The 115343-nt window shown below is 43.5% G+C and carries 94 protein-coding genes, 1 tRNA gene and 1 pseudogene (1 of these 96 only partly in view); 45 read left to right on the top strand and 51 right to left on the bottom strand.

Annotation, left to right across the window (positions count from 1 at the left end; genetic code table 11):
* The first annotated feature begins 44 nt into the window (after positions 1 to 44).
* Positions 45 to 575: an inorganic diphosphatase gene (locus ACVBDU_RS17415; RefSeq protein ID WP_447181001.1), complete on the top strand. Its 531-nt coding sequence runs from the start codon at positions 45 to 47 to the stop codon at positions 573 to 575.
* 1 nt (position 576) lies between these two features.
* Here the strand turns inward: ACVBDU_RS17415 and ACVBDU_RS17410 are convergent, their stop codons facing one another.
* Together ACVBDU_RS17410 and ACVBDU_RS17405 are read right to left on the bottom strand one after the other, a co-directional pair.
* Complete coding sequence (locus ACVBDU_RS17410) at positions 577 to 1827, bottom strand: PepSY-associated TM helix domain-containing protein (protein ID WP_447181000.1); 1251 nt, start codon at positions 1825 to 1827, stop codon at positions 577 to 579.
* Entirely contained in the window at positions 1828 to 4257 is a 2430-nt protein-coding gene (locus ACVBDU_RS17405) for a TonB-dependent siderophore receptor (RefSeq protein ID WP_447180999.1), read from the bottom strand.
* 280 nt (positions 4258 to 4537) lie between these two features.
* Here ACVBDU_RS17405 and ACVBDU_RS17400 point away from each other — a divergent pair, with 280 nt between their 5' ends.
* Positions 4538 to 6871: a sodium-translocating pyrophosphatase gene (locus tag ACVBDU_RS17400; RefSeq protein WP_447180998.1), complete on the top strand. Its 2334-nt coding sequence runs from the start codon at positions 4538 to 4540 to the stop codon at positions 6869 to 6871.
* 322 nt (positions 6872 to 7193) lie between these two features.
* Here the strand turns inward: ACVBDU_RS17400 and ACVBDU_RS17395 are convergent, their stop codons facing one another.
* Both ACVBDU_RS17395 and ACVBDU_RS17390 read right to left on the bottom strand, forming a co-directional pair.
* Positions 7194 to 7844, bottom strand: coding sequence for a sterol desaturase family protein (locus ACVBDU_RS17395; protein ID WP_447180997.1), 651 nt, complete (start codon positions 7842 to 7844; stop codon positions 7194 to 7196).
* Between the two features lie 96 nt (positions 7845 to 7940).
* Complete coding sequence (locus tag ACVBDU_RS17390) at positions 7941 to 8555, bottom strand: deoxynucleoside kinase (protein WP_447180996.1); 615 nt, start codon at positions 8553 to 8555, stop codon at positions 7941 to 7943.
* Between the two features lie 496 nt (positions 8556 to 9051).
* Here ACVBDU_RS17390 and ACVBDU_RS17385 point away from each other — a divergent pair, with 496 nt between their 5' ends.
* Both ACVBDU_RS17385 and ACVBDU_RS17380 read left to right on the top strand, forming a co-directional pair.
* Positions 9052 to 9924, top strand: a complete 873-nt coding sequence (locus ACVBDU_RS17385; protein ID WP_447180995.1) for a GLPGLI family protein — start codon at positions 9052 to 9054, stop codon at positions 9922 to 9924.
* Between the two features lie 60 nt (positions 9925 to 9984).
* Entirely contained in the window at positions 9985 to 12660 is a 2676-nt protein-coding gene (locus ACVBDU_RS17380; RefSeq protein ID WP_447180994.1) for a carboxypeptidase regulatory-like domain-containing protein, read from the top strand.
* A gap of 12 nt (positions 12661 to 12672) precedes the next feature.
* On the opposite strand, the gene ACVBDU_RS17375 is transcribed toward ACVBDU_RS17380, so the two are convergent.
* Complete coding sequence (locus tag ACVBDU_RS17375; protein ID WP_447180993.1) at positions 12673 to 13275, bottom strand: FMN-dependent NADH-azoreductase; 603 nt, start codon at positions 13273 to 13275, stop codon at positions 12673 to 12675.
* Between the two features lie 110 nt (positions 13276 to 13385).
* On the opposite strand from ACVBDU_RS17375, the gene ACVBDU_RS17370 reads away from it, so the two are divergent.
* From ACVBDU_RS17370 to ACVBDU_RS17355, 4 genes are all read left to right on the top strand, one after another.
* Positions 13386 to 13736: a winged helix-turn-helix transcriptional regulator gene (locus ACVBDU_RS17370; protein ID WP_447176096.1), complete on the top strand. Its 351-nt coding sequence runs from the start codon at positions 13386 to 13388 to the stop codon at positions 13734 to 13736.
* A gap of 421 nt (positions 13737 to 14157) precedes the next feature.
* Positions 14158 to 14952 (top strand): type IV toxin-antitoxin system AbiEi family antitoxin domain-containing protein, encoded by a 795-nt coding sequence (locus ACVBDU_RS17365; protein ID WP_447180992.1) that lies wholly within the window; start codon positions 14158 to 14160, stop codon positions 14950 to 14952.
* Positions 14949 to 15740: a nucleotidyl transferase AbiEii/AbiGii toxin family protein gene (locus ACVBDU_RS17360; protein ID WP_447180991.1), complete on the top strand. Its 792-nt coding sequence runs from the start codon at positions 14949 to 14951 to the stop codon at positions 15738 to 15740. The genes ACVBDU_RS17365 and ACVBDU_RS17360 overlap by 4 nt, the downstream gene beginning before the upstream one ends.
* A gap of 20 nt (positions 15741 to 15760) precedes the next feature.
* Positions 15761 to 17917, top strand: coding sequence for a 2OG-Fe(II) oxygenase (locus tag ACVBDU_RS17355; RefSeq protein WP_447180990.1), 2157 nt, complete (start codon positions 15761 to 15763; stop codon positions 17915 to 17917).
* A gap of 99 nt (positions 17918 to 18016) precedes the next feature.
* Here ACVBDU_RS17355 and ACVBDU_RS17350 read toward each other — a convergent pair.
* Positions 18017 to 18089: transfer RNA gene (locus ACVBDU_RS17350), tRNA-Phe, on the bottom strand.
* 101 nt (positions 18090 to 18190) lie between these two features.
* On the opposite strand from ACVBDU_RS17350, the gene ACVBDU_RS17345 reads away from it, so the two are divergent.
* The 10 genes from ACVBDU_RS17345 (at position 18191) to ACVBDU_RS17300 (ending at position 28309) form a co-directional block, all read left to right on the top strand.
* Positions 18191 to 18922, top strand: coding sequence for a type III pantothenate kinase (locus tag ACVBDU_RS17345; protein ID WP_447180989.1), 732 nt, complete (start codon positions 18191 to 18193; stop codon positions 18920 to 18922).
* Positions 18919 to 20217 carry a BamG family beta-barrel-assembly machinery protein gene (bamG, locus tag ACVBDU_RS17340; RefSeq protein WP_447180988.1) on the top strand — a complete coding sequence of 433 codons (1299 nt, stop codon included), beginning with the start codon at positions 18919 to 18921 and terminating at the stop codon, positions 20215 to 20217. The genes ACVBDU_RS17345 and bamG overlap by 4 nt, the downstream gene beginning before the upstream one ends.
* 106 nt (positions 20218 to 20323) lie before the next feature.
* A complete protein-coding gene (locus tag ACVBDU_RS17335; RefSeq protein WP_447180987.1) occupies positions 20324 to 21616 on the top strand; it encodes a hypothetical protein in 1293 nt (430 codons plus the stop codon).
* Between the two features lie 8 nt (positions 21617 to 21624).
* Entirely contained in the window at positions 21625 to 22239 is a 615-nt protein-coding gene (lptC, locus tag ACVBDU_RS17330) for an LPS export ABC transporter periplasmic protein LptC (protein ID WP_447180986.1), read from the top strand.
* Between the two features lie 123 nt (positions 22240 to 22362).
* Complete coding sequence (locus ACVBDU_RS17325) at positions 22363 to 22560, top strand: hypothetical protein (RefSeq protein ID WP_447180985.1); 198 nt, start codon at positions 22363 to 22365, stop codon at positions 22558 to 22560.
* Positions 22561 to 22606: 46 nt separating this feature from the next.
* The gene (locus tag ACVBDU_RS17320; protein ID WP_447180984.1) at positions 22607 to 23881 is read left to right on the top strand and encodes a hemolysin family protein; all 1275 of its coding nucleotides are present in this window, start codon (positions 22607 to 22609) and stop codon (positions 23879 to 23881) included.
* 156 nt (positions 23882 to 24037) lie between these two features.
* Positions 24038 to 26149 carry a peptidylprolyl isomerase gene (locus ACVBDU_RS17315; protein WP_447180983.1) on the top strand — a complete coding sequence of 704 codons (2112 nt, stop codon included), beginning with the start codon at positions 24038 to 24040 and terminating at the stop codon, positions 26147 to 26149.
* Positions 26150 to 26326: 177 nt separating this feature from the next.
* Positions 26327 to 26686 carry a BlaI/MecI/CopY family transcriptional regulator gene (locus tag ACVBDU_RS17310; protein ID WP_447180982.1) on the top strand — a complete coding sequence of 120 codons (360 nt, stop codon included), beginning with the start codon at positions 26327 to 26329 and terminating at the stop codon, positions 26684 to 26686.
* Complete coding sequence (locus ACVBDU_RS17305) at positions 26686 to 28086, top strand: M56 family metallopeptidase (RefSeq protein ID WP_447180981.1); 1401 nt, start codon at positions 26686 to 26688, stop codon at positions 28084 to 28086. Before ACVBDU_RS17310 ends, ACVBDU_RS17305 begins: the two co-directional genes overlap by 1 nt.
* Positions 28087 to 28156: 70 nt before the next feature.
* Complete coding sequence (locus ACVBDU_RS17300; RefSeq protein WP_447180980.1) at positions 28157 to 28309, top strand: SsrA-binding protein; 153 nt, start codon at positions 28157 to 28159, stop codon at positions 28307 to 28309.
* On the opposite strand, the gene ACVBDU_RS17295 is transcribed toward ACVBDU_RS17300, so the two are convergent.
* Positions 28306 to 29256, bottom strand: a complete 951-nt coding sequence (locus tag ACVBDU_RS17295) for a GYDIA family GHMP kinase (RefSeq protein ID WP_447180979.1) — start codon at positions 29254 to 29256, stop codon at positions 28306 to 28308. The genes ACVBDU_RS17300 and ACVBDU_RS17295 overlap by 4 nt on opposite strands.
* A 70-nt stretch (positions 29257 to 29326) precedes the next feature.
* The gene (locus ACVBDU_RS17290; protein WP_447180978.1) at positions 29327 to 30646 is read right to left on the bottom strand and encodes a hydroxymethylglutaryl-CoA reductase, degradative; all 1320 of its coding nucleotides are present in this window, start codon (positions 30644 to 30646) and stop codon (positions 29327 to 29329) included.
* A 240-nt stretch (positions 30647 to 30886) separates the two neighbouring features.
* Here ACVBDU_RS17290 and ACVBDU_RS17285 point away from each other — a divergent pair, with 240 nt between their 5' ends.
* Together ACVBDU_RS17285 and ACVBDU_RS17280 are read left to right on the top strand one after the other, a co-directional pair.
* Positions 30887 to 33052 carry a S9 family peptidase gene (locus ACVBDU_RS17285; protein WP_447180977.1) on the top strand — a complete coding sequence of 722 codons (2166 nt, stop codon included), beginning with the start codon at positions 30887 to 30889 and terminating at the stop codon, positions 33050 to 33052.
* 18 nt (positions 33053 to 33070) lie between these two features.
* Complete coding sequence (locus ACVBDU_RS17280) at positions 33071 to 34435, top strand: peptide MFS transporter (protein WP_447180976.1); 1365 nt, start codon at positions 33071 to 33073, stop codon at positions 34433 to 34435.
* Positions 34436 to 34437: 2 nt separating this feature from the next.
* Here ACVBDU_RS17280 and ACVBDU_RS24035 read toward each other — a convergent pair whose 3' ends face one another.
* The 6 genes and pseudogenes from ACVBDU_RS24035 to surE form a co-directional block, all read right to left on the bottom strand.
* Positions 34438 to 34920, bottom strand: coding sequence for a hypothetical protein (locus ACVBDU_RS24035; RefSeq protein WP_514372387.1), 483 nt, complete (start codon positions 34918 to 34920; stop codon positions 34438 to 34440).
* A gap of 63 nt (positions 34921 to 34983) precedes the next feature.
* A pseudogene (locus tag ACVBDU_RS17275) lies at positions 34984 to 36474 on the bottom strand (ComEC/Rec2 family competence protein); the annotation flags it as partial.
* 44 nt (positions 36475 to 36518) lie between these two features.
* Positions 36519 to 37013: a C40 family peptidase gene (locus ACVBDU_RS17270; protein WP_447180975.1), complete on the bottom strand. Its 495-nt coding sequence runs from the start codon at positions 37011 to 37013 to the stop codon at positions 36519 to 36521.
* A gap of 132 nt (positions 37014 to 37145) precedes the next feature.
* A complete protein-coding gene (gene lpxB / locus ACVBDU_RS17265; RefSeq protein ID WP_447180974.1) occupies positions 37146 to 38267 on the bottom strand; it encodes a lipid-A-disaccharide synthase in 1122 nt (373 codons plus the stop codon).
* Between the two features lie 94 nt (positions 38268 to 38361).
* Positions 38362 to 38643 carry a hypothetical protein gene (locus ACVBDU_RS17260; RefSeq protein ID WP_447180973.1) on the bottom strand — a complete coding sequence of 94 codons (282 nt, stop codon included), beginning with the start codon at positions 38641 to 38643 and terminating at the stop codon, positions 38362 to 38364.
* Positions 38636 to 39412, bottom strand: a complete 777-nt coding sequence (gene surE, locus ACVBDU_RS17255) for a 5'/3'-nucleotidase SurE (RefSeq protein WP_447180972.1) — start codon at positions 39410 to 39412, stop codon at positions 38636 to 38638. Before surE ends, ACVBDU_RS17260 begins: the two co-directional genes overlap by 8 nt.
* Before the next feature lie 704 nt (positions 39413 to 40116).
* Between surE and ACVBDU_RS17250 the strand changes: the two genes are divergently transcribed.
* A complete protein-coding gene (locus ACVBDU_RS17250; protein WP_447180971.1) occupies positions 40117 to 42246 on the top strand; it encodes a carboxy terminal-processing peptidase in 2130 nt (709 codons plus the stop codon).
* Positions 42247 to 42973: 727 nt separating this feature from the next.
* The gene (locus tag ACVBDU_RS17245; RefSeq protein WP_447180970.1) at positions 42974 to 43246 is read left to right on the top strand and encodes a hypothetical protein; all 273 of its coding nucleotides are present in this window, start codon (positions 42974 to 42976) and stop codon (positions 43244 to 43246) included.
* Positions 43247 to 43924: 678 nt separating this feature from the next.
* On the opposite strand, the gene rodA is transcribed toward ACVBDU_RS17245, so the two are convergent.
* The 18 genes from rodA to ACVBDU_RS17155 form a co-directional block, all read right to left on the bottom strand.
* On the bottom strand, positions 43925 to 45229 hold the full coding sequence (rodA, locus tag ACVBDU_RS17240; RefSeq protein ID WP_447180969.1) for a rod shape-determining protein RodA: 1305 nt from the start codon (positions 45227 to 45229) through the stop codon (positions 43925 to 43927).
* Complete coding sequence (gene mrdA, locus ACVBDU_RS17235) at positions 45222 to 47084, bottom strand: penicillin-binding protein 2 (RefSeq protein WP_447180968.1); 1863 nt, start codon at positions 47082 to 47084, stop codon at positions 45222 to 45224. The genes rodA and mrdA overlap by 8 nt, the downstream gene beginning before the upstream one ends.
* Entirely contained in the window at positions 47081 to 47590 is a 510-nt protein-coding gene (locus ACVBDU_RS17230; protein ID WP_447180967.1) for a rod shape-determining protein MreD, read from the bottom strand. Before ACVBDU_RS17230 ends, mrdA begins: the two co-directional genes overlap by 4 nt.
* Positions 47583 to 48413 carry a rod shape-determining protein MreC gene (mreC, locus tag ACVBDU_RS17225; RefSeq protein ID WP_447180966.1) on the bottom strand — a complete coding sequence of 277 codons (831 nt, stop codon included), beginning with the start codon at positions 48411 to 48413 and terminating at the stop codon, positions 47583 to 47585. The genes ACVBDU_RS17230 and mreC overlap by 8 nt, the downstream gene beginning before the upstream one ends.
* Positions 48414 to 48423: 10 nt before the next feature.
* Positions 48424 to 49452 (bottom strand): rod shape-determining protein, encoded by a 1029-nt coding sequence (locus tag ACVBDU_RS17220; protein WP_447176124.1) that lies wholly within the window; start codon positions 49450 to 49452, stop codon positions 48424 to 48426.
* Positions 49453 to 49634: 182 nt separating this feature from the next.
* On the bottom strand, positions 49635 to 51161 hold the full coding sequence (gene purH / locus ACVBDU_RS17215) for a bifunctional phosphoribosylaminoimidazolecarboxamide formyltransferase/IMP cyclohydrolase (RefSeq protein ID WP_447180965.1): 1527 nt from the start codon (positions 51159 to 51161) through the stop codon (positions 49635 to 49637).
* A gap of 475 nt (positions 51162 to 51636) precedes the next feature.
* Complete coding sequence (locus tag ACVBDU_RS17210) at positions 51637 to 53058, bottom strand: hypothetical protein (protein ID WP_447180964.1); 1422 nt, start codon at positions 53056 to 53058, stop codon at positions 51637 to 51639.
* Between the two features lie 183 nt (positions 53059 to 53241).
* Positions 53242 to 54639, bottom strand: a complete 1398-nt coding sequence (locus tag ACVBDU_RS17205; RefSeq protein ID WP_447180963.1) for a hypothetical protein — start codon at positions 54637 to 54639, stop codon at positions 53242 to 53244.
* On the bottom strand, positions 54632 to 55228 hold the full coding sequence (locus tag ACVBDU_RS17200) for a hypothetical protein (RefSeq protein ID WP_447180962.1): 597 nt from the start codon (positions 55226 to 55228) through the stop codon (positions 54632 to 54634). The genes ACVBDU_RS17205 and ACVBDU_RS17200 overlap by 8 nt, the downstream gene beginning before the upstream one ends.
* A gap of 12 nt (positions 55229 to 55240) precedes the next feature.
* Positions 55241 to 56170 (bottom strand): hypothetical protein, encoded by a 930-nt coding sequence (locus ACVBDU_RS17195; RefSeq protein ID WP_447180961.1) that lies wholly within the window; start codon positions 56168 to 56170, stop codon positions 55241 to 55243.
* A 41-nt stretch (positions 56171 to 56211) separates the two neighbouring features.
* The gene (locus tag ACVBDU_RS17190; RefSeq protein WP_447180960.1) at positions 56212 to 57447 is read right to left on the bottom strand and encodes a PAAR-like protein; all 1236 of its coding nucleotides are present in this window, start codon (positions 57445 to 57447) and stop codon (positions 56212 to 56214) included.
* Between the two features lie 11 nt (positions 57448 to 57458).
* Positions 57459 to 58118, bottom strand: a complete 660-nt coding sequence (locus tag ACVBDU_RS17185) for a hypothetical protein (RefSeq protein WP_447180959.1) — start codon at positions 58116 to 58118, stop codon at positions 57459 to 57461.
* Positions 58115 to 59029: a hypothetical protein gene (locus ACVBDU_RS17180; protein WP_447180958.1), complete on the bottom strand. Its 915-nt coding sequence runs from the start codon at positions 59027 to 59029 to the stop codon at positions 58115 to 58117. Before ACVBDU_RS17180 ends, ACVBDU_RS17185 begins: the two co-directional genes overlap by 4 nt.
* 14 nt (positions 59030 to 59043) lie before the next feature.
* Positions 59044 to 60876 (bottom strand): type VI secretion system Vgr family protein, encoded by a 1833-nt coding sequence (locus ACVBDU_RS17175; protein WP_447180957.1) that lies wholly within the window; start codon positions 60874 to 60876, stop codon positions 59044 to 59046.
* A gap of 258 nt (positions 60877 to 61134) precedes the next feature.
* Positions 61135 to 61284, bottom strand: coding sequence for a hypothetical protein (locus ACVBDU_RS17170; RefSeq protein WP_447180956.1), 150 nt, complete (start codon positions 61282 to 61284; stop codon positions 61135 to 61137).
* A gap of 210 nt (positions 61285 to 61494) precedes the next feature.
* Positions 61495 to 62859, bottom strand: coding sequence for a DUF5458 family protein (locus ACVBDU_RS17165; protein ID WP_447180955.1), 1365 nt, complete (start codon positions 62857 to 62859; stop codon positions 61495 to 61497).
* Positions 62860 to 62867: 8 nt separating this feature from the next.
* Complete coding sequence (locus ACVBDU_RS17160; protein ID WP_447180954.1) at positions 62868 to 63329, bottom strand: type VI secretion system contractile sheath small subunit; 462 nt, start codon at positions 63327 to 63329, stop codon at positions 62868 to 62870.
* Between the two features lie 55 nt (positions 63330 to 63384).
* A complete protein-coding gene (locus ACVBDU_RS17155; RefSeq protein ID WP_447180953.1) occupies positions 63385 to 64425 on the bottom strand; it encodes a PKD domain-containing protein in 1041 nt (346 codons plus the stop codon).
* Positions 64426 to 64954: 529 nt separating this feature from the next.
* Here ACVBDU_RS17155 and ACVBDU_RS17150 point away from each other — a divergent pair.
* The 9 genes from ACVBDU_RS17150 to ACVBDU_RS17110 all read left to right on the top strand — a co-directional run bounded on the left by ACVBDU_RS17150 (position 64955) and on the right by ACVBDU_RS17110 (position 75470).
* A complete protein-coding gene (locus ACVBDU_RS17150; protein ID WP_447180952.1) occupies positions 64955 to 65611 on the top strand; it encodes a C40 family peptidase in 657 nt (218 codons plus the stop codon).
* 400 nt (positions 65612 to 66011) lie between these two features.
* The gene (locus tag ACVBDU_RS17145; RefSeq protein WP_447180951.1) at positions 66012 to 66962 is read left to right on the top strand and encodes a C40 family peptidase; all 951 of its coding nucleotides are present in this window, start codon (positions 66012 to 66014) and stop codon (positions 66960 to 66962) included.
* On the top strand, positions 66962 to 67888 hold the full coding sequence (locus ACVBDU_RS17140; protein ID WP_447180950.1) for a hypothetical protein: 927 nt from the start codon (positions 66962 to 66964) through the stop codon (positions 67886 to 67888). Before ACVBDU_RS17145 ends, ACVBDU_RS17140 begins: the two co-directional genes overlap by 1 nt.
* Before the next feature lie 3 nt (positions 67889 to 67891).
* Complete coding sequence (locus ACVBDU_RS17135; protein WP_447180949.1) at positions 67892 to 68755, top strand: TssN family type VI secretion system protein; 864 nt, start codon at positions 67892 to 67894, stop codon at positions 68753 to 68755.
* Between the two features lie 96 nt (positions 68756 to 68851).
* Positions 68852 to 70048: an SMP-30/gluconolactonase/LRE family protein gene (locus ACVBDU_RS17130; RefSeq protein WP_447180948.1), complete on the top strand. Its 1197-nt coding sequence runs from the start codon at positions 68852 to 68854 to the stop codon at positions 70046 to 70048.
* 18 nt (positions 70049 to 70066) lie between these two features.
* Entirely contained in the window at positions 70067 to 70582 is a 516-nt protein-coding gene (gene tssO / locus ACVBDU_RS17125; RefSeq protein WP_447180947.1) for a type VI secretion system TssO, read from the top strand.
* Between the two features lie 24 nt (positions 70583 to 70606).
* Positions 70607 to 73081, top strand: coding sequence for an AAA family ATPase (locus ACVBDU_RS17120; RefSeq protein ID WP_447180946.1), 2475 nt, complete (start codon positions 70607 to 70609; stop codon positions 73079 to 73081).
* Positions 73082 to 73106: 25 nt separating this feature from the next.
* Positions 73107 to 73538, top strand: a complete 432-nt coding sequence (locus tag ACVBDU_RS17115; protein ID WP_447180945.1) for a GPW/gp25 family protein — start codon at positions 73107 to 73109, stop codon at positions 73536 to 73538.
* Positions 73539 to 73604: 66 nt separating this feature from the next.
* Positions 73605 to 75470 carry a hypothetical protein gene (locus ACVBDU_RS17110; protein ID WP_447180944.1) on the top strand — a complete coding sequence of 622 codons (1866 nt, stop codon included), beginning with the start codon at positions 73605 to 73607 and terminating at the stop codon, positions 75468 to 75470.
* 243 nt (positions 75471 to 75713) lie between these two features.
* Here the strand turns inward: ACVBDU_RS17110 and ACVBDU_RS17105 are convergent, their stop codons facing one another.
* The 5 genes from ACVBDU_RS17105 to ACVBDU_RS17085 form a co-directional block, all read right to left on the bottom strand.
* Complete coding sequence (locus tag ACVBDU_RS17105; RefSeq protein WP_447180943.1) at positions 75714 to 76631, bottom strand: endonuclease/exonuclease/phosphatase family protein; 918 nt, start codon at positions 76629 to 76631, stop codon at positions 75714 to 75716.
* 3 nt (positions 76632 to 76634) lie between these two features.
* Positions 76635 to 77720, bottom strand: a complete 1086-nt coding sequence (locus tag ACVBDU_RS17100; protein ID WP_447180942.1) for an endonuclease/exonuclease/phosphatase family protein — start codon at positions 77718 to 77720, stop codon at positions 76635 to 76637.
* A 310-nt stretch (positions 77721 to 78030) separates the two neighbouring features.
* Positions 78031 to 79491, bottom strand: a complete 1461-nt coding sequence (locus ACVBDU_RS17095; RefSeq protein WP_447180941.1) for a SusD/RagB family nutrient-binding outer membrane lipoprotein — start codon at positions 79489 to 79491, stop codon at positions 78031 to 78033.
* A gap of 32 nt (positions 79492 to 79523) precedes the next feature.
* Positions 79524 to 82622, bottom strand: coding sequence for a SusC/RagA family TonB-linked outer membrane protein (locus ACVBDU_RS17090; protein ID WP_447180940.1), 3099 nt, complete (start codon positions 82620 to 82622; stop codon positions 79524 to 79526).
* Between the two features lie 27 nt (positions 82623 to 82649).
* Positions 82650 to 83930: an alkaline phosphatase family protein gene (locus ACVBDU_RS17085; RefSeq protein WP_447180939.1), complete on the bottom strand. Its 1281-nt coding sequence runs from the start codon at positions 83928 to 83930 to the stop codon at positions 82650 to 82652.
* Positions 83931 to 84206: 276 nt separating this feature from the next.
* On the opposite strand from ACVBDU_RS17085, the gene ACVBDU_RS17080 reads away from it, so the two are divergent.
* On the top strand, positions 84207 to 84806 hold the full coding sequence (locus tag ACVBDU_RS17080) for a TetR family transcriptional regulator (protein WP_447180938.1): 600 nt from the start codon (positions 84207 to 84209) through the stop codon (positions 84804 to 84806).
* Positions 84807 to 84809: 3 nt separating this feature from the next.
* On the opposite strand, the gene ACVBDU_RS17075 is transcribed toward ACVBDU_RS17080, so the two are convergent.
* Positions 84810 to 85055 (bottom strand): CBU_0592 family membrane protein, encoded by a 246-nt coding sequence (locus tag ACVBDU_RS17075; RefSeq protein WP_447180937.1) that lies wholly within the window; start codon positions 85053 to 85055, stop codon positions 84810 to 84812.
* A 286-nt stretch (positions 85056 to 85341) separates the two neighbouring features.
* Here ACVBDU_RS17075 and gyrB point away from each other — a divergent pair, with 286 nt between their 5' ends.
* The 3 genes from gyrB (at position 85342) to secDF (ending at position 91755) form a co-directional block, all read left to right on the top strand.
* The gene (gene gyrB / locus ACVBDU_RS17070) at positions 85342 to 87279 is read left to right on the top strand and encodes a DNA topoisomerase (ATP-hydrolyzing) subunit B (protein ID WP_447180936.1); all 1938 of its coding nucleotides are present in this window, start codon (positions 85342 to 85344) and stop codon (positions 87277 to 87279) included.
* A 180-nt stretch (positions 87280 to 87459) separates the two neighbouring features.
* Complete coding sequence (mdh, locus tag ACVBDU_RS17065) at positions 87460 to 88380, top strand: malate dehydrogenase (RefSeq protein WP_447180935.1); 921 nt, start codon at positions 87460 to 87462, stop codon at positions 88378 to 88380.
* A 375-nt stretch (positions 88381 to 88755) separates the two neighbouring features.
* The gene (secDF, locus tag ACVBDU_RS17060; RefSeq protein WP_447180934.1) at positions 88756 to 91755 is read left to right on the top strand and encodes a protein translocase subunit SecDF; all 3000 of its coding nucleotides are present in this window, start codon (positions 88756 to 88758) and stop codon (positions 91753 to 91755) included.
* A 105-nt stretch (positions 91756 to 91860) separates the two neighbouring features.
* On the opposite strand, the gene ACVBDU_RS17055 is transcribed toward secDF, so the two are convergent.
* The gene (locus tag ACVBDU_RS17055; RefSeq protein WP_447180933.1) at positions 91861 to 92676 is read right to left on the bottom strand and encodes a 2,3,4,5-tetrahydropyridine-2,6-dicarboxylate N-succinyltransferase; all 816 of its coding nucleotides are present in this window, start codon (positions 92674 to 92676) and stop codon (positions 91861 to 91863) included.
* Positions 92677 to 92830: 154 nt separating this feature from the next.
* On the opposite strand from ACVBDU_RS17055, the gene ruvX reads away from it, so the two are divergent.
* The 7 genes from ruvX to ACVBDU_RS17020 all read left to right on the top strand — a co-directional run bounded on the left by ruvX (position 92831) and on the right by ACVBDU_RS17020 (position 97850).
* Positions 92831 to 93241, top strand: coding sequence for a Holliday junction resolvase RuvX (ruvX, locus tag ACVBDU_RS17050; protein WP_447180932.1), 411 nt, complete (start codon positions 92831 to 92833; stop codon positions 93239 to 93241).
* Positions 93242 to 93285: 44 nt separating this feature from the next.
* A complete protein-coding gene (gene def / locus ACVBDU_RS17045; RefSeq protein WP_447180931.1) occupies positions 93286 to 93876 on the top strand; it encodes a peptide deformylase in 591 nt (196 codons plus the stop codon).
* 42 nt (positions 93877 to 93918) lie between these two features.
* Positions 93919 to 94380 (top strand): DUF5606 family protein, encoded by a 462-nt coding sequence (locus ACVBDU_RS17040; RefSeq protein WP_447180930.1) that lies wholly within the window; start codon positions 93919 to 93921, stop codon positions 94378 to 94380.
* Positions 94381 to 94517: 137 nt separating this feature from the next.
* The gene (gene mazG, locus ACVBDU_RS17035; protein ID WP_447180929.1) at positions 94518 to 95297 is read left to right on the top strand and encodes a nucleoside triphosphate pyrophosphohydrolase; all 780 of its coding nucleotides are present in this window, start codon (positions 94518 to 94520) and stop codon (positions 95295 to 95297) included.
* A gap of 271 nt (positions 95298 to 95568) precedes the next feature.
* On the top strand, positions 95569 to 96942 hold the full coding sequence (locus tag ACVBDU_RS17030) for an MATE family efflux transporter (protein ID WP_447180928.1): 1374 nt from the start codon (positions 95569 to 95571) through the stop codon (positions 96940 to 96942).
* 68 nt (positions 96943 to 97010) lie between these two features.
* Positions 97011 to 97235, top strand: a complete 225-nt coding sequence (locus ACVBDU_RS17025; RefSeq protein ID WP_447180927.1) for a DUF8828 family protein — start codon at positions 97011 to 97013, stop codon at positions 97233 to 97235.
* Between the two features lie 36 nt (positions 97236 to 97271).
* Entirely contained in the window at positions 97272 to 97850 is a 579-nt protein-coding gene (locus ACVBDU_RS17020; RefSeq protein ID WP_447180926.1) for a phosphatase PAP2 family protein, read from the top strand.
* A gap of 29 nt (positions 97851 to 97879) precedes the next feature.
* Here the strand turns inward: ACVBDU_RS17020 and ACVBDU_RS17015 are convergent, their stop codons facing one another.
* The 10 genes from ACVBDU_RS17015 to ACVBDU_RS16970 all read right to left on the bottom strand — a co-directional run bounded on the left by ACVBDU_RS17015 (position 97880) and on the right by ACVBDU_RS16970 (position 111303).
* Positions 97880 to 98563, bottom strand: coding sequence for a hypothetical protein (locus ACVBDU_RS17015; RefSeq protein WP_447180925.1), 684 nt, complete (start codon positions 98561 to 98563; stop codon positions 97880 to 97882).
* 98 nt (positions 98564 to 98661) lie between these two features.
* Positions 98662 to 100302 carry an ArnT family glycosyltransferase gene (locus ACVBDU_RS17010; protein WP_447180924.1) on the bottom strand — a complete coding sequence of 547 codons (1641 nt, stop codon included), beginning with the start codon at positions 100300 to 100302 and terminating at the stop codon, positions 98662 to 98664.
* Positions 100295 to 100918, bottom strand: coding sequence for a lipid-A-disaccharide synthase N-terminal domain-containing protein (locus tag ACVBDU_RS17005; protein WP_447180923.1), 624 nt, complete (start codon positions 100916 to 100918; stop codon positions 100295 to 100297). The genes ACVBDU_RS17010 and ACVBDU_RS17005 overlap by 8 nt, the downstream gene beginning before the upstream one ends.
* A complete protein-coding gene (locus ACVBDU_RS17000; RefSeq protein ID WP_447180922.1) occupies positions 100919 to 101632 on the bottom strand; it encodes a glycosyltransferase family 2 protein in 714 nt (237 codons plus the stop codon). It lies immediately after the preceding gene.
* 144 nt (positions 101633 to 101776) lie between these two features.
* Positions 101777 to 102853 carry a methylmalonyl Co-A mutase-associated GTPase MeaB gene (meaB, locus tag ACVBDU_RS16995; RefSeq protein ID WP_447180921.1) on the bottom strand — a complete coding sequence of 359 codons (1077 nt, stop codon included), beginning with the start codon at positions 102851 to 102853 and terminating at the stop codon, positions 101777 to 101779.
* Between the two features lie 474 nt (positions 102854 to 103327).
* A complete protein-coding gene (locus tag ACVBDU_RS16990) occupies positions 103328 to 104284 on the bottom strand; it encodes an aldose epimerase family protein (RefSeq protein WP_447180920.1) in 957 nt (318 codons plus the stop codon).
* 139 nt (positions 104285 to 104423) lie between these two features.
* Entirely contained in the window at positions 104424 to 105863 is a 1440-nt protein-coding gene (locus ACVBDU_RS16985) for a TolC family protein (RefSeq protein WP_447180919.1), read from the bottom strand.
* Position 105864: 1 nt separating this feature from the next.
* Complete coding sequence (locus ACVBDU_RS16980; protein ID WP_447180918.1) at positions 105865 to 109023, bottom strand: efflux RND transporter permease subunit; 3159 nt, start codon at positions 109021 to 109023, stop codon at positions 105865 to 105867.
* 162 nt (positions 109024 to 109185) lie between these two features.
* On the bottom strand, positions 109186 to 110373 hold the full coding sequence (locus ACVBDU_RS16975; protein WP_447180917.1) for an efflux RND transporter periplasmic adaptor subunit: 1188 nt from the start codon (positions 110371 to 110373) through the stop codon (positions 109186 to 109188).
* Positions 110374 to 110706: 333 nt separating this feature from the next.
* Entirely contained in the window at positions 110707 to 111303 is a 597-nt protein-coding gene (locus tag ACVBDU_RS16970; RefSeq protein WP_447180916.1) for a TetR/AcrR family transcriptional regulator, read from the bottom strand.
* A gap of 482 nt (positions 111304 to 111785) precedes the next feature.
* Between ACVBDU_RS16970 and ACVBDU_RS16965 the strand changes: the two genes are divergently transcribed.
* From ACVBDU_RS16965 to ACVBDU_RS16955, 3 genes are read left to right on the top strand one after another with little or no spacing between them, the layout of a single operon-like run.
* Positions 111786 to 112325 carry an RNA polymerase sigma factor gene (locus ACVBDU_RS16965; RefSeq protein ID WP_447180915.1) on the top strand — a complete coding sequence of 180 codons (540 nt, stop codon included), beginning with the start codon at positions 111786 to 111788 and terminating at the stop codon, positions 112323 to 112325.
* A 44-nt stretch (positions 112326 to 112369) separates the two neighbouring features.
* Complete coding sequence (locus ACVBDU_RS16960) at positions 112370 to 112975, top strand: hypothetical protein (protein WP_447180914.1); 606 nt, start codon at positions 112370 to 112372, stop codon at positions 112973 to 112975.
* Positions 112947 to 114245 carry a DUF4097 family beta strand repeat-containing protein gene (locus ACVBDU_RS16955; RefSeq protein WP_447180913.1) on the top strand — a complete coding sequence of 433 codons (1299 nt, stop codon included), beginning with the start codon at positions 112947 to 112949 and terminating at the stop codon, positions 114243 to 114245. The genes ACVBDU_RS16960 and ACVBDU_RS16955 overlap by 29 nt, the downstream gene beginning before the upstream one ends.
* Before the next feature lie 30 nt (positions 114246 to 114275).
* Here ACVBDU_RS16955 and ACVBDU_RS16950 read toward each other — a convergent pair whose 3' ends face one another.
* Together ACVBDU_RS16950 and ACVBDU_RS16945 are read right to left on the bottom strand one after the other, a co-directional pair.
* A complete protein-coding gene (locus ACVBDU_RS16950; RefSeq protein WP_447180912.1) occupies positions 114276 to 115064 on the bottom strand; it encodes a patatin-like phospholipase family protein in 789 nt (262 codons plus the stop codon).
* An 18-nt stretch (positions 115065 to 115082) separates the two neighbouring features.
* Positions 115083 to 115343, bottom strand: partial view of a S10 family peptidase gene (locus ACVBDU_RS16945; RefSeq protein WP_447180911.1) — the 3' portion only. The gene runs 1227 nt beyond the window's last position; only the last 261 of its 1488 coding nucleotides appear in the window; the start codon falls outside the window, past its right edge — the gene reads right to left on this strand; the stop codon is at positions 115083 to 115085.

The raw sequence follows: 115343 nt of genomic DNA, 5'->3' as shown, positions 1-115343 counted from the left end.
GCATCTTCTGTATTTTTGCACCCTTCTTAACACATTGTATAATTATGAGCGCAGCGAAATTAAAGTCTTTTGACGTTTTGATAGAGATCCCCAAGGGGAGTAGAAATAAATATGAATACGATTTTAAACTGAAGAAAGTCCGTTATGACAGGATGATATTTTCTTCTATGCATTATCCTGCGGATTACGGATTTATCCCCGAAACCCTGGCGCTGGACGGCGACCCGCTGGATGTACTTGTGCTGGTTACCGAGTCTACCTTTCCCGGTTGTGTAATGGAGGTTAAGCCTATTGGTGTTTTTCATATGGCCGATGAAAAAGGACCGGACGAAAAGATCGTTTGTGTACCGATATCTGATCCGATATGGAATAAACTCAACAACCTGGGGGACATGAACCCGCACCAGAAAAAAGAAATCGAGCATTTTTTCCAGGTATACAAAGATCTGGAACAAAAAAAGGTTGACGTAGGTGGTTGGGGAGATGTTGAGGAAGCTTATGAGATCATAGATGCCTGTATAGACCGTTTTGAATCTCTTCAGAATAAAGAAGCAGGCTTGTTCAGTATCGGATAAATTAATGTCTTAGAATATATGACAATAAAAAAACAGCGCAGAATAATACACTGCGCTGTTTTTTTGCCTTATAGTACATCCTGTTTTTGGAGGTGGTATTCCTTTTTCGGCGGTTTGGATTTTCTTCCTTTTCTTCCGGATTTCTTAGTGTTTTTTTCTTTTTGTTTCTGCCTCTCCATATCAGAAAGCCGGTTATCGGTGAAGAAGCGGCGACAAGACATACCAGGAAGGCCAGTATTTTGGTGAGGTAGCCATATATACTACCTATGTGGATAGGGTAGACGAGGCGCCGTACTTTATCTCCTGTGGAAAGATCCTTATATAATGTTGTTTTCAATCGTTTGCCCGAATACATATCAAAGTATACCATATCGCGTACATTGGGTATTCCGGCTTCCAGGTTTTCTTTTAAAACAAGAATACTGTTGTCCCCTTTCATATCGCGAATAAGGCGGATATCTCCACGGTACGGAAAGAGGCTGTCGGTTTCCTGTAGCATAGAGGCGTAGAAATAATCCCTTCTTCCGGAAGTATCTTTTGCTGATACATTCTTTACGCGATGTATGGGCTTGGATGTTCCGTCTGCAATGTAGTACATCAGATTTTCGTACCACCGATACGACCAGATGAGACCTGTAAGTGCAATGAAAAGAAGGAAGAAGGAACTATAGAATCCGAATACGGAATGGATGTCCCAGTTAACCCGTTTAAAGGAAGCATTCCACTTGACCTTTAAGCGTGGTTTCAGGTTTTTGAGTTTCACAGGGCACCACAGTACGATACCGCTAATGAGTAATACGACGAATATCAGACAGGAAGCACCGGTTATGGCCTTGCCGGTATTTCCCATTAACAGGTACCGGTGTAGTTCGGTAACTATGGTGAAAAACCGTTTTTTTTGAAAAGTGTCTTTCAGGATAGCGCCGGAATAAGGGTCGGCGGAAAGTACGAGCCTTTCGCCATCTTTGTCCCTAAGATGTATCAGGATACTTCTCTGCGGATCGTTAAATACGTAAAGGTTTGTAAATTCGGAACCGGGATGCCTGTCCTGTGCCTGTTCTACCAGGACGTCTGCAGGAAATCTTTCGGAAGAAACCTGCGGAACCAGGTAGTAAGGCGGATCGAAGAAAGGCCCCAGGTCTTTTTCAAAGACCAGCACACTTCCGCTAAGTGCTACTATAAAAACCACAAGGCCGGAGGCAAGCCCCAGCCATAAGTGTATTGTTCTTATATAGGGTTTCAGTCGTTTCATTTAAAAGGAATACCCTACGGTTAAAAGCCAGTTTCTTGGAGTTCCGGGGAACAGGCGAATATAATCATATCCTCCTACCCAGTGAGTCTTGTCCGTAATATTGTTAATATTCAACTGTAAAGTGAATTTGTTGACGGTATAATAGAGTGCTGCATTCAGCAGGGTATATCCCGGTATGGTTTGCGCGCTGTTTTGCTGCAGTACCCGTTCGGTGACAAAGTTGGTGCCGAAACCTGCACCAAGACCTTTGAAATAACCATGATCAAAATTATACCTGGTCCACAAGTTTCCCTGGTGCTTTGGTGTGTTGGGTTTTTGCAGCCCTGTACGGTTGCCATCAGCATCTTTTACGATCTCAGCTTCTATAAAGGAGTAGGAGGCACTGACACTCCAATTAGGGAATATACGCCCGTTAAGATCGATCTCTATACCCCTGGAACGGTCTTTTCCCACTTGTTGCAATGAGTCTGTGCCGGGTTGGGCGTAAAGGGTGTTTTTCTGTTCGATCTGGTATAAGGCCAGGGTAGCATCAAGTTTACCGTTGAACCAGGATGACTTGCCTCCGAATTCGATCATATTGCTTTTCAGGGGGTCAAAAGGACCTCCCAGGTTGGGGTCCATGTTAGAAGCTGTTTGCGGTTCGAATCCCTGAACATAGGTGCTGTAGAGATTGATGTTGTCTGTAACCGAATAAGTAACTCCTATTCTCGGGAGAAAAGCGTCCTGGTTCACGCTGTTCTCATCGGGCGTGTCGTAATTCAGTTTATCTGTGTAGTAATCGTAGCGGAGACCAACCAGCACTTTCAGTTTTTCCCAGCTGATCTGATCCTGTAGGTACACGCCATGAGAGTTATATAGTTCCGGGCCGTACGACCGTACCGTGTAGATATAATTGTTCATGTCTTTTAACTGTTGAGAGGCCACGGGATTTGTCAGGTCAAAATGTGCAACATTGGGTATGGGGTTGCTGTTGGAATCAAAGCGAAAATCTCCCGAGTTGCTCAAACTGTAATTTTTAGCTCCTCCGTCAGTTGTGAGGTAACCGTTCGCCTGTAATTGCGATCCGCCACGGGGTATTTCCTGCTGGGCATAATCATATCCTACAATGAGGTTGTGGTCCAGGGCCCCTGTTTGTGCTTTGTAGTTGAAGAAAGCAGAAAGATTGTCTATAAATCTCTTGCGCTTGCGCTGGAATACCTGCATGGCTATCTGGTCCGGGATAGGCTGACCGAGACTGTCTAGGGCATATTGATTGGCCCCTCTGTGTTCCAGAAGATCTTCGTTATATCCGGTGCGTATGTAAGATGCCGAGAAAGACAGGTTGTCGGTAAACTGGTGGTTCAGCGCTATGGTAATAATATAGGTCTCTTCATTGAGGAAGTCGTTGGTAGCACTCAGGGACTGTGATATGGATGTAGAATACAGATCATCCTTAAAAGTGGATTGCCCCCGGTCCAGTCGGCTTTTCGAACTGTTGTAGATAAGGTCGAAATTCACTCTTGTTTTGTCCGTAGGCAAAAAGGATATGGAGGGGGCTATAACGAGATTTTTATCAAATTGCAGATCGCGGAAGCTGTTGGCATCCTCATATCCTATATTAAGACGATAAAGTAGTGATTTGTCTTTGGTCAGGGATCCTGTAAAATCTCCCAAAGCCCTAAGGGTATTAAAACTTCCTGTGGAAAAACTCACGGAATTCCTTACCTCGTCCAGTGGTTTTTTGGTTACCCGGTTGATGACCCCACCCGGAGAAGCATTTCCGAACAGGGCGGAGGAAGGCCCTTTTAATACTTCCACGCGTTCCAGGTAATTGGCCAAAGGTTGTTTCCAGAAGCCGGTAGAGGTTCGCATACCATTAAGCAATTGCGTGTTACTGCCACCATTGATGCGGTATCCCCTTATGATAATATCGTCGTAGAAAGTATTCTGGTTCACACCACTGAAGTTTTTAACAATATCTCCGACACGCATTACACCCTGGTCGGCAATGAGTTCTTTGGTAGCGTAGGAAACCGCCTGAGGAAGGTCTTTAAGTGCGACCTCCGTTTTGGCGCCTACAAAAGATGTGGTGTTTTTATAGCTTTTTTCTTTACGTCCTATTACTTCCACGGTCTGCAAAGCAGTTACGCTTTCCTGTAATTGAAAGTCGAGGTTCAGGGTCTGCCCTTCCGCCAGGGTAATGTTGTGTTCCTGGGTGGTAAAACCTATTTCCGACACTGTCAGGGTATAATTTCCGGGAGGAATGTTCTTTAATTGGAAATAACCGTTCTCATCGGCGGAAGCGCCCCGGCTTAATTCGTTTATGAATACATTGGAGAAAGCCGCGGGTTCATCCGCCCCGTTGGTTACTTTCCCGGTAACGGTAGCCCGCTGCTGTGCGTACATGATACAACTGGCAAGTAGCAGGAAATAAGTGATACAAAATTTCATATTATGGAGGTCTGTTTATTTAACGGGGACGAAATTAATACATTATTTATATTTAGTATAAATAAATTGAAATGTTTTTTTCACCTTTATTTTCCGGGACAGGAGAAGGGGTGGGGTATTTTATTGCCGAAGTAATAAAAATGATAATTCTGCCACCGGTTTATTTTTTTATTTTTAAACGGAAGTATTAGGTATTCACAATTCTTTAATATCAGACTTACAGATAACCGTTCATTTTTATTACATTTATGGTGATTTATTTATAAAAACTTTGAAAAATATGGAGTCCAATACTATTTTTTTGCCGATTATTATGGCAATCCTGGGGCTTGTCTACATGCTTGTAAAAGCAATGTGGGTCAAAAAACAGGATGCAGGAAATGAAAAGATGAAATCCATTTCCAAATACATCAAAGAAGGAGCGCTGGCATTTTTGCAGGCCGAATATCGCCTTCTTCTTATTTTTGTTATCATTGCGGCTATTGCTCTCGGAGTTATAGCCTTTTTTGTACCCACTACACACTGGCTTATTATTGTAGCCTTTGTTTTTGGGGCGTTTTTCTCCGCTCTGGCAGGAAACATCGGCATGCGCATTGCCACCGAGAGTAATGTGAGGACTACACAAGCTGCGAGGACCAGCTTACCACAGGCGCTTAAAGTCTCTTTTTCGGGAGGTACGGTAATGGGGCTGGGTGTAGCAGGACTGGCAGTTTTGGGACTCAGTCTTTTCTTCCTGGTATTTACCAAAATGTTCCTTGTCGGTGACGCGGGTTTTTATGAAGAGATGACCATCGTATTGGAAGCCCTGGCCGGGTTTTCCCTGGGAGCGGAATCCATAGCCCTGTTTGCACGTGTGGGCGGAGGTATCTATACCAAAGCGGCAGATGTAGGGGCGGACCTGGTAGGAAAGGTAGAAGCGGGTATTCCGGAAGACGACCCGAGAAACCCTGCGACCATAGCAGATAATGTTGGAGATAATGTGGGCGATGTGGCCGGTATGGGTGCGGATCTTTTCGGGTCGTATGTGGCTACCGTTCTCGCTTCCATGGTACTTGGAAATTATATTATCCGGGAAATGGCGGAGATCAATGGTGGTTTTACGGACGCATTCGGAGGAATGGGGCCTATTCTGCTTCCCATAGTGATTGCCGGAGTAGGTATTATCGCATCGATAATAGGTACTTTAGTAGTGCGGATAAGCAGCAATGAAGCCAGGGAAGCACAGGTGCAAAAGGCTTTGAATATGGGAAACTGGCTCGCCATTATTCTTACGGTAGTAGCCTGTTATTTTTTGATCCAGTGGATGCTTCCCGAAACGATTCATATGAAATTCTTCGGGGAAGGATTTAAGGAAATTCCCAATAATAATGTCTTTTTTGCTACTATTATAGGGCTGGCCGTAGGCGGTCTCATATCATTTTTTACGGAATACTATACCGGTTTGGGTAAAAGACCGGTATTGAATATCGTACAAAATTCGTCAACGGGAGCTGCAACCAATATTATAGCGGGACTGGCTACAGGAATGAAGTCTACTTTTTCATCCGTGCTTTTATTCGCAGGAGCCATCTGGGGTTCCTATGCTCTGGCCGGTTTTTACGGAGTGGCTATTGCTGCATCCGCAATGATGGCTACCACTGCTATGCAGCTGGCTATCGATGCTTTCGGGCCTATAGCCGACAATGCCGGAGGGATAGCGGAAATGAGCGAATTACCGGAAGAAGTCCGGGGACGTACGGACATACTGGACTCCGTGGGTAATACCACTGCTGCCGTAGGTAAGGGATTTGCCATAGCTTCTGCAGCCCTTACGGCACTGGCGCTTTTTGCAGCATATGTGACTTTTACAGGCATTGATGGTATAAATATCTTTAAAGCAGATGTCCTTGCTGCGTTGTTTATCGGCGGTATGGTGCCCGTTATCTTTTCTGCTCTTGCCATTCAGAGTGTGGGGAAGGCGGCTATGGAAATGGTGAAGGAAGTACGGCGTCAGTTCCGTGAAATTCCCGGAATCATGGAGGGCACCGGGGAACCGGACTACGGCAGGTGTGTGGATATATCAACCCAGGCCGCGCTGCGTGAAATGATATTGCCCGGGGCCATAGCTATTCTTTCACCCGTACTTATAGGCTTTGTTATGGGAGCTGAAGCGCTGGGAAGTTATATGGCCGGTGTGGCAGTGTCCGGTGTGGTATGGGCCATTTTCCAGAACAATGCAGGAGGTGCCTGGGACAACGCAAAAAAATCTTTTGAGGCCGGGGTGGAAATAGACGGTAAAATGACCTATAAAGGTTCGGATGCGCATAAAGCCGCGGTTACCGGAGACACGGTAGGCGACCCTTTTAAAGACACTTCCGGGCCTTCCATGAATATTCTTATTAAGTTAACCTGCCTGGTAGCACTGGTCATTGCTCCCATATTAGGAGGAGAGACGGCCGAGACGGTTTCTTTGCGGGAAGATATCCGCAAGGAAGTCGATGTGAAAATGTCTGCCGGAGAGGGCGAAAATACCCGGACGGCAATCATAACGTCCAAAAGAGTGAATGGGGAAACAGTGAAAGAAGAAACTTCGGAAGAGACTGAGACAATCTTAGAGGAGATAAGAGAAAAATAAAAATATAGCAATCCATAAATAACCTGCCGGAAGGCAGGTTTATTGGTCTCAATTTTAGGTTTTAAACCCTGCCCGATCCCGATAATTATCAGGATTATTGCAGAGACTTTAGTTTCTATAAATTTTTTGTGTTACCCTATGGTTATTAAGTTACTCTGTTGTTGAGTTATTGGGTGTTGCCTAAATAGCCTAATAACCATGGCAATTTCCCGCTTGTCGGACGGGCAGGATTGCCACTTTCTAAACCTCTGGGCTTGCAGTCCGGAATTGTTTTTTATAATGCTATTCGGAAATTTGCGTATCCGTGATTTTTAAAAAGTTACTACAATCTGTTCACCTCCGCGTTTTCTCCCGGATTTCTGGGCATAGTACCGAAAATATGGTCCCATAGCGGGGAGGACACACCAAAAGCCCTGTCCGGTTCCCTGTAGTGGTGAATAGAGTGGTGAAACCAAAGTATTTTAAGGAAGTTGTTGGGAACCTTAAATGCGTGTACCGAATAATGGACGCCCAGGTAGGCATTATACCCAATGAAGAATCCCGCAAGGAAACCAAACGCGTAATCTCCCATAACTGCCCTATACAGTATAAAAAATACGGTAGCGATAATAAGGCTGAGTACGGGAGGCATGGCCAGCCTGGATTTGTCCTTCGGGTAATCGTGGTGTACGCCATGCATGGTGTATGCTATTTTTTTTCGCTTTTCCGTAGTGGCCGGCATGTGATAAAAATAGCGGTGCATAATATATTCCACGAGTGTAAAGAATACAGCTCCTGCTGCAAAGAGCAATATCATTTCCGGTACCTGGAACCCTTTTTCCACGATACCATAGTAAATAAGAACCGCAGCGATCATCGTAAATATGACCAGCGGCATGGAAATATGCGTGTGTGTCAGTTTTTCCAGTATAGGATTGTCAAATAGTTTTACGGAACCCTTGTGTTTGGGACGTTTGTGCTTTGTTGATTCCATAGATATAAGATTGAAAAGTTATTCATCTGCGGGCTATCGGTCTTTATACAAAACAGCAATACCTTTGGAAATCCTGTAAAACCTGATAACCAACTCCTAAAATAATCCGTTGAGTTCGGCATCGATCTTTTGGATGACATCACCCAAATCTTCCGGACTATCTACAAAATTAAGCTTATCTACATCAATAATCAAAAATTTTCCTTTGTCATATGTGTGTGCCCATGCCTCATAGCGTTCATTGAGCCTGCTGAGGTAATCGATAGATATGGAGTTCTCGTATTCCCGTCCTCTTTTATGGATCTGGCTTACAAGATTTGGAATGGAACTTCTCAGATAAATAAGCAGGTCCGGGGGCTGTACCAGGTTTTCCATGAGCTCAAACAACGACTGGTAATTCTCAAAATCCCGATTGGTCATCAGTCCCATGGCATACAGGTTTGGCGCAAAGATATAAGCATCTTCATATATGGTTCTGTCCTGGATTATGGTCTTGCCACTTTCCCTTATCTGCAATATCTGCCGGAACCGGCTGTTCAGAAAGTAAATCTGGAGGTTAAAACTCCAACGCTCCATTTGCGTATAAAAATCGTCGAGGTAAGGATTGTCTACTACATCCTCAAACTGTGCCTCCCATTTAAAATGCTTAGCTAACAATTTGGTCAAAGTAGTCTTTCCGGCACCTATGTTCCCGGCTACGGCAATGTGCATAGTATGATAATAATTGAGTGATAAATATTTTTCTAATGTAAATATACAAGTTATCCTTGTTCGGGTAAAATATTTTTGGCTGCTTTCCGGTACAAATATACAGCAACATCTCCGGTTTAATCTCGTCTTTAACTATATAGGAAAGCGAATCTGAAAATGTTAAAAAATGACATTTCGTCTCTTAGTACACATAAAAGTGTGCTCGAAAAAGATATTTCCATGCTTCCTGGTATGGTAACGAAGGAATCCATGGGTTTCGTATCCGGCAGGGAACTTTGTAGCAATAGTGATAATCGGTTGGTCTGTAAAACCTACGCTTTTGTATAGGCATGTCGGTGATTGATCTATTTTATTTTCAAAGGGAAAATTAACAGTCTAAATTTATTCCGGAGCCAGCACATATCTGTCTGCGGCAAACCGGAATCGCGTTGTAGTGTTAAAGAGTGTTTGCGTCTGTGCATTAAATAATTAAACTCGTTTTATATATATGGGACTTATGAGAAAAATAGCAGTTACCGGTTTGTTGTTTATCGGAATGTTGTGTTCCGTTTCCGCCCAGGATTTCCAGGGAAAAGCAATCTATGAGAGCAAAACCAACGTAGATATGGACTTTGAAGGTATGGATATGCCCGAAGAAGCGAAAAAGAGAATGATGGAAAGGATGAAACAGAATCTTGAAAAAACCTTTATCCTGGATTTTAATCGTACGGAATCATTATATAAAGAAGAAGAACAATTAGAACGACCCGTAGCGGAAAGGGGAGTTATGGGTATGGCGGTTTTCGCAGGTCCGGGAGGAGGGGGGATTTACTACAAAGACGTGAAGAATTCAACGTATTGCAACCAGGTAGAAGTGTTCGGGAAAATATTCCGTGTAAAAGATTCCCTGCCCGGCTTACAATGGAAACTGGAAAATGAAACCAGGAAGATCGGGGAATACACCTGCTATAAGGCTATGGCAATAAGAAAAGTATCCCTGTCCGAATTTTCAGTGCGACCGGCGAAGAGAAACAAAAGGGAAAAACCGGCGGATTCGCATGAAGAGCCTTCCGGGGCAGCAGATAGGGAAATCGTCATAACAGCATGGTATGCCCCGGAAATCCCTATTAATCTGGGTCCCGGAGAATATTGGGGACTTCCGGGACTTATCCTGGAAGTAAGTACCGAAAGGACTACCATCACATGTTCGAGGATAGTATTGAACCTACAGGATAAAGAGAAAATAGAAGCTCCTAAAAAAGGGAAAGAGGTCTCTCAATCCGAATTTGATGAGATCATGCGAAAAAAAATGGAAGAAATAAAGGAAATGCACCGGGGTGAAGGACGAAACCGGGGCGATGGTGGTAGAGTTTTCCATATCGGTGGATAGATCGATCCGGATAGAGGGATTCTTCCGACACCTTATTATGTTTAAATAGTGATTACGGCTATGAAATACTACATATATTTTTTCCTGGGATGTTTTTGTGTTCCTTCTGTTTGTGCGCAGTCGGTTGCACTGGGGGGGACTGTAAAGGATAGTACCGGTGTTTTTCTGGAAATGGCCAATGTGGTAGCCATAAACCGGGAAACACAGAATCTCGATGCTTTTGGGGTATCCAATAGCGAGGGCAGGTACAAACTACAATTGAGCCGTGGAAAAACATACGATGTTAAGGTGAGTTACCTGGGGATGAAAACGGAAGAGTTTGCCATAACTGTACAGGAAGACATTTTTAAAGACATTGTTCTTCTGCCCAAGGCTGATCGTTTGGATGAAGTTGAGGTTACTTATGAAATGCCGGTCACCGTAAAAGGAGATACTATAATATATAATGCGGATGCCTTTAATAAGGGAACGGAGAAAAAGCTGAAGGACGTATTGAAAAACCTGCCTGGTGTTGAAATAACATCCGACGGGGAAATAGAAGTGGAAGGAAAAAAGGTAGGAAGGGTAAAAGTGGAAGGTAAGGATTTTTTTGAAGGCGATTCCAAGCTGGCTGCAGAGAATATCCCGGCCAATGCGGTGGATAAGGTGGAAGTATTGCGCAGTTTTAACGAGGTCTCCCAGATGAAAGGATTGACCAATGACGACGATAATATTGCGCTTAATATTAAGCTAAAGGAAGGGAAAAAGAACTTCTGGTTTGGCGAGATTACGGCAGGGGCAGGCCCGGATGAACGCTATCTTGCCCATCCCAAGTTGTTTTATTACAGTCCGGAATACAGTCTGAATATCATAACGGATGTAAACAATATAGGGGAACTGCCGTTTACCATGCAGGACTATTTTAATTTTACAGGTGGGTTCCGGGCTTTCAATCAAAGAGGAGGGACCAGTTTTAATCTGGCATCCAATGACCTGGGGCTGTCGCTTATGCAGAATAACCGGGCCAGGGAAATAGATACTAAATTCGGAGCTTTCAATTTTAGTTATTCCCCTACCGGTTCCTGGGATGTGGGTGGTTTTGCTATTTATTCGTATTCGGGTACGGAAATGCAGACGGATGCGTCGCGAACTTTTATAGAATCGGGAGAGACGGAACATACTACAACTGCAACCGATCAGAAAAGCAGATTGGGACTGGCCAAGCTGAATTCCGTTTACAAGCCTAATGCGGACCTGCAGATAGATTATGATATTTTACTGAAAATGTCAGATCAACAGGAGGTCACGGACCGGGTGTCCGTTTCGAATGTTACCGATGACATCCGGGAATACAAAGAGCAGACCCCGCTTACTCTTACGCAGAGCGCCAATGTATATTATACCCTGAACAAAAAAAACATTTTTACGGCGGAGATAAGGCATATGTATCAGAATGAAGACCCCTTTTACAATGCAATACGTGATTTACAGCCTTTTCAGGGGGTGTTGCCTTTTGACGACGGACAGAGCGAGTACAATATTAACCAGGAACGATTGGTAAAGACCAACAGGGTCGATGCCATGATAGATCATTACCTGATAACCGGAAAGAAAAGCCATTTCAATTTTACTTTTGGGGCTACCTATAGCCACCAGGATTTTAATTCGGATATTTTTCAAATCCTTGATGACGGTGCCGTGATGCCGTTGGAAGGGGAAAGTTATGCCAATGATGTTACATATGACTTCTCGGATGTGTTTTTCGGATTTCATTACAAACTCGTGGCTGGTATATTTACACTTAATCCTGGTTTTACCGTACACAGCTACAGAACGGAAAATAAACAGTTTGGCACATCGGTTACCGATAGTTCGTTTGCTGTGTTGCCGGATGTCTACATAAATCTTCAGTTTAAAAAATCGGAAAATCTCAGGTTTAATTATGGTATAACCAGGGAATTTACCGATATCAACAAGCTGGCGCAGGGGTATGTTTTTAATAATTACAATGCCATATACGGTGGTAACAGGGAATTGGAAAGTGCCCTGTACCATAATCTTTCCCTAAATTATTTCAGCTTTAATATGTTTAACTTCACCAACATTTTTGCCGGCCTGTCCTATAATAAACGTATAAATGCTTTGAAAAGCAGTGGGAGTATAGAGGGGATTAACCAGGTGAGTACAACTATAAATTCCGGTTTTGAAGATGATGTGTTCACTGCGTCGGGCCGGTATGAAAAACGATGGAATCATTACAAGGCTTCGTTACGGGCAAACCTTTCCTATTCCCGGTTTAACAATATAGTGAATGCAGAGAGGCGTATTTCCGAATCGTTTACACAGGATTATCAGTTCAGTATGGCTACCAATTTCCGGGACATCCCCAATGTGGAACTAGGATATGACTTTAACCGGAATAACTATGACAACGGAGGGAACGCGACAACATACTTTACGGACAAACCCTTTGTACGGGTGGATGCCGCCTTTTTAAAAGGATTTATTTTTACTGCCGATTACACCTACAACCACTACAGGGACAAGGAAAAAACGGTGAAAAACGAATATTCTTTTCTCAATGCCGATCTTTCGTATCAGAAAAAAGACAGTCCGTGGGAATACAGTGTGGGAGTTACTAACGTATTGAATAACGAAGAGCTGAACCAAGACAGTTTTGATGAGCTTTATTTCAATAGTTCCCGGTACCTGGTTCAGCCCCGTTATACGATGTTGAAGGTAAAATACAATTTGTAAATATCTGCCGGATTAAGCGATTTCTGCAGTTTCCAGTGCTTTTTCCAATGCAATTGCCCTTGTGGTTTCCATTGCGGTGCCCTCGGCACGGAAGATCTCGATATCCGTCATACCCAGAAAACCAAGGACGGCTTTCAGGTAACCCGGAATAAAATCGTATCCCTGGTTTGGCCCTTCGGTATAAATACCGCCGGAAGCCAGTGCGATGTAAACTTTTTTGCCTTTTACCAGTCCCTCCGGCCCGTTTTCCGTATAGCGGAAAGTTATTCCGGCCCGGGCAATATGGTCAATCCATGCTTTTAACTGGGAAGGGATGTTGAAATTGTACATAGGGACGTCCAACACCAGGGTATCCGCTTCAAAAAGTTCCCGAACCGATCTTTCGGATTGTTGTATAGCTCTGATATCATCGGAAGTACGATCCTCTTCGGGGGTGAAAAATGCATTTACCGTTTCGGTCTGCATATGCGGAAAAGCCTCGCGGACCAGATCCCTTTCTCTCACCCGTATTTCGGGATATACTTCTTTTAGCCTTTCTATAATGGCATTTCCCAGTCGGGTGCTATAGGAGTTTTCTCCCTGGAGACCGGATTTAATGTGCAATATATTTTTCATGTTTGTAAAGTTTATTCAAAAGTATGTATCTTTACTTTACAATTGTGAGTAGTATACCAAAGGTTAGTACTAACCTTTTGGTTACCTGCTGTAATTTTATGTGGAAAACCATGAAAACAACTATTTCCAAAGAGACCTGTCAAAAACGATTAAAAGGTATTGACGATGCCCTGTATGCCATTGGTGGAAAATGGCGGCTGAAGATCATCATTGCACTAAAGGAAGACTGTACCAGGTTTAATGAGATACAGCGGACCATTGGCATTTCAGCAAAAATGCTTTCGGTAGAATTAAAAGAGCTGGAACTCAACGGCTTTTTAAAGCGCGAAGTACATACCGGACCCCCCGTAGTTGTGGAATATAAAATAACCGAATATAGTGATTCCCTTGAAGATGTTCTGCAGGCTCTGAGTGACTGGGGAGAAAAACACAGGGAAAAGATAAGGCAGGAGCGTTCCTGAAAGGACATTGTACCTGATCCTGATTACCATATTTTGCCCATAAGAAACCCGCTTGAATTTCAAGCGGGCTTTTTTATGGTGGAGTTTCCAAGACTATTGTCGAGCCAATTTGTGGAAGAATTGATGCTTTTTGGCAAATCTTGTCAAACCTGAACTGAAGGAGGTATAACATAGATTTTAAAGAGTTTTACAGTAGCTTAATGGGGTTGTCGTGACTTATTATTGGATGGTCGTTGAATCTGATACTTTTGTAATAACAAGGATGCGGCTAAAGATTTGTTGCAACATTGATAATGAGCTTTGTTTTAGAACGCTTTAGACCTTGTCTTTATATGTCGTAGGCCTTGACTAATTTAATATGTTTAGTGTTTTTATGCGTATTTAACTACTTTTTACTACCTTGTGCATAAAAATACTAAAAATGCAAAGTGTTGCTGAATTTGTAGACAAATGTTTGGCGTATGAGCAATATGCATTCTCCTGGAGAGAGCTTAAATCTGAAGTAAATAAGACAGATACAGCATTAAAGCATGAATTAGTTCGGCTTTCGAAGAAGAAAGAAGTGCTCACACTTCGTCAGGGGTTTTATTTGATCCTGCCTCCTCGGTATAGAAACTATGGTCGGTTACCACTGGAACTTTATGTAGAAAGGTTGTTCAAGTTCTTAGGAAGACCATACTACATCGCCTTTTTTTCAGCGGCTGCATTTCATGAGGCAAGTCACCAGCAGGTTCAGCAAAGCTACCTCATGACAAAAATTCCCAACCTACGAGATATTAAAAAAGGAGCTATCTACCTGAATATTTCTGTTGCCAGCAAGTGGCCTGAGAAAAACATTTTACAAAGGAAGTCAGATGCAGGCTTCTTCAATGTTTCATCTCCTGCTTTGACAGCTATTGATCTAATCCATTATCAATCCAAAATAGGAGGATTAAACCGGGTGCTGACTGTTTTAGAAGAATTAAGCGAGTCTATGGAGTCGCAAGATATCTGTGACTTGCTTCAGTGGTACCCGTATACCAGCTCTATCCAACGTTTAGGATTTCTTCTGGAAGAATTACAGGTTGGCACCTCTCTTATCGAACCGATAGAAGAGTATTTCAAGAGCCGCAGTTATTTTCCCGTACTATTAAGTCCTGAAAAGGATAACAGTCCTGGGAGTGTAAATAATAACTGGAAAGTGGATGTGAATATTGAATTAGAAAGTGACTTATGATTCCAAAACCGTATATAGCAAAATGGAAGGACTATGCACCCTGGAATACCAATGAGCAAGTTGAACAAAACCTGATCATATCAAGGGCTCTGGTAGCACTTTTTTCAGATAAATTTCTAAGCGAAAACCTGGCCTTCAGAGGAGGTACAGCACTACACAAACTCTACCTGAACCCTGCACCACGATACTCAGAAGATATCGATCTGGTCCAGATCAAAGAAGGCCCGATCAAGCCCATTTTACAACGAATAGATGAAGTCATTACCTTTTTTGAAGAAGATCGTGTAGTTAAACCAAAAGCTAACAACAATACCATTCTTTATCGTTTCCATTCAGAATATTCACCCGATAAACGCCTAAGATTAAAGATAGAAATCAATTGTCGGGAACATTTTAACCTCCTGGGATGGAATGCCTTCCCTTTCAGAGTGAAAAGCGATTGGTTTTCCGGAAAATGCGAAATCACTACTTATGGCCTGGACGAACTTTTGGGAACTAAGCTTCGTGCACTCTATCAACGTAGAAAAGGCAGAGACTTATTTGACCTCTACTACGCGGATCAACATGCAACATTAGATTATGAAAAGATCATTCATTGCTACAATGAATACATGAAATTCGTAGTGGGCAAAACACCGACCCAAAAGGAATTCCTGCTCAATATGGAAGAAAAAAAGAGGTCACTCCTGTTTTCAGGGGATATGCAAGGACTTCTGAACCCTAACCTGAAGTATAAGCAAGAAGAGGCTTTTGAGTGGTTGTTCGATAAATTGATACAAAAACTTTAGACCATTTGTATTTTAAGCTTATGAATCAACTAAAGAAAAATATCCTTATCTGCTTACAAGATATGAAAGGCAGTGGGAAATTTGCAAGCATCCGTACAGCTGATTTTTTATTTCCCGGTCTGGAGGTTGAAACGGTGGGTGAAATAGCCTATCCGATAAATCAATTTCAGACAAAGGCGTTAATACAGGTTGCCCACAAAGCACCCTTTGGGAAGGGCAATCAAACCATAGTGGACAACAATGTGCGGAGTGCCTGGGAAATTGATGCCGATAAACTGCATTTCAACAATCCGGACTGGAACGGTTTTTTAGAAAAAGCCATCAAAAATATCAAAACCGACCTCGGACTGGAAGATTATACCGTTACGGCACATTTTTATAAACTACTTATTTACGAAGAAGGTGATTTTTTTCTACCGCACAAAGATTCGGAAAAAGAAAAAGGAATGTTTGGTTCGCTCGTCGTTGGTTTGCCTTCCCGTTACACCGGCGGCGAATTGGTGATTCGTTTTGAAGGGAATGAGGTAATCGCCGATTTTGCTAATACAAATCCCGGTTATGCCTTAAACTATGCCGCTTTTTATGCAGATTGCGATCACGAGGTAAAACCGCTTATCTCGGGCTACCGTGTTTGCCTGGTGTATAATCTTGTCCAGCAAAAGACAGGAAAAAAAATTGAACCGCAATCTTTGCAAAGCCACGCCAACAGGCTCGCCGGATTATTTGTCGAAAACAATATGCTGCATAATCCTTATATTATCTTACTCGGGCATCAATACACTCCTAAAAACTTTTCAGAAGATGCATTAAAACTGAACGACCGCGCTAAAACCGAGGCTCTTCTGCTGGCAGCAAAACAGGCGGGGTATTATGCAAAATTGTGTTTGGTTACTTCTTATCTTGCGGGAACCCCGGAATATGACGGATATTATGGTGATGACGAGAACGCCGAAATGGGAGAAGTATATGACGAAAGCTTGTCCATAGAATACTGGCTGGAAAACGAACTACCGGCTTTTGATGAGATAGATTTTGAAGAGGACGAATTGATGACTTCCTTTCCTCTTAACGAAGGAGAGCCTCTCATAAAAGAATCGACAGGTTATATGGGTAATTATGGCCCCGACATAATGCATTGGTACCATTACGGAGCGGTAATGATTTGGTCGCCAGAGATGAACGCGGAATTGTTGTATGCCCAAAATACGGCAACCCAACTCAATTGGGTAGCCTTTTTCAATCGCAGACAGAAAATAAGTGAGGCGGAAGTTACGGCGGTGGAAGATATTTTAACCAACGGATTAAACGGCAAATCCAGGTCGGGCGAAAAAGAAAACTTCAACGCTGTAGCCGACTGGATTATCAGTAGAAATGAAAAGGCCTTTTTGACGAAATTAGGCCAGGAGCGTTCGCAATTCTTTTTTGAGAAAATAGATTCGGATCATTGGGTTAAACTCTTTCAATTTCTACCCGTTGAGAACACAATAAAAGTGTTTGAAAAAATTGCAGACGATATTACATTTCCGGTTCTGGAAAAATTGCTTGGTGTACTAAACGCAATGACAGATACCGCTACCTTAAAGTCTGTTGCTTTGCAACAAATAGTATTGTTGCCCAATCACTTTAAAAAGGTATATGCCAATACTAAAAGGGGAGTCAATGCAGCAGCACTTTCCGATTTGTTTCAGCTGGCGCAAATTCTAACCGAAAAAGAATGGGCAAAAACAATTGTTGAAGCCCTTACAAAAGAACCTCAATGGAAATATATATGCAATGTGCTGGTTACGAAACTGTTAGATGTGATGAAGTCATCCGAACTAACAGAGAAACTGCTTTCATTTTGTCGTGAATACCTGCAACAACGTGTAAACAATAAACCGCAACCACCTGCCGATTGGAGCCGCCCGATACCTGACGCAGCCGGATATAGTGCACAATGGAAGATATTAAAAGTTTTTTTGGAATCACCCGATGAAACGGTCTTCGATTTTCGCAAAAATCAGAGCGAAAGAAACGAAATGGAGTCGGCTATAAAAAACGTTGTCATTGATTTGAAGACCGAAACCATCAAAAAAGGATCACCGCATACACTTCGTATTACCAAAACACAAGATGCCTATGACTGCCTGATGAAAAATTGGCATAAAGATGTGGCGTTGTTAGAGAGGATGAAATAAACACGAATGCGGGTTAGTGATCTCTCTTTCGATAGCTGCCGAACAATCATCAATATTTTAAAAATAAAAAACCGCTTGAATTTCAAGCGGTTTTTTGCGTGGTACCTCCAGGAATCGAACCAGGGACACATGGATTTTCAGTCCATTGCTCTACCAACTGAGCTAAGGTACCGGTTGCTTTATTGCGGGTGCAAATATAGGTGCAAAATTAAATTTTCCAAAACAAAAACGGAAAAAAAACTGTTTTGTAAATTTACGTCCTTATTTTTGATTATGACTATAGCCGTAGATGCCGGAAATACCTTCGTGAAAATTGCTGTTTTTCAATCAGATGTTATTTTGTATTCCGAAAAATTCCGGTCTGATGACTTTTTTAAAAAAATTTCAGGCTTACTGGAAAAATACAGTTCCGTTACCGATATTATTGTCGCTTCGGTGGCAAATGTCTTCGAAAAAGACCTGGAGCAACTGCAAAAGATCGTAAAAGTTCATACGATTGGAGCATTGGTCGTATTGCCTTTTGAAAACAAATATGCTACTCCCGGTACACTGGGGGCGGACCGGGTGGCCCTTGTCAGTGCCGCGTGTCGTGAATATCCCGGACAGAATGTGCTGGTTATAGACTCCGGTACGTGTATTACATATGATTTTTTGAACGCAGGAGGACAGTATCTCGGTGGGGCTATTTCCCCCGGAATACAAATGCGGTATAAAGCTTTGCATACGTTTACCGCCAGATTACCGTTAATTGATTCTACCCGGCTGGACGATTTTATCGGGGATTCCACAGCATCAAGTATATCTTCCGGGGTGCTGAATGGTGTTGTAAATGAAATAGATGGGGTTATTGCGCAATACAGGCATAGATTTGAACATTTAACAGTTATTTTAACGGGTGGTGACCTCGATTTTTTGTCAAAACAATTAAAAAGTAGCATATTTGCGAATTCAAATTTCCTCCTGAAAGGGCTGAATTATATTTTGGAACTCAATAAGAACCAATGATCAGAAAGATATTTATTGTTTTAGTTTTATGTGTTGCCACTTGCGGTTATGCGCAAAGAGGATCTTCGTCACCTTACTCTTTTTATGGTATCGGAGACCAAAGGTTCAAGGGAACGACGGAAAATCAGTCCATGGGCGGCATCAGTATGTATTCCGATAGTATTCATCTCAACCTCAATAACCCGGCCGCTTACAGCGATCTCCAGCTCACCGTGTACACCGGCGGAGGTTCTTACACCAATCTCAACCTGAAAACCGAAACACAGCAAGAAAGCACCTCCAATGCCTATCTGGATTACCTGGCGCTCGGGTTTCCCGTGATCCGTAGTAAACTGGGAGTAGGATTCGGGCTTATGCCTTATACGACCGTCGGGTACAACCTCGAACAGAGAGGAGAAACTACACTGAACCAATATAATGGAGAAGGAGGGACGAACAGGGTGTTCGTTTCGGCAGGATATAAGCTTACCGGTAATTTAAGTATCGGAGCATCGGCCAATTACAGTTTTGGAAAAATAGAAAACCAATATCGCAGGGTTGTTCAGGGAATTGAACGACCTACCCTGGAAAATAATTCATCGGAACTTAGTGGTTTTGATTTTAAACTGGCGTTGAACTATAAAAAGCGATTAAAAAACGATCTGGTATTACACTCATCCCTGGCATACTCGCCGGAAGCTACCCTTTCTTCCGACAACAGGAGAACCTTTACCATAGGTAATGTAAACCCCAATACCGGAGGTTTTGTCGGGGAGACGAAAGACGTAGATCTCGAAGCCCTAGGGCTCAGACAGGTGGATCTCACTATTCCGCAAAAAGCCTCTGTTGGAGTCGGGGTGGGGAAAGATCGTAAATGGTTTGCCGGAGCGGAATACGAATGGAAGAAAAACGGAGATTTTAATAATCCGTTTGTTTCGGTGGCCGGAGTAAGCTATGAAGATGCTACCAGGTTTTCTGCGGGAGGCTTCTTTATACCGGATTATAGTTCTTTTACAAAATACTGGAAAAGAGTTGTTTACAGGCTTGGTGTTCGTTATGAAGAGACCGGGCTGTTGGTGAAAGATATACCTTTGAACGACTTTGGCATATCTTTTGGTCTAGGTTTGCCGTTAGGCCCCCCGATTCCTACCACGAATTCCCTGCAATATGCAGGTTTGTTTTCCAATATTAACGTAGGTTTTGAACTCGGTAGACGAGGGACAACGACTTACGGAAGAATTCAGGAAGATTATTTTAAAGTGAGTATCAGTTTATCGCTTAACGATAAATGGTTTGTGAAAAGAAAGTATGATTAACCACAAATAAATTCTAAAAAAGATGAAAAAGAAGGGAATATTATTTTTATTTGGTTTGGTTGGGGGAACCGGATTTGCGTTCGCACAGGCGCAAAACCCGGAATGTATGACAAATTTGTCCGTATTCGGGGAACACGCGAAAGTTAAGAATTATGATGCGGCCTATGAACCCTGGAAGATGGTGTTCGACAATTGTCCGGAAATACACCCGGCAACCTATGTTTACGGAGAACGTATCTTAAAAGATAAAATAAGCAATTCTTCGGGAGAAGAACACAAAGGATATATCAATACTCTGATGTCTATGTACGATAAAGAGTTGCAATATTTTCCGAAACGATACAGTAAAGCGGATGTCCTGGCAAAAAAGGCCCTGTTAATGTATGATGAAAAAACAGGTACCAATCAGGAGATTTACGGTCTTCTGGACGATGCTTTCCAGAACGACAGGACCAACTTCAGTAATCCTAAAGCACTTTACCTTTATTTTTCATTGATGGTCGATGAGTACAATTCGGGAAATAAAGACCTGCAGGAAGTTTTCGATACCTATGATGCGGTCAACGAACGGATAGACGATGAGATGGCGTCCCTGTCTAAAATACTCGACGAGTATGTAGAAAAGGAAGAAGCCGGTGAAACCCTGAGTGCTAAAGACAAACAAAAATTCGGTAATGCAAAGATCAATACGGGATCTTACGGTAAAATAAGCAGTAGTATCGATTCCAAACTGGGAGACCTTGCAGACTGTGATAATCTGATCCCTTTGCTCGAAAAAAACTTTGAAGCAAAAAAAACCGATGCGCAGTGGTTGAAAAGGTCTGCTGGCAGAATGGATGGTAAGGAGTGTTCGGACGATCCTATGTTTATCAAATTGGTAGAAGCCCTGCATAAAGTAGAGCCCTCTTCCAAATCCGCATATTATCTTGGAGTTCTGAACGATAAAAAGAAAAATTCCTCAGAAGCGCTGAAGTATTATAACGAAGCGGTAAGCCTGGAAAAAGATTCTTATAAAAAGGCCGACATTCTTTTTAAGATCGGTGTAAAATATAAAAATGCAGGTCAGGGTACCACTGCTTACAAATATTTTAGGCAGGTCTTGGATGCACAACCTTCCAACGGAAAAGCGTATTTACAGATAGCTACACTTTATGCTAATAGTGCCAATCAATGTGGTAATACTACTTTTGAAAAAAGAGCAGTGTACTGGAAAGCGGCACAAATGGCAAGGAAAGCGGGTGAAGTGGATCCTTCCGTAAAATCACATGCAGCCCAGACCGCTGCAAGTTATGAAGGAAGAGCTCCCAGTAAGCAGGACATCTTTAGTTCCGGAATGGCCGGAAAAACTATTCAGTTTAATTGCTGGGTAGGTGGTAGCGTAACAGTTCCTAACCTGTAAGCCATAAAGTGAAACAAAGGATTAATCATATTTTTATAAGCATTGTCACAGTTTCTGCTGTGGCAATGTTTTTTTCATGCGATTCCAGTTTTGAGGATATTCGTAAAATAGATACTTCCGAACGCTTTCCCGGCGGGATTGCCGAGAACTTTTATCTTATCTATACGGATTCCGCTCTTATCAAAGCTACGCTTACCAGTCCGTTAAGTGAGGATTATTCCAATCAGGAATTTCCGTACCAGGAATTTCCCAAAGGACTCAAGGTGGATTTTTTTGATAAAGAAAAGAATAAAAGCACCGTCATTGCCGATTATGGTATTGTATACCAGGCTACCGATATGAGCGATCTTCGCGGTAATGTGGTATTGCTTACCCACGACGGAAAAAAACTGGAAACATCACAGCTCTATTGGGACCAGAAAAACCAATGGGTTTTTACCAAAGAGAAATTTACTTTCACCAATCCGGAAGACGGCACCATAATGAACGGGGAAGGGATCGAGTTCAGTCAGGATTTTGAACAGGGACGAGGTCAGGTAAGGGCGTACAAAGTAGATGGCGTCAAAGATATAGATGTGCAGGAAGAAGAATCCGGAACACCGCAAACAGATATTAAAGAATAAAATGCACAGTGCGGAGATTTCGTAACCCACGTTTTTTCCGTACAATGGCCCACTTTGTGTATCTTTGTGGAAACGCTGTGTATTTTTTATACATTAGTATATAAGGAAATCAGAAAGACCGAAATGAAGTTTTTTAGAATAAGTGAAATAATTTACCTGGTAGTAGCTGTTTTGTCTGTTATAGAAACGGTAAGGAGATGGAATACGGACAGGAATATGGCCTATGTTTTTTCCATTTTTGCCGTAGTTTCCGTTTTCATGTTTTTATTCCGGAGACATTACCGTAAGAAATTCGAACAACGTAGAAAAGACAATAAATAATTGTTGGTAAAAGTTCCGGGATACCGGAACAGAGTGATTTGTATTTATGGACTATTCCATTATAATCATCGTAATATCTTTATTGCTTTCCGCTTTTTTCTCAGGTATGGAAATCGCTTATGTGTCTTCCAATAAGATACATATAGAACTGGAGAAAAAGCAGGAAGGGTTGCTTGCCAAGGTACTTACCAGGCTTACGGTCAAACCCTCCAAGTTTATAGCCACCATGCTGGTAGGGAACAATATAGCTCTGGTGATTTACGGTTTTTACATGGGCGAACTTATTATTGGTAAATTATATCCCGATTTCATAAACGCCGGAGAACTGCCTTTGCGGATCATCTTTGTGCAGACACTGATCTCTACACTGATTATACTGGTTACGGGAGAATTTCTCCCCAAAGTGTTCTTCCAGGTATATGCCAACAGGTTACTGCGCGTGTTTGCTTTTCCGGCATATGGATTTTACATGCTTTTCTCTTTTATTTCGGAACTGGTTATCCATGTGTCCGATTTTATCTTACGGACTTTTTTCAAGACAGAAGGAGACGAAGTACAACTGACTTTCAGTAAAGTGGAACTGGGAGATTATATTTCGGAACAAATGGAGTCTATGGAAGATGAAGATGAGATAGATACGGAAATCCAGATATTCCAGAATGCCCTGGAATTCTCCGATGTAAAGGCCAGGGAAGTTATGGTTCCCCGAACAGAAATTGTGGCGGTGGAACTTCACGAAGCCCCGAAAAACCTGGTTAAACTTTTTACGGAGACCGGTTACTCCAAGATACTTATTTACAAAGGCACCATAGATGATATCATAGGATATGTACACTCTTTTGAGCTTTTTAAAAAGCCGGAGAGTATCAAAAATGTTATGCTTCCGGTGGAGTTTATTCCGGAAACCATGCTGATAAATGATATACTCGGTACGCTCACCAAGAAAAGAAAGAGTATAGCGGTAGTACTCGACGAGTACGGAGGGACGTCCGGTATTCTTACTATAGAAGATATTGTAGAAGAACTTTTCGGAGAAATAGAGGACGAACACGATACCGTAGCTCTGTATGAGGAAAAAATAGGAGAGAAGGAGTTTAAGTTTTCCGCACGTCTCGAAGTGGATTATATTAACGAAGAATATAAACTTAACCTCCCCGAAAGCGAAAATTATGAAACCCTCGGAGGGCTTATTGTTAGCCATATTGGTGAGATCCCCGAAAAAGGAGAGGAAGTTGCCATTGGGGATTACCGTTTTGCCATACTGGAGGTGGGAAGTACCAAGATAGACCTCGTACAACTCAAAATAGTGGAAGAGGAGTAATTGTAATCCTAAGATCATGTGTTGTTGTATAACCTCATGTTTTGATCCTTAAATTGTCAGGTTTCCTGCTAACTTCCAACAAAAAAGGATACCGGGTTTTAATTATAGTAAAAAATTGGTATTTTCGCGAACTGAATTTTATAACTTTAACGACAAATGGCAGTTCTTGAAAAAATAAGAAAGCGTTCACTGATACTTATCCTTGTTATCGGTCTTGCATTATTTTCTTTTGTTATTTCCGACCTTTTCCGAAATGGCGGAGGATTAAGCAGCAATACCTCTTCCATAGGAGAAGTGAATGGAGAAGCATTGCCCAGGGTGGATTTTGCAGATGAAGTAGAATATTTTTCACGTCAGTACGGTGAAAGAGCATCTACCGTACAGGTAGTTAATCAGGTATGGGAAAGACAGGTTAGAAGCAAGTTACTGGATCAGCAATGCGAAGAACTTGGAATACACATAGAAAAAGACCAGATTATCAATGTTGTAAAAGCAAACCCTGCTTTTGCGCAGGATTCTACCTTTCTTAACAATGCCGGAGTTTTTGATGAGGAAAAATTCATAGAATTTATTGCCGATCTCAGGCTGAACAACCCTGCCGCTTACGAGCAATGGAAATTGCAGGAAGACGCTCTTATCAAGTCGTCTATGGAGCAGACGTACTTTAACCTGGTAAAAGCCGGGGTAGGAGCTACTGTTAAAGAAGGGGAGTTGGCATATAAGCTGGAAAACGATAAAGTAGATATAAAATATGTAAAAGTACCTTACAGCTCTGTGGCAGATAGCCTGGTAAGCGTATCTACAGGTGAGATTCAGAAATATATAGACGAGCATAAGGAAGAATACAAAGACGAAGCATCGAGAGACATACAGTATGTCTTCTTCGAAGAGAAACCTTCCGGGGAAGATGAATCCGAGATCAGGAACGGTATATCCGCATTGCTCAACAGCCGGGTGGAATATAACAGTACTACAGAAAAGAACGACACCCTGCCGGGATTTCGAACAGTAGCTAATGTGGAAGATTTTGTCAACTCCAATTCCGATATTCCTTTTGATTCTACCTATGTAGCTAAAAAAGACCTTCCTGCGGCAGTTGCGGATACATTGTTTAACCTCCGCATCGGACAGGTGTATGGGCCTTACAAAGAAGGAGATTACTATAGGATTTCCAGAATGCTGAATAAAAAAGCCGGTGGAAGTGTAAAGGCAAGTCATATTCTTATACAGTACGAAGGTGGTATGAGGGCTAACCCCGATGTAACCAGGAGTAAGGAAGAAGCGGAAGCAAAGGCTAAGGAAGTGCTTGCGGAAGCTCAGAAAAGCGGCACGGACTTTGCACAACTGGCAAGGGAAAATTCGGATGGCCCTACCGCTTCAAGAGGAGGAGATCTGGGTTATTTTACCCAGGGTGCCATGGTTAAAGCTTTTGACGAATTTGTATTTGCTAACCCTGTAGGGAAAATAGATATGGTAGAGACCGACTTCGGTTATCATGTGATTAAGGTAGAGGATAAGCAGGATGTAGTACAGATAGCTACTATTGCCAGGGAAGTGGAGCCGTCACAAAATACGATAAACAACCTCTTTACGGAAGCTACCAAATTTGAAATGGAGGCGCTGGACAAAAACTTTAGCGATGTGGCTAAAGAAATGAATTACCGTGTACGCCCGGTAAAAAACCTGAAGTCTATGGACGAGTCGCTTGCCGGTATAGGGAATCAGAGAGCCGTAGTGCAGTGGGCATTCAACGGAGAGACAAGTACAGGGGATATAAAACGATTTGATATTCCTTCCGGATATATTATTGCACAGCTTACCAATAAGAGAAAAGAAGGAGTGGCAAAAGCAAAAGATGTTTCTGCACTGGTAACTCCAATATTGAGAAAACAAAAGAAAGCCGAACTGATCCGCGAGAAAAGTAACATTTCCTCTCTGGAAGAATTTGCAAAATCGAATAAAGTTACGGTAGCAACTGCCAGCGGATTAAATATGAAGTCGCCTTCTATTTCCGGTGCCGGAAGAGAACCTAAAGTTATCGGAACCGCATTTGCACTGGAAGAAGGAGCTACATCGGGAGTTATTGAAGGGCGTGACGGAGCTTATATGGTGACCGTTACCAAAAAAACCGAGGCGCCTGCCCTGGATAATTACAGTACTTATGCCAATACACTGAAATCGACTAATAGAAATACAGTAAATAACAGTGTCCTTACTGCTCTTAAAGGAGCAGCCGAAATAAAAGATAACAGGGCAATGTTCTATTAAGAACAAAAAGAATACAAAGAAAACCCCGGCCGATTCCAGGCCGGGTTTTTTTGTTTGTTATAACTTTATAACTGTAATTTTAGTTAAATAACTATTTTTATAGTTTCATAACTAAAAAAATAGTTTACATTTGTTCTGAAGTTTATTTAAAACATCAGTACGATAAAGACTAAGGCTATGCAAAAACTTACGAATAAAGAGGAAGAAGTAATGAAAATGCTCTGGAAGCTGGAAAAAGCGTTTGTGAAAGATATTCTGGCGGAATTCGGAGCGGAGAAACCACATTATAATACACTGTCTACCATTATCCGGAATCTTGAGGACAAAGGGTACGTAAACCATGTGGCTTATGGTAACACGCACCAGTATTACCCGGTGGTAGAAAAGGAGGAATACCGGAAGAGGTTTATTCACAATGCTATTACCGATTACTTTAATAATTCGTATAAAAACCTGGTGTCTTTCTTCGCGGAAGAAGATAAGATAAGCATTGAAGAGCTGAAAGAGATTATAAACCGGGTAGAAAATAAGAAGTAATGGAGGCATTTCTGATTTATGCCGCTAAAAGTGGTGGATTTATAACGCTTTTCTACGGATGCTACTGGCTGTTCCTGCACCGGGAGACATTCTTTCGGTGGAACCGCTACTTTCTGTTATCCGGGGTTATACTATCTCTCGTATTGCCTTTCTGGACTATAACAAGAACGGTAGATGCCGTTCAGATGGTTTATCTTCCCGATGAGAATGCGGAGAATGTTGTTTCCGATGCAATTACCGGGGGACCGGATATGTGGAATATTGTCTTTTGGATCTATATTTCCGGATTGGTGTTCTTTGCTATACGGCTGATGGTGCAGTTCCTTTCCCTGAGAAGGTGCCTGTCCTCCTGCAAAAAGAGAAAAGAGGGGAATATATTGGTAATGGAAACTACCGAAGATATAAGTCCTTTCTCCTTTTTTTACTTTCTGGTGTATAACCCCGGAATGTACTCCGACAGAAAAGAATTGGAAGTCATATTATCACATGAAAAAGCACATATAAGGCAGTTGCATTCCTTCGATGTAGTGCTTCTCCATGTATTTACGGTGTTTCAATGGTGCAATCCGGTCGTCTGGTTGTATAAAAAAGCAGCGGTGAGAAACCTGGAATACCTTGCAGATCGTTCTGCGGCCGGAACAGACAGGGGAGACAAGAAGGATTATCAGCTACTGTTGTTACGGCAGACGGCAGCATATAAAGAACATATGGTATTGACCAATACATTTTTTAATTCATCAATCAAAAAACGAGTAGTTATGTTACACACAAGAAATTCAAATCAAAAACAATTGTGGAAATACGGGATTGTAATTCCCGTGCTAACCTTATTCCTGTTTGTCGTTAATACCCGGGAGGTAGCGGCGCAGGGAGAAGAAAATGGTAAAGAACTAAATATTGATGTCAGCATAGATAAGGATGTTACGGATAATTATTTAGAAGCAAAATCAAAAGCACTGAAGTCCTCTCATGGTATTGAACTGGAATTTAAGCGTATTAAGAGGAATGCACTGGGGGAGATTATAGCGATCTCTTCAATATTTAAAAAAGGAGCATCTACGGGGTCCTGGGCCGTTTCCGGAGATAAGCCCATAAAACCTTTTCATTTCTTCATGGACGGCTCCGATGAATTCGGGTACGCAACTATAGAGAAAACAGAAGTCTATGGGCTACCGATGCCTGCTTCTCAGGTTGTTTCTGGAATGAATGTAAATACAGGGAACGCGGTTCCTCCGTTATATGTAATAGACGGAAAGATCAGGGATAAAGATTTTGATATGAATTCTGTTTCACCTTCTTCAATTGCCAGAATTGATGTATTGAAAGGAGAAAATGCTAGGAAGAAATATGGAAAAGACGGAGTTAACGGAGTTGTAGAAATAACTACTTTAGAAGAGTGATTTTTTCCTTATTGGTATCATATTTTTATTAAAAACCGCATTAGTGCGGTTTTTTTAATACCTTGTAGATATGAAAAAGAGTTTTTTCAAACTTCTGGCCAAACTGAACAAACTGTTACTGCCCTCTTTCAGTAAACGGCAACTGGATATTGCCAAAGCCCAAAAGTGGCAACTGGCCATTATAGGATGGCGGGCCTATGTAACGAAAAATGCCATGGACTAATTTTCGGGATTCCCGGAAGATTTTCCCGGGCGAAGTATCATGTCGGTATAAGGGATAACGGTGTTGTATTCCTTGTTTTTGAAATATGTTCCGGGATGGTTTCGGGAAGAGACCATAATAAAATCTCCTCCCCATGCCCCGAGGCTCTTCATCGCTCCCGGAAAGTCAGGGAAAAGCTTTTCCTTTACTGTCGGAAGTTCTATCAACGAAGCTACGATCTGTTCGTGACGTATGAGCAGAGATTCGAATTCTTCCTGTTCCCGGCATACCAGAATCCGGTCGGTGATTTCGGAAATTTCCCGTATTGCTTTCTCGTCCGTACTTCTGCTTTTGTATCTTTTGATGCCTTCCCTGCTGTCCTGCTTCTGGTTGAGGTGAACAAAGAACAGTTTGTCCTTAAAAGGAGGATCAAAAGGTACGGGAATAACTTCCGGGTTTTTCTGCTCCACCCTGTATAGAACGGGTGAATTATATCTGGCACAGGCTATGTCATATCCGCTTCCTGTAAAGGTTCGCCACAGTAGTTCAAAAGGGTCTATACTGGCCCATTCGGCGAGATTATTCACCAATGTGGAAGAAGACCCCAGTCCCCAGTCCCTGGGGAAACCGAGTTTTGCCACAGCGGTAAACCCTTCCGTATAATTCAGAAAAGCAGGGTTCATCTCTTTGGCTACCTGTAGTAGTTGTGTCAGCCTTTGAATAGTTCCGTCCTTTCTAAGGGCATTGCGATCGGCAAGGTCAATATCCGCTTTAATGTCAAAAGTATAAGAAAACCAGGTATGTCCTTTTTCGTCTTTGCTCGTCCAGGAAAGTTTCCCGCTGTCCCCTTCTTTTATAGTGAGGGATTGTCCGTATGAAGTAGGAACGGCCAGGCATCGTGCTCCGTCCAGAACCACGTATTCTCCGGTGAGCAATAGTTTTCCGTTACTGTAAAAATGTTTTTCCACAATGCGAGGTGATCTTATATCGTTGTACGCTACCGGAACTACCGGTATGCGCTTTCATTCGAGTCTTTCGTTACGCTTTTTCCCGTAGTCGGTAAAACGCTTCCGTTACCGAGCGGTGTGTAGCGGTCTTGTCTTTAAAATACCGGACAAAATATTCTTTTTCTTCTTCGGTGGCATGCAGTTGGTTGAGTATGTTCAGCAAGTGCATTTTCATATGTCCTTTCTGAATTCCCGTAGTAACGAGAGATCGTATTGCGGCAAAATTCTGTGCCAGTCCCGCTACGGCCACAATCTGCATCAGCTCCGGTGCGGAAGGATTGCCCAGCATCTCCAGGGATAGCTTTACGAGGGGGTGCAGGCTGGTAAGTCCGCCCACGGTACCCAGGGCCAGGGGAACTTCTATTTCAAACAGGAATATCCCATTCTTTACCGAGGCTTGTGTAAGGCTTGTGTATTTGCCACCTTTTGCCGCGTAGGCGTGGACACCTGCCTCTACGGCCCGGAAATCATTCCCCGTGGCCAGGACAACGGCATCTATACCGTTCATTATCCCTTTGTTATGAGTTACGGCCCGGTAAGGCTCTATTCTGGCTATTTCCACGGCCCGGACAAATTTGTCCGCAAACTCCTCCGGAGGCATATTATCTTCGTTAAGTTCCTGGACCTTACAAGATACCCTTGCCTTAACCCTGCAATTCGGGACGTAGTTGGAAAGGATGCTCATTACGATCTGTATCTCTTTCTCCTCTGTTTCGAAAGCAGTATATTCCAATGCTCCTTTTCTAAAGGTTCTTGCAAACTGCTCCAGGCAGGAATTGATGAAGTTGGCCCCCATCGCATCCAGGGTATTAAAGGTACAATGTAGCTGGTAATAGTTGTCCAGTTCGTCAGTTTTGTCCCGGAGCTCGATGTCGATAATACCCCCGCCCCTTTTTTGCATGTTCCCCGTAATGGTTTCGGTGTCTCTGAAAAGTTCGGGCTTAATATGTGAAAAATAATCCCGTAGTGTATCGGTATTTCCTTTGTAGATGAAATGTACCTGTCCTATCTTTTCCGTGGCAATGACTTCTGTATTGAAACCACCTCTCCCGGACCAGAATTTGGCCGACTTCCCCGCAGCAGCAACCACCGAACTTTCCTCTATAGCCATTGGTATGATGTAAAGCTTGTCATTGATCAGGAAATTGGGAGCTATTCCCAGGGGCAGATAATAGTTGGTGATGGTATTTTCTATAAACTCATCGTGAAGCTTCTGTAGCTTTTCGTCGTTGTTCCAGTATTTTTTAAAAATAGCGACAGCCTTTTCCGGGTTTGCAAAATAAGCTTTGGCCAGCCAGTCTATTTTCTGGTTCTTGGTGAGTTTGGAAAATCCTTCAACAGGTTGCTTCATCGTAAAATACACAAATTATTATGCCGGTCGCAGATTCAGGCTATGGTGCCTGCTACCGCGCCCGTATGATCTATCGGGCAAAGATACTAAAGAAATCCCGGTATTTCGTGTGTTAATATTTACTTCCGAAAGACGAAAAACCTTGAAATGTCACAGTTTAACTGAAAAAGTTTATATTTTCGCAAAAAAAACAGTATACTTGGCAGATTTTTTTGTTTGCTGATAATAATTTAAACTTTAATGAAAAAATATTTCATCTTGTCCGTTTTACTTGCAGGATTAACAACTTCGCTTACTGCACAGGATCGTCAAATTACTTTAGAGCAAATCTGGAATGGAACTTTTAGTGCCGAAGGTATGGATGTACTCCATTCCATGAAAAACGGGAAACAGTACTCCATTTTAAATATGGACCGTCAATCCAAAGAGATATCGGTAGACAGATATGATTATAATACCCTGGAAAAGGTGGAGACCATAGTGTCTGCCAAAGACCTTGAGGGGATATCTTATTTCACTTCCTATACGTTCAGTAACGACGAATCCAGGGTTTTACTGGCTACAGATGTGGAACCGGTATACCGCCATTCGAAATTGGGCATATATTATATGTACGATATACAGAGTAAGAAAACACAGAAAATTTCAGACAATAAAATTCAGGAGCCCACTTTTTCACCGGACGGTAATAAAGTGGCTTTTGTTTTTAAGAACAATATCTATGTAAAAGACCTCGTGTCGGGAAAAACCGAACAAATCACGACCGATGGAGAAAAAAACAAGATAATAAACGGTATCACTGATTGGGTCTATGAAGAAGAATTTGCTTTTGTAAGGGCTTTCGAATGGAACGCGGACGGCACGGACATAGCGTATATAAAGTTCGATGAAAGTGAAGTGCCCGAGTTCTCTATGGATGTTTACGGAAACCAACTCTATCCTGTACAACAGGAATTCAAATACCCGAAAGCAGGAGAGAACAATGCCAAAGTGTCCCTGTTTGTTTACGATCTGGAAAGAGGAAATACCAAAGAAGTTAAGCTGGAAAATGCCTATTATATTCCCAGGATAAAATGGAGCAATGATGCCGATATACTCAGTGTACAGGTGCTTAACCGTCACCAGAATAACCTGGAACTGGTTTTCTATAGTGTGAAAAATGCTTCTGTCAAAGTAGCTCTTAGCGAAAAAGATAAAGCATACATAGATATTACGGATAACCTTACTTTCTTGAAAGACAACAGCTTTATCTGGACGAGTGAGAAAGACGGGTATAATCATATCTATCATTACGGGAAGGACGGGAAACTGATCCGTCAGGTCACCGAAGGACCGTGGGAAGTGACCAATTATTACGGTTATGATGCTAAAACCGGTCGTATTTTTTACCAGTCTGTAGAAAACGGCTCCATAAACAGGGATGTATATGCGGTTAAACTGAACGGTAAAGGCAAGCAACGGCTTTCTTCCCGGGAAGGTACAAACAGCGCTACTTTCAGTACGAACTTCAGTTATTTTATAAACTCTTACTCCAGTGTCTCCACGCCACCGCGCTATACACTTAACGATGCAAAGAACGGTAAAGAAATCAAGGAAATCGTTAACAACGATGCATTGATACAGAAGCTGGCAGATTACAATCTTTCCGAAAAAGAGTTTTCCACGATCCGTATCAACGGTTATGATCTGAACATGTGGATGATAAAACCTGCGGATTTCGACCCGAATAAAGAATACCCGCTTTTGATGTTCCAGTACAGTGGTCCCGGATCGCAGCAAGTGGCTAACCGATGGGGAGGGGCTAATGATTACTGGTACCAGATGCTTGCCGGACAAGGGTATATAGTAGCCTGTATAGATGGGCGCGGAACCGGGTTTAAAGGCGCGGATTTTAAAAAGATGACCTATAAGGAACTGGGGAAATACGAAGTAGAAGATCAGATAGAAGCGGCCAGGGAACTCGGTAAAGAGCCCTATGTCGATGCGGAAAGGATAGGGATATGGGGATGGAGTTACGGTGGCTTTATGTCTTCTAACTGTATCCTTAAGGGTAATGATGTGTTTAAAATGGCTATAGCGGTAGCTCCGGTAACCAACTGGAGGTTTTACGATACTATTTATACCGAGAGATACATGTGTACCCCGCAGGAAAACGCTTCGGGTTACGATGACAACTCGCCCATAAACCATGTGGAAAAACTCAAAGGAGCTTATCTCCTGGTGCACGGTACGGCAGATGATAATGTACATGTGCAGAATACGATGCGTATGGTAGAAGCTCTTGTGCAGGCCAACAAACAGTTTGACTGGGCCATCTACCCGGATAAAAATCACGGTATTTACGGGGGAAATACCAGACTTCATCTCTACACTAAAATGACGAACTTTATTAAAGAAAATCTATAGAAACATAAATATACTTTCATGGCAATAACATCTAAACCAGCACATCAGAGGGAACTTTTCGGACACCCGGCGGGATTGTACATCTTATTTTTTACAGAAATGTGGGAACGCTTCAGTTACTATGGTATGCGGGCACTGTTCACCCTGTTCCTGGTAGCCGAAACCACTTCCAAAAATCCCGGTTTTGGCTGGACAAACGGGGAAGCACTTTCCCTTTACGGATGGTATACCATGTTGGTTTATGTATCGTCTATACCCGGAGGCTGGCTCGCAGACAGGGTACTCGGGCAAAAGAAAACCGTAATGCTCGGTGGAGCGCTTTTATGTGTAGGGCACGCTATCCTGGCGCTTAATTCCGAAATATCTTTCTATACCGGTTGCTTCTTTATTATACTGGGAGTAGGTTGCCTGAAACCCAATATATCCTCTATGGTAGGAGGTTTGTACAAACCTAAGGACGAACGAAGGGATCTCGGCTTCTATATCTTTTATATGGGTATAAATATAGGGGGCTTTGCTGCGCCTATCATTTGCGGATACGTTGGAGAAAAGATAAACTGGCACTACGGATTCGGACTGGCTGCGATAGGAATGTTCCTGGGGCAGATAGTATATGTGTGGGGGCAAAAATATCTTAAAGGAGTAGGGGACCTCATATCCGTAAAGAACGATAAGGACAGGGAAATACTTGAAAAACCACTTACATCAGTAGAAAAAGACAGGGTAAAGGTATTGCTGCTTTCTTTCCTTCTTATCATACTATTCTGGGCCGCATTTGAGCAGGCAGGTGGATTAATGAACCTGTATGCCCAGCAAAAAACGGACAGAAATTTCTTCGGAATGGGAGTGATCCCTGCCTCTGTTTTCCAGTCGGTCAACTCTTTCTTTATTATAACCCTGGCAACCCTGGTAGGGCTGTTTTGGTTCAAATGGAGACGTAAGGGAAAGGAATCTTCTTCCTTGTTTAAGATGGCAATTGGAATAATTGTGATGGCGCTTGGTTTTGGTTTCATGAGTGCTGCCGCAACAGAATATCAGAATACCGGTTCTTCCGCTATGTATTGGCTGATACTGGCCTATCTTTTTCATACCATAGGAGAATTATGCGCCTCACCGGTCTCTCTCTCGTTTATTACCAAACTCGCCCCCCTGAAATATGCTTCCATCATAATGGGACTTTACTGGGCAGCTACCGGATTTGGTAATTATGCTGCAAGTAAACTCGGTGTACTGGCCCAGTCTTTGGGAGACTTTGAAGTGTTTACCGGGATTATGATTATATGGACCCTTATCGGCATAGTGGTAATCCTGTTGTTGAAACCGTTAAAGAGGCTTACGCACGGTGCCGAGGACGGAGAAGGCGCTATTGTGGCAGAGGTGTAAAACTAATTTTTACGCAGAATATAAGCTCCCTTTTCATACGTGTTGTGGAAAGGGAGTTTTTCTTTTTTGCAGGTTGCCTGCCATTGCCGGATATAAGATGTATAATTACTGCCATCCGCTATAATTATTTCCGGATGATATACCTCTATAACCCTTTCCAGGTTGATTTTCGGCGAGTTCCCCAAAAGTATGGCATGGGGTTTTAGTTCCGGTATCAGGGGGATTGCTTCACTGTTGATGTACAGTAAACTCTTGCCGTATACATCGTAAAGATTTTGCGCGTTTTTCGTTTTTATATGACTTATTCTTTCCGATACGGCATATGTGCGGATGATACCGTCGTTCTCTATTTCATTTTCGGGAACAGGAGCGTATATAGTCAGTTCCTTTCCATGCTGCCGGGCAATACATGTATCCCGGTTCTTGTGAAATATAACCCATTTTTCCCGGGTAGAGGTATCATAACGGTTATATAAAAGAGACAATTGTATACACAGAACAGATAGCAACAGGGCCGATCCCCTCCGGAAGGTAGTTTTTTGAAGACATAAAAAGAAAAGTATAAGGAACAGGTAGAGAGATACGAGTAATCCGGCGTCGAAGGAAATATCGCGGAAAACAAAACTTTCCTGCCGGGCGATCCAGGATACCAGCCGGTTCATGGTTAGTATGACATATGCATATGCCCCGGCAAGGAAAGGGGGCAGACTGTGCAAAAGGGCGAGGACTATTACAAAGATACCTCCTCCGAGAATAATGCCGAGAGCAGGGACAATAAGTAGGTTGGAAAGGAAAAATAAACCGGGAAACTGGTGGAAATAATACAGGCTTAACGGTAGCACACCGAATTGTGCCGCCAGGGATACCGTGGTCAGTTTCCATAAGAAGTCCGTAGTTTTTCATCCGGGTTTCCACCGGGCGTACAGTACAGGCTGAACCCAGACAATAGAAAAGACGGCCAGGTAACTGAGTTGAAAGCCTACATCAAACAGAAAGTCAGGTTTTAAGAGAAGAAGAAAGAACATGGAAACCAACAGTACATTACTGATGTTTGTTTTTCGTCTGAGCTGCATCGCCAAAGCGACAAATGAAAACATACATACGGCCCGTACCACAGATGCGGACATCCCGGCGATAAAAGCAAAGCCCCATAATACCGAAATAGTGAGTATCAAGCTAAACAGATTGCCGTATTTCAACCGCCGGAGAGGATGTAGAAGAAAAAGCAGCATAAAGAGAATAATACCCACATGGAGACCGGATATGGCCAGGATATGCAGTGCCCCTGCGGCAGCATAATCCTGATAAATGTCCTCGGGGATATCCTGTTTCTGTCCCAGCAGAAGGGCCTGGATTACCACTACCGACTCTTCCGGGAAATGATAGTGCTCCAGGGCTTTCGATATTTTATTCCGTACCACGTCCGCATAAGCATACAGGTTTTTCCCCGACCCGGGGATATGGTATAATTCTTCAGGTGTCAGGGACAGATGGTGGTATATGTACTGCTTTCGAAGATAATTTTTGTAGTGGAACTGGTGCGGGTTACGAGGTTCCTGAATATCCCGGAAAGTCGCTTTTGTATAATATTCGTTGCCTGTAAAAAGTTCTTTAGCCGTGCTGTCGCGACTCAGGTGAAGAAGGACTTTTCCGGAGGCTTTTAATCCGTTTATTTCCCGGATACGGGCGATATATCTGTAGGAGTAAGAATTCGGTTTCAGGGCTTTCAGGAGCGTAAAGCGGATCTTGTCTCCTCCTTTTGTATAGTTAGTGTAATGATGCGCCTTGAATTCCGGTTTTTCCGAGTTTGCTATCAGTACGCCGATACCAAAGGTAAGGCATAGGGCAGTGATACTGAAATATCGGACAGCCGGAAATCCCGGTCGGGAAGAATAATAATAGGACAGGCAGAAAATAAGGAGCAGGGTTGCTATAGAACCGTATATAATGATCCGGGGAATATCGGTATAAAAACCCGATAGTATTCCGGCTATGAGAAAAACAAGCAATTTTAAGATGTTGGAATTCCATAATTGCATGTTTAAAAATACAAAAAAACATGTAAAATAAGAGGAGAGGTGTACTACAGGACACGTCTGGCCTCGGAAAAGGCATGATTCCAGTATCCTTCTTTCAAAGAAGAAATAAGCACCCCCCTGGAGGTGGTAGAGTGGATAAAACGAATCTCCTGACCTTTTATGTCAACCACAAGGCCAACGTGATTTATCCTGTTCTTTCTTCCGGTTTTAAAGAAGAGAAGATCGCCCTTTCGGACTTCTTTGAGCTTGACTTTTTCGCCCTGTGTTGCCATCATGTAAGAAGCGCGTTGCAATGCGATATCGTGCTCCTGGAAAGAAGTGTATACCAGGCCGGAACAATCCATACCTTTCCGGGTAGTGCCTCCGTACCGGTATCTGGTACCGTTGTAGGAAATGGCGGTTTCTATGATCTTATTTGCCTGGGCACTGCCTTTGGCCGGAGGAAGGGATTCTGCCGATTCACTACCCGGCCATGCTTCCACATTTACGGTGCGGTTGGGAGGTGCCCCTTCGATAGTAACGGATCTTGGTGTCTCCAAAACCGACTTTTTGGATTTACACGCACACAGGGACAAAAGCAAACAGATGGTAAAATAAACTCGCCGCATGAACAGAAACTGGTTTAGGCTAAAATAATAAAAAAAGTGTTTCCCCCGGCAGCGGGATGTAAACTAGTCATTTTGGATAGCAGAAATGATAAGACGGGCAGTCTGCTCGCTTGCCCCTCTTCCCCCCAGTTTTTTTTCCAGGTCGTGATAATCACTGAATATCTGTCTGCGTTTTTTGCCATCCAGAATTTTTGTGAGTTCTTCTCTCAGGCGATTGCGGTTGAGTTCTCCCTGAATGAGTTCGGTAACCACTTCTTTATCCATTACGAGATTTACCAGGGAAATAAATTTCAATGTGATGATCCTCTTTGCGATCTGGTAGGAAAACCAGTTGCCTTTATAGCATACGATTTCCGGAACTTTAAACAAAGCGGTTTCCAATGTTGCCGTACCGCTGGTTACCAGGGCGGCGGTGGCAACACTCAACAGGTTGTATGTTTTGTTGCGGATAAGGTTTATGTTGGAATTTTTAATAAAAGGATGGTAAAACTCGGCATCCTGTCCGGGTGCGCCGGCAATAACAAACTGGTATTCCGGGAACAAGGGAGGCATTTCCAGCATTACGGAGAGCATTTTTCGTATTTCCTGTTTCCGGCTTCCCGGTAACAGGGCGATGATGGGTTTGTCCGGTTCCAGGTTGTATATTTTCCGGAAGTCAGATTCATTTACCTTGGGATATTGCGCTATGGCATCAATAAGCGGGTGGCCGACGAAATGCACCGGATACTGGTGCTTTTTTTCATAAAAATCCTTTTCGAAAGGAAGGATAACATACATCTGGTCAATGTCTCTCTTGATGGCTTTTATCCGGTTTTCTTTCCAGGCCCATAGCTGTGGTGAAATGTAATAGTGAGTCCGGTACCCTGTAGTTTTCGCCCATTTGGCGATCCGCATGTTAAACCCCGGGTAATCCACAAAAATAATGACATCGGGGGCAAAAGAAGCAATGTCCCTTTTACAAAAGGCAATGTTTTTAAAAATGGTGCTGAGGTTCATCAGAACTTCAGCGAACCCCATAAAAGCAAGGTCCTTATAGTGCTTGACCAAAGTACCGCCCACAGCCTGCATGAGATCTCCTCCCCAAAAGCGAAAAACCGCGTTAGGGTCCTGTTTCTTCAGTGCTTTCATAAGATTGGAAGCGTGAAGGTCGCCCGAAGCTTCACCGGCAATGATATAATATTTCATCTGACTGATCCTTTTTTAATGCTGCAATACAGATTGTTCTGTACATCCTTTATGTCTTTGTTCTCCTTCGTCCGGATGGTGTTATTTCACTATTTCAGGATATTTTATAAATGAGGGTTATTACAGCCGTGAAAATAGTGGCAAGCAATACGCCTTTTGCCCGGTGGTCCCGTCTTATTTTTAAAAAACCGAAGAAAGCTACCAGGTTGAGCAGTGCCCCCAGTGCCAGTATACTGCCAAAATGACCTACCTGGAATGCATCTTTAAGAGTCTCTTCTATTCCTGCTTTTGAAAACAATAGAATATAAAGCAGGGAGCCAAATATATTGGCAATGATCCCTATGGCAAACCCTATGGCGATTTCTTTTTTAATCATTCAGGTTCCAGGTGTTTAAAGTTTGTATGGAATGGTGGGCAGTAAGGTCGAACTGTACGGGAACTACGGAAATAAAACCGTTGGCCAGCGCCCATTCGTCCGTGTCTTCTCCTTTATCTTCATTGATGAATTTCCCGGTAAGCCAGTAATATTCCCGGCCCTGCGGATTGGTTCGTTTGTCAAATTCCTCTACCCATCTCGCATTGGCCTGGCGGCATATTTTTATACCCTTGATCTCTTCCTTTTTAAGTTTGGGGAAATTGACATTCAGAATCACTCCTTTAGGGATGCCATTGGCAAGCGCATTCAGGGTTATGGTCTTTACATAGCTCTTGATAGTTTCGAAATCGGCATCCCAGGAATAGTCGCACAGGGAAAAACCTATGGCGGGGATACCTTCTATACCGGCTTCTACCGCTGCACTCATGGTACCGGAGTAGATGACGTTTACGGAAGAATTGGAACCGTGATTGATACCACTTACACAAATGTCGGGTTTCTTTTTCAGGAGTTCGTTTACCGCCAGCTTTACACAGTCCACCGGCGTTCCGGAGCAACTGTATTCTTCTGTTACCTGGTCGTCTATATTGATCTTATTGCAAAAAAGGGTGGCATCTATGGTAACCGCATGTCCTTTTCCGGATTGAGGGCTGTCCGGCGCCACTACAATAACATCTCCTATTTCTTTCATTACCTCTATAAGGGCCCTTATGCCCGGTGCAGCTATGCCATCATCATTGGTCACCAGTATCAGGGGTCTCTTTTTCATAGAACTTTGTCGTTAAAATATATTGCTAAAATAAGCATTTATCCTTAGGTCCGTTTTAGAGACTATCTAAGTTTTATCCTTTGGGTCTTTTATGCGCCTTTTTCCGCCATATTTCAGGTATTTTTCGGTCCATAGCTTAGGCTATGCCCCTCAAAATACCTTCATCTGACGAAAACCCGCCTGCCGGCGTGCAGGAATACACTATAAAATATTCCAAAAACAAAATTTAGACAGTCTCTTAAACTTATCTTTACTTTTTAACAGGCCCGCTTTCGGATTTAAAAACCGGCTCCTTATCCATCTTTTTGCTTAAAATGCGTAACGGGTTAAAATTATTTGAGTATCCGTAGCAAAGTAAACTTTCCGTCCGCTCTATGGAACTTTAATCTATAGAGTGGCTGAGATTCCTTGCTCCGGAAAAAATCACTTTCAGCTTCTTTGTAAAGTCAATACAAATTGGAGTAAAACCACTATACTGACCTAACGTTATCCGTTTAACAAAAAATTAGTATCATTGTAGCTAACTGGCATGGTTTTTTCAGTAATTTAGAGGTTTTAAAGAAATAACCGGAGCGGATGCTATGGATTTGCCGTTCATTTCTGTAAAAGGGAGGCCGGATTTCCCGGGAAAAAGATAACTATGGAGAGGTCCCCTTTTAAGTTCGGTATGATTTTCCGTTCCGGAATTCAAAAAAAGTTGACAGATGAAACGAAATTTTGTGTATGTACTGGCGGCACTGCTTATATCGGTAGCCTCCTGTAGTTTTACGAATAAGACATTCGAGAACCCGGATAAAGACAAGCTTCTTATACAGCTTATCTCTTATGTACTGGAAAAAGGACATTTTGACCCCAAAGATATGGACGATGCCTTTTCCGAAAAAGTATTCGATCAGTATATTTCCATGCTGGACCCTTCCAAACGCTATTTCCTGCAATCGGATATGAAAGAATTTGAAAAGTATCGTGACCAGATCGATGATCAGATCCGCGATTCGGATATAACCTTTTTTGATCTGGTACAACAACGCCTGGTAAAGCGTATCGGGGAAGGACAGGAAATTTACAAGGAGATACTGGAAAAACCTTTTGATTTTTCCGAAGATGAGGATATCGAAATGGACTATGATAATCTGTCTTATGCTTCTTCGAGAGAAGAACTGAAAGACAGATGGAAGAAATATCTCAAGTTCTCCACCCTTTCCGGATATGTGACCAGGCTGGAAGAGGAAGAGAACAAAAAAAAGGAGGATCCGGAATATAGTGTGAAGTCTGAAAAGGAACTGGAACAGGAAGCAAGAGAGTCCACCAAAAAAATGCAGGATGAATTTTATGACCTGATAGACGACCTGGAGCGCAAAGACTGGTTTGTAATGTATCTGAATGCCATAGTGACCGAATTCGATCCGCATACATATTATTTCGGTCCGGAGGAAAAGGATCGTTTCGATACCAGTATGTCCGGAAAATTTGAAGGTATCGGGGCAAGGCTTCAGAGAAAGAACGACAGGATAAAGATAGTGGAAGTGATTTCCGGAGGTCCTGCATGGCGTGGTAACCAGGTGGAGGTAGGAGATGAAATAGTGCGCGTGGCACAAGGCAGTGAAGAGGCAGTAGATGTTATTGGAATGCGTCTCGATGATGCTGTAAAACTTATCAAGGGACCCAAAGGTTCGGAAGTGAAGCTTACCCTGAAAAAAGTGAACGGTACCACAGAAGTTATCTCTATTATCCGGGATATTGTGGAGCTGGAAGAATCTTATGCGAAGTCTTCTACCGTAGAGAAAGACGGTAAGACATTCGGCGTAATCAACCTGCCCAAGTTCTATATTGATTTTGACAATTATGACGATCGCAATGCCGCATCGGATGTGGAAAAAGAGATAGAAAGACTTAAGGAACAGGGAATAGAAGGACTGGTCCTCGATCTCCGGGGTAACGGCGGTGGTTCCCTTAAAACCGTTGTGGACATGGCCGGGTTCTTCATAGAGAAAGGGCCTATAGTGCAGGTGAAATCTTCGGGAAAGAAAAAAGAAGTGCTCTCCGATACGGATGAACGTATACAGTGGGACGGGCCGCTTGTTATCCTTGTGAACGAATTATCGGCCTCAGCCTCGGAAATACTGGCTGCAGCCATGCAGGATTACAAAAGGGCGATCGTCATTGGGAGTAAACAGACCTATGGAAAGGGAACGGTGCAGAATGTGGTGGATCTGAACCAGTTCCTGGGGCAGAAAAACGATTTTGGCGATGTAGGGGCGCTCAAAATTACAACACAGAAGTTCTATCGTGTTAACGGAGGTTCTACACAGCTGGAAGGTGTGAAAAGTGATATCATAGTGCCGGACAGGTACAGCTATATAGATATAGGGGAGAAAGACCAGGAAAATCCGTTGCCCTGGGATAAAATAGACCCCGCCGATTACAAAACCTGGGACGGTTATGTGAATTACGATTACACGTTGAAGAAAAGTAAGGAAAGAATGGCTGAAAATGAGCAGTTGACCCTTATTGATGAAAATGCCAGATGGGTGAAAGAAAAACAGAACGAGAACAAGTATTCTCTGAATTATGAGACATACAGGAAGACAATGGATAAAGACGAACAAATAGCAAAACGTTTTGAAGCTTTATCCGATTATAAAACCGATCTTACTTTCCGTTCTCTGCCTTATGAAGAAAGTCTGATGGCCCAGGATACGGTGCTGCGTGACAAACGTCAGCGTTGGCACGAAAACCTGTCTAAAGATGTATATGTGGAAGAAGCATTAAATGTCCTCGAAGATCTCCAGGTAGGTCAGGTTAAGAAAAGAGTAGCCAATATCCGTGATTAACGGAAGACATAGAAAATTGGGATCAGAATAAAAGGAACCCCGGAATTTTTCCGGGGTTTTTACATTTGACAGTTAAAACTTACCGCCTGAAGGTCCTTAAACGATTTCTAATAGACTGTCGGAGTTCTACCCTTTAAAAGCATCTCAGCCAGTACGATACCGGTAGAGATATAATTGCCAAACCGATAAAATCACTGCTGGCTTCCCGGCAAGTTCAGGACGGGAAGCCTCCCTGTAAAGATACGCCTGCTTTTGTCACCGGACCGGCATATCGTATTCCAGGTCGGGTGATCCGGGTCCTGTTTTTGCCATTTAAGGGATTACGTTTACACCGAACCGGTTTGGGTTAGCGGCTAACTCAAACCCTTTAGCGGTCAAAGTAATTACTTATGCAGTCAACCGAACCTCTTACGCTGCATACCCATTCCCTTTAGCCGCAAACATAACCAGGTTAGCCGCTTGAGCAATTGCATATGAATTCACAAGTAATCCGGTTAGCGGTCAAAGTAACTGCTTATGCAGTCAACCGAAGCCCTTACGCCGCATACCCATTCCCTTTAGCCGCAAACATAACCAGGTTAGCCGCTTAAGCAATTGCATATGAATTCACAAGCAAACCCTTTAGCGGTCAAAGTAACTACTTATGCAGTCAACCGAAGCCCTTACGCCGCATACCTATTCCCTTTAGCCGCAAACATAACCCGGTTAGCCGCTTAAGCAATTGCATATGAATTCACAAGCAAACCGGTTAGCGGTCAAAGTAACTGCTTATGCAGTCAACCGAACCCCTTACACCGCTAACTTATACCCTTTAGCCGTCAAAGTAACCTGGTTAGCGGCTAAAGGGAATGGTTTAGCCGCTAACCGGACTACTTCCGGTGTCAAAGGGATTGTGTTAATGGCCATTTTCCGGGCATTAAAGCGGAAGGGAACGGGAGGCTTTTCCGTGGGTCTCGGTACAGGAAAGTATGGGAAAGAAATACGCTTATCCGGAGTCTGAAGATAAGCGGAGCTTTGAAAACCTGTCCGTATCCGCAGAGGCCAGAAAGGGAAATACCATTTATACAATTCAAATCATCACGTCATAAAAAGAGTGGAATGCTATAGGTACCGGGAGTTCAAAGAAAACATATTCATTTTTAGCGGACATTGGTGAAATAACTTATTAATGCGAGTTAAGGGATGAACTTCAATCTTTATAACCTTCAGGAGGTATATTTAATCCCATTAAATGGGGCTAATTCCCCAACGCCTGTCCTGATCCCGATCCCGATAATTATCGGGATTGCCCCTAGATAGTTGATTAAATAATCCTGTCCGTTCGGCGGGGAAATTACACTTTAGTTCTTGGTTGTTAGGTTTTTGAGTTGTTTAGGTAATGCCAGTAAACTGAATAACCCGACTGTTTTTTATTGAAAAACCACAACGGATTGATCTTTGGCCAAAACAAAAATCCGACTCTTAATTCGCATTATTAACTTAACAACTGGCAAGGAAAGTTAAGGGTATAGAAACTAAAGTAGCTGCACTGGCTCCCGATATCGGGAGTCGGGTTTTAAACTTTAACCCGCTACGTTAGATTTATGTTCCGAAGCTTGCATCGGGAATGGATTAATATTTTATTTCTTTTGACCTTGTGGGCTTGCCCCGTGGTAAATAATGAATTCAAAACAGTTTCTTAATGGAATTCCGTTAGGTCCTCCCATTCGTTGATCTGGTTGGCGTCCAGTTTTACAAAAACAAAGAGAAGAAGGGTAAAAGCCCATAGCCCGGAACCGCCGTAACTAAAGAGCGGCAGGGGAATGCCCACCGTAGGGAGTAGCCCGATTACCATACCGATATTTATGGTAAAATGGAAAAACAAAATTGCGGTTACACCATACCCGTAAATACGACTGAACTTGGATTTTTGTCGTTCCGCGAGGAACAACAGGCGCAGAAGCAGGAAAGTGAACAGCAATATTACCGCGGTACTGCCTATGAATCCCCATTCTTCTCCTACGGTACTAAAAATATAATCCGTATGTTGCGCGGGGACAAAACCACCTTTGGTTCGGGTACCTTCGAGAAATCCCTTTCCGGATAAACCACCCGAAGATATGGCCGATTCGGACTGGTAGGTATTATATCCTATTGATTTTCGGATCTCCCTGAACTTGGCAGGATCTTTTTCGAGTTTTAACCACAGGTTTATCCGGTCGCGATGGTGCTGTTTAAAAACATTGTCAAAAGTGAATCGCACACTGGAAGTTACGACCACGGTTATAAGCAGGAGGGTGATGAACGGCAGTACGGAGACCATTTTCTTTTTCCTTTTTCGCCATAGGTAATACAGGGTGAGGAAAATAAAGGTTGCTATACAAACACCTATGGCCCCGAACATCAGTGTGGTTACGAACAGGGTAACAAGCCCCAGGCCGGAAAGAAGATATATGGACGGAAGCCCTTCGCGGTACATAACGGGCAGAAAAGCCAGAAATACCATAGCGCTTCCCGGATCGGGCTGCAAAAGGATAAATAATATGGGGAGGGCTATGATAAGAAAAGCCTTTAACTGGTATTTGAGATATTTAATATTGGTCTGCGAATCGCTGAGGTATTCGGCCAGAGCCAGTGCGGTTCCGGTTTTGGCAAACTCGGCCGGTTGTATGCTCATAAATCCCAGGTCATACCATGCGGTTTGCCCGGCAATTGTCTTTCCGAAAATAAAAACCCCGGCGAGGGACGCTACCGAGAGTAAATAAATAATCCCCGAAAATTTTTGGTAGAACTTGGCGTCTATAGCCAGAATAAGTGTTATGAATATAGTGCTCAGCCCAATGAAAGTAAGTTGCTTTCCGTAATATGTAGAAAAATCGAACATGGATGTGCCGGTCCCCTCGGTGATACTGCTGGAATAAATATTGACCCAGCCTGTAAATACGAGGAGGAAGTATAGAATTACCGTTAACCAGTCTATTTTTCGTATAAAGGAATTAGTCATTAATCCTAAATGGTTTACCGCTGTATGGTTTAGCGTATTCTTCTTTCAGGGTTGCTTCGAGCATGCGTTTTTCCAGGTCTTTTCTCGTAACTTCTCCCTTGAGGTATTTTTCGATCATAATGGAGGCGATAGGCCCTGCGTACCTGGATCCCCAGTATCCGTTCTCCACAAATACCGCAATGGCTATCTGAGGATTCTCAACCGGGGCAAAAGCGACAAAAATAGAATGGTCCGTCAGCTGTGTCCTTTTACCGTCAATACGGGTAAAGTTCTCTGCCGTCCCGGTTTTACCCGCTATATCGATGCCGGGTACCTGGAAAGACCTGGCCGTCCCGTTTCTGTATACCTCGGCCATACCTTCTATTACCGGGCCAAAGTGTTTTGAATCTATTGTAGAGTATTTCTTCTCCGTAAACTTTTTATCCGATAAAGGGTGGTTTTCTACACTTTTGAGGACATGAGGAGTATAGTAATATCCTTTGTTGGCAATAACTGCGGTAAAATTGGCAAGTTGTATGGGGGTGGTCAGTATTTCCCCCTGTCCTATGGCATTGGATAAGTTGGTGGTGGAATACCAGCGGCGTTTGCCGTACACGCGGTCATACCAGTTTACATCAGGTATCCTCCCTGCTTTACCGATAGGCAGGTCGTATCCCAGATAATCCCCCAGGCCAAAGCTGTTCATGTGTTTTTCCCATGCGGTCATTCCTTCGGCCGAGGTAGGATACTTGTCTATAATACGACGATATACGTTGGCAAAATAGCCGTTACAGGACAGTGCCACACCACGGACAAGGTCCCGCGAACCACCTCCGCAATGGCATCCCATTAACCTTCTTCCCTTGTAATAGTAACCGTTTTGACAGGCAATGTGTGTAGAAGGTTCTATGACACCTTCCTGTAGTGCCGCGAGAGCATTGAGGGCCTTAAACGGTGAGCCCGGGGGGTACATGGCCAGCAAGCTGCGATCGTATAGCGGATTGGCTATAGAGTCGTAATACAATTGTGTGTAATTTCTGGAACGCTGTCTCCCGACCAACAGCGAGGGATCGTAATTCGGTGCCGTCACCAGTGCCAGTATTTCACCGGTCTTGGGGTTCAGGGCAACAATGCCCCCCCGTTTGTTGACCATCAGTTCCTCGCCGTAGGTCTGAAGATCTATGTCAATGGTGAGTTGTATATCCTTACCTTGTTCCGGGAGAGTGTCGTATATGCCGTTTTTGTAAGGGCCTATATCCCGGTTAAAACGGTCTTTCTGAATGTATTTTACTCCTTTTCTCCCGCGGAGGACGTCCTCGTAATACTCTTCAACACCTTGTATGCCTATGAGTTCTCCCGATTGGTAGTTTGGGTTGTTCCTGAGATCATACTCGCTGACTTCCCGGATATACCCGAAGATATTGGCCCCGTGAGCTGTCTGGTAATGGCGAAGTGAACGTTTTTGAATATAAAACCCTTCGTATTTACGCATTTTCTCCTGGAGAGCCGCATATTCTTCTTTGGAAAGCTGAGGCACAAATACCGAGGGAAGCCTGGGAGAATAAATATATGCCTTCTGGTATTTCCGGATAAAATCTTCTTTGGTGATATTCAGCAAGGAACAAAATTCAAGGGTATCCAGCGGAATGACTTCCCTGGGGATAATCATAACATCGTAAGAAGGTTGGTTGGCTACCAGCAACTTTCCGTTCCGGTCATAAATGTACCCGCGTTCGGGATAATCGAAAACCTGTTTTATGGCGGTGTCGTTCAACGGACTGTCCTTGTTTCCCGATATTAACTGCAAATAGGAAAGTCTCCCTATGTAGATAAGGGCAACAAGAATTATAATGGATGAAAGTAATAGTTTTCTCATTGATTTTTAGTCCTGAACAACGGGATGAGCAAAAAACAAAGCACCAGGGTAAAGGCTCCGGATAATAACGTTTTTTTTAAGGTTGTAAGTATATGTGTAAAACTAAAAATCTCTAAGGAAAAAAGTATGATATGATGTGTTAAAATCATAATAAACAAATACATGAACCGTTGCCCGAGGTTGGTATTGTTTATTTTCAGGGTTTGATACTCGTAGGCACTTCCGAAGGAAAAACGCAATACTACCGGGCGTATATAGGCAATGCAAAGCGATGAAGCTGCATGGATACCACCGCTGTCACTGAAAATATCTACAGATAGTCCCATCAGGAATGCGAGGAACAGGAAAAGGGCCCGGTTTTCGTTTTTAAGGGGATAGAGCAGGATAAACAATACATATATATAAGGGTTTATATATCCCAGGAAGTAGATATGATTGCATATGAGTACCTGTACCAGTACCAATACTATAAACCTTATACCATTTGCCAACGTATTGTTATTCATTTACCGACTGCTCTAATTCAAGTATTTCTTCCTTATTGATGTTTTCAATTACGTATACATGTCCCAGATTGGTCATGTCGTTAAAGAGCTGGACATTGATAATATAGTAATTTTCGGAAATATCCAACGTAAAGTTCTTTATGGTCCCTATGGGAATACCTTTCGGAAATATGGTAGACATGCCCCCGGTAATAATCGTATCTCCTGTTTTAAGAGGGGCAATACGGGAGATGTCAATGAGCTGAACGGTATTTTCGGATGTCCCGTCCCATTGCAGCGTACCGAAATGGTTTGTGTTTTTAAGCTGGGCATTGATACGGGTAAGTGTATTTAAAACAGACTGTACCGTTGCGTAGTGGCGGGAGGTATTATCGATAATTCCCACGATACCTTCTGAAGTGATAACCCCCATATCCTGGATAATGCCATCGCCTTCACCCTGGTCTATGGTGAGGTAGTTTTTCGGAGAATGATAGCTGTTCTTTATAACCGAAGCATCCCGCACTACATACCCGGGATTTTCCTGAAGTATTACAGAATCGTTTGAGATGGAATCGGGATAAGGATGTGCCTGGTTGAACAACAAAAAACGAAGTCTTTTGTTCTCTTCTACCAGCTGGCGATTATACCCTCTGAGCCCGAAATAACCGGATATATTACTTGCGGTTTCATAGATGCCGCCTGTAATCCAGTTGGCGGAATTTATAAACTTGCTTTTGTGGTAACTGTGCGACTGGATAGTCAGAAACAGCGAAAATGACAGCAAAACAAAGAAAAGAAAGAAGAACCTGTTCTTTATAAAAAAATTAATTATGTTTTGCATAGCATTCTACCTATCTTACCAGGATACTTTTAAATCTTCCGATATTTTTCAGGGCTATTCCGGTACCTCTCACTACGGCACGAAGCGGGTCTTCGGCAATGTACACGGGCAAATCCGTTTTTTGGGAGAGCCTTTTGTCCAGTCCTCTCAACATAGAACCACCCCCGGCCAGGTATATTCCGGTATTGTATATATCGGCGGCAAGTTCGGGCGGGGTTTGTGACAATGTTTCCATTACGGCATCTTCTATACGAAGAATGGATTTGTCCAAAGCTTTGGCAATTTCCCGGTAAGAAACCTGTACCTGCTTGGGTTTTCCGGTGAGGAGGTCCCGTCCCTGTACACTCATTTCTTCCGGTGGGGTTTCCAGGTCTTCCGTAGCGGATCCTATTTGTATTTTGATATTTTCTGCGGTAGCTTCACCTACGTACAGGTTGTGCTGTGTGCGCATGTAGTACACGATGTCATTGGTAAATACGTCACCTGCTATTTTTACGGACTTATCGCATACGATACCGCCCAGGGCGATTACTGCGATTTCGGTAGTACCTCCGCCTATATCCACGATCATGTTCCCCTTTGGTTCCATAATATCAATGCCGATACCGATAGCTGCAGCCATAGGTTCGTGGATGAGGTAAACCTCTTTGCCGTTTACTCTTTCGGCAGATTCCTTTACCGCCCGCATTTCCACTTCGGTAATACCGGAGGGAATGCAGATAACCATACGTAAGGCCGGCTGAAATAATTTGCGCTTCAATGCGGGAATGTTCTTGATGAACATGTTTATCATTTTTTCCGAAGCGTCAAAGTCAGCAATAACCCCGTCTTTCAGGGGACGTATTGTTTTGATGTTTTCATGGGTTTTTCCCTGCATCAGGTTGGCTTCCTGTCCTACAGCTATGATTTTTCCCGATATCCGGTCCCTGGCAACTATAGAGGGGCTGTCTACAACGACCTTGTCGTTGTGGATGATCAGCGTATTTGCCGTACCGAGGTCCATTGCGATTTCCTCTGTTAAAAAGTCAAAAAATCCCATGTATGCGTATAATTAGTCAGTTCGTTCGTTTTAAAGCGGTTATTACCGGGTGGATAACTTTCAAATGTAACAATACTTTAGCATATTTCGCTCCCTGAAACCTTATAAAGTATCCTGAGGGATCGAAATCGTCCGGAATGCTTCCGGGCAGTCTTCGCTTTATAACGAAAAACAGGGTGTAATTAGTGTTTAAAATGTCTTGTTCCTGTAAATACCATTGCTATTTCATGCTCATTGCAATAATCTATGCTCAGCTGGTCTTTTATAGAGCCTCCGGGTTGTATCACGGCCTTTATTCCTGCTTTATCCGCTATTTCCACACAATCGGGGAACGGGAAGAAAGCATCACTGGCCATAACAGCCCCGTTGAGATCAAAGTCAAAAGACCCTGCTTTTTCGATAGCCTGCCTGAGGGCATCTACTCTGCTTGTCTGGCCCGTACCACTGGCACAAAGCTGGCGGTTCCTGGCCAAAACAATAGTGTTGGATTTGGTGTGTTTGCATATTTTGGAAGCAAAGAGCAAATCTTCTAACTCTTTATCCGTGGGTTTATTGTTTGTCCGGTAGTTTAAATCTTCAAGCCTGTCGGTTTTGGCATTTTTTTCCTGAACCAGGAGCCCGTTCAAACAAGTCCGGACCTGTGTTTTTGCCAGTTCGGCATCTTTCTGAACGAGAATTATCCGGTTCTTTTTCTGTTTGAGCACTTCCAGGGCTTCTTCGGAGTATGACGGAGCGATAACCACTTCGCAGAAAAGACTGCTAATTTCATTGGCGGTTTCCGCATCTATTGCGGTATTGGCAATAAGAATACCACCAAAGGCGGAAACAGGGTCCCCTGCAAGGGCATCCAGATATGCTTCTTTTAATGTGTTTCGGGTTGCCACACCACAGGCGTTATTGTGTTTTAATATGGCAAAAGTAGGGGCATCTCCCCGGAATTCCTCCATGAGGTTAACCGCAGCATCTACATCCAGAAGATTGTTGTATGACAGTTCCTTACCGTGGAGCTTATCAAACATGGCATCCAGGTCGCCGAAGAAGTAACCTTTCTGATGCGGGTTTTCTCCGTAACGCAGTTCCTGTCCTTTTGTTTCGCTGGCTTTGAATACCAGTTCTTCTTCGTTAAAGTAATTGAATATTGCCGTATCGTAATGAGAAGAAACGTTGAATGCTTTTGCTGCGAAACGCTTACGGTCTGCCAGGGTAGTATTACCGTTACCATCGGAAATGACCGTTAAAAAGTCCTTGTAATCTTCCATAGACGCAACACAAAGTACATCTTTGAAATTCTTTGCGGCAGCCCGTATCAGGGAAATACCGCCTATATCTATTTTTTCGATAATATCTTGTTCGGAAGCACCCCCCGCAACGGTTTTTTCAAAAGGATAAAGGTCTACAATAACAATATCTATCTGGGGGATCTCATAAGATTCCAGTTCCGTCCGGTCCGTTTCATTATCCTGTCGGTTCAGGATACCCCCGAATACTTTGGGGTGTAGTGTTTTTACCCTGCCTCCCAGAATAGAGGGATAACCTGTTACGTCCTCTACGGGAACGACATTTATACCCAGGTCACGGATGAATTTTTCCGTACCCCCGGTGGAATAAATAGTAATACCGAGATCATTTAATTTTTGGATAATGGGCTCCAGACCCTCTTTACTGAAAACAGAAATTAAAGCGGATGTAGCTTTTTTTGTGGTACTCATACTGCTGTGTTGTTAACGCTTGATATTTTTCGAAAAAATGATAGCCGGAATATTCTGAATCTTTACGGAATCCCTCTTTTATACCCGGGGCATGCCCGGAAAAACCATAAAATACGAAAAAAACATCCCGATTGGATACCGATTTAAAACAAACCGGCATAATTTGACTGCAAAAGTAGTTTTTTTGTAGCAATGATTTGATCGTCACAGGCAAAAATGTTGGAAAAGTACCGGAGAAGATAAATTTATGTAATGATGGAGCCCGTGATTTATCCTCTTACCTTTTGAGAAAACAGAGCAGGACTGGTTTATTGTTCTCCGTTTCAAGCCGGAAATTCAATAGTTTATTGCTGGGGTGCCGGGAGCAGTATCCGTTAAAATAGGATGGTATTTCGGGAATAGTACTATAATGTTATTGCATTATGATATAGCAGGCATGCCAAAACTTTTTTAATCTCCTGTTATACGGCAGGGATCAATGTTGTTTTGCCATAATACTGATGCCGTTTGCCATGTCTTCCGCGGCTGCCTCAGCGACTATTTGCAAAGTTCCTTCGCTGACTGCGTTGGTGAAAAACGGAAGAACCAATCCTACGATACTTACGCCGGCCATACCACTATGAGTCATGATATTAGTACGATTAGTACTGGCGCCGGATTGATATTGCGAAAGCGCATTTTGCCTGTTTTGCATACTTTGATTCTGCCTAAGGTTCTCCCTGGCGTTTTGATAGTTGCTCCCCCGGTTCATTCCACGCCCGTTGCCGCTGTTGTTGGTGAAGATATTCCGTACCTCATTTCCGTATTTTCCACTTCGGGCATCGTCAAACACTTTTGCTGCTATGGGATTATTATTTCTGGAAAATCCATTTTCCTTTCCTGTTTGAATAGCCCGGTCTATTTCGGCGATCCGGGCGTTCAATCCTGCTATCATTTTTTCAGATCCCCGGACTCCCAGCAGGTTTCTTCGTTGTTCCGCCAGATGTGTACGGATTTTTTGAATACGGTCATAGGGAGTTTTTAGGTTCCAGCCGGAGGCCGTACCTTCTTCATCTACAGGAGTAAATTCTGCCAGTAATTCCTGTGCGGGCCCGGGTAAGGGTGCAGCAGGAGTTATGATATCTGCAAGATCGGGGCTTCCTCCTGTCATATTATCGTAGTACGGGTCGGTGTCATCTTCATATCCCTCACGTATCACTAATGTCTGTATATCGGTTGCGGGCTGGTATACGGCAGCGGAAAACAGGGATCCCCACATCAGGGATTTTCCTATCCCTATAATACCCGAAGTGCCTCCTGTAAATCCTATGGTCATACCGCCGATAAAAGAACCTACTCCGGTTAAGGTGATCTCCTTTTTGTTTTGGGAACCTATTTGTTCCGCGGCAGAAGCGGCCGCGGACTCACTGATGAACGGGAGAAGGAATCCCCCTTCCTTGCACTGTATCATGGATTGCTTGGTTACGGCGGCATGACCGTCGAAAGTAACAGAAGGGTGCGGGTTTATCCAGAACGATTCCTGGTAGCCGATCATCTCACTGCAGGTGGGCTTGGGCTTGAACATCTGGAAAAGGCCGTAAGCAAGACAGCCCAGGGCAATGGCACCTCCGACGATCCATCCTGCTACGGGTATGGTAGCTACGGTAGCGGCAACAGCCAACCCGGCTACAACACCGGCGCCGAACGCCGCAGTACCCACACCACTGCTCCAGCCTGTTTTGCAGGAGAACTGCCCATCCAGTTTTTTATCGACTTCGGTAAGCAAAGGTTTGCCCTTAGATTTGAAGATTACAGTAAACTGTCCCCTTGCATCCGGATTGGTCAATAATTTTCCATAACCGCTTCCCGAATTGTGGGTGCATACGGTAAATACCTTTTCCGGTAAGTAGCTGCTCATGATAGATCTGGAGTTTACAGGATTTTTATCTCTTGGATCTGTTGAGAGGATAGCTAAATCCTCAGTTACTCCAAATTTAGGGGACTAGTGTTACGTGAAATTTAGGGATGTGATAAGGAATTGTTGTATAAATGTTAATTCAGAAAATATAGCTATGTATATTTTTTCTTAGCCGAAAGACTGTTAATGCTGCTGTGCGATGATGCTTATGCCATTGGAAATATCGGACATAGCTGCATTTGCAGCCAGAGATAATGTAGTCTCACTAAGTCCGGTCGCTGCAAAGGGAATAAAAAGTGAGGCGATATTGGCTCCTTTTAAGGCTTTATTGACACTTATATTTTTGTTTTGTTGCCGGATATCCCGGTTGTGCTCCTGGATGGCCTGATTGTGCTGTTGAATGTTTTGATTTTTGGAGTTAATGACTTTGTTGTAATTAGATTCCCGATTCATCCCCCTGCCGTTGTTTGCGCTATTGGTAAAGGCTTGTCGTGCCTGGGGGCCATAATGGCCATTTCTTGCCTTTTCAAACACTTTTGCAGCGTAGGGATTTTTGCCTTTGGCAAAAGAGCCTGTTTTATTTGCTTCTGCAATGGCTCTGTCTATTTCAGTAATATTGGCAGTAAGTCTGCTTATTTGCTGCCCGGCTCCTCGTACTCCCTGCAGACTGCTTCTTTGTCTTTCTAATTCGGTTCTTATGTCACGGAGATTTTCATAAACGGATATAGGATTATAAAAATCGTCCAAACTGTCAAAAGTAGAACCGTTTTCGTCTCCCGTGGGTAATCCCTGTACATTGAGAAGGCCCAGCTCTCCCTGTTTAGACTCGACCATGGTCTCATAGTAAGGATTTGAATCGTCATCATAGGCATCTCTTAGGGCTCCTTTTTCTATTTTTTCCAAAGGTTGGAACAAGAGATATGATCCTGCAACCCCTAACGCGGCCCCTGATAATGCTGTAGAGAGACCGGCAGTGCCTAAAGTGAATCCCACACCAAAACCGCCAACAAAAGAGACCACTCCGATCAATCCGATCTCTGTCTTGTTCATATTACCGATGGTCGAAGCAGCGGAAGCAGCGGCGGATTCACTGATAAAAGGCAATAAAAAACCTCCTTCTTTGCATTGCAGCATGGATTGTTTGGTAAGAGCGGGATGGTCATCAAAAGTCACAGACGGATGCGGGTTTAACCAAAGGGATTGGTCGTAGCTTATCATTTCGCTGCAGGTGGGCTTGGGTTTGAACATTTGAAAGAGGCCTACCCCAATACATAGAAGGGCAAGGCCACCCCCAATGATCCATCCTGCAACCGGGACGGTAGCCACGGCTGCTGCTACGGCCAGCCCGGCACCAACGCCGGCGCCAAAAGCAATAGTGCCCACACCGCTGCTCCAGCCTGTTTTGCAGGAAAACTGCCCGTCTAATTTCTTGTCTGCAAGGGTGAGGAGCGGACGGTTCTGTGATTTAAAGGAAACCGTGATCACTCCTCTGATATCAGGGTTGACCAATAGTTTTCCGTACCCGTTAGCGGCATTGTGTGTACATACCGCAAAGACTTTTTCCGGCAAATAGCTACTCATTGTAATTCGGGTTTTTGTATTCTACATATTTTGTTCCCTGCCAGTTGTGTGTCCATATAGAGAAGGGGACATCTCCTTCTACAAACCTCAGTTTCTTTTGGCAATGGAGGCAAAAGGCATCCCATTGTTCCTTGCTTTCCCGATTGACGGCAGATGTCAGGGTTATCTTATGGTCCCTGAAGACGAGTTCTGCCTGAATATCTCCCTTTTTATTTGAAGGATGAAGGGTCCGGATAGACTTCAAGTCATTTGTAGGCTTTATATATCCATCGTTATCGTTGTAAGTGACCTTTATGATGTTGGGGTCAATGGAGATTTGAATGCTCTTTTTCAGGTATTTTGTATGTATCAGTTTAACCCCGGCATAAAACACTGCTATCACAAGAAACAGACTATACGGGAATTGCAATATACGTAATTCATCCCCGAGAATGACCTTAATACCAATGAAGGATATGGCTATCAGGAGTCCACACAATATATACCATTTCCCAACCTGGAGGGTCATTACTTTTTTGAGGATAAAGCTTCGGGTACGGTTGCCGGCCGTATTATTTACCTTGTCAGTGCCTATGGTTGTAGTATTCATGTCGGACCGGGATTAAAGTTTGCGAAGTGTAAATTGACAAAAACTCTCTACATTATCTTTTATGGATTCTACCCAGATCAGCTTGGCATTGGTCACCAACCTGGTCACAGCATCGACTTCATAGGTCTGCCTGAATTCCAGTTTATATTCCGTAAAGCTGTATTTGATCTGCGGTTTGTAATACTGATCGTATTTTTTGATAATATCTTCCAGTAACTCATCATTGAGCTTTGCAGAGCCTACCTTTCGCAGTTTCGTTATATCACTTTCCTCTTTTAAAATATCGCACCGGAAATCCATCGGAACGATAACCTCCGGCAATAAAATGGACCGGAACAAAAAACCTTCCTGGGGAACGGAAGTGCTGTCGTTGGATGTGAGTTGCCAGTCAAAAAGAATGGCGTAGAACAATTCCCTGCGATATTCTTCTTCCGAATCATGGGAGAGAGAAAACTGCCGGTCCCCCGATTTGACGATCTCCTCCAGGGCTTTTTCGTTGTTGTCCCTCATACTTTCAATAAATTCGGTCTGGAATTCCCCGGAATTCTTAAAAGCCCTCCATTTTTCTGCCTGCTCTTCCTTGTTGAGGATACGGGCGATCTTGCCGTTGTCGCCATAACTAAAAGAAACATCCTGGCGGATGGCCTCCGTTTTAGTGATAAAGTCAAAAACCTTGTTCAGCACGGGAGGGTTCATATTATAATAGTGGTCTTCCAGCTTCACTTTGGCTGTCTTTTCGGCAGGGGAAACCTGAATGTAATATTGAAATTTCTGCTGGGAATTACTGGTGAGATTCCCGTCTATTTTGGTGGTGTTTACTTGTTCGCAGCGGTATTTTGCCGAAATATCCCCGGAGGGATGTTTAATATTGTTTTTTGTCTCCTTTTCTTCGGTTTTTGCATATTCCTTGTCTCCGGGATAGAAACTATACTTGTCTGTCATGGCATTTTTATAGAGGGTTAATAATAATACATAAAGCAGGATTAAACTTGTGTGGCGATAATATTGCCGCCGCTTCGGGCATCCGCGGCAAGGGCTTCGGCCATGACGATTCGGGCTTCTTCCGAGAAATACTTAGCGGCAAAGGGGGCAAAGTACATTACTCCCGTAACGCCGCTACGTCCCATATCTTTGAGGTTGTTTGTCATATTCTGGCGGTTTGCCGCATTCATCTGATCGCGCATAGTAGGGTTTATCCGCCGGTTGTTGAAATTGGTAATGGCTTCCCGGAGCTGGGGATGTTTTCCTTCTTTTAATTCCGCCAATAGTTGTTTGGCCGCGGGGTCTTTGAGCAATCGTTGCCGGCTCAATCCGGACAGGTTGTTCAGCCTTTGTTGCATCTGCGCGTCCTGTGTTGCCAATTGTCCGCTTTTTGCTACATCCTGCAAGCCGAGAAGGTCGTTAAAATCGCTTAAGTCGCTGGGGTCATCCGGAATGCTGAAGGCATCTGCAAAAGTTCCGGACTCTACCTCGTTCATCCGGTCATATGCTTCATTCTCCGGAAGTGAATAATTCCTGGTAAGGTCGCTTTGCAGCCAGGTGGCTCCCTGCATGAGTGCGACACCAAATACGAAACCGCCGGCCATTTTGGCGCCACCCAGGAATTTCAGTCCAAGGGTAGAGGCCCCCGCAACCCCGGAAACACCAAAAGGTAAAAACAGTCCGGTGACAAAAGAGGCAGCAGCATTGACACCTATTTCCTTTTTGTTGTTCGAAGCAATGGCTTCTGCTGCCTGTTGCGCAATTGCCGGATCGATAATAGGGGAGAGGATACCCCCTTCGTTACAGCTCAATATGGAAATTTGCGTAATGGCCGGATGACCGTCTATTTTTACACTGTGGTGTGTAAAATTCCATTGTCCCGCTTCCAGTCCGGGGGAACATTTGTGTTTTATTTGTGTGGCGTGGTAAGTCCCCGCAGCTGCAAAACCGGCAGCTGCCACACCGGCAACCGCCCAACCTACCGGTCCGGATGCAATAAGAGCCGCACCAACGACAATCCCCGCTGCTATGGCAAAAAACGATGCCATGGCATTTGCAGCATTTTTACAGGCAAACTGTTCATTGATGTTGAGGTCCTTTTCGGTGAGAAGAGGGGTATCTTCCGATTTTTTTATGACGGAGACCTTATTCCGGGTTATAATGAGTTCTTTGGGAGAAGAGTCCGTTTGAAGAGTGCAAACCACTTTCGTATTTTCGGGTATGTAAGGGACACTCATTTTTTACCTTTTTATAGTGATGTTATAATATATATAGGGAAGGAGATGCAAAAGATCAGCAAGGCGAAAAACAATATGACGGGCAGAATGTACAACATTCGTATTCCGGCATCTCCGGGCTCTCTCTGCTCTTTACAGCGCGATTTCAGAAACTGTTTTACAGCATCGTATTCGTCCCGGAAGTTTTCCGGTTTCTGGTAGTAATCTCCGATTTTTATATTTTCTCTTCCCTTTTTTTTGTTTACTATACTTCCGGATAGTTTCGGGACTATGAAAAACACCCGGTTTTTTCCTTCCCGTGTAGCTCTGATGGCATATCCGAACCTTTTTTTATACCCGGATATAATGTTGTAATGGTCTGTGGAATTCGGATTCAGAAACAGTCGTTTTACACTGTGGTTTGTTGCCGCATCGTGAATGATACCGGGGTTTTCCGAGATCACCAGTTCATAAAAAAACAAGTGCGGGAACCTGGAGGCAAATGCATAACTGGCGAAAAAAGCAATAAATGTCCAGAAGAGCAGAACAAAAGGAATAAAGATCGCGGTGTGTTCTACACTCCAGTTAGCCAGTAAAACGGACAGAATTACGATGACAGCGATGAATAAGAGTCCTTTTATCCTGTTTGCATGCAGTATAATAGCTGTATTTGGGTCCCGGTCCGATATCATAGGGGGATTTGTTTAAGGTCGAATTGGGAAATCAATTCATAGTTGTTTTTAACGCTTTCGATCAGAATGGCTCGTGCCGAGGTGATAATCCCGGTTTTCCTGTCTATTTTTCTTCTTATACGGTATTCGTAATTGTATTCTGTGAAATTGTATTTTATAACAGGTTTGTAAATAACATCATACTGTCGTATCATTTCGTTCCGGTTGATCTTTTCCTTGTCCGGTTCACCTACACTGCGGTATATCAATGTGTCTTCTTCTTCCAGTGCTTTGGTATGAACTATTGGCACTTCGAGACTGACATCATGGAATATCTGGGATAGAAAAGATAAGGAGTCATCGGTGTTGGATGGCCTGTAGTCTTTAAAAAGGATGTGATAAAACAGGTTTTTATCATATGATTTAAGCAATGAAGACTCTTTGGCAAATTCCTTGTCCCCGGCACTCAGGATATCCGCAGCGGCTTTTTCATTGACGCTTTTGATGTCCTGGTAAAAAAAGGTATGGACAAAATCTGCACGGAATGCTTTCCATTTCCCTTGTAATTCCCTGAAATTATTTATAGCGGTAATGGTGCCCGTATCGCTTATCTGGAAGGAAACATCTTCTTTGGCGTATTCCAGGGGTTTCATTTCTTCCAGGGGTAGCTCGAAATCTTTGGGGTCGGCCTGGAAAACATAGTCCTGCAGTTTACAGTTTGCAGCACTTTCCTGTTGTACGTAGTCTACGATATATTCTTTCCGGATGTCCGAATTAAAAGTGGGGATACCTCCGATTTTGGTAACGTTGACCTGTTTGCAACGATATCTCACGGGGATGTGCCCCTCCGGATATCCGTTGCCGGGTTCTTTCTCCTCTATAGGGTCGGAAAATTCCTTGTCTCCGGGATAGAAACTATACTGGTCTGTCATTATTATTTGTCCGGTTAATTAATATCCACTTCGGTTCCTTTGATAATTACATTGCCTCCGTCAGGCTGCACGGTTACATCCCCCGTCGGGTCAATGGTCACTGCCTGTCCGTTTAATTGTGTCAGGATTTCTCCCGTAATGGTGTTCTCTTTTCCGGTCATGTTGATCTCGTCTTCTCCGGTAACATCTACCTTTTTACTGTTTACGGTAATGCTTTCTTCGGTTATTTCGATATAGCTGTCCCCGACCTTTAGTTTTACGTTGGTATTTCCTTCTATGATGATGTTCCCGGAGCAATCCATAGTCACTTTAGAACTGCCACCTCCTACATTGAGCGTAATGTTGGAATTGGCATCCACATAGAGGTTCCCAGCACCGTCGTAGAGGGAGGATGCCCCTCCGTTATCTGAGAAAAACATAGACCCGCTGTTGTCATCCATAATAATCTTATTACCGTTACGGCTTTGAATGGCCTTCAGGTTGTTGTTCGGGTCGGCATAACCGCTATTGGCATTTCCGTGTTGTACGCATCCGGTTACATAGGGCATTTCCGCGTTCCCGCTCTGGAAATCCACCATAACGGTTTCTCCTGTTTCCGGGATAAAATGAAATCCTTTCCCCGAACCGCCGTTGGGTGTGGACAGGGGAATCCAGTCTGTAGTCTGTGCATTTTCTTTCTGCCAGGCCATTTGCACCTTTATGCGCCCCAGTCCCCGGGGGTCGTTGTTGTCGATAACCGTAGCGGGCTGGCTTTCGCACTTGGGATAATTGCCCGGATCGGAATAGGGAGATATGTTCACAACGGCGGGGACTCCTTTAAAAGAGTTCTCATAGTCGCCGGTATCCGTACAGTGGTGTTTGGTAGAAATTATTTTGAACAATCCCGTAATATTGCCGTTTTCGTCCTGTATTTTAACCAGTGCACCCGGACGTAATGCCGGGTTTTCGCTCCTGCCGTATACAAACAGCATATTGGCTACCTTCTTCTGGAAGTTCAGTTGTGCGTAATGGTCTATGTCCGTCTGTCCACTCCCTTCGTTTACCAGGAAGTTGTGCTGTACGGTGGTTTCTTTGTCAAATATCCTGGCGGAAGATTTTATCAGTTCCCCGGTTATACCGTTTATGGAATTTTCCAGGGAGCGGGTGGAGCTGTAGTGCGATGCGCCTTCGGAAAGGTCATTGCCGTGATATTTGAAACGGGTAGGTTGCAGTGTCATTTCCAGATCGAATTCCACGAGATTATAGCCGTAAGACAACGCAATTTCCTCCCGGGTATCTTCCTGGCCTATGACGAGTTGTACGCCGTTGTAATAAAACCACTCTCCCTGCCTTGAGCACATGCGTTTTAAAAAATCATAGTCGCTTTCATTGTATTGTGCGATGTAGGGATAATTTTGGTTTTTGGAAGGTTTAACGCTTATTTTGAGCATATCACTGTCATAGAGCCTTGTGGTGTTATGGGCAATATGAATAAAGTCTTTTTTCAGAAAGGAATAGGATTCGGGGCCGTTGTCCAGGAGAATGGTAGGGCTATATGCCTTAAACTGGATGCGTTTACCCTCGTGTTCATCCGAATTTCTCGATTTTACCATGGTCACTACACCTTTAAAATAGCCGGTACTGGTGGAGAACATTCCGTCGGTGGCCTGCATGGTAACCAGTATTTTCTCCCCGATCAGTTTCTGGTAATTGCCGTGTAATTCCGGATTTTGAAGGTAAATCTCATCTTCCCTGCACTCTATGGTAAGTTCATGATGGTCATCGATGTTCTGTGTAAGTTCCATCCGAAGGAAGCTTGTCATTCGGAGTTCTCCTATTTTTATGGTTAATTCGGTTTGTAATGCCATGATAGCCTGATTTTTAGTTGCACCTCGTTTTTTAATTAGTCCCGATCGATATTCCGGGGGTATTTCCATGCATCTTACGGGCGGTATTGGCCCCCGAAGATGTTAGTTGTCAGATGCAAAGACTTTCGGTTTTCCGGAATAGATAAGTGGTATCACAGATTTCTGGTAGAAAAGGAAAGTCCATAGCACATTTCATTTAAGGTTAATGTTTTTTACGGGGAGGAAGAGATCTGTTCTCTGTCAGACAGGGGTGTTTGGTTAAGGGGTCAGGGTATGTGGTACCGGGTTCGTTATATTTTCCCGGTAAAGAACAGGCGTATCCCGGGCATTGTACCGAAGGTCGTGCCGGGTATCAGGGAGATATCCCGTTATACCGGCCTGGGCGGAAGTTGTGATTGAAGATATCATATTTAGCAAACAGGTTTAAGGGTAAAATAAATAAAACACCAAAATTTATAAAAATATGGATTAAAAGTAAGAAAAAGAGACTGTTAATCAAAGAAGAGAGTGGGAATATTTGACAGGAAAACGTTTTTTTACATTGGGGTAAAGGTCAGGTAACAAAAAAACGCCGGTTTGTGCCGGCGTTTTTTATGGATAATATGGTTCACAAGTGTATTACTGCTCGGAGTATTCGGTATCCCATTCCGTACCGTCATCACCTTTTTGTCCGTCCATCTTGATCAGGAAGTTTTTAGCAGGGAAGTACGGTTTCAAACGGATGTCCAGGAAGATCCTGTCTTTCTGGTTCGGGTCCTGTTCGAACTTGGTGATATCGAAATCTTCGATGAGTTTGTCCGGGCCGGAAACACTATCCAGGAATTTGATCACCTGGTTGAGTATTTGCTTACGGGTTTTGGCATTGAAATTCTCGAAAGCTCTTCGGTTAAGGAAGTCCATCATTACCTTGGTGACGTAGTCGAATACACGCACTACGGAATATGTTTGTAACCCGAGGTTATCTCCGTTAAACAGCGTTTTTCCGGAAAAAGCCATTACCTTGTTGTACTCGTTTACCATAGGAACTAGTCCAAGATGTTCCAGATCGGCAATTTCACTTTTCTTAAGGTCGAATTTCACCCCGTCCACTTCGTTTATACCCCCGAATTTTTTTCCGGCGGTGATCTGCGACATCAGCGTGTTGTATATTTTTCCCGCCAAAGCCGTGGAAGGGGGGATATACAGGTGGTCTTCTTCGTCTATTTCCTCGTTTTTGCCTCGTCCTACAAGCCAGTTACAAGTCATAATTACATTGGACCGGAATATATCTCCACCGGTGAGGTTAGCCATTTCGAACATTTCAATGACATCATCCGGTTCGTCCAGGTGCTGAAAATCCGTCACCAGCATCACTTTGTTGTTATGTGCTATTTTGGCCCATTTTTCCAGTACTTTATTGGATCCCAGGTAACCTGGTACAACCAGAAGAGAATAGTTGTTTCTCAGGTCGAGACGGTCGTAATTGTTTACCAGTTCTTCTTCTATATGATCGATAAACCTTGTATTGTCCAGATCCTTGAGCTGATCGAGTTCGGCATTTATAATGGCAACGTTTTTTACTTTGCTCTCTTCGGTGTTTTTAAAGAACATGGCCAGGGTGCGATAAGACTCTTCGAGTTCTTTGGTTTCGCTTACGGCCGATGTCAGGTTCTTTTTCAGTGTTTTTTCTGCCAACTCGGCCTTTTCCTGGCAGTCGCTAACCAGGTCTACCAGGTTGTCTGATGATTTCAGGGATTCCGCCCAGAGTTTTAAAACCCTTTTGAGGTTTTGCCTCTCTGCTTTTTTTCCGGCTTCGTTAAGGAATATATTTCTTCTCGCTTTTCTGTCCGGGCTTAAATTCTGTACACCTTCAATAGCACTTTCCAGCAGGTCGAAACCTCCGAACTGGATAAAAGACTCCAGTTTTTGCTCCAGACTTACTTTTTTGCCTTCTTTTGCCTGCTCCTTTACTGCTGAAGGGGTTGTTTCTTTTTGGTTCTTCATGAGTAGATCTATTTATCGGTTTCTTCAATTTCCCGGACCAATGCTTCGATGGTTTCGATAATGGACTTCTTGGCTTCCGGATCCTGGAGTGCAAGCTTCAGAACCTTGTTGGTCTTCAGCTGTTTTATCATTTTGTTGTATTGTTCTTTTTTGGTCTGCAGGTCGGTAAGGAATTCGCTTTGTTCGGTGACCCCTTTTGCAGAAAAATCGGAAACGTTTTTGAATTTTAATTCTTCCCGTACGGTCATTCCCTGTTCGTCTTCAAAGTTGACGTTCATTTTCGGAGAGAAATGTTCGAAAACTTCATCCATATTTTTCAGGCCGGTCACTACTTCCGGACGTACCGGAGTGTTTGGGGTTAATTTCTGAGCTATCAGTGTTTTATTCTGAGGAATGTCAACAATGCTCTCTTCTCCCTCCGGCTTTACCTCATTTCCTCCTATTCCGTAACTGTTTGAAAGATTTGCCATAACGTTAATTTTAGTTAAATATAATAAAAATTACTTATCGAGTATATTTTTCTGATCAAAACAGGCCTTTTCGCTTATAATCCACGATGATCAGTCTTACACAATTATTTTCTTTGTTGCGTACCATGGATACGCTTTTTAATTCTATTTTTTTGCCCCGGATACTGTTGCTGAGGTAGTGAATGGAAACAACCTTGTCCTTCAATTGAACGGACGGGAGACGGTCTTTACAGAAATACCGGACAAAATTATGGAACGATAGTTTGTCTTGGGCGATACCTACAATCAACCCTGCAAGTTTAGCTTCATCGAGTTCGGGAACTTCTACAACATCTTCCGACTCTTCTGTTTTCTTTACGGTAGTAGCCGGTTTTTCTTTCAGTTCCGATGCGGGTGCTTCCGGTATGCGCTCCAGGAAGTCGTCAACTACACTGGTCCTGGTTTCACGCATGATCTCTGCCCTGGAAATAGGGGATTTTTCCTGTTTGGCGGGTAATACGGTAATCTTGCGGAAGCTGACATATTTAATATCGTCATTTACAAAAAGGGATACTGTTTTTTCTCCGGTTGTTTTATAGGTGTGCGAGGGATTTTTGTCTATAGCGTCTATTTTTTCTCCTTCACCGAAACGCCATTCCCAGGATTTCGCATGCGAAGTACTGTCCGTAAAAGTAACGGGTTCATTGACGTAAGCAATTTTAGGAGCATAAAACCGCGGTAACAAAGTGGAGTCAATAATATCCTCCGCAGGCTGAATGTCTACGAGTTTGGTGATATTGCAGTTTTTGTTTACCCATAGGTTCACCAGGTACTTTCCCGGTTCTTTGTATTGATGGACCACTTTGGAACGGAACGAAGTTCCATTGCCATCTCCGAAATCCCATTTCCATTCGTGGGCATTTTCCGTATAATCCGAAAAGGTAATAATTTCCCCCACTTTAAAAGAGGAGGCCTGTACCTTGATCTGTTCTACCAGGCAGGGCTCGCTTTCATTAACCCGAAAGGCCAGGATAATGCCCGACAGCAAGAGGATGGCTATAAAGGATAGGATAACCCTGGAGTCAAAATGTGTTCTGATGTGTGAGTTCCTGTTCATTTCAAGCAAATTTTATTGTGTTGGGAACAATTGAAAAACAATCGTTTAAAAGGATACTTCCGGTATTCGTCTTTTTTGTTTTTCAACGCTTTTCAAAAATACACAATTTGCGATGGTTAAAAAATCCTGGAAAACAAGTATTTCAAAATAAAGCAAAAATATTGTATTTTCGTACGGAAAAATGTGGGTGCAAGCTAATAAAAATAGATAAGGCCCCGTAGCTTGACAGGTTTAAACTATAATTTAAGTCATAAAATAACGCATTTTTGATGTAATATTAAAATGCACTTAACTTTTGCGAATATTTCTGCCTTAATTTGCCGCATAAAAAAACAAAGGATTATATTTAAGGACAATATGTAGTTTTTTCCTGTATTTGTAAGGCCGGGATGTGTTTTTTTGCATCGGACCGCGTTCGATACGAGATTTGGAAAAACGTTGGTCAGGATATGTTTACGTGTAGGGTGAAAAAAGAATAAAGTTAACGTAAAATGGAAATAACGGTTTTCGGTAATTAAAATCTGCATGAATGAAAAATAGATATGTACTTGTCGGATTTGTGTTGTTTTTTATCTGTAGTTGCGGGAGTAAAAAAGACACGGTAAATATGATCACCGATCCGTATGTGAATGCGGAGTTGGGTAAAAAACCAAGGGTAGACCAGATCAGGGTTATCCGGGATATGGATATAGCTGTCGAAGAGGAAGAAAAAGAACAGGATTTGTTATCTCCTAATGACCGTGTGTATTTTGCCAGGATGCTGGGGGTGAAACCGACGGAAATTACGAATCAGAAACTTTACGCTTATATAAAGGAATGGCAGGGAGTGCCCTACCTATATGGAGGGGAAACCAAAAGAGGTGTCGATTGCTCTGCTTTAATGCGGGACCTTTATAAGGAAGTCTACGATGTACAATTGCCCCGGACGGCTTCCGAAATTATGCTCAATGACAATCATGTGGAGCGCTTTCGCTCCTTAAAATACCTCAAGGAGGGCGACCTGGTGTTTTTCCGGTCTAATAATGAAAAAATAATGACGCATGTGGGGATATATCTGAAAAATATGAAGTTTCTTTCGGCTACCGAATCCGAAGGGGTTCGGATAACCAGTCTCGAAGATCCTTACTGGCGTAATACATATAGGTTAAGCGGCAGAATAAAACCGGGGGAATTTTCTATGCGATAAGCGTGAGGATGATCTTTTAGTTATCTGTCGGATTTTGTTGTGGTGTGGGTTTTTTAAGGATTCTGTCCGGGTAATAATAACGCGAATCGTGTTCAGATTTTATTCCTCCCCGGGACGTACGGATTTGTTCTTCGCAGAGAAGCCGATCTGAAAAACCCCTGTTTTTGGTGATGTTTTGCCAGGTATATTTATTATACTTTGGTCCCTTGAGATTTGTCTTTGCTTGTGCTTCCGGGGAAGATGTTGTTGGATAATACCGAACGGAGGCAATACAAGGAACTGACAAACTTTATTCTTAGATTACTCCGTACGATGACGTGGGGGGAGTATTGTAAATTAAAGATAAGCCGGAACTCCGCAAGAAGGGGGGTAGTGTCGATAATTACAAATTAAAGAGAACATGACAAGTGCAAGAATTATAGTGTGTGTATGGCTGTTAGTGCTGGTGGTTTCCTGTAAATCCCAACAGGCTGTAATTCCTATTACCGATGAATTGGTGAAGATAGAATTCGGTGAGTTGGGAGACCTGGATACGGACGATGATGATCCGGAGGAAGAGGAAGAATCCGTAATGGAAATACAGGCTATAACAGATGATGACGTTCAGGCGGAATTCGGCGGGCCCCGCCAAAGTTCTCCGCGTCCCAGGGAGAGTTCTTCTCCTGTAGTAAATACTTCCATGGCAGAAGACGAGCCTGTCAATGCGGCACTTCTCCTGGAGACAGGGCAAGTGGTGCTGTCGGACAGTGAATCTTCCATTATACTTGACGAAGTTGAGGTTGTAGGGATATTGCGTACCGAACAATTTGCATTACCCCCCGTTTTATCGGCCCCGTTAACCCATATGAGAAATTATAATCCCAAGTCAACACCGTTGACACGGGAAGTCAAGGTTCGTAATTATTCTCCCATAACCATAGAAGATAAGGTCTTCTTCGCCAAAGAATTAAAAGTAAAGGCGATTGATGTCAATGACCCTAAGTTATATTCTTATGTAAAGAAGCGGCTCGGTGATCCGTATCAGAAAGACAGGGTAGACCATCTGACCCTGATGCAAAACCTCTATAATGAAGTTTATGAAATAAGCTTTCCGCGAACTGCTTCCAAAGCTATTCTCACCAATTATACCGACGGGCAGATTCACTATAGTAAAGATATGAAGGAGGGAGATTTGCTGTTCTTTCGTTTTAAGGACCGCGGAAAACCGTATACCCATGTAGGAATATATCTGAAAAACAAACGCTTTTTAACAGTGACACCTTCCGAAGGAGTGAAGATTGCCAGCCTTAGGGATCGCATGTGGCGTGCCGGATATATAGGTAGGGGAAGAGTGAAAAACCTGAAACACTGATGAGCAGAGAAGATATTGTTTTTGAAGAATTGCAGGATATACCTTTATTTGATCTGAAGGCGGAGCTCTTATTTGAAGTGCTCCTGCGCCGTAAAGTACAAGAGAAAGATATTACCGTAATACCACAGGGCAATTTTTTTCGTAAGTTCAGCAAGGATGTTATGCAGGTAGAACTGGATATGAACCACACGGATATGTGGAACTTTAAGCTCAGTCGCGACGGTTTTTATGACATACTTCCGGAAGGGATAACACATAATTACAGATCGCGTAGCCGCAGTGAAGATCCTGTAGAAGAGTATAAGAAACGTAAAAGAGAAGAAAAGGAAGCGCGGCACTTCTTTAACCCGCTGGAAAATGAGCTTTTTCGCTTCCGGCATGAAATTGAAAAATACGAATCGGATTTTTTCCGGGATATCAACGCTTATGGGCTGGCTGATGTAATACGTATGATCCTGGGCGTATCCGAAAAAGTACCCGATGAACTTCTTGTTAAAATGTTTTTTCTGTTAATGCGGCAAAAGAATTTTGTGAGCCGTAATACGGAAGATGTGCGTAAAGGCCTCGAATCTATTATAGGAGAAAAAGTAAAAGTTATTACGAAAAATGTTAAATTGGAGCAGGTTTTTGACCCGTATGAGAAAACAGACGACATGTTGCTGGGTATTAATACCACCCTGGAAAGTAAGGAAGAGATATATTTGAAAAAGTATCATTTTGTTATAGGGCCTCTTAAGGATTCGAAAAAACTCCTGGAATATGTCAATAAAGGACAGATGGAAAGTTTTTTAGAGGCATTTTTTCATTTATTTTTACCTTGCCAGGTACAATTTTCATATCAGTTAATGTTAAATGACGATGATCGGATTTTCCGGTTGAATGAAACCTTGTACCAATCCCGCCTGGGAATATCAACTGTTATTTAAACCATGAGAAAGATTTTAGACTATATAGTTACCGGAGAAACCCTGACCGTACTTTTGATTACGCTTGCCGTTGCTTTTATACTGAGTATGATCTTCGGCGCCAAGGCACCTAAATTCCGGAAGAAAAAGTGGAAGTATTTTTTATACGCGCTTTGTATGGGGATTATTGTTATAGGTTTCGGGGCTATTTTATACAATCTGAAATCTACGACACTTACTTCCCGCTTTGTTTCCTTCCAGGTATTGATGCTGTTGCTCGGAACAGGGCACCTCATATTTTTTCACAAGGTATTTCAGCGGTTCGAGACCAGAAAAATATACCTGGAAATCTTTTTTGCATTTATAACCGCATTGTACATGGCGGTATTTATGATACTGGTGGTTTCCTATTTTGCCGAATTCCAGTTTATCTACTATATGTCGGGCAGTCTGTTGCTCTTTATGGTGCCAACCCTGGTGCTCATACTTTTTGAAACAGCTATTACCATTCCGGCCAGACTGTTCAAACGCTGGTTCTATCCGCTTAATAACCGCTATCCCAATCCCCAGATAACCGAAATGCGCAATGTTATTTTGCTCAACCTGGTGTTTCACAAGAAACCCAATGACCGGCATATCATTAATTTCAAGGTAAAAGCCCCGAGGGCAATGGAGTTTGGCCGATTGTTCTACTATTTTATCAACGATTATAACGATAAACACCCCAATAGCCAGATACATTTTACAGATAACAAGAACGAACCCTACGGATGGTATTTTCATTCCAAGCCCAAATGGTTCAGTTCTACGAACCATATAGACCCGGACGAATCCGTGGACAGAAACGATATGAAAGATGGTGATACTATAATTTGCCAGCGTATATAGAGAAATAAAAAACGTGTGGAACCAAATGCTGAAATTGGTGTTCAGGCCATAGAAAAGTAAACAAAATAACCAGATAATTGTAAACGACAACTAATCATGGCAGAAGATATACGATATTTTCCGGTAAACTGGATCGATGGGATGAAGATCAACAAAAATCATTTTATCGAATTTCAGGACAATGTGGAAGATTTGGTTCGCGATGCGCGGAACATGGGGGTTAACCAGCTGCAATACGGTTTGCTCTCTACCAGGTTTAAAGCTCCTTTCGAGTATTCGGTAATTATTGATGAGCATAATGAACTCAATGTGTCCATTAAGTTTATGAAGGCAGTCACCCCAGGGGGTGGCCGTATAGAGATCACCGATTATACGGGGGAGTTCTCGGAAAAAATATCCCTGGAAAACTACGATTTCAAGGAAAACAGCCGTTTTCTGCTACTCAATGTAGACCCTTATAACCGGGTACCCACGGGTACACAGAATATGGATGAAATACCGCCCCGGTTTCCTCATGCCATGCCTAAGTACTATCTGACTACGGTTGCGGAAGCTGAAGTTACCCAGAACAATATAGGGCCCCTTCAGTTCCCTATAGCCAAGTTTTTTTCCAGGGGGAGTGTTTTTGAAGCGGTAGAGACGTATATTCCGCCATGTGTTACCGTAAATAGTCATCCTTCCCTGGTGAAACTTTTCGAAGCGTATGATGCCTTTTTTAAGCAAATGGAATTCTATGCGGTTCAGATATCCCAGAAAATACGGTTCCGAAGGCTTAGCGGAGACGAAAACCTGATCGCCGATATTGTATTTGCCACACTCGAAAAAATACTGGGACATGTGGGGCAAAGTATAAACCGGAACCGCTGGAACGGGTTTTATTCATCCCCGATGGAGGTTCTGGACAAAGTGGTCAGCCTTGCCCGTGTTATGAAAAACAGCTTCGATTCCTTTTCCGGGGACGGAAAAGAAATGGTCTTTAACTATTTTTCCGAATGGACTACCGAATTGGGCAGTGGGGATTACGAAAAACTGTTTTCCGAAACCATTAACCTCAAGTACAAAGGGTATGATATGGAGCCCACGGTGAAAGGAGTTATGGAATTTATAGAAAAAACGGATCACCTGTTCTCCATACTCAATCAGCTTGATTATATAGGAAGGAAGAAAGATTCCGGTATATTTGTGAATGAGAATATTGTAAAAACCGAAAGAACATCCGGTATTTTCTTTAAGCAGGAAGATAATAAAGATGCCGATAGCCAGGACGGTTCTGCATCATTTCTGGCAGATTGATCTAATTTATTTTAAACTATGGAAATACTCAATAAGAAAGAGCGGGTATCCGCATTTTTATTATTTCTCCTCATGTTGATTATTACGGTAGGGATACTGGTTTTTGCCGTCTTTTTCAATTATAAACTGCCCTGGAGAGAAAATGAGGCTTTGAAGCAGGAAAACGATAAGATAATGAATGAATTTCGCTATCAGGAAACGTTTTCGGGCAAGATAGACGGGCTGACGGCCAGTATAGATTCCCTGGACCGTTCCGGAGACAGTTTTCAGTTCCTGGAACAGACCATTGGTCTGGAACTGGCCAAACTGAAAGAAAGTGTTCCGACAGATAAAGAAGCGTTCAAACAGACCTTATTGTATAACAACGTTATCCTGAATCTCAAAGACCTTGTGACTACCAAAAGGAGGATGCAGTTACTTCGCAAGTCGGAAGCCCAGATCGACGACCTGAACAAACAGGTAAGTGATTATGAAGAGATCATCAATGACCTGAAAAAGGAACTGGAGCTTTGTAAGCAACTGAACAGGAACTAAAAAGTTATAAAACCATATACCCGAATGTTTACAGCGAACGGCACCGAGGCAATTCATATAGCGAAGCAACTGGCAAGGGAAAACCATCATCCCAGATACGCACCTGCTCATTTCCTGAAAGCGATGTTCAATCGCCGGTTTTCCTTTATACGGGAACTGGATGCTGCGGGAATAGATGTTTTTTACATAGATGAGTGGGCGGATATCCGCATGGAAGAGTATGCCAAGACCAGCAGGCCCGGAGAAGATCCGGCCCCTGACAGCACTATAGAAGCCGTTTTTTCGGAAGCCGAAGAGATCGCTAAAAATGCCGGGAGGGAAGAGGTCGGTTTTATTCCGATTTTTATGGCGCTTATAACACCCGGAGTCGGTTTTTCACACGATGAACTCAAGTCCATGCCCGTAACCTCTTCGGAAATTGCCGTAAAGATGGGGTACGGTAATCAGAATAAAAACAAAGTTACCGAACAGGCATCTCCGTTGTCCCCTTCTTATGGAGGAGAAAATGGTATGCCATCCGTACAGGGAGCTCTTGAAAAATATTGTACCGATAAAGTGCACGCCTATCGCGAAGGGGAAGATATCCCGGTAGTAGGCCGTGACGAAGAACTGAAGGCCATAACCGAAATACTGAACCGCAAGTTAAAACCACATGTCATTGTTACCGGTGAAGCCGGAGTGGGAAAGACCGCCTTGATAGAAGGGTTTTGCGGTAAGATAGCCGATAACCACATTATAGTGCCACTTCAGGGGGCCACCGTTATGGAAATAAATACCGGGGTGCTCTTTGCCGGAGCTTCCTATAAAGGTGAAGTAGAGGACCGGTTGCAGAAAATATTTGGGGAAATAAAAAGACATCCCAAACCTATTTTGTTTATAGATGACATTCACGAATTATTTGATGCTAACCAGGGAAACGGAATAGGTAGCATTATCAAATCCGAACTTGCCAAAGGGGATATCACCTTTATCGGGGCTACAACTACCGAAAAATACCGTAAATCGCTGGGAAAAGACGATGCCCTGAACAGGCGGTTCGAAACTCTGGAAATACTGGAACCTACGGAAGACCTGGCTTTGCGTATGGTAAAGAATGTGGCTCCGCATTACGAAGAACACCACCAGTTTAAAATAGATGAAGACAGTCTGAAAGAAGCAATACGGTTGTCTAAAAGATACCTTAAAGAAAAGTCCTTACCCGATTCCGCACTGGACCTTATTGACCGTACGATGTCTTCATTGCGGGTGGCAAAGGAAGTAGTGCTCGGAGAACTCCCCGAGTTGCGGGATAAACTGAAAGAACTTAAAAAATCCGGGAAAAAGGGTAAAGAAGAAGAACTGAACTGGTTGTATACCGATATACTGGATAAAGCAGGAGAGTTACTCCGTGAAGAAGAAGAGACATCCGGTTTTTACAACTTGAAAAGTTTGCCTAAAAAAGCCGGGTACCTGGAAAAACTGCTCGGACAACTGGATAAACTTACCGGTGAAGAGAATATCGTAACCCCCGATCACCTCTCGGCGGTAGTGTCGGGAATAACAGGAATACCCGCCGGAAAGGTAAAAAGTGAAGAGCGGGAGCGTTTACTCGAAATAGAAGAAACATTGAAAAAACGGGTAGTAGGCCAGGACCACGCCATAAAAGTGGTTTCGGATGCCATACTCGAATCCCGTTCGGGACTAACCAAACCCGGGCAACCCATAGGATCGTTCTTTTTTCTCGGCCCCACGGGGACCGGAAAAACGGAACTGGCAAAGTCCCTGGCGGATTTTCTTTTCGGAGATGAGAATGCCATTATCCGTCTCGATATGTCGGAGTTCAAAGAAGAACATTCCGCGGCCCTTTTGTACGGAGCCCCTCCCGGATATGTGGGATATGAAGAAGGAGGGCTGCTGGTGAATAAAATCCGGCAGAACCCGTATTCCATAGTGCTCTTTGATGAGATCGAAAAAGCACACCGTTCGGTGTTTGATGTTTTTCTACAGATACTGGACGAAGGAAAATTACACGATCGCCTGGGGAAAGAAGGAGATTTTTCCAATGCGGTAATCCTGTTCACTTCCAATATCGGTTCGGATTATGTGATTAAGTCTTTTTCAGAAGGCAAAGTGCCTCCTTCCAATGACCTGCTGGATATCATGTCCGGGTATTTCCGCCCTGAATTTCTCGGGCGTTTGACAGAAATCGTTCCTTTTGCACCGATAGGCAGGGAAAGCGTGGTGAAGATATTTGATATTCATCTGAAAAAAGAACTTACCAGTTTGCTCTCCAAACTGGATATTACACTGAAAATGACGGATAAGACCAAAGGCGAAGTCGCCCTTATGGGATTCAGTCCGGAATACGGGGCCAGGCCTATTAAAGGAACCATTCGCAACAAGCTGAAACGCCCGCTGGCCCGAAAGCTTATTTCCGGCGATGTCCGGGACGGTGATGTGCTCACCCTTACTCTTACAAAAAGCGGGGAAGTAAAGTTTTCCGTTAAAAAAGCAAAGTAATGTTTAACCCGAAAAAAGGTAACCATTGAAAGATCTGTACTATAAAATTCCCATAGACTACAAAAGGATCACCGAAGGGCAGGACCTGTACAAAGTAACTTTAGAAGAATCACTCGCACAATATATATCGTTGGTAATCACCACGATTTTCGGTGAATACAAATACGATGCGGAATTTGGTACGGTTATCTGGGATACGGATTTCAACCTGCTGTCCAATGTCAACCAGTTAAAGGACAAGATAAAAGAATCGGTTTACGAAAAGGTAAAGAAATATGAAAAACGTATGACCGTAACGGATGTAAGCCTGGCCATCGGTGAAGATACCATAGAGTACAATCCGAATATACGTATTAAAAAGAGACTGGATATAGTGGTGTACGGTATTATTAAAAAGACCAACGAACCGTATTACTACAAAAGTTCTTATTACCTGGCACCGTTTTCTTATAAATAAAAATATATATGAAGATTGCCGGAGAAATTATATGTACTTCCGTTTTTTCGGTTTAAAAACAAACGAATGAAGCAATTATCCAAAGATCAGATAAAAGACAGGCTCCTGAAAAGGGCCGCCAAACACTGGGGATATTCTGATGTGGAGCTGGAAAATATATTCGATCCTATTGTCAACCTGCTTTTCGATGTATGCGCCAAGGAACTGGAAAATATCTCCAACGAGATTTTTTCGAGCCGGAGAAGGATCACCGAAAGGCTTGTGGATATACTCACTCCTATTACCTCTTCCAAATCCACACCGTCAAGGGCCATTATGCAGGTCTTCCCGGCCGAAGAGGAGGTTACCCTGAACGACCACCACCAGTTCTTTTTTCAAAAAAGACAACACAATCCGTATAATCCGGGGGAGAAAATAGTAAGGGAATATTTTTTCGGACCTACAAAACCCGTAAAGGTTACCCGGAACTTTCTGCAATACGCCGTATTGCCTAATGGTATACAGGACGCCTCTCTCGGACAATTTCAGGAATATCTGAACGGGGAAGATTACCTGAAACCGATGCCGCACCGTACCATATGGCTGGGACTTGCCCACCGGGGAAGCGGTATAGTGAAAAACCTGATGTTCTATTTCTACATGAAGAACATACATGACAGAAATACGTTTTTTCATTTTCTCCCGAGGGCGAAATGGTATTTTAACGACCATAAGCTAACGGTATCGCAGGGCTATAACAGTAAAGGAACGACGACTGCCGGGGATCGTTTTATGGTGCATGAGGATTTTCATCATTTGCAAAGAGTAGAAGAGCATGTCAATGAGTATTACGAAAAGAATTTTATAACCATTAAAGATGTTCTCAACATAGGGGATGCCGAAAGTACCTTTCCGGAAGAATTCAAAGAGTTTGTTCCGCCCAAGACCCTTGAAGCCCTGAAAGAAGAAAAATTGCTGTGGCTTAAGGTCGAATTCCCCAATGTTATCGGGAAGAGTATATTATCCGAAATATTTTGTGCGAACAACTGTTTTCCGGTCATCAATAAAAAGATGAATGAAACCCAGGGGAATATAAAAAAGCTCCTCAATATATACCCGTTGAATATCGGCGAAGATTTTTTCCTGGAACTGTATTCCGTACTGGATGACAGAAGCAGGCAATTTGACGTTATTGCCAAGAACCAGGAAGAATTTACCGAAGATTATGCCTACCTCCGTTTTGGTGGTGTGGCGCGTTTTGACGAACGCAATGCCACGGAGATGATCGATTATATGGTAGACCTTATCCGGGATGAAGCTGCTGCTTTTTCCAGGCTGGAAACCGATTTTATGGAAACCAATCTGCACGAGATAAACCAGATTATCTCCAGGTTCCGCAACAAAATGGCCCAGACGGGAATGCACAAAAAGAATACGCCTTACCTTATCCTGAACACAAAAGGAGAGGAGAGTAAAGGAACACTATTCGTGAAATACTGGACCACCAACGGAGAAAATGCCAATAAGATCAATGCTTTTTCCAGGTTACAGGCACACAGGGGAGCCGATTTTGAAAAAGATTCCATTATGCTGCTTTCCACGACTCAGGGAGGACGAAATGAACTTACCAACTCGGATAAGATCTATGCTTACCGGGAAAATATAGTGTCTAACCAAAGAGTGGTAACCAGGCAGGATATTATCATATTATGTAAAAATCACTTTGGTGATGCCGTAGAAAATGTAGAAGTGAAAAACGGTATACAAACCAGCCTGGATGACCATGTAGGGTATACACCTACTATTGACATATTCCTGGAAAAGAACGGTGAAGTAAATTATTCCGAAGAAGAATGGGGGTTCCTCAGTGACGATCTTATGTTGTTGTTGAAGAACAGGGCGGTCAATATAGTCCCTTTCCGGGTGATGTACAGGGAGAAGCAATTCCGGTAACACAGAAGGTATTACCGGGATCTGCGCGTTTTTTCTTTTATAGGTTGAAGGCAGGTAGGGGTTCTGTTCACGAGATAATTTTCCTGAGATTATGGATACTTGATATCCGTGTATCTGTATCTTCTTGTCACTTCATCGAAATGCCTCGACAGTAACAAATATGACTTCCTGTTTTAGCGTTTTTTAATACTCCATAAAGAAAAGGACCAGGGGAGGTTTACCGGATGTATTCGTCATTTATGATCAATGAGATTGGAATGTTGTCACTACAAAGCCGTGATCTGATGGATAGATGATCTCCTTACCATTAATAACAAATGGCTCATTTAAAAAGGCCATATACGATTCGGATTTTATTGGCTTTAACTTCGGCCCCTTATAAAATATATAGTCTATCCGGTGTTCATCTTTTTTATCTTTTGTGTTCCATGTTATCCCGGGGTCATTTATCGGATTTGGATTCAGGGTTCTGTATGTGTCTATGAGCCCCAGTTCTTCCAGTATTTTTGTAGCATACCATGGTACTATCAAATTATTGTGTGTTTCTTTGGTTTCTTCTCCCCAATCCAGGTGTGAGGGAGTATTCAGATCGCCACCAAAGATCATGGGGATTGTATCTGTTTTAGCGGCATATTTTTTTATATAAGGCAACACCTCTTGTATCATCTTGTATTTGGTTCCCGTCTTTTCCCAGGCCAGAAGTTCTTCTGCCGTTTTTCCCATTTTTTCAGGTTCATCTTCCCAGGGCAAATAGTGAAACCAGTTGGAGAAGAATACCATTTTTTGCCCTTCTATAAAGATTTCCCGCCCACCGAGATAAAAAGGATATTCGGTATCTATACGTTTTCCAAAAAGGTGCTTGGACAGGATAGACAGATTGATATTCTTATCGTCCAACGCCGTACCTTCGGGAGCTATGAGATGGAGATTATACCCGAGGGCATCTGCAATGGCTTTACCTGAACCGTAAGTTTCTACCATCAATATCACATCGGGATTTATCTCCTTTATGATCTCAATAACATTTTGCCGCCCGTTTTCTATGTCATTTCCACCGTGCAGAATATTCCATACCATTACCTTAAAAGTAACCGGTTGCTCCCGGGCGTTGCATCCTATGGTAAAGAGCAATGAAATAAGAAAAAAACGAAACCTTTTCATGGACTAATTAACTTTAAAAGTTGCCAGTATGCCTTTGTGGTCTGAAGGCCATATGCCTTCGGGTAGCAGGAATTCATCCAGCAAGGTGTTGTCTTCATAACCCTGGCCTCTGACAATACATCCCGACGGTCCGGCTACGATAACATCGGTTAAAGATAAACGATCGTCCCGATTATAATAAATAAAGTCGATCCTGTCCCGATCGTCCGCATCGGGTGTCCATACCAATTTAGACAATTCCGCATCCCGGTTAAATGCTGCCCATGTAAAGCCCGGGTGTGTAACAGGATCAGGGTATTTTACCCTGTAAGCATCCAAATAACCGTTTTCCTGCAGGGTAATGCTGTTCTGCCACGGGACAACCGTACCATTGTGGTCAAATAAGTCCTTAGTGGCATTTGTCCAGTCCAGGTGAGAAGGTTCGTTAAAGTCCCCGGCCAAAAGAACAAGGTTACCATTCTGTTGTTCTGCCGAAGCATCGTTTACAAATACTTCTATGGCTTCGTCGCGCTGTGAGGCTTTATTCTGCGACAAAATCTTATGGACATCCAAAACAGGTTCCGGTAGTTTTTTCCAGGTAATCCCGTCGTATCCTCTAGGCAAATAACAGGCGTAATGAGTATAATCGAGATGAGCTGCATACACGGCAACCCGGGTTTCTTCATCTAATTCTACAATACATTTTGTCAATGCGCCCGAATTAATCGTTGGAGTAGCAATTATTGGGTGCTTAGATAAGATGACGGGAGACTTATCGGAGTTGAACGATTGGAATTCGATCCCTTTTTGTTTGAGTTCATCAACTATCCTTGCACTAAAAACCACATCATTGTGATTTCGTATTTCACAGAGCATTACCACGTCGGCCTCCGATTGGAGAATAATGTCGATGATAGCTTTAAAACCTCCTTCGACAGCGGTTCCTTTGTGCCAGGTGTTTAATGTCAGTACTTTAAGGGTTCCGTCAAAAACAACTTCCCGGGTTGTTTCTTCCGCTTTTTCTTTTTCCTGATTTTTAGGGTTGTCGCAGTTATACATGCCTACGATCAAAAAGGTAGCTGCTAAATATGAAATTATCTTTTTTAACATTTTGTAGTATTTAAAGTTTTTGAGTTATACATTTAATTTCTCTACAATACTTTGTGAAATCCTGCCTATGCCGGCAGGCAGGTCTGTGCCTACTTTGTGAGTCTCTGTGATAGAATAAGACCCGTGACAGTAAAAACCACAAAGATCTTAAAGTTTTTCACCAAGCCCACAAAGTCAGGTTCTTTTGAAATACCTATTCATTTTATGTGTATACAAATATTTAACTATTTGTTTGTTAGGTTTATACATATAGTGTCAATGTGTATAACTCAATAAAGTTTTAAGCTGTTTTTCAGGAACTGTATAAGTTTTATTCTTCTTTTAACAACCACATTATCCCGTTTACATTATCACCTTCCGGATATTGTCTCTTAATAGCAGCTTCGAGATTTTTGAGGTTGTTGTTTATTTCGCCTTGGGGATACATCCAACGTATAGGGATCATTCCGTTATTCAGTACGCCACCTCCATCTGTTTTAAATTCGGGAAATCCAGTCCTTCGCTGGTTGTAAAAAGCTTCCCAACCGGAGTTCATAAAGAATGAAATATATTTTTGGGTAATAATCATCTGTATTCCCTGTGGAGCCACATATTGTACCTGGTCTTTTTGCAGATAATCATCTATACTTTCCTGGTCTATTTTGTAGAATTGCATAGAAGCTTCAATTCCCTTATTATAGTACGCTTCCGGACTTGCGTCAATCCATCCTCTTGCAGCAGCTTCGGCCAGGGTAAATTGTAGTTCGGCGTATCCCAGGGCTATTGAGGGTTCGTTAACGGGGTCGTTATAATACCTTTCGTTTATAGGCGAGCCTTCTCCTGCGGATAGCCGCGAAGTGTTTTCAGAAAGGAGAGCACTGCCATCGAGCCCTCCATAAGCATTAAAATCGTTGGTATCAAGGTCTTTTCCGTTACTTTCTTTATCCGCCAGCTGGAATAACCGCGGGTCTTCCAGGTCTTTTAGTATCGTTACAAAAGATTCGTCAAAGTAATATGCGGTTTTAATAGAGTTGTCATTAAAATAAGGATATTCGTTGCCATCCAGGTTAAAAAAGGGTAGAGCAAGATTATCCGCATTAGATGTAAAGATCGGATAATCGGAAGGATTGTTTACAATTTCCCTGAAACGTTCCACGATATTAAGGGTATTGTTTCCTTCCTTTTTGGATAGGGAAATAAGGACCCGAAGACTTAAAGAATTAATGGCCTTTCTCCACTTTAACAGATCACTTTCGTAAACAACATCCCCGTTTATAGCACCATGATCCGCATGTAGTATGAAATTTGCCTCCTCCAGATCATTCAGGATACCGAGATAAATATCTTCCTGTCTGTCGTAAGCCGGTGCAAAGTTTCCTTCATCACCCTGGAGTGCATTTTTGTATGGAACATCCCCAAAAGTATTGATAAGCTTTAAAAAAATATAAGCCCTGAAGAATTTCCCAAGTGCCAGATAATTGGTGTTTTCTATCTTCCGGGCTTCTTCTTCCATTTTTATTATTTGTCTGAGATTGTTGTAATTTCCGAAACCGGCTCTTTGCCATCCGTAATATTGATTAGAGGAAGATCCGTCCGTATAAACCATCTGCCTGCATGCCAGTGCGGTTCCAAGGCTGACTTCATGAAGGTTATTTACCAGTATGTTGGTCAGTGATAATCCCGGATCACCTTCAGTGGTCCTGTTCGGGTCCGATTGGTATTCTTCAAAGTCTTTACAACTTATGACGTTGAGGAGAAGAATACAGCTTAGTATGATTTTATATGTTTTCATTTCCAGTATTTTTTAAGATAAGGTCTTTACGATTAAAAACTCAGGTTTACATTAAAGCCTATATTTCGTGTAGAAGGGGCTTGTAAATTGTCATAACCGGGATCGGGATCTACGTTGGGCAATCTGGACCAGAGGGCGAGATTTCTCCCTACCAGTGAGAGGGAAGCCTTATCAAAACCGATCTTTTTAACAAAACTATCGGGTAGGTTATACGTAAAAACGACTTCCCGGAGTTTGAGATAGGTTTGATCATAATAGTGGTCCAGAAGGGCATTACTAGTATCCTGCATCCAGGAAATATAATTAACTTTGGTAGTGTTGGGGCTATAAATACGATTATCGTTGACAATAGTTCCTTCACTGTCATATTCTACAGTACCTTCTGCTACCACTACTCCTGGGCCTGTATATGTGGCCTCGCCATTGTTTGCGGCATCCCGGTGTTCGTTTACAGTGCCGGGATGTGTCCCGCCCCACCACATTTTCTGATTGGTGGATGAATAGATTAATCCCCCTATTTTTCCATCCAGGGAAATGCCCAGGCCGAAATTTTTATAACTGAACTTATTCTGGAATCCGAACACCCAGTCCGGGTCGGAATATCCCCGTTTACGTAAAAAAGGATCCGGAAGGGGGAGCCCGTTACTGCCGTATATGAGTTCTCCTCCCGGAGTTTTCAGATAAGGAGTCATATATATCTGATCGGTCCTGGTACCTACTTTGATGTTGCCTATCCGGTCGGACCCATCGTAAGTACTTTCCAGGGTTCTGTAACTCTGGCTCCAGTTGGTCATGATATCCCAGGTAAAATTTCCGGATTTGACGGGAACGGCTGAAAGTGTCAATTCGATTCCCTTTCTTTTGTATTCGTTGCCGTTTATTAACCTGGAGTCATATCCGGAGGTTATGGAGATGGGGACCTCAACCATGTTTTTGGTGTCGGTTATAGTATAATAGGCGGCATCCAGGGCTAGGCGATTATTAAAAAACCTGAGATCTATCCCTAATTCATAGGTGTCAGATGTTGCCGGCTGTAATTCGGGATTTGGTAAAGTCCCCGGGTATGAAAGGGAACCATGATTGTTCCAGCTACTGCCTATATTGTATGCGGGAAGATGGGCGTAGGGATTTTTAACATAATAGGGAGATAACCTGCCATCGCTTACATTGGCCCAGGAACTTCTCAGTTTTACAAAAGGGGCATCAGCGCTAAAGTTCAGAAGATCGGATAAAACGACCGATAAAGACATAGAAGGGTAAAAGAAGGAATTATTGGAGACGGGCAAAGTGGAAACCCAGTCATTTCTTCCCGTAATGTTTATATAGATCGAATGCAGTAACTCCAGGTCTAAAGTGGCGTAAAGGCTGTTTACCTGTTCCTCTCCGTTCCAATTGGAACTCGAAGGGGGATTAATGGAATTCCCCATATTATAAAACCCGGGAATGGTAAGCCCATCCGTTTGCGTGGATACACTTCTGCTCATCCAATACCTGTTGGAAGCTCCGGCAGTTGCGGTGAAAGAGAAAATTTCGTTGATTTCTTTATCGTACGTGGCAAGAATGTCCGTGTTAATGCTAAACTCGTTGGTATTACTTATAGAATAATCCCCTCTGGAAACATCTCCGTATCCCAAAAAGCTTTTCGGACGTTTCCAATCGCGGTTAATATTGGAGGAATTAAAACCGGATCTTGCAGTAAATGACAAATTTTCCGTAGCGTCATATTGAAGTTGTACCTGACCGAAGCTATTGTCCTTATAATAGCCCTGGAGGGCTTCGTAAGCAACAAAGTAGGGGTTGTTGTACCAGGATGTGTTGTAGTGTCGTTGTTGAATGCCTTCCTGCCCTTCTTGCCAGTAATTTCTAAGGTCGCGGATATCGATGTCCGGTCCTGTCCACAGAATAAGATTGTACAGGTAATTATAGGGTCCGTAACCAACTTCGGGGAAATTACGAGTGTATTGCCGGTTATAGGTGATGGAGGCATCTGCCTTGAGTTTGTCGGTAATTTTATATCCGCCGGACACCCCGAAAGAAGCATTTTTTAAATCGGTATTCGGGACAACCCCTTTTTGATATATGTGTGATGCCGAAACCCGGAAGCTGCCCTTTTCATTCCCTCCGCTTACGGCCAGGTTATTGGTTACGATCATACCGGTCTGGAAAAAATTTTTCACATTGTTTTTCCCCCTGGAAAGAAAAGGCAGGGGGATTCTCTCGCCGGTGTCGGGGTCTATTGGGCTGTTATATTGTACTACCTCCCGGTACCCACTTGGTGTGGATGGGTCCGGTTGATCCAGTTTTGGCCCCCAGATCCAGCCGGCTCCTTCACTTCCGGACCCCGAACCATTTATGTATTCATATACTCCGAAATTCCCGTTGCCATAGGTGGATTGTACCTTTGGGATCCGGATATAGCTTGGCTGAAACATGACACTGGCATTGTAATCCACGGTTACTTTTCCTTCCTTGCCTCTTTTGGTGGTAATCATCATAGCACCATTTCTTCCTATGGAACCATACAAGGCAGAGGCCGTAGCACCTTTCAAAATACTAATGTCCTCTACATCGTCGGCATTGAGTTTCCAGAAGTCACCATCCGTATTGGGAACCCCGTCTATAACTATCAAAGGCCTTGCACCTCTCAGAGATATGCCGGGGTCCTGGAAAAGGTCCGTACTGTTATTGATGACCAATCCGGCGACTTTCCCTGTGAGGGAATTGATGACATTGGGTTCGCGTGCTTTTACCATAGTTTCTCCTTTGACTTCCTGCACCGCATACCCCAGAGCCTTTGTTTCCTTTTTGATCCCCAGAGCAGTTACCACCACTTCTTTCAGTTCTTCGGTATCTTCCGCAAGAACTACTTCCAGGTGATCTTTACCCGCAACTGGCACAGTCCGGGTTTTAAAACCAATATAGGAGAAAACAAGGCTGTCCTGAGGCGATCCGGTTGTTATTGTAAAAAGTCCGTCAAAATCGGCTACGGTTCCATATGTACTTCCTGCAACGGAAATGTTAACCCCTCCCAGGGGAACTCCATCGGTATCGGTCACTTTTCCCGAAACTTCATGCTGAGCAAAAAGTTTAGGTGTTATCGATAACAGTAAAATAATAAAATAATATTTCATCACTGTGGCTAGTTTTTGGTTATTTATTTAGTTTGTGGTTTTAACCCAGGTATTCCGTGTATTTTCCGGGGTTTCGAGAACTATTTTATAAAAGGTGCCGGGCTTGTCCGGGGTATATTTAAAGACCTCGTCCTTTATACTGGCCTCTCCTATAATACGATAAGAATCTTTTCCGCCGGTTTTGTAGTTATTGGTTTCTGTGATCCGGAGAGATGCGGTGCCTTCACCGTTTTTACCGGTATTTTTCCACCGTATAACGAGTTGTCCCTCCAGTATTTCGCCTTCGAGATGAGTGACACTTACGTCACCTGTCAGGGAAACTCCGTCCATTTCATAAACCAGTTCTTTCGGGAGGTCTATACCGAGAAAATCTGTCATGGTGGGTAGTATATCAACAATGGCCGGGATTTCTTCCCGGAAGTAATCATTGGTATCCGGGCTGTTGGTGACGATCCAGGTACTTCTTTCCCTTTCGGACTGCCCGCCGTGATGGTGCCCGGTTTCTTCGGTTCTCCCGTGATCTGTGGTGATGATAAAGAGCCATTCTTCATTATGATCTTTTTCCCTGACCTTTACGGATTCCCATATTTTGCCGATCAACCGATCTTCAAACGCAATGGCTTCGGTAAGTTGCGGACTGTCCCCGTATTTGTGCCCCATATCGTCCGTATATTCGAGATAGACCCAGGAGAGGTCCGGGGCTTCCTCCGTGATATACCTGGCGGCTTCCAGGGCGACTTTTTCATCGATATTACGGATGTATTGCCTTTCGGTGTCATGGGGGAAGTTTACGGTGTCCAGTTCAAAGCCGTCATAGGCGTAATCTACCTGGAGATGGCCGGTTTCCGGAAGACCTTCACCAATCAGTTTTGTCCGGTTGTCCAGCCAGGTGGAGAATATGGCTGTCTTTTTGTGAGGATGGTAATCCTTTAAAAGCCTGTAGATGGTAGGATAATGATAATTGGGGGCTTTTATGCTGTTGCCCCATACATTGTGTTTGTTTACCCAGGTCCCGGTGAGCAGGCTGTTGTATCCTACCGCCGAAATGGTAGGTGTTTCGGAATAGCTACCTTTTTTCCCACCCACATAGGCCCTGGTGTACCCTCCGTTTTTGGCGATCTTGTCCAGGTAAGGGGTCTGATTTTTTTCTATCATATCGGCTGAGAGTCCGTCTATGATGATAAAAACAACTTTTCGCGGTTTTTTATCAGAAGGGTAAAGATCGTTCGGGGAAAAGCTTTCGGCAATTAGCGGAAAGCACAATGTACATGCAAGTATTACTGCAAGTAAATGCTTCTGTGGTTTCATGTTGTTTTGGTTGACGGTTTTAACAAAAATAATAAATTTATTGAATGTTCATTCAAAATAAAATAATTTTGTCTCATAACCTGATTGTGTTTTGTTGTTTTATTTCAGTTCTTTAGGTCCTTGGAAAGGATGCTGAGGCAAAGGTAAATCCATGATGTTTTAAATTGAATGAATGTTCAGTTAAAAAAACATTATACAAACGTTTTGTTTTTGTTATGTGTGCCCCAGGCGGCTTTCGTGTGGTGCAAAATGTTATTTTTGTTGAAAACTATTTACATGGGCAGAAAGAGTTTAACCGATGTGCGTCAGAAAGAAATTATAAAATCCTTTTACAAGGTGGCCAAAAAGATAGGCCTGGAGAATGCGTCCATTGCCAAAGTAGCCGACGAAATGGGAATAAGTAATGGCCTGGTCATGCACTATTTTAAAACAAGGGACGAACTGCTCATCGGGTTGAACGAGTATATTCTGGAGCGCCATCTCCATATTATAACCTCCAGGGAAAACGGGAGCATAGACAGTTGGGCGCGGTTACAGGGACTGGTAGAGAATCTGTTTTCAAGAAAATGGAATCGTTATTTTGACGACGGGGTGTTTTATAGTTGTTATGCACTCATTTACCGGAAAAAGGATTTTAACGAGAGTTTCCGGAAATACCTGGAAGAGTTACATGCGGTATTGTATGAAAAATTGCTGGAGGCCAGAAGCAATGGCGTTATTGATAATGAGAACCTGGAAGAACTCACGGAGATTATTTTTGCGCTGGTAGACGGGGCTTATTATTACCTGGGAATGTTTACAGCCAAAAGCGATGCTTATGAGAAGCAGGTGGAAGTATATGTGAAACACGCCATGTCCCTTTTCCGGAAAGTGTAATTTTTATACCGAAATACTCCGGTATATACGATACACGGCCCACAGTGCGATAGTGGTCCAGACAGCGTTGACTACGACATTGGGCAGGTCACTGAGATGAAGGCCATTTATTACCAGGCAAATGCCTCCTGCAGCATTCAGGTAATGGTACAGGGGCTTTTCTGCGGATATCAGTTTCGCGCTCAGTAAAAAATAGGCGATGATGAATATTATGGCGCCTGTCCATCCGATTATGGGATATATAAACATATGTGTTCTTTTGCGGAAAGATAAAAAAGTTACACCAGTCACGATGTGATTTCCGTATTAAAAATACTAAAACCGGACAAGAATCCGTTTCTTTGCGAGAGTAGGGAGTTGGCTTGCCTGTAAGTTGATAAAATGTGTATAACTTAAGGTTTCGCAAGGCAAGGGTTTACTTTGATTATCCCTGTATTTTACTATATTTGTCCGTTCGTCCCCATGTACGTGGAAAATACGGTTTTAAAGCATGTGCAAAGCGGGTTCGGAGGATGTTTAAAAACAGATTTGATTTATGAGCGAAGAAACTAAAAAGCAGTATTCCGCGGATAGTATTCAGGCCCTGGAGGGTATGGAACATGTGCGTATGCGTCCTTCCATGTATATCGGCGATGTGGGAATAAGAGGTCTGCATCACCTGGTTTACGAGGTGGTAGATAACTCCATCGATGAGGCGCTTGCCGGGCACTGCGATACTATTCATGTAACGATCAATGAAGATGATTCTGTTACCGTAGAAGATAACGGCCGGGGTATTCCGGTAGACATACACAAAAAAGAAGGTGTTTCCGCATTGGAGGTTGTAATGACCAAGATCGGTGCAGGAGGTAAATTTGATAAGGATTCCTATAAAGTTTCCGGAGGTTTGCACGGGGTAGGAGTTTCCGTAGTGAACGCCCTTTCCGATCAGCTGAAGGCAACCGTATATCGCGATGGGAAAATTTGGGAGCAGGAGTATGAAAAAGGGAAGACCGTGTACCCGGTTAAAGCGGTTGGCGAAACGGATAAAAACGGTACTATTATTACTTTTAAACCGGATGCTTCTATTTTTCAGCAGACGACGGAGTACAGTTACGATACCCTGGCTAGCAGGATGCGGGAACTGGCATTCCTGAACAAAGGAATAACCATTACACTTATCGACAGGAGGATAACGGACGAAAAGGGAGAGTTCGAAAGCGAAATCTTCCACTCCGAAGAAGGGTTGAAGGAATTTATTAAGTTCCTGGATGGTAACAGAGAGCCGATTATAGGCGAAGTTATTTCTATGGAAGGAGAGAAGAACGACATTCCTGTGGAAGTAGCTTTGGTATATAATACCTCGTTTAATGAAAACCTTCATTCTTATGTGAATAATATCAATACACATGAAGGAGGAACGCACCTTGCAGGGTTCCGAAGGGGACTGACTACTACCCTGAAAAAGTATGCCGATGCTTCCGGACTACTGGACAAACTGAAATTTGAGATTGCCGGAGATGATTTTCGCGAAGGACTGACGGCTATTGTTTCGGTAAAAGTTGCCGAACCTCAATTTGAAGGACAGACAAAAACCAAGCTCGGAAACAGGGAAGTTACCGCTGCGGTTTCACAGGCAGTGTCGGAAATGCTCGAAAATTATCTGGAAGAGCACCCGAACGATGCCAAGACCATAGTGCAAAAGGTTATTCTGGCCGCACAGGCACGTCATGCGGCAAGGAAAGCCAGGGAAATGGTGCAGCGAAAAACCCCTATGGGTGGAAGCGGACTTCCCGGGAAACTTTCCGACTGCTCCGAACAGGATCCGGAAAAATGTGAAGTATTCCTCGTGGAGGGAGACTCCGCAGGAGGTACGGCCAAGCAGGGAAGAGACAGGAATTTCCAGGCTATTCTGCCGTTACGGGGTAAGATCCTCAACGTGGAGAAGGCAATGCAGCACAAAGTATTCGAAAACGAAGAGATAAGAAATATATTCACGGCCCTGGGGGTTACCATAGGGACCGAAGAGGATAGTAAAGCGTTGAACCTCCAGAAACTCCGCTATCACAAAGTAGTGATCATGTGTGATGCGGATGTCGACGGAAGCCATATTGCCACACTGATCCTTACTTTCTTTTTCCGTTATATGAGGGAATTGATAGAGAACGGGCACGTGTATATAGCTACTCCTCCGTTATACCTGGTGAAGAAAGGAAGTAAGAAAAGCTACGCCTGGAACGACAGGGAAAGGGATGTTTTACTTGAAGAATACGGGACAGGTGCCAATATACAGCGATATAAGGGTCTTGGAGAAATGAATGCAGAGCAGCTATGGGATACGACAATGAACCCGGAATTCCGGACCCTGCGTCAGGTTACCATAGATAATGGTAGTGAAGCAGACCGTATCTTCTCCATGCTTATGGGGGACGAAGTGCCGCCGAGAAGGGAGTTTATAGAGAAAAATGCAGTCTACGCCAATATAGATGCGTAAATTTTGCATCCGAAATAAAAAGGCATCCGTTTTCCGGGTGCCTTTTTTTTTACGACAAAATACAAATGTGTGAAAAAAGTGGTTTTGATTTCAAGAAGCCTTCTCTTAATACCCTCATTTCGTGTGAAAATAACTAAATTTGTCAGACTGTAAAAAATCATTCAATAAATAAATTATCATATGAAAGTTACAATAGTTGGTGCCGGAGCGGTTGGTGCCAGTTGCGCGGAGTACATTGCTATCAAGAATTTCGCTTCCGAAGTGGTTCTGCTGGATATCAAAGAAGGAGTTGCCGAAGGAAAGGCGATGGATTTGATGCAGACAGCATCACTAAACGGATTTGATACCAAGATCGTAGGTTCTACGAGCGACTATTCCAAAACAGCCGATAGCCACATTGCGGTAATTACCAGTGGTATTCCGAGAAAACCCGGCATGACCAGGGAAGAATTAATCGGGATCAATGCAGGTATTGTTAAGGATGTGGTGTCCAATCTTATAAAACACTCTCCGGATGTTATCGTCATTGTGGTGAGTAACCCTATGGATACGATGACATATCTTGCACACAAAGCTACCGGGCTGCCGAAGCACCGTATTATAGGTATGGGAGGGGCTCTGGACAGTGCCCGTTTCAAATACAGGCTCAGCGAGGCCCTCGAATGCCCGGCTTCGGATGTGGACGGGATGGTTATAGGCGGGCATAGTGACACCGGAATGGTTCCGTTGACGCGACTGGCAGTCAGAAACAGTGTTCCCGTAACCAGGTTTTTAAGTGAAGAAAGATTGGCGCAGGTTGCGGAAGATACAAAAGTTGGCGGAGCAACGCTTACCAAACTTTTAGGTACCAGTGCGTGGTATGCGCCCGGAGCGGCTGTTTCCGCACTGGTACAGGCTATAGCTTGTGACCAGAAGAAAATGTTCCCTTGTTCGGCGTTGCTGGATGGAGAGTACGGTCTGAGCGATATCTGTATAGGAGTACCTGTTATCTTAGGCAGGAACGGAATCGAAAAAATCGTGGAAATAGAGCTTAGCGATGCCGAAAAGGCAAAATTACAGGAGAGTGCCGAAGGCGTTAAGAAGGTTAATGCCCTGCTTTAAGCTTAAAGGGTAAAATTTCAGAAGATAGTATCTAAAATAAAAAAGCTGCGTAGAAATCCGGTCGTAAGGGTGGGTTTTTATACGCAGCTTCTTTTTTTTGTTTTGTCCAAAACGCCCGGGAGGAAGCTTTGATTTGTGGTGGGATATGTGTAATTTGCTGGTTTCTATGTGTTAAAGGGTGATCGTGGAAGTGTATGCCGGCAATGTTGCAGGTGTAATAGAGTGGAGTTGCCGGGTGTTGCTTTCAGGCAAACCGGAAGGGGCGCTGGCCTCTGAAAAGCAAATAAATATAAACAGATGAAATAAATTGTTTAATCTTATTGTAAATTATATATTTGCTCGTTTCAAAAAAAGGATTAATTAATAAGAATAAGAATGCAAAACAAGGGACTTATCAAGCTTTTTGCTATTTTATTTGGAATTGTAAGTATTTACCAGTTGTCCTTCACTTTTATTACAAACAAGGTGGAAGGCAATGCGGAAACATTTGCAGTTGACAAAATTTCTGAGAATGCAGAAGACTACGTAGCAAAAAGAGAGGCGGAAGAAACCAGGTATTTAGATTCTATAGGTAATGAAACGGTTTTCGATATCGGAGTTACCAGTTTTACCTATAACCAGGCGAAGGATAAAGAGTTGAACAAGGGGCTGGACCTCAAGGGAGGAATAAATGTTATCCTGGAAATATCCGTTAAAGATATTTTAAAAGGACTGGCAAATAACTCTAAAAATGCAGTGTTTAATAATGCTCTGGCCAATGCGGATAAAGCGGCAAAGAGTAGTGATAAGCCATATGTAGATCTTTTCTTTCAGGAATTTGATGCTATAAAAGGAGATGCCAAACTGGCCTCTCCGGACATCTTTGCCAACAAAATACTCAGCGAAGATATAAACTTCCAGATGTCCGATGACGAGGTAAAGCCCGTTATCCGGCGAAAAGTAGATGAGTCCATCGTATCTGCCTTTGAGGTGCTTCGTAAACGTATAGACCGTTTCGGGGTTACGCAGCCTAATATTCAGCGCCTGGGTACTACGGGAAGGATTCTCGTAGAGCTTCCGGGAGCCAAGGATATAAGCCGTGTTAAGAACCTGCTTCAGAGTACGGCTCAACTGGAATTCTGGGAGACATTTAAGAACGAGGAAGTAATTCAGTACCTGGTGCAGGTTAACCAAAGGCTGAAAGACCTGGTAGATACCAAAGAGAAAGAAGAGCAGCCCAAGGGAGAAGATGCTTCGGAAATAGATTCCCTGCTGGCGGATGCCGAGCAGGATTCTCTGGATGTTGTTAGCCAGGTAAACCCCTTATTTGATCTTGCGGTTGCACCGGGAAGTCAGGGAGGTCCCGTATTGATGAGTTTTGCTGTCAGAGATACGGCTAAGGTGAATTCTTACCTGAAAATGCGGGAAATAAAGCAGTTGTTACCTGCCGAATTGCAGAATGTACGTTTTGCATGGAGTAAACCCGGAGCAAACCAGGAAGTTATAGATCTGTATGCTTTAAAATCTAACAGGGAAAACCAACCCCCTTTAAGTGGTGGAGTGGTAGTAGACGCACAGCAGACTTACGACCAGAGAGGAAATCCTGCCGTTTCTATGCAAATGGATGGTAAAGGGGCAAAAGTATGGGAAGAACTTACCGGTAAAGCTTACCGTCAGGGAAGTTTTATAGCTATTGTCCTTGATGAGATCGTATATTCGGCTCCCGGAGTTACCAGCGGACCAATTTCCGGTGGGAGTTCTGAGATTACAGGTCAGTTTTCGCTCAATGAAGCCATTGACCTTGCCAATGTACTCCGCGCAGGTAAATTGCCAGCCTCTGCAGATATTATTTCAAGTGAAGTAGTAGGGCCTTCTTTAGGCCAGGAAGCTATAGATAGCGGAATTATGTCCTTTGGTATCGCTATGGTGCTGGTGTTGATCTGGATGTTGTTCTACTATGGCCGTGCAGGCTGGTTTGCCGATGTGGCTCTTACATTTAACATCGTATTGATATTCGGTGTACTGGCCGGTCTGGGAGCGGTATTGACCCTTCCGGGTATAGCAGGTATCGTACTTACCATAGGTATGTCTGTAGATGCCAACGTGCTTATCTTTGAAAGGGCCAAGGAAGAACTGGCTAAGGGTAAAGGACAAAAACAAGCTGTGGCCGACGGTTTCGGAAATGCATTGTCTTCTATTCTCGATGCCAATATTACCACGGGGCTTACAGCTATTATATTGTTCATTTTCGGTACGGGGCCGATCCGCGGTTTCGCTACCACATTGATGATAGGTATTGCAACATCCCTGTTTACAGCGATCTTTATAACAAGACTTTTGGTTGACTGGTATATCGGAAGAAAGAAATCACTGCGGTTTTCTACCCCTATCACTAAAAACCTGTTCCAGAACATTAATGTGGATTTCCTCGGAAAAAGAAAAATATCTTATATTATCTCCGGAATCCTGCTTATTGTAGCCTTAGGCTCTCTCGTTACACAGGGGCTTAACCAGGGTGTGGATTTTGTAGGAGGCCGCTCGTACCAGATCCGGTTTGAGCATCCGGTGAATCCTACGGAACTCGCTTCGGAACTTACCGGAGCTTTGGGAAGTGTGGAAGTAAAAACTTTCGGGGCAGCTAACCAGGTTAAGGTAACCACAAAATATAAAGTTGACGAAGACGGTACCGGGGTGGACGAAGAAATCCAGGAGATTCTCTATACATCCTTGCAAAAATTCCTTCCCGATGGTTTGTCGGAAGCAGAATTTGCCGGAAGTGGAGAATCTACTCAATACGGTATTGTACAGTCTCTTAAAGTAGGGCCTACTATTGCCGACGACATAAAGCGGAATGCGGTATGGGCTATTATAGGATCGCTTATCGTAGTGTTCCTGTATATCCTGCTGCGTTTCCAAAAATGGCAGTTTTCGATAGGTGCTATAGTAGCTGTTTTCCACGATGTGTTTATCGTTCTTGGAATATTTTCCCTTACCTACAAGTTTATGCCGTTTAACCTGGAAATAGATCAGGCTTTCATAGCGGCAATACTCACGGTTATCGGTTACTCTATTAACGATACGGTGGTCGTGTTTGACCGTATCCGGGAGATCACTGCTGAACGTGGCTGGAAAGCAGGAGAAAATATTAACCTCGCCGTGAACAGCACGTTGAGCCGTACCTTGAATACCTCACTGACCACATTGGTGGTGCTCCTCGCAATATTTATATTTGGCGGAGAGTCTATCCGAGGGTTTATGTTTGCCCTCATCGTAGGTGTAATTGTGGGGACATACTCCTCTGTGTTCATCGCAACACCGGTGATGTTTGATACTTTGAAAAATAAAGGGACAAACGTCTTGAAAAAGAAAGAGGAAGAAGTGGACACAGAAGCGTAAGGGAAGGCCCGGAACGCTCCGATATAAAAAACCCCGCCTGTGGTCTCCGCAGGCGGGGTTTTATTTTTATGAAATTTCCGAAGGAATGCCCCGGCGTTTATCTGTTTAAACGGCAACGTTGTATTCGCGAAGGGCGTCGTTGAGCGAAGTTTTCAGATCGGTAGAAGCTTTGCGTTTACCGATAATAAGGGCACAGGGAACCTGGTATTCCCCTGCAGCAAATTTCTTGGTATAACTTCCCGGAATTACCACCGATCTTGCAGGAACAAGTCCTTTGCTTTCCACAGGTTCACTTCCCGTTACATCAATAATCTTGGTCGAGGCCGTAAGAACAACGTTAGCGCCCAGTACGGCTTCCTTTTCTACCCGTACGCCTTCTACGACTATACATCTGGAACCTATAAAGGCATTGTCTTCGATGATAACCGGAGCGGCCTGTAAAGGTTCAAGTACGCCACCTATACCTACGCCGCCGCTGAGGTGTACGTTTTTGCCTATTTGCGCACAACTACCCACAGTAGCCCAAGTGTCCACCATAGTACCTGCGTCTACATAAGCCCCGATATTTACATAACTGGGCATCATGATCACACCGCTGGAAACATAAGCCCCGTGGCGGGCAATGGCATGGGGCACTACACGGATTCCCTTGGCAGCGTAGCCCTTTTTCAGTGGTATTTTATCGTGGAATTCCAAAGGACCTGCTTCGATAGTTTCCATTTTCTGAATAGGAAAATAGAGAACAACAGCCTTTTTTACCCATTCGTTTACCTGCCAGCCGTTGTCCGTAGGTTGAGCAACCCGTAACTCTCCTTCATCCAGGAGACGGATCACTTCGCGTATGGTGTTCTGTGTGTGTTCTTCTTTTAGTAAATCCCTGTTGTTCCAGGCGCTTTCTATGATCTCTCGTATCTTTTCCATATGTCCGTTATTTATGTAGTGATTTTAATAAAAACAGGAGTACGGATGGTTTCGTAAACCTGTATCCGCAGGCAAATATAAAGGCTTAAAATTTAATATACCGGGCTATTTTATAGTTATAACAATTTAAATCTTAAATTTGCCAAAAAGTCGGATGGGGAGAATATTGGCCATAGATTACGGAACAAAGCGTACCGGGATAGCGGTTACGGACGAGTTGCAGATTATTGCGTCCGGACTCACAACAGTAGCTACTACCGAACTTATGGATTTTCTGAAGACGTACATTGCGGCGGAAAATGTAGAGCGCATTATTGTAGGGGAACCCAAAAGGCTTAGCAATGAAGCTTCGGAAAGTGAGAAACACATACAGGTATTTCTGAAAACTCTGGAAAAAGAGTTTCCGGTTTTACCGGTGGAAAGGATAGATGAAAGGTTTACCTCTAAAATGGCTTTCCGGACGATGATTGACAGCGGACTGAAAAAAAAGCAACGGCAAAATAAAGGCCTCATTGACGAAATAAGTGCGACGATTATTTTACAATCGTACCTGTATAACGGGTAAAACCGGTATACAATCATTGATTTTACAATATAATTGACAATAATATGATATTACCTATCGTTGCCTATGGCGACCCTGTGTTGAGAAAAGAGACTAAGGATATAGATGAGAAATACCCGGAACTGGGAGAGTTGATAGAAAGTATGTTCGAAACCATGTATAATGCATATGGTGTAGGACTGGCCGCTCCCCAGGTCGGATTGCCCGTTCGGCTTTTTGTTATTGATGCGAGTCCTTTTGCCGAGGATGAAGAACTGAAGGATGAAGAACGGGAACTGCTGAAGGATTTTAAAAAAGTGTTTATCAATGCCAGGATACTGGAAGAAACAGGAGAAGAATGGGCGTTTAATGAGGGTTGCCTGAGTATTCCAAATATCCGGGAGGATGTTGCCAGGGAAGAAAAGATCAAAATCGAATATTTCGATGAGAACTTCGTGAAGCACGTAGATGAATACGATGGGCTTGTGGCAAGGGTTATTCAACATGAGTATGACCATATTGAAGGTGTATTGTTTACCGATAAACTTTCAGCCCTGAAGAAGCGTCTTCTCAAAGGAAAACTGGCGAATATTTCCAAGGGAAAAGTGAAGGTGGATTATAAAATGCGCTTTCCGGATGCAAAAAAAGGACGTTAATTTTCAGGAAAAACAGAGCAATTAAATTTTAACTTTTTCTATATGAGTTTAGACAAGATACTGGCTATTTCCGGCAAACCCGGATTGTATGAATTGAAAACACAGACCAGAAGCGGTTTCGTGGCGGAATCTCTTATTGATGGTAAACGTATAACGGTGGGATTACGGAATAACGTAAGTCTGCTTTCTGAAATTGCCATCTATACCCTTAAAGAAGAAGTGCCCCTCCGGGAAGTGTTTGTTAAAATAAAGGAAAAGGAAGACGGAGGGAAAACCTCCGTAAGCCACAAGGAAGATAAAGTAAAATTAGAAGAATATTTCTTTGAAGTACTTCCCGATTATGACGAAGACAAAGTGTATCCGGGAGATATCAAGAAAATAATCCAGTGGTATAATCTGTTGCACTCCAAAGGGATTACCGATTTTGAAGCGGAAGCTTCCGAAGAGGCTGATAAAGGAGATGAAGATGTACAGAAAGAAGAAAAAAAAGCCACTGACCAATAGTTGCTTTTGAAAAACTATATCGTGAAAACTCCCGCAAGGGAGTTTTCTGTTTTTTGATAGTAATATTTTTAATATTCGCTTTATATCCCTAATATCGCAGTTACAAACATACTTCTTAAAACATAAACACAAAACAAATGAATTCCAGGGAACAGAATCTTAAAGCGTTGGACAGGCTCCTCACCATAATGGATGAACTCCGGGAGCAATGTCCTTGGGACAAAAAACAGACCATGCAGAGTTTGCGCCACCTTACTATCGAGGAAGTATATGAGCTGGGTGACGCCATTCTGGACAACGACACGGAAGAAGTAAAAAAAGAACTGGGAGACGTACTGCTGCATATTGTGTTTTATTCCAGAATAGGAAGCGAAACAAACCACTTCGATATCGGGGATGTTGCCAACGCTATTTGCGAAAAGCTCATAGCCAGGCATCCGCATATCTATGGCGATGTAGAAGTGAATGATGAAGAGGATGTCAAAAGAAACTGGGAAAACCTGAAACTCAAAGAAGGTAAGAAAAGTGTTTTGGAAGGAGTGCCGCAAAGTCTTCCCGCCCTGGTCAAAGCCAACAGAATACAGGACAAGGTAGCGGGAGTAGGTTTTGACTGGGAAGAGCCCTCCCAGGTATGGGAAAAACTACAGGAAGAGCTTGGGGAATTTCAGGAAGAAGTAAAGAAAAGGGATACGGAAAAAATGGAAGCGGAATTCGGGGATGTGCTTTTCAGTATGATCAATTACGCACGTTTTCTCAAAATAGATCCTGAAAACGCCCTGGAAAGAACCAATAAGAAATTTATAAAACGCTTTCAATACCTGGAAGAAAAAGCAGCCACTTCGCAAAAAAGCCTGAAAGATATGTCGCTGGACGAAATGGACGTGCACTGGAATAAATCCAAAGAGTTTTTTAAATAAATCCGGCCTTATATAGAACTCGTTTAAACTTTTTTTGAGGGCTTTGTGCAAAACTTTGTCCTCTTTGTGGTTGATTATCTCCTGAAATCTTTTTTTACAACAAGGGGATCAATGCATCGCCTAAAGGGAACCTGATTTTCCGACAATTTACAGAAAAACAAATTTTGTCATCTACTAAACGCATTAGTACCTTTTTAAGAATATTAATTACCGCTGTTACGAGGTTTTACCGGGGGCAAATTTCTATCTTTGCCCATTCAATGAATAGCAGATGTTAGCACAATATACCAGGGAATTTTCCTATAATCTGAAGTTGTCATTCCCCGTTATGCTGGGAATGCTCGGGCATACTTTTGTAGCTTTTGCCGATAATGTTATGGTAGGACAGTTGGGCACCGCCGAACTCGCCGCGGTGTCTTTGGGGAACAGTTTTGTATTTGTAGCCATGTCCCTCGGAATAGGTTTTTCTACAGCTATTACTCCTCTTGTGGCAGAAGCCGACGGGGAAGGGAATATAGCCCGTGGTAAGGCGTCTCTTAAACACGGACTCATATTGTGTACGAGCCTGGGGCTGGCACTGTTTACCATTCTCCTTTTCGCGAAACCCCTGATGTATATTATGGATCAACCGGCAGAAGTGGTGGAATATGCCATGCCGTACCTGGACCTGGTTGCGTTTTCTCTGGTTCCCCTTATTATGTTTCAGGGACTGAAGCAGTTTTCCGACGGGCTTTCCGAGACCAAATACCCGATGTATGCCACGGTATTGGCCAATGTCCTGAATATTACCCTGAACTATCTACTGATCTTCGGTAATTTCGGATTTCCGAAAATGGGGATCATCGGAGCTGCTATCGGTACTTTAGTGTCACGGATAATTATGGTAATTTTCTTGTGGTACCTGTTCCGGCAAAACAAAAAGTTCCATGCCTATATCACCGGTTTTAAATTCGGGGAATACAGTAAAGCGATGTTTTTAAAGATCATCAACCTCGGTTTTCCCTCGGCATTGCAAATGCTTTTTGAAGTGGGCATATTTACTTCGGCAATCTGGCTTAGCGGAGTACTGGGAAAAAACCCCCAGGCTGCTAATCAGATAGCGTTGAACCTTTCCAGCATGACCTTTATGGTAGCTACCGGACTGAGTGTCGCCGCTATGATACGGGTGGGAAACCAGAAAGGGCTTCGGAATTTTCACGAATTGCGCAGAATTGCCTTTTCCGTATTTCTGCTGACCATTATTCTCGATGTTATATTTGCTCTCTGTTTCTGGATATTTCGGGACTGGCTGCCAACGATGTACCTGGATCAGCACGATATAGCTAACCAGGCGGATACCTTTGAAGTAATGACTACAGCTTCCAAATTGTTAATGGTAGCTGCCGTTTTCCAGATATCCGATGGTGTCCAGGTAGCTGTACTGGGAGCACTTCGGGGATTACAGGATGTAAAAATCCCTACTTTTATTACCTTTGTGGCCTATTGGATAATAGGTTTTCCCATTTCTTACTACCTGGGTCTGCATACGGAATGGCGCAGCACCGGAATATGGGTGGGATTGCTCGCCGGACTTTCCGTTTCGGCAGTATTGCTTTATGCCAGGTTTAATTACCTTACGAAGCAACTCATACGGAATAATGCCTGACAAAAAAAGACCTGCTTCAAAAGACAGGAGATATAAAAAGATCAAGATAACTCAGACTGTAATATATCATGGAACTTCCGAAATTCTTACTGGGGGATAACACCGATTATCCCGATGCGATTTTTATCATCCATACCGATTACCCCCGTTTTATCATTAACCTGGAGAACGATGAAGTAGAGTGGCTGGAAGATTTTGACCAGTCCGACGAAAAGGAACTGGAAACCGAGGCTGGGAACCTTATTCAGCAGGCAAACGAGTTCTATGACCGGGAGGTCAGCCGGTACGAATAATCGTTCCGGTTATTGGTTAAAATAACCCCATTACAAATGCTGGACAAGATCATCGAATACGACCGGGAACTTTTTCTTTTTCTGAATAATCTGGGTACCACAGGCTGGGATGGTTTCTGGTTGTTTATTACAGACAAATACGCATCGATCCCGCTATACCTGGTATTGCTGTTTATGTGTGTACGGAAATTCGGTTGGAAGCCTACCGTATTGGTTCTGATAGCCACAGCCCTGATGATAGCTTTTACCGATCAGCTTGCCAATATATTCAAATACGGATTTGAGCGTTTACGCCCTTGTCACAATCCTTTACTGGCAGATAAAATGCGTGTTGTAAAGTGCGGTGGCAAATTCGGATATTTTTCGGCACATGCCGCCAGTACTTTTGCCGTGGCTACTTTGTTTTCCCTGCTGCTTCAAAAACATTACCGTTCATTAACGGCAATATTGCTGGTTTGGGCATTGGTGGTGTCCTACAGCAGGATATACCTGGGAGTTCATTTTCCCCTGGATATAGCTACGGGTATCGTTTTCGGTTTGCTGGCAGGTTGTTTGTTCTTCCTCTTACTTCGCTTCGCATCGCGAAAGGTTTTAAAGGAGGATTACTTCGGCTAACTCCCGGCTGTTACTGCTTCCGGAACCGGTTATTCGTTTTCTTTACGATCAGCCTGAAAAATATGACGGTTAAAAGGATTGAGAAAGATCAGGAAGAATATGATCCCGAAAGCCAGTTCGTAAACCTCCCATTTTCGATCCGCCGGAATAAGGCTTACGAATATGGTACAGACAATAAAAGCTATCGTGTGCCGCCATTCCACTATCGGTACCGCAAAGGTGTCTGCCAGGTTTTTTATCCATTGTACTTTTCTGTACAGTACGGGAACAATTACCAGGTACAAGACCATGATGATCATTAATATCTGGCTGAATATCAGCTTGTTTACTTTGGTGTCGCCTACGACCAGGTTGTGGAGGTTAGTCTCACCCTGGGCATTGTTTTCCAGGAAGAATTCCCCGGATTCCACGCCGAAGATTCTTTGTCCCCAGGATATTTCTTCACCGGCAGCAAAAAAGAAAAGAATAACGAAGATTATAGTGCCTGTCCTCCAAAGCGGCTTTTTGAATTTCCACAGTTTGAAAAGGTGATACACACAGAGTATGCTTATGGCAAGGAGCATGAGAGCGGTTTCGTTTTCTACAAGTCCGTCTTCCTGTGCATAGTGCTCGTTAAAAAGGGCAGCATCGGTAAAACCGAAATAAAGGCTGTTCACAAAGGTGATGATGAGGAACATGTATCCGAAAACTTCTATTCTGCTTAAATTTTTCATTGGATTTAGCTTTTTACTTCCGGGATGCCGGATGGAGGTCCGGGTATTCCGAAAACTTTGGTGAGTTGCCCGGAAGGGCAGGGTCACGTTTGTTTTTGTTACTTTTTGGTTGCGATATAATATTGGCTTACCAGCCTTTGTTTATAGTCTTTTTCTTTTTTCCCCGCAGTGTAGTTGATGTCGTAGACATCTTCCAGGCGGAGATCGAAATCGGGTGTAAAGATACGTTTAAATTCTGTTTCATTCGCAGGAGGAACTAAAACGCCGAAGCTGGTTTCCGAAGGGATCTTTATCGGGGAATGCACATCTATCCTGGGAGCTACGGTTCCGTATTCCCATATGGTTTCGGGGGCTACTTCACCGAAGGAGTAGACGGGAAGTCCTTCTTTTTGTGCTTTTTCCGCCAGGTGATTTATATTGTTGAAGGCTGTATTGTCATTGCTGAAAGTATTTTCCAACGGTAACCCGAAAAGAATAATCCCCAGTATAAACGCAACAGTGAGTAAAAATACGTTTCGGATATTTTTTTGGAACAGGTTCCGGAACATAAGGATGCCCGTACCGCACAAGAACACCGAGGCCAGCAAAAAGGATATTCGGAGTCCCTGTAATTCTTTGCCGAAAAAAATATACCCGGCTACAGGGAAAACGACTCCTATCAGGGCTATTAATCCGAAGTTGAAGTATACCGGAATAGTTTCTTTCTTATTTTTTATAATTGCAAATTCGCGAACCAGGTATTCTATATAGAATGCCGTGTTCATGGCCAATGGCAATAGTACCGGCAGCAGGTAACGCGATTTTTTCTCGGGAATGATGGAAAGCAATATTACGGAACCCATAGTCCATAAAAAAGAAAATAAATACGCTTTCTTATCACTCACCCTTTTTTTAAGGTAGGGGTACAGTAGCCCGGCAAATGCGGGGATGGTCCATACGCCGCTCTGGGTAAAGAAACTCCAGTAATAATAGAAAGGTCTTATGTTATAACTGCTCCAGTTTGCCGCCTCTTCCGAAGCTATGGCGACAAAAGCTTCCGGGTCGGCCAGTCGTACGTATACAAACCACCAAAGCCCCGAAAGTGCCATAATTACAATAAAGAACAGGAAAGGCAATATCTTTTTTCGGAAACCGGTGAACTTGAAAACCACACCGTAAGCTATGATAAAAGGCAGAAATAGCGTATACAGGGAAACCGGGCCTTTACTCAGAAAAGAAACGCCGGCAAAGATACCTGCAAGTAATGCGTTTCTCCACAAATGTTCTCCCCGGAACAAGAGGTAAAGGAAATATAGGGAAGTCATCATAAAAGCGTGGGTAAATATATCCCATTGCCCGTTACGACCGGAAAAGATCACGTAAAACGATGTTGCCAGGATAAGCCCGGTATAGAGACTAAGCTGATTGTTTCGATGTATTTTCAGGCTGAACCTGTACATCATATATACCGTAAGTGTTGCTGCAAGTGCCGCGGGAAGCCGGAGTGCAAAAAGACTTTTCATACCGAAAGCAGCAGCCGAAAATGCAGTCAACCAGGTAGGCAAAGGCGGTTTTTCGTAGCGTGGCAGCCCGTTGAGAGTGGTCAGTAACCAGTTGTTGTCCGAAAGCATTTCCCTGGCAGTGATAAAATTCCGTGCTTCCATAATATTTACGTAAAGCTCGTCCAGGTTATAGAAAAAGATAATGAGGCATACCAGCAAAAGTGTTATTGCCGGGTATCTTTCCAGTGTCTTAACCATGTTGTTTTTTTAATATCATCAGGTTTCTTATATAAATAACGCTGCCGAACAGATGGCCTGTCATCAGTACCGGGTCTTTTCTCAAAACCGCGTAGGCCAGAATGAGTACTGCCCCGGTAAGGCTGAGAATCCAGAACCCTGCAGGCAGAACAGATTCTTTTTTTCTTTCCGAATATATCCATTGATAAATAAAGCGAAAAGTAAAGATGATCTGCGCTGCACTTCCCATCATTAACAACCACAAAGGGATATTTTCATTCTGAAACAGGTTTTGGATATCCAGTTTGTTATTGTTGTAATAATAAAGCACTATTATAAACGGAAAGAGCCATAAAAAAGTACGGAAAACCTTTGGAAATTTAGCCCAGTCTCCCTGCATCTGCATATTCCGGATGTATATAAAATACGTAAGTGCCTGTCCCAGCATAATAGCAAAATCATGGCGGAGATAACCGTAGATGAACAGAAGGAACGACGCCAGCAGGCTGAGTTGCCAGAACAGGCGCGGGGTAAGCACGGTTTTATTTTTTTCGGAAAGGATCCATTGCAGCAGTAACCTGCTGGAAAACAATATTTGTGCAAGAAATCCGATGGCGTAGACGATCCAGTTTTGCATTTATCCTTTCCTGGCTATAGTGTAGTTGATATACTTCCTCTTCATCCAAAGGTATGCAAAACAGTCCATCAGGGGGCCGAGAAGCCTGTTCCACAATCCGAACTTGGCCTCTCCGGCTGTTCTCGGAAAATGGCGTACGGGAATCTGGATGATCTTTCCGTTTTGCAATAGTATCATGGCCGGAAGAAAACGGTGAAGTCCTTTAAACATAGGGATTCGCTTAGCATATTCCGTTTTAATGACCTTCAGCGGGCATCCGGTATCGTCCATGCCGTCATGGGTAAAAGTCCTTCTTATTTTATTGGCAATCAGTGAAGACATGTTTTTTACAAAAGAATCTTTACGATTGGCCCTTACACCTGTCACCAGGTCGTACTCCCCGATGTGTTCCAGGAGCAGGTCAAAATCTTCCGGAGATGTTTGCAGGTCAGAGTCCATATAGCCCAGAAGCGGAGTGTCTGTATAATCGAAACCCGCTTTAATGGCAGCGCTTAATCCCCTGTTTTCTGCGAATTGCAGAAAGTGAAAAGCTTCATTTCTTTGACAGATTACTTCAATAAGTTCCTGGCTACGGTCCCCGGAACCGTCGTTTATCAGAAGTACTTTTGTTATTGTTTTTGTACTGGAAAGATACCCGCTGAGCTCTTTTTCTAAACGTTCGAGATTGTCTTCTTCGTTATATATAGGAACAATAATGGTAAATTGGTAGTTCATTCTCCGTTTAATAATCGCAGAAACCCGGTCCGGGTTTATTCTGGTCGCTTCTAACACGCAAAGATGTAAAAAAAATATGTGATTTCCTCCGGAAATATCAGGATAGGGTGTGGAAACAGAGTTAATTTTCTGTGAAATAGCTTTTTACCTGTTCCATAAGTCCAGCAGTTTTCGGGCGGCAGCAAATGGGGTGGTCTCGTTTTTTTCCAATGCCAGGAGTTCTTTGTCCAATTGTTTTTTTATGTTTTCGTCCTGGTAAAAGAGCATTTTAAGCCTGTCCTCAATGGTTTGTACCAGCCAGTATTTGTTCTGTTCCATCCGTTTGTGCCGGAAGTAACCGCTTTCCCGGGTATCGGATATATAGTTTTCTATGAGCTCCCGTATTTCGGTAATCCCCAGGTTTTCGAGGGCGGAGGCGGTGAGAACTTTCGGGGTCCAGCCGTTTTCTTTTGGTGGGTAGAGGTGAAGGGCTCTTGCAAATTCGGCTTTGGCTTTATCTGCGGCTTTTTTATTGTCTCCGTCGGCTTTATTGATCACAATGGCATCTGCCATTTCCATAATCCCCCGTTTAATACCCTGTAACTCATCGCCTGCACCAGCCAGTTTCAGCAACAGGAAAAAATCCACCATACTATGCACGGCAGTTTCTCCCTGGCCTACTCCCACGGTTTCCACGATAATGGTATCAAAACCACAGGCTTCACACAGCAGTATGGTTTCCCGGGTTTTTCTCGCCACTCCCCCGGGAGAATTACCGGAAGGAGAGGGGCGTATAAAAGCATTTACATCCTTCACCAGTTCTTCCATACGTGTTTTATCGCCCAGAATACTGCCCCGGCTTATGGTACTGCTGGGATCCACAGCCAGTACGGCAACCTTTTTCCCGATAGATGTGAGGTGTTTTCCGAAAGTTTCTATAAATGTACTTTTCCCGGCTCCGGGAACCCCGGTAATACCTATCCGGACGGAACGGTTGGCATGAGGAAGGCATTGTTCGATAACGGACTGTGCGTTTTCGGCATGTTCCGGATTTGTGCTTTCTACCAAGGTAATGGCCTGGCTGAGAGCAACCACATCTCCGGAAATGATGTTTTCGGCCAGTTTTTCTGGAGATGTCTGTACTTTTTTAAATCTTTGAAGATTGGGCGCAACCGATTTTCCGGGGAGATTGTCCCCGGAGGTATCTTGTTTTCCGGTTGTTGTTTTTTGTTTTTCGCTCAAAAGTCGAGGAGTTTCTATTCCGTAAAAATACAATTTCTTTTAGTGCATTCCCGGTGTATGTTCAGGGCAAACGCATCATAATTGCGTAATTCTATGTTTAAGGTTTGTTGCCGGTTACCGGTTTGCCAGTTTTCCGGTGGTTGATTATTTCGGAGTTGGTTAGTTAGGGAGTTGAAACGGGAACACTTTCCCTACAAAACTCCATCCCGATATATATCGGGACTCCCCAACTCCAAGACTCCCAAACTAAGCACCCAATATCTTCTATCTTTATCAGGTTCCTGAGCGCAGTCGAAGAGCAATCTTCATCAATAACAACCAAACACTATAAAGCACCAACACCCTTCATCTCTTTGTCACTTTGTCTCCCGGTGTCTCATCCCTTTCATCTGTCTTCCCTTATATAATGCGTTTGCCCTAAGGGTATGCTCCCTGTTTCCCTTTCCGTATTTTGAGAACAGGGAAGAAAAGATGCTATCTCACGCCGAACCGAAGCACTGTTTCGTTCCTGTATGTCTCTCCCGGCTCCAGGACTGCCGAAGGAAAATTTGGCTGGTTAGGTGCATCCGGAAAAGTCTGGGCTTCGAAGCAGATGGAAGAAAAATTTCCGTACTCGGTCCCGTTTACAAAATTCTTTTTTCCGAGATCGTCAGGAGTAAAGACAACGGTAGCCCTTTGGTCAGTACTTACGTTCATCTCAATCCCCGTTTCAGGAGAATACAGGGTTGCGGCGGGTTCTTGTCCCTTCAGTACAAAAACATCGTCTATGCCTGAAAATCCTGGTTTGGAACCGATGACTTCGGGAGACAGAAAATTGTATGCGGTGCCTTTTACGGGTAAAAAATCTCCCGTAGGCAGAAGTTTATCATCCAGCTCAACAAAAACCTCGCTGTTTAATTTCAGCTCGTGGTTGAGAATGGAATTTCTCCCTTCGAGGTTAAAATAAGCATGATTCGTAAGGTTGATAACAGTGGTCTTATCTGTAGTAGCCACGTAAGTTATCTTCAGGGAATTACCCGCTAATTGATAGGTAACACTTACCTTTAACGTTCCCGGGTAACCTTCTTCGAGATCCGGACTGGTAACCGTATAGGTTACAAACGGATTTTTCCCTTCCGTTTCTGTCTTTTCCAGTTCCCAGTTTTTCTTGTCCAGTCCGTTTCTGCCACCGTGAAGGTGTACGCCGTTTTCCTGGTGCAGTTCATAATCTGTGCCGTTCAGGGAAAAACCTCCATTGCTTATCCTTCCGGCATAACGGCCTATGGAGGCCCCTATGTAAAAAGGATTGTCTTTGTAATCTTCTTCCGTTTCAAAGCCGAGAACAACGTTAACGTCGTTTCCGTTTTTGTCTTTGACGATGAGTTGCTGTATCGTTGCACCGTAATTAAAGGTAGTAAGGGTGATATGGGAATTTTGTATGGTATGTTTCAACTGAAATGTTTTTTAAGGGTCCGGATTTCCCGGAGGAAATCATCAATGGTTTTTATGGAAGGCTAAAATACAAAAACCCCGCATTTGCAGGGTTTTTGTGTTGTAAATAAAACGAATGTATACCAGGGATTGATAAAAATTACTTCAGGGTTTCCGGAAATATCCCGAGGGACTGGATCAGTGAAACACGTTCGCTGAGTTCCTGACCGAATAGCTGAACACTCAGGCGTTCCGCTTCCAGTACCTGTCGTTCTGCATCTACTACATCTATGTAATTTACGAGTCCTTTGCGATAACGTTCACCGGTAAGGCTGGCGGCATCCCTGGCAGCAGTTACAAATTGCTGTTGCGCCAGGAGTTGCTGGTGGACCCATTGCAGCCGGGCGTAGGCATTTTCTACCTGCCGATGGGATTCCAGGGTTAACTTGTTGTAGTTTTCCCGGGCCTCCTGTAACTCACTTCGTCTCAGTTTTATCTCGGAACGTTTTCTTCCTCCTTCAAAAATAGGGAGAGAGGCAGATACTCCTGCAATCCAGCTCCTGCCGTTATCTTCTATGAGATTACCGGCCTCGCCGGAGAGGTAACCGTATGAACCGTTCAGGTAAAATGATGGCAGCAGTTCTTTCCACTGTCTGCTTACCCTTTTGTCCGAAGATTCCAGTAAAAGCCGGGCCGCTTTCAGATCCGGTCTGGAAAGGGCAAGGGAGTCTTTATCCACGAATGCTACCGAAGGCGGGAGGTACCGGACCTTACTATGCGGAACCCGGAAGGTACTTGCGTCTTCACCGGTAAGTGTGGACAGGATCAATTCTATTTCCGCCCGGAGTTGCCTGTTGTTTTTTAGCTGTACCTGTACGGATGAAAGTTCTGTTTTTGCCCGGAGTACATCGATCTGGCTTACCAATCCGGCTTCGTAGCGGGTAGAGGTTATTTCCAAATTGTCTTTACGGGTTGTTTCCGTATGTTCCAGAAGATCACTTTCCGCATCGAGTTGTAACAGCAGGAAGTAACTCCTGGATACTTCCGCAATAACGGCAAGCAGGGTACTTTTTCTTTCCTCTTCACTGGCCCTGGAGGTAAGTGTACTGGCTTCAACGTTGTTGATATTCTTGCCGAAAACATCTACTTCATAAGACAAGGTAACCGGTAGTTCGTAAGTGTTGAGGGTGGCCCTGTCCAATTGTCCGCCGAACGGATTCGGGCGGTTGGGTGAAAACTCCTGTCTAACGAAAGACGGTTCGAAACGGATAGTGGGAAACATTCCGGCCAATGCTATTTTTTTATTGGCCCTGGCCTGCTCTACCCTTGCCCCGGCAATCCTGAGGTCTATATTGTTAGCCAGCGCTTTTTGGACCAGGCTGTCCAGTTCTCCGTATCCGAATGCTTTCCACCACGGGGCTGCATCCGTTATAGGATCTGCATTTTTTGTGATGGTGTCATTTCCTATATATAAAACTACATTTTCCTGTGGCGGTTCCTGCCACTTCCAGCCGCTAAGACTGTCTTGTGCCTGTAGGGGAAGGAAGAACCAAACGGTGAGGATGATGTGGGCAAATTTCAAAAAATGGATCGTCTTCATATTATGCTTTTACGTCGATAGTTTTAGTTTTTTTAATTCCTATTTTTCTACATAAAACGTAGAATACCGGGGTAAAGAGAAGTCCGAAAAAAGTAACTCCCAGCATACCGCTGAATACGGCTGTACCCAGTGACCTTCTCATTTCAGAACCTGCACCGGAAGCCAGTACCAATGGCACTACACCGAGTATAAAGGCGAATGCGGTCATCAGTATGGGGCGAAGACGGAGTTTTGCCGCTTCCCTTGCAGCTTCTTCGAGGGCATAACCGCGATCTTCCAGTTGCTTGGCAAATTCTACGATGAGAATGGCATTTTTACTGGCCAGCCCCACCAGGACCACCAGTCCTATCTGGGTAAGGATATTATTGTCCATACCTGCAATACCCACACCAAGCATGGCTGATAGCAGACACATAGGAACGATAAGGATAACAGCAAGCGGAAGTACCCAGCTTTCATACTGTGCGGCAAGCAGGAGGAAAACGAAAAGCACGGCCAGGGCGAAAGCGATACCTGCGGTATTACCGGACTGTTTCTGCTGATAGGCTATTTCCGTCCATTCGTAATCGACACCTTCCGGGAGTATTTCATCGGCGAGTTTTTCCAGTGCATCAATAGCTTCTCCGGAGCTGTACCCCGGCGTAGCATTACCTGTCAGGGCCAGGGCAGGGTAGAGGTTATATCGGGGCACCCTTGCCGGTCCCGAAAGGTCTTCCAGCTCACCGATGGCTCCGAGTGGTATCATCTTGTTTTCTTTATTGCGAACCCGGATACGGGTTAGGTCTTCCGGGCCATAACGGTAATCCCCGTCTGCCTGGGCGGTTACCCGGAATGTTTTTCCCAGAAGGTTAAAATCATTCACAAAGGCGGAGCCCAGATAAACTTCTATGGCACTGGATATTTCTTCGATAGGAATCCCCAGTTTTTGTGCGCGTTCTTTGTCAATGTCAAAAAACAATTGTGGAGAACTTGTATTAAAGAAAGTAAAGACATCGGTAAGGGCGGGGTCCTGATTGGCTGCTGCCATTAATGCATATCCGGCCTGAAGCAGTTGTTCATTGCCCAGTCCGCCCCTGTCCTGGAGCATGAGTTTGAATCCCCCGGCATTTCCGATACCGCTTACGGGAGGGGGAGGGATGACGACGATGAACGCATCTTCAAAAGCTCCCAGGGCCTGATTGAGTTTAGCCTGAATATCTTCATATACAATTCCCTTGGATTTCCTGGTATCAAAATCTTCCAGGACGGGGAATATGGCTCCGGCATTGGAAGCATTGGTAAAGCTTGCAGCATCAAAGCCCGTAAATGCAACGGCATCTTTTATCCCGTCGATTTTCATAATACTGTCTATGGCTTTTTTCACGACATTGTCCGTTCTTTCCAGGGAGGACCCGGGAGGTAACTGGATCACTGCTATAAAGTAACCTTGGTCCTGGGCCGGGATAAACCCGGAAGGAACCCGGTAAAAGGCAAAGACAGTGAACAGGATAAGCACTGCATAGATAACCAAAGCCCATGCCCGAATGCCGATAAACTTCCGTACTATTTTTCCGTAGCGGTCAGATACCCAGTCCATCATACGGTTAAACTGTGCGAAAAATGCGGATATAATGCCCATTTTAGCCGTAGTTGCATGCTGCTCTTCCGCAGATTTGTGTTTTTTCATGACCAGGGCTGCTATGGCAGGGCTGAGGCTCAGGGATACGAATACGGAGATCATCGTAGCTACCGCAACGGTTACCCCGAACTGACTGTAAAACTGCCCGCTGATACCTTCGAGGAATATAGTAGGCAGAAAAACCGCTACAAGAACCAGTCCCATAGATATCAATGCGCCACCAACTTCATCCATGGTCCTTTTGGCTGCTTTTTTAACACCGAGACCTTCTTGCAGGTTACGTTCCATGTTTTCCACTACAACGATAGCATCATCTACCACAATACCAATGGCCAGGACCAGCCCGAACAGGGTAAGGTAGTTGAGGGAATATCCGAGTGCCTGCATTACCGCAAACGTACCTATGAGCGATACGGGAATAGCCAGAATAGGAATAATGGCAGCCCTCCAGGTTTGCAGGAAAAGTATAATAACCAGTACTACGAGAAATATGGCTTCATAAATAGTGTGCTCTACCTCGTTTATGGATTGTTGTATGAATTCCGTCGGATTATAAGCGATACGATACTCGATTCCCTGCGGAAAATTCTTAGCAGCATCTGCCATAGTTGCTTTTATGGCTTCTGCGGTTTCCAGTGCATTGGTTCCGGGCCTTTGCGATATGGGCAGGGCCACGGCAGGATATTGGCTGAGGTATCCTTTGGTGCTGTATGTGGCAGCACCCAGTTCTACCCTTCCTATATCCTTGATACGTACCAGTTCACCACGATCCCCGTTCCTTACGATGATATTCTCAAATTCTTCGATGGAATTGAGCCTGCCCTGGGTCTGAATATTTACTTCGAAGGCATTCTGATAGGTCAGTGGCTGTTGATTCAGTGTACCTCCGGCGATCTGGATGTTTTGTGATCTTAAGGCGGTCAGTATTTCGTTAGGTGTCATATCCAGTGTGGCAATACGGTCCGGATTGAGCCATATCCGCATGGAGTACTGATCCCCGCCGAACATCTGTACCGATCCCACCCCATCAATACGCGAGAGACGGTCGGTGATCTGGAAATTGGCAAAATTAGCCAGATAGGTCTGGTCGTATGTATTGTCCGGAGATATGAGGTGGACAACCATCATGAGGTCGGGAGAACTTTTTTCGGTGGTTACCCCGAGCCTCCGTACTTCCTCCGGGAGACGGGGCTCCGCAGTGGCAACCCGGTTCTGTACGAGTACCTGGGCGTTGTCCACATCTATTCCCTGTTTAAAGGAAACGGTAATCTCGAGAGCACCGTCGTTGGAAGCCTGTGACGACATGTATATCATTCCTTCCACCCCGTTGATCTCCTGCTCCAGGGGAGTGGCGACGGTTTTGGAAATGGTTTCCGCACTTGCTCCGGGGTATACTGCCCGGACCACAACGGTAGGGGGAGCAACATCCGGATATTGCGATATCGGAAGAGAAAAATAGGCCAGACCTCCAACGATCATAAGCAGGATAGAGATCACGATCGAAAGAATCGGCCTTTTGATAAAAGTATGACTGATTTTCATTGGTTTACTACTTTTTTATTGTAGAAAGTTTGCCCGGTAAAATCATAGAGGACATCTTTTCATTTTAGTGATAAATAAGTTTGGAAACAGAATATAAAATCCTTCTCCCGGTAATTGAGCACACCGGGAGGAAAGGAAAACAGTTATTATGTCAGGAATGGATTAACGCAGGGCTACGGAGACACTGTCGCGCGTGGTTACCGCGAAAGATTCTTCTTTCGGGGCCACCTTCATGCCGGGCCGTACTTTGAGTAAATTTCCTGTTATGATTCGGTCTTCTTCCGTTAGTCCGCCTACGACGATCCTGTACTTTTCACCATACAGTTTGCCTATTCTTACCGGTTTTACCTGTACGGTACTGTCCGCATCGATCGTATAGACTATTTTTTGGGACTGATTGCTGCTTATTGCTATCTCCGGAATAAGTATTGCATCGGTCTTTGTTTTTTCGAGTAATCGCAAACGGCCAAACATACCGGCTTCGAGCTGCATATCCGGATTTTCAAATACGGCCCTGCCGCGAATAGTTCCCGTACTCCTCTGGATTTCATTATCGACAAAGTCCATATATCCTTCGCGGGTATAATTTTCATCGGCTGACAATTTCACAACTACGGGCTTTTTTATGGCTGAATTGTTTCCATTCGAATCCGGGGAAGCGTGAAACTTCAGGAAGTCATTTTCGTTCCCTTCGAAATAGAAGTGGATCGGGTTTACGGCAAGGATAGTAGTCAGAAGTGTGGCATTGGCAGCTCCGCCTGTTATATAATTTCCGGAGTTGACGAAATCTTCACTTATTTTCCCGCTTATCGGTGCTTTGACTTCCGTATAGCTGAGATCGAGACGTGCCTGGGCCATTCGGGCATCGGCGGCCATAAGGCGTGCTTCGGCAGATTTGGCAATTTGCTTGCGCTGTTCTACTTCTTCGGCTGAAACTGCCCTGGAATCCTGTACGGAAGCGATACGATCATAATCGCTTTGTGTACGGCGGAGATCGGCCTCGGCCTGTAGCTTTTCGGCTTCGGCCTGTTTGAGTGCTACGTAATAAGGACGTTGGTCAATAATAAAAAGTGTTTGTCCTTTTTTTACGATATCGCCGTCCCTGAAGTTAACGGACTCGATATATCCGTTTACTCTGGAACGTATTTCCACGCGTTCGGAAGCTTCGAAACGGCCTATGTATTCGCTCCAGTCCGTAATTTTATGTACGGAAGGATGAACGTAGGACGCGGGGAGAGCTTGAGGGCCCTGTTCCGCAGCCTTACCCTCACTGCAGGAAATAAAAGTAAAAGTGACCAGCAGGAACGCGAATAGGATAAGTGCGGTGCTTTGGTATTTGTAGTTTTTCATAGCGTTTACTTTTTTTGGGAAAACAAAGTGTTAACCATGCCTTCCGTTCGGACTTAATTTGAGTGTTAAAATAAATTTAGCTGATGGATGATCCGTTTAATCCCATTAAATAGATTTAATTCCCCGATGCTCTGCATCGAAATGGGCTAAGGTTTGTTCATTTGAATACCTCGCGTCCCGATCCCGATAGTTATCGGGATTATCGGGATTGCCCCGAGGTAGTTGATGAAATACGATGTTCCGGTGGAGAAATAGAATGTTTCATAAGTTTTAGGGTTAAATGTTGATATTGTTAAAATTGACCGGTCGTCTATGATAAATTCAAAAAAAATATCACTTTAATATGAGAGTCTTTAAAAAGAACAGGAAGTTGTCCAAAGGTCCGGCACTTTGGTTTTCTTTCATGGATATAAGCATGCCTTTATAGGCATCTTCGATAAATGCTACGATGTTATCCGGGTTTACAGTATGGTCTATTTCTTCATCCATTTGTGCTGCAATGACCACGTCCACTATTTGCCGTCTTATTTTTTCTTCATGGTTAACAATGGTTACACGTATTTTTTCACTGTGTTCGGACATTTCACTACCTATGTTTGCCCCCATGCAGCCCCAGGTACAATGGAGCTGGTCTTTCATAATATTCACCCGCTTTTCGTAGTAATTGTACAGTCGTTGTGAAGGAGGTACGGACTGATCTTCCAGTACTTCCGAAGTGCTCGCTCTCTTCAGGGCAAAATACCTGTCCAGTGCCTTGACGGTAAAATCTTCTTTGGAGTCAAAATAAAAATAGAAAGAACCTTTGGGGACATCGGCTACTTTTACAATGTCATTGACACTGGTACCGTTGTAGCCTTTACACCAAAGCAATTCCAATCCTTTGTCCAGGAGGAAATCGGTTTTTTCTTTATACTTTACTGTCTTTGACACGGTTTATCTAATTTCAGATGCAAAAATATGACCGGTCGTCTATAAAAACCAAATGTCAAATGTTAAAATTTTAATAAGAAAAAAAGGAATAATTTTTTTTAACGCCCCGAAGTGAAGTTAATTTGTTGTTATTGTGTGTTTTATTGGTTTTTCCGGCGTTTTTTTGCGTACCTTTTTTCGGGATAAAAGTATAAAATTATCAAAAACCTGCAACATGTGGTATTCCGCATCGTCTATAAAGATGTAGGTTATGGCGATTTAAAAAACGTATTAAGAGCATGTTTAAAAAGAATTCAATTGGCTAAAAAATGCCCTTTTTGCCCCATATTTTGTCTTTTTCTCGCCCCATAGCTACGGCTATGCTCCCGATAATCATCGGGATCAAAAAAGCCTTCATATGGAACAAAAATCATCATTTTTCGCTACAATCAATCCTTTTTAAACATGCTCTAAAGAATAAAAAACAGAACAAACCGGCCGGAATGTTTCAGACAGACCTTATTGAAAAGTGTAGAAATAACGACCGCAAGGCACAATTAAAACTGTATCGACAGTATTGTGACGCCATGTTCTGTGTGGCCAAACGTTACCTGGCAAACCGGGAAGATGCGGAAGATGCCGTACAGGAGTCTTTTATAAAGGTTTTTAAAAAACTACATCAATACAGGGAAGAAGTAGCTTTCGGGGCCTGGCTGAAACGCATTGTTATTAACCATTGTCTGGACAGGATAAAGACAGAAAGAGAAAAATTGTTGTCTTTGGACGAGGGATATATCGATATCGCGGAGGAGGAGAACGGGGATTGGCTGGTTAAAGACAACGTAACGTCCAAAATGGTTATATATGCCATAGAACGCCTGCCGGAGAGTTGCAGATATGTGGTAATGCTTTTTTTGCTGGAAGGATACGACCATGAGGAAATAGCCCAGATACTGGGGATTACGGAAGTGAATTCCAGGACGTTGCTTTTTCGCGGCAAAAAAAGGTTACGGGAGATATTGGGAGCGTATAAACCGGCTTGAGATAATAGATAATGGATTGACGGGATACTAAAAAGAACAGTCGAATGAAGGATATCAGGGAATTACTGGAAAAAGGATACCGGGAGACGGACGGGATACCGGAAGGGCATGAAGAACGTTTTCTGGCCAGGCTGAATAGTGAATTGCCGGAAAAGAAAGTGAGAAGACTGAATTTGTCCGGCGGACAGGTATGGAAAATTGCTGCTTCTTTTTTGATTGTCGGTGGAGTCGCCGCTATTCTTTTCTATGGGATGCAACAAGAGAAGGGTGGGATAGAGGACTCTCCTGTAGTTACAGGTACCGGTAACCCGGTAAATGATGTTAATCGTATTTCTTTGGGAGACCTTTCTCCCGACCTGAAAAAAGTGGAGGAATATTATGTAACTGCGATAAACTGGGAAATATCCCAGGTAGAGATCGATGAGGAGAACAGACAACTTTTTGATGAATACATGGCCAGGCTTGGCGAACTTAATGGAGAATATCAGGCATTAAGCCGGGAACTGAACGATATAGGGCCCAACGAGCAGACGGTCGTTGCCTTGATAGATAACTTGAAAATGCGGTTGCAGTTGTTGTACCGCCTGAAAGAAAAATTACAGGAATTAAAGAACAGAAATAATGAAGAAATATCCGGTTTACAGATTTAGTATGCTGCTTATGGGGCTTTTTGCCCTGCAGGTACAGGCACAGAAAGAGACCAAAACATTCCGTGAAAGTTTTTCGGTGAATAAGGACGTCATGGTCGAAATAAATACCAGCCATTCCGATGTACAGTTTGAAACGTGGAACAAAAATACCGTTGAGGTTGTGGCTACCGTAGAGGTAGAGGGACTGAGCAAGGAAGAAGCTAAAAAGTACTTTGAAAGCTGGGATTTCCGGACTACGGGAGATAAAAATAAAATACAGATTTCCACTCATCCCGGAAATGTGTTTGCGCTGTCCGGATTTCCGGCGATTCCCGAAATCCCGGAACCTATTGAAGTGCCTATCCCTCCCGTACCTCCTATGCCACCCAAAATGCCGGATATGTCCGGTTTGACCTTCGATTATGAGGCATACAAGGAGGATGGGGATGCTTATATGGAGGAGTGGAAAAAGAAAATGAAAACTATTTTTGATGAAGATTTCAAGGAGAACATGAAGGAGTGGAAGAAAGAAATGGAAGAACGTTCTGAGGAAATGAAAGTCCATGCCGAAAAAATAAAGGCAAAAGTAAAGGAATCCCAAAAGAATATGAAAGTATTTTATTTTTCGAAAGACGGAAACCAGCAAGAAATTAAGATACAAAACGGGCAATCCGGCAAAAAGCACATAAAGATCCGGAAAAGTATACTTATCCGCATACCGAAGGACACGAAACTAAAAATGAATGTACGTCACGGAGAGGTTAAACTGGCCGAAAACTCAGAGAATATCCGGGCAACCCTGTCTCATGCCAGTTTGCTTGCCCACCGGGTTAAGGGCAAAGAGACTTCTATAGAAACTTCATATGCTCCCGTTCTGGTCCACAACTGGAACGGGGGAAAACTCAAAGTGAATTATGTTAAGGAAGTAGACCTGGAAAATGTTACCAGCATGGAGCTGATTTCCAATGCGTCCGACGTAACGGTAAACAACCTGTTGCACACAGGGCGCATACAGGGAACTTTCGGTAAGTTGCAGATAAATAATATAGGAAATGATTTCCGGGAACTGGATGTTACGCTGGATAACACCAATGCCGTAATCGCATTGCCCCGGTCGGGTTTCCGTATTTCGGTGAACAGTGAAAACTCCGATATAAAACTCCCCGAAAACCTGAAGGTTTCTACTTCCGGAACTATGGGGAACACAGTAATAAAGGGAAGTGCCAAAGAAGGCGACTCCGGGGGGCAGGTCACTGTTCAGGCCAAATACAGTGACGTCAGGTTCCATTAACAGCCGGATTTACACCCCATCCGGATATTATTATTCCGGGGAAAAAATGTCCAGCATTTTGGTATACTCATATCCTATCTGAAACATCTTCTCCGCCTTAGAGGCATCCAGTATAGGATAATTATACAGTTCCGGCGGTTCTATATAGATATCGCATTCTTCTTTTTTCCGGAAAGACGTAGATTCCACACTCAGGTGAAATGTCCTTGTAGCTATATCGATCAGGTTATTCAGTTTGTCTGCTTTATGCGAAGGGGTGATGTTTATGGCAATGATAGTATCGCATTTATCCTTCAGGGGAGCTATGGGAATATTATCAAAAATACCGCCGTCCACATATTTCTTACCATTTATTATAACCGGGGAAAACAATACGGGAATAGAGGAAGAGGCCTGTACTATTTTTCCCAGATCACCTTTATTGAAATACTCGATAACACCATCGTTGAGATTGGATGCCGCCGCATAGAAAGGTATGGGCAGATCTTCTATATTTTTGGCGGGAATGTAACGTGCTATGGTGTGCTGGAGTTTATCGAAATTCAACAGGCCGTCCCTGGGAAGCTGTATACTGGTAAAATTGCCCAGCCTGTTTTCTTTCATGATCTCAAAAACTTCTTCGGGAGTAAAACCGCCTGCTATGAAAGCCCCGACTATAGCCCCGGCACTTACCCCCGAAAGGATATCGGGCTTAATACCCGATTCTTCCAAAGCTTTGAGAACACCCAGGTGTGCGAATCCCCGGGCGCCGCCCCCGCCAAGGGCCACGCCACAGCGGTAAGGGGCGGATCTTTTCCTGGAGAACAATGACTTTAGCATAAACTTTATGGTTTTACATTAGTATTTGGCCGGAACGTCCTTTCCGGGTAAGGAATTCCGTATGAATTCCCGGATATGATCGTTGGCGGTTTTCAGGTCTTCTTTACGCAGGTACATCATGTGTCCGCTGTGATAGGCCTCAAAACGCATGCGGTCGGCAAACTTTCCGGCGGGGTCCATTTGCCACATGGTGTATTTGGCATTGAAATAAGTACATGCTCCATCAAAATATCCCGATTGCACCATGATTTTCAGGTATGGGTTTTGCGCCATTGCCTG

It is taken from the genome of Sinomicrobium endophyticum (assembly GCF_052983315.1).
This window is presented reverse-complemented; position numbering and strand designations above follow the sequence as displayed.

Excerpts from the sequence above, each read along its gene's own strand:
- ACVBDU_RS17375 (WP_447180993.1), bottom strand. The coding sequence starts at position 13,275 with ATGAAAAATATATTGCACATTAAATCCGGTCTCCAGGGAGAAAACTCC.
- ACVBDU_RS17185 (WP_447180959.1), bottom strand. The coding sequence starts at position 58,118 with ATGATATCGGACCGGGACCCAAATACAGCTATTATACTGCATGCAAAC.
- ACVBDU_RS17055 (WP_447180933.1), bottom strand. The coding sequence starts at position 92,676 with ATGGAAAAGATACGAGAGATCATAGAAAGCGCCTGGAACAACAGGGAT.
- ACVBDU_RS17200 (WP_447180962.1), bottom strand. The coding sequence starts at position 55,228 with ATGAATACTACAACCATAGGCACTGACAAGGTAAATAATACGGCCGGC.
- ACVBDU_RS16980 (WP_447180918.1), bottom strand. The coding sequence starts at position 109,023 with ATGAAAATCAGTCATACTTTTATCAAAAGGCCGATTCTTTCGATCGTG.
- rodA (WP_447180969.1), bottom strand. The coding sequence starts at position 45,229 with ATGACTAATTCCTTTATACGAAAAATAGACTGGTTAACGGTAATTCTA.
- ACVBDU_RS17315 (WP_447180983.1), top strand. The coding sequence starts at position 24,038 with ATGGCAGTTCTTGAAAAAATAAGAAAGCGTTCACTGATACTTATCCTT.
- ACVBDU_RS17250 (WP_447180971.1), top strand. The coding sequence starts at position 40,117 with ATGAAACGAAATTTTGTGTATGTACTGGCGGCACTGCTTATATCGGTA.
- ACVBDU_RS17085 (WP_447180939.1), bottom strand. The coding sequence starts at position 83,930 with ATGAAACCACAGAAGCATTTACTTGCAGTAATACTTGCATGTACATTG.
- ACVBDU_RS17220 (WP_447176124.1), bottom strand. The coding sequence starts at position 49,452 with ATGGGATTTTTTGACTTTTTAACAGAGGAAATCGCAATGGACCTCGGT.
- ACVBDU_RS16975 (WP_447180917.1), bottom strand. The coding sequence starts at position 110,373 with ATGAAAAACTACAAATACCAAAGCACCGCACTTATCCTATTCGCGTTC.
- ACVBDU_RS17335 (WP_447180987.1), top strand. The coding sequence starts at position 20,324 with ATGACAAATTTGTCCGTATTCGGGGAACACGCGAAAGTTAAGAATTAT.
- ACVBDU_RS17075 (WP_447180937.1), bottom strand. The coding sequence starts at position 85,055 with ATGTTTATATATCCCATAATCGGATGGACAGGCGCCATAATATTCATC.
- ACVBDU_RS17290 (WP_447180978.1), bottom strand. The coding sequence starts at position 30,646 with ATGAAGCAACCTGTTGAAGGATTTTCCAAACTCACCAAGAACCAGAAA.
- mdh (WP_447180935.1), top strand. The coding sequence starts at position 87,460 with ATGAAAGTTACAATAGTTGGTGCCGGAGCGGTTGGTGCCAGTTGCGCG.
- ACVBDU_RS17385 (WP_447180995.1), top strand. The coding sequence starts at position 9,052 with ATGAGAAAAATAGCAGTTACCGGTTTGTTGTTTATCGGAATGTTGTGT.
- ACVBDU_RS17410 (WP_447181000.1), bottom strand. The coding sequence starts at position 1,827 with ATGAAACGACTGAAACCCTATATAAGAACAATACACTTATGGCTGGGG.
- ACVBDU_RS17305 (WP_447180981.1), top strand. The coding sequence starts at position 26,686 with ATGGAGGCATTTCTGATTTATGCCGCTAAAAGTGGTGGATTTATAACG.
- ACVBDU_RS16985 (WP_447180919.1), bottom strand. The coding sequence starts at position 105,863 with ATGAAGACGATCCATTTTTTGAAATTTGCCCACATCATCCTCACCGTT.
- ACVBDU_RS17285 (WP_447180977.1), top strand. The coding sequence starts at position 30,887 with ATGAAAAAATATTTCATCTTGTCCGTTTTACTTGCAGGATTAACAACT.
- ACVBDU_RS17415 (WP_447181001.1), top strand. The coding sequence starts at position 45 with ATGAGCGCAGCGAAATTAAAGTCTTTTGACGTTTTGATAGAGATCCCC.
- ACVBDU_RS17090 (WP_447180940.1), bottom strand. The coding sequence starts at position 82,622 with ATGAAATATTATTTTATTATTTTACTGTTATCGATAACACCTAAACTT.
- ACVBDU_RS17145 (WP_447180951.1), top strand. The coding sequence starts at position 66,012 with ATGACAAGTGCAAGAATTATAGTGTGTGTATGGCTGTTAGTGCTGGTG.
- ACVBDU_RS17345 (WP_447180989.1), top strand. The coding sequence starts at position 18,191 with ATGACTATAGCCGTAGATGCCGGAAATACCTTCGTGAAAATTGCTGTT.
- ACVBDU_RS17195 (WP_447180961.1), bottom strand. The coding sequence starts at position 56,170 with ATGACAGACAAGTATAGTTTCTATCCCGGAGACAAGGAATATGCAAAA.
- ACVBDU_RS17300 (WP_447180980.1), top strand. The coding sequence starts at position 28,157 with ATGAAAAAGAGTTTTTTCAAACTTCTGGCCAAACTGAACAAACTGTTA.
- ACVBDU_RS17210 (WP_447180964.1), bottom strand. The coding sequence starts at position 53,058 with ATGAGCAGCTACTTACCGGAAAAGGTATTTACCGTATGCACCCACAAT.
- ACVBDU_RS16950 (WP_447180912.1), bottom strand. The coding sequence starts at position 115,064 with ATGCTAAAGTCATTGTTCTCCAGGAAAAGATCCGCCCCTTACCGCTGT.
- mreC (WP_447180966.1), bottom strand. The coding sequence starts at position 48,413 with ATGCAAAACATAATTAATTTTTTTATAAAGAACAGGTTCTTCTTTCTT.
- purH (WP_447180965.1), bottom strand. The coding sequence starts at position 51,161 with ATGAGTACCACAAAAAAAGCTACATCCGCTTTAATTTCTGTTTTCAGT.
- ACVBDU_RS17360 (WP_447180991.1), top strand. The coding sequence starts at position 14,949 with ATGATTCCAAAACCGTATATAGCAAAATGGAAGGACTATGCACCCTGG.
- def (WP_447180931.1), top strand. The coding sequence starts at position 93,286 with ATGATATTACCTATCGTTGCCTATGGCGACCCTGTGTTGAGAAAAGAG.
- surE (WP_447180972.1), bottom strand. The coding sequence starts at position 39,412 with ATGAAAAAGAGACCCCTGATACTGGTGACCAATGATGATGGCATAGCT.
- ACVBDU_RS17260 (WP_447180973.1), bottom strand. The coding sequence starts at position 38,643 with ATGATTAAAAAAGAAATCGCCATAGGGTTTGCCATAGGGATCATTGCC.
- ACVBDU_RS17180 (WP_447180958.1), bottom strand. The coding sequence starts at position 59,029 with ATGACAGACCAGTATAGTTTCTATCCCGGAGACAAGGAATTTTCCGAC.
- bamG (WP_447180988.1), top strand. The coding sequence starts at position 18,919 with ATGATCAGAAAGATATTTATTGTTTTAGTTTTATGTGTTGCCACTTGC.
- ACVBDU_RS17230 (WP_447180967.1), bottom strand. The coding sequence starts at position 47,590 with ATGAATAACAATACGTTGGCAAATGGTATAAGGTTTATAGTATTGGTA.
- ACVBDU_RS17405 (WP_447180999.1), bottom strand. The coding sequence starts at position 4,257 with ATGAAATTTTGTATCACTTATTTCCTGCTACTTGCCAGTTGTATCATG.
- ACVBDU_RS17390 (WP_447180996.1), bottom strand. The coding sequence starts at position 8,555 with ATGCACATTGCCGTAGCCGGGAACATAGGTGCCGGAAAGACTACTTTG.
- ACVBDU_RS17310 (WP_447180982.1), top strand. The coding sequence starts at position 26,327 with ATGCAAAAACTTACGAATAAAGAGGAAGAAGTAATGAAAATGCTCTGG.
- ACVBDU_RS17190 (WP_447180960.1), bottom strand. The coding sequence starts at position 57,447 with ATGAGTGTCCCTTACATACCCGAAAATACGAAAGTGGTTTGCACTCTT.
- ACVBDU_RS17205 (WP_447180963.1), bottom strand. The coding sequence starts at position 54,639 with ATGAGTAGCTATTTGCCGGAAAAAGTCTTTGCGGTATGTACACACAAT.
- ACVBDU_RS17365 (WP_447180992.1), top strand. The coding sequence starts at position 14,158 with ATGCAAAGTGTTGCTGAATTTGTAGACAAATGTTTGGCGTATGAGCAA.
- ACVBDU_RS17005 (WP_447180923.1), bottom strand. The coding sequence starts at position 100,918 with ATGCAAAACTGGATCGTCTACGCCATCGGATTTCTTGCACAAATATTG.
- ACVBDU_RS17010 (WP_447180924.1), bottom strand. The coding sequence starts at position 100,302 with ATGGTTAAGACACTGGAAAGATACCCGGCAATAACACTTTTGCTGGTA.
- gyrB (WP_447180936.1), top strand. The coding sequence starts at position 85,342 with ATGAGCGAAGAAACTAAAAAGCAGTATTCCGCGGATAGTATTCAGGCC.
- lpxB (WP_447180974.1), bottom strand. The coding sequence starts at position 38,267 with ATGAAATATTATATCATTGCCGGTGAAGCTTCGGGCGACCTTCACGCT.
- ACVBDU_RS16965 (WP_447180915.1), top strand. The coding sequence starts at position 111,786 with ATGTTTCAGACAGACCTTATTGAAAAGTGTAGAAATAACGACCGCAAG.
- ACVBDU_RS17020 (WP_447180926.1), top strand. The coding sequence starts at position 97,272 with ATGCTGGACAAGATCATCGAATACGACCGGGAACTTTTTCTTTTTCTG.
- ACVBDU_RS17245 (WP_447180970.1), top strand. The coding sequence starts at position 42,974 with ATGAATTCACAAGCAAACCGGTTAGCGGTCAAAGTAACTGCTTATGCA.
- ACVBDU_RS17135 (WP_447180949.1), top strand. The coding sequence starts at position 67,892 with ATGAGAAAGATTTTAGACTATATAGTTACCGGAGAAACCCTGACCGTA.
- ACVBDU_RS17130 (WP_447180948.1), top strand. The coding sequence starts at position 68,852 with ATGGCAGAAGATATACGATATTTTCCGGTAAACTGGATCGATGGGATG.
- ACVBDU_RS17040 (WP_447180930.1), top strand. The coding sequence starts at position 93,919 with ATGAGTTTAGACAAGATACTGGCTATTTCCGGCAAACCCGGATTGTAT.
- ACVBDU_RS17080 (WP_447180938.1), top strand. The coding sequence starts at position 84,207 with ATGGGCAGAAAGAGTTTAACCGATGTGCGTCAGAAAGAAATTATAAAA.
- ACVBDU_RS17100 (WP_447180942.1), bottom strand. The coding sequence starts at position 77,720 with ATGTTAAAAAAGATAATTTCATATTTAGCAGCTACCTTTTTGATCGTA.
- ACVBDU_RS17000 (WP_447180922.1), bottom strand. The coding sequence starts at position 101,632 with ATGAACTACCAATTTACCATTATTGTTCCTATATATAACGAAGAAGAC.
- ACVBDU_RS17175 (WP_447180957.1), bottom strand. The coding sequence starts at position 60,876 with ATGGCATTACAAACCGAATTAACCATAAAAATAGGAGAACTCCGAATG.
- ACVBDU_RS17155 (WP_447180953.1), bottom strand. The coding sequence starts at position 64,425 with ATGAACAGGAACTCACACATCAGAACACATTTTGACTCCAGGGTTATC.
- ACVBDU_RS17150 (WP_447180952.1), top strand. The coding sequence starts at position 64,955 with ATGAAAAATAGATATGTACTTGTCGGATTTGTGTTGTTTTTTATCTGT.
- ACVBDU_RS16955 (WP_447180913.1), top strand. The coding sequence starts at position 112,947 with ATGAAGAAATATCCGGTTTACAGATTTAGTATGCTGCTTATGGGGCTT.
- secDF (WP_447180934.1), top strand. The coding sequence starts at position 88,756 with ATGCAAAACAAGGGACTTATCAAGCTTTTTGCTATTTTATTTGGAATT.
- ACVBDU_RS17110 (WP_447180944.1), top strand. The coding sequence starts at position 73,605 with ATGAAGCAATTATCCAAAGATCAGATAAAAGACAGGCTCCTGAAAAGG.
- ACVBDU_RS17325 (WP_447180985.1), top strand. The coding sequence starts at position 22,363 with ATGAAGTTTTTTAGAATAAGTGAAATAATTTACCTGGTAGTAGCTGTT.
- ruvX (WP_447180932.1), top strand. The coding sequence starts at position 92,831 with ATGGGGAGAATATTGGCCATAGATTACGGAACAAAGCGTACCGGGATA.
- ACVBDU_RS17320 (WP_447180984.1), top strand. The coding sequence starts at position 22,607 with ATGGACTATTCCATTATAATCATCGTAATATCTTTATTGCTTTCCGCT.
- ACVBDU_RS16960 (WP_447180914.1), top strand. The coding sequence starts at position 112,370 with ATGAAGGATATCAGGGAATTACTGGAAAAAGGATACCGGGAGACGGAC.
- ACVBDU_RS17380 (WP_447180994.1), top strand. The coding sequence starts at position 9,985 with ATGAAATACTACATATATTTTTTCCTGGGATGTTTTTGTGTTCCTTCT.
- ACVBDU_RS17105 (WP_447180943.1), bottom strand. The coding sequence starts at position 76,631 with ATGAAAAGGTTTCGTTTTTTTCTTATTTCATTGCTCTTTACCATAGGA.
- ACVBDU_RS17165 (WP_447180955.1), bottom strand. The coding sequence starts at position 62,859 with ATGAAGAACCAAAAAGAAACAACCCCTTCAGCAGTAAAGGAGCAGGCA.
- mrdA (WP_447180968.1), bottom strand. The coding sequence starts at position 47,084 with ATGAGAAAACTATTACTTTCATCCATTATAATTCTTGTTGCCCTTATC.
- ACVBDU_RS17395 (WP_447180997.1), bottom strand. The coding sequence starts at position 7,844 with ATGGAATCAACAAAGCACAAACGTCCCAAACACAAGGGTTCCGTAAAA.
- ACVBDU_RS17400 (WP_447180998.1), top strand. The coding sequence starts at position 4,538 with ATGGAGTCCAATACTATTTTTTTGCCGATTATTATGGCAATCCTGGGG.
- ACVBDU_RS17030 (WP_447180928.1), top strand. The coding sequence starts at position 95,569 with ATGTTAGCACAATATACCAGGGAATTTTCCTATAATCTGAAGTTGTCA.
- ACVBDU_RS17120 (WP_447180946.1), top strand. The coding sequence starts at position 70,607 with ATGTTTACAGCGAACGGCACCGAGGCAATTCATATAGCGAAGCAACTG.
- ACVBDU_RS17095 (WP_447180941.1), bottom strand. The coding sequence starts at position 79,491 with ATGAAAACATATAAAATCATACTAAGCTGTATTCTTCTCCTCAACGTC.
- ACVBDU_RS17370 (WP_447176096.1), top strand. The coding sequence starts at position 13,386 with ATGAAAACAACTATTTCCAAAGAGACCTGTCAAAAACGATTAAAAGGT.
- ACVBDU_RS17355 (WP_447180990.1), top strand. The coding sequence starts at position 15,761 with ATGAATCAACTAAAGAAAAATATCCTTATCTGCTTACAAGATATGAAA.
- mazG (WP_447180929.1), top strand. The coding sequence starts at position 94,518 with ATGAATTCCAGGGAACAGAATCTTAAAGCGTTGGACAGGCTCCTCACC.
- tssO (WP_447180947.1), top strand. The coding sequence starts at position 70,067 with ATGGAAATACTCAATAAGAAAGAGCGGGTATCCGCATTTTTATTATTT.
- ACVBDU_RS17015 (WP_447180925.1), bottom strand. The coding sequence starts at position 98,563 with ATGAAAAATTTAAGCAGAATAGAAGTTTTCGGATACATGTTCCTCATC.
- ACVBDU_RS17025 (WP_447180927.1), top strand. The coding sequence starts at position 97,011 with ATGGAACTTCCGAAATTCTTACTGGGGGATAACACCGATTATCCCGAT.
- ACVBDU_RS17280 (WP_447180976.1), top strand. The coding sequence starts at position 33,071 with ATGGCAATAACATCTAAACCAGCACATCAGAGGGAACTTTTCGGACAC.
- ACVBDU_RS17170 (WP_447180956.1), bottom strand. The coding sequence starts at position 61,284 with ATGATATCTTCAATCACAACTTCCGCCCAGGCCGGTATAACGGGATAT.
- ACVBDU_RS17160 (WP_447180954.1), bottom strand. The coding sequence starts at position 63,329 with ATGGCAAATCTTTCAAACAGTTACGGAATAGGAGGAAATGAGGTAAAG.
- ACVBDU_RS17140 (WP_447180950.1), top strand. The coding sequence starts at position 66,962 with ATGAGCAGAGAAGATATTGTTTTTGAAGAATTGCAGGATATACCTTTA.